At 62.3% G+C, this 111,968-nt stretch carries 109 protein-coding genes and 5 pseudogenes; 54 read left to right on the plus strand and 60 right to left on the minus strand.

Annotated elements, in window-relative coordinates; all coding sequences use genetic code 11:
- The 6 genes from O5M90_RS00005 to O5M90_RS00030 form a co-directional block, all read left to right on the plus strand.
- Positions 1-463 (plus strand): methyltransferase family protein (locus O5M90_RS00005; RefSeq protein ID WP_440401748.1); only part of this gene is annotated, 463 nt, incomplete at its 5' end.
- Between the two features lie 78 nt (positions 464-541).
- Complete coding sequence (locus O5M90_RS00010; protein ID WP_269839073.1) at positions 542-2,908, plus strand: copper-transporting P-type ATPase; 2,367 nt, start codon at positions 542-544, stop codon at positions 2,906-2,908.
- A 122-nt stretch (positions 2,909-3,030) separates the two neighbouring features.
- Positions 3,031-3,480, plus strand: a complete 450-nt coding sequence (locus O5M90_RS00015) for a hypothetical protein (protein WP_440401749.1) — start codon at positions 3,031-3,033, stop codon at positions 3,478-3,480.
- A 160-nt stretch (positions 3,481-3,640) separates the two neighbouring features.
- Positions 3,641-4,837, plus strand: coding sequence for a TolC family protein (locus O5M90_RS00020; RefSeq protein WP_269839071.1), 1,197 nt, complete (start codon positions 3,641-3,643; stop codon positions 4,835-4,837).
- A gap of 17 nt (positions 4,838-4,854) precedes the next feature.
- The gene (locus O5M90_RS00025) at positions 4,855-6,354 is read left to right on the plus strand and encodes an efflux RND transporter periplasmic adaptor subunit (RefSeq protein WP_440401750.1); all 1,500 of its coding nucleotides are present in this window, start codon (positions 4,855-4,857) and stop codon (positions 6,352-6,354) included.
- On the plus strand, positions 6,351-9,467 hold the full coding sequence (locus O5M90_RS00030) for an efflux RND transporter permease subunit (protein WP_269838483.1): 3,117 nt from the start codon (positions 6,351-6,353) through the stop codon (positions 9,465-9,467). Before O5M90_RS00025 ends, O5M90_RS00030 begins: the two co-directional genes overlap by 4 nt.
- A gap of 482 nt (positions 9,468-9,949) precedes the next feature.
- On the opposite strand, the gene O5M90_RS00035 is transcribed toward O5M90_RS00030, so the two are convergent.
- The 3 genes from O5M90_RS00035 to O5M90_RS00045 all read right to left on the minus strand — a co-directional run bounded on the left by O5M90_RS00035 (position 9,950) and on the right by O5M90_RS00045 (position 12,207).
- A complete protein-coding gene (locus tag O5M90_RS00035) occupies positions 9,950-11,290 on the minus strand; it encodes a cytochrome-c peroxidase (protein ID WP_269838482.1) in 1,341 nt (446 codons plus the stop codon).
- A gap of 10 nt (positions 11,291-11,300) precedes the next feature.
- Positions 11,301-11,744, minus strand: coding sequence for a FixH family protein (locus tag O5M90_RS00040; protein WP_269838481.1), 444 nt, complete (start codon positions 11,742-11,744; stop codon positions 11,301-11,303).
- Positions 11,745-11,841: 97 nt separating this feature from the next.
- The gene (locus O5M90_RS00045) at positions 11,842-12,207 is read right to left on the minus strand and encodes a DUF3703 domain-containing protein (protein ID WP_269838480.1); all 366 of its coding nucleotides are present in this window, start codon (positions 12,205-12,207) and stop codon (positions 11,842-11,844) included.
- A gap of 98 nt (positions 12,208-12,305) precedes the next feature.
- Between O5M90_RS00045 and O5M90_RS00050 the strand changes: the two genes are divergently transcribed.
- Positions 12,306-13,136: a helix-turn-helix transcriptional regulator gene (locus O5M90_RS00050; protein WP_269838479.1), complete on the plus strand. Its 831-nt coding sequence runs from the start codon at positions 12,306-12,308 to the stop codon at positions 13,134-13,136.
- A gap of 270 nt (positions 13,137-13,406) precedes the next feature.
- Here O5M90_RS00050 and O5M90_RS00055 read toward each other — a convergent pair whose 3' ends face one another.
- A complete protein-coding gene (locus O5M90_RS00055) occupies positions 13,407-14,351 on the minus strand; it encodes a LysR substrate-binding domain-containing protein (protein WP_269838478.1) in 945 nt (314 codons plus the stop codon).
- Positions 14,352-14,477: 126 nt separating this feature from the next.
- Between O5M90_RS00055 and O5M90_RS00060 the strand changes: the two genes are divergently transcribed.
- Positions 14,478-15,344: a pirin family protein gene (locus O5M90_RS00060; protein ID WP_269838477.1), complete on the plus strand. Its 867-nt coding sequence runs from the start codon at positions 14,478-14,480 to the stop codon at positions 15,342-15,344.
- 83 nt (positions 15,345-15,427) lie between these two features.
- Positions 15,428-15,634: pseudogene (locus O5M90_RS00065) on the plus strand (hydrolase); the annotation flags it as partial.
- A 58-nt stretch (positions 15,635-15,692) separates the two neighbouring features.
- On the opposite strand, the gene O5M90_RS00070 reads toward O5M90_RS00065, so the two are convergent.
- Together O5M90_RS00070 and O5M90_RS00075 are read right to left on the minus strand one after the other, a co-directional pair.
- Positions 15,693-17,504 (minus strand): bifunctional diguanylate cyclase/phosphodiesterase, encoded by a 1,812-nt coding sequence (locus O5M90_RS00070; RefSeq protein WP_269838476.1) that lies wholly within the window; start codon positions 17,502-17,504, stop codon positions 15,693-15,695.
- Between the two features lie 327 nt (positions 17,505-17,831).
- On the minus strand, positions 17,832-18,794 hold the full coding sequence (locus O5M90_RS00075) for a sodium-dependent bicarbonate transport family permease (protein WP_269838475.1): 963 nt from the start codon (positions 18,792-18,794) through the stop codon (positions 17,832-17,834).
- Positions 18,795-18,839: 45 nt separating this feature from the next.
- On the opposite strand from O5M90_RS00075, the gene O5M90_RS00080 reads away from it, so the two are divergent.
- The gene (locus tag O5M90_RS00080) at positions 18,840-19,817 is read left to right on the plus strand and encodes a LysR family transcriptional regulator (RefSeq protein WP_269838474.1); all 978 of its coding nucleotides are present in this window, start codon (positions 18,840-18,842) and stop codon (positions 19,815-19,817) included.
- Between the two features lie 779 nt (positions 19,818-20,596).
- On the opposite strand, the gene O5M90_RS00085 is transcribed toward O5M90_RS00080, so the two are convergent.
- Positions 20,597-20,968, minus strand: coding sequence for a winged helix-turn-helix transcriptional regulator (locus tag O5M90_RS00085; protein WP_269838473.1), 372 nt, complete (start codon positions 20,966-20,968; stop codon positions 20,597-20,599).
- Between the two features lie 136 nt (positions 20,969-21,104).
- On the opposite strand from O5M90_RS00085, the gene O5M90_RS00090 reads away from it, so the two are divergent.
- Positions 21,105-21,587 (plus strand): enoyl-CoA hydratase/isomerase family protein, encoded by a 483-nt coding sequence (locus O5M90_RS00090; protein WP_440401751.1) that lies wholly within the window; start codon positions 21,105-21,107, stop codon positions 21,585-21,587.
- Positions 21,588-21,601: 14 nt separating this feature from the next.
- Here the strand turns inward: O5M90_RS00090 and O5M90_RS00095 are convergent, their stop codons facing one another.
- The gene (locus tag O5M90_RS00095; RefSeq protein ID WP_269838471.1) at positions 21,602-21,808 is read right to left on the minus strand and encodes a hypothetical protein; all 207 of its coding nucleotides are present in this window, start codon (positions 21,806-21,808) and stop codon (positions 21,602-21,604) included.
- Positions 21,809-22,249: 441 nt separating this feature from the next.
- Here O5M90_RS00095 and O5M90_RS00100 point away from each other — a divergent pair, with 441 nt between their 5' ends.
- The 16 genes from O5M90_RS00100 (at position 22,250) to O5M90_RS00175 (ending at position 38,664) form a co-directional block, all read left to right on the plus strand.
- The gene (locus O5M90_RS00100) at positions 22,250-23,131 is read left to right on the plus strand and encodes an AraC family transcriptional regulator (protein ID WP_269838470.1); all 882 of its coding nucleotides are present in this window, start codon (positions 22,250-22,252) and stop codon (positions 23,129-23,131) included.
- 262 nt (positions 23,132-23,393) lie between these two features.
- Positions 23,394-24,275: an AraC family transcriptional regulator gene (locus O5M90_RS00105; protein WP_269838469.1), complete on the plus strand. Its 882-nt coding sequence runs from the start codon at positions 23,394-23,396 to the stop codon at positions 24,273-24,275.
- A gap of 289 nt (positions 24,276-24,564) precedes the next feature.
- Positions 24,565-26,076 carry a GMC family oxidoreductase gene (locus O5M90_RS00110; protein ID WP_440401752.1) on the plus strand — a complete coding sequence of 504 codons (1,512 nt, stop codon included), beginning with the start codon at positions 24,565-24,567 and terminating at the stop codon, positions 26,074-26,076.
- Positions 26,077-26,182: 106 nt separating this feature from the next.
- On the plus strand, positions 26,183-26,602 hold the full coding sequence (locus O5M90_RS00115; protein ID WP_269838467.1) for a nuclear transport factor 2 family protein: 420 nt from the start codon (positions 26,183-26,185) through the stop codon (positions 26,600-26,602).
- Between the two features lie 16 nt (positions 26,603-26,618).
- Positions 26,619-28,040 (plus strand): patatin-like phospholipase family protein, encoded by a 1,422-nt coding sequence (locus O5M90_RS00120; RefSeq protein ID WP_269838466.1) that lies wholly within the window; start codon positions 26,619-26,621, stop codon positions 28,038-28,040.
- 17 nt (positions 28,041-28,057) lie between these two features.
- Positions 28,058-28,999: a SphA family protein gene (locus tag O5M90_RS00125; protein WP_269838465.1), complete on the plus strand. Its 942-nt coding sequence runs from the start codon at positions 28,058-28,060 to the stop codon at positions 28,997-28,999.
- Between the two features lie 33 nt (positions 29,000-29,032).
- A complete protein-coding gene (locus tag O5M90_RS00130) occupies positions 29,033-29,737 on the plus strand; it encodes a LuxR C-terminal-related transcriptional regulator (RefSeq protein ID WP_269838464.1) in 705 nt (234 codons plus the stop codon).
- A gap of 119 nt (positions 29,738-29,856) precedes the next feature.
- Positions 29,857-30,531, plus strand: a complete 675-nt coding sequence (locus O5M90_RS00135; RefSeq protein WP_269838463.1) for a response regulator — start codon at positions 29,857-29,859, stop codon at positions 30,529-30,531.
- Entirely contained in the window at positions 30,528-31,889 is a 1,362-nt protein-coding gene (locus O5M90_RS00140) for a sensor histidine kinase (protein ID WP_269838462.1), read from the plus strand. Before O5M90_RS00135 ends, O5M90_RS00140 begins: the two co-directional genes overlap by 4 nt.
- 70 nt (positions 31,890-31,959) lie before the next feature.
- Positions 31,960-32,316: a hypothetical protein gene (locus O5M90_RS00145; protein WP_269838461.1), complete on the plus strand. Its 357-nt coding sequence runs from the start codon at positions 31,960-31,962 to the stop codon at positions 32,314-32,316.
- Positions 32,317-32,602: 286 nt separating this feature from the next.
- Positions 32,603-33,097, plus strand: coding sequence for a nuclear transport factor 2 family protein (locus tag O5M90_RS00150; RefSeq protein ID WP_269838460.1), 495 nt, complete (start codon positions 32,603-32,605; stop codon positions 33,095-33,097).
- A gap of 44 nt (positions 33,098-33,141) precedes the next feature.
- The gene (locus O5M90_RS00155; protein WP_269838459.1) at positions 33,142-34,044 is read left to right on the plus strand and encodes a pirin family protein; all 903 of its coding nucleotides are present in this window, start codon (positions 33,142-33,144) and stop codon (positions 34,042-34,044) included.
- 138 nt (positions 34,045-34,182) lie between these two features.
- Positions 34,183-35,988: an amidohydrolase gene (locus tag O5M90_RS00160; RefSeq protein WP_269838457.1), complete on the plus strand. Its 1,806-nt coding sequence runs from the start codon at positions 34,183-34,185 to the stop codon at positions 35,986-35,988.
- 178 nt (positions 35,989-36,166) lie between these two features.
- On the plus strand, positions 36,167-37,126 hold the full coding sequence (locus O5M90_RS00165; protein WP_269838456.1) for an alpha/beta fold hydrolase: 960 nt from the start codon (positions 36,167-36,169) through the stop codon (positions 37,124-37,126).
- 27 nt (positions 37,127-37,153) lie between these two features.
- Entirely contained in the window at positions 37,154-38,011 is an 858-nt protein-coding gene (locus O5M90_RS00170) for an enoyl-CoA hydratase/isomerase family protein (protein WP_269838455.1), read from the plus strand.
- A 239-nt stretch (positions 38,012-38,250) separates the two neighbouring features.
- Positions 38,251-38,664 carry a RidA family protein gene (locus O5M90_RS00175; RefSeq protein WP_269838454.1) on the plus strand — a complete coding sequence of 138 codons (414 nt, stop codon included), beginning with the start codon at positions 38,251-38,253 and terminating at the stop codon, positions 38,662-38,664.
- Positions 38,665-38,711: 47 nt separating this feature from the next.
- Here O5M90_RS00175 and O5M90_RS00180 read toward each other — a convergent pair whose 3' ends face one another.
- Positions 38,712-39,296 (minus strand): CGNR zinc finger domain-containing protein, encoded by a 585-nt coding sequence (locus tag O5M90_RS00180; protein WP_269838453.1) that lies wholly within the window; start codon positions 39,294-39,296, stop codon positions 38,712-38,714.
- 139 nt (positions 39,297-39,435) lie between these two features.
- On the opposite strand from O5M90_RS00180, the gene O5M90_RS00185 reads away from it, so the two are divergent.
- A complete protein-coding gene (locus O5M90_RS00185) occupies positions 39,436-40,326 on the plus strand; it encodes an alpha/beta fold hydrolase (protein ID WP_440402501.1) in 891 nt (296 codons plus the stop codon).
- Between the two features lie 463 nt (positions 40,327-40,789).
- Entirely contained in the window at positions 40,790-41,230 is a 441-nt protein-coding gene (locus O5M90_RS00190; RefSeq protein ID WP_269838452.1) for a hypothetical protein, read from the plus strand.
- Positions 41,231-41,233: 3 nt separating this feature from the next.
- On the opposite strand, the gene O5M90_RS00195 is transcribed toward O5M90_RS00190, so the two are convergent.
- Positions 41,234-41,599 carry a hypothetical protein gene (locus tag O5M90_RS00195; protein WP_269838451.1) on the minus strand — a complete coding sequence of 122 codons (366 nt, stop codon included), beginning with the start codon at positions 41,597-41,599 and terminating at the stop codon, positions 41,234-41,236.
- 158 nt (positions 41,600-41,757) lie between these two features.
- On the opposite strand from O5M90_RS00195, the gene O5M90_RS00200 reads away from it, so the two are divergent.
- Positions 41,758-42,039: a hypothetical protein gene (locus O5M90_RS00200; RefSeq protein ID WP_269838450.1), complete on the plus strand. Its 282-nt coding sequence runs from the start codon at positions 41,758-41,760 to the stop codon at positions 42,037-42,039.
- Positions 42,040-42,355: 316 nt separating this feature from the next.
- Here O5M90_RS00200 and O5M90_RS00205 read toward each other — a convergent pair whose 3' ends face one another.
- The 7 genes from O5M90_RS00205 to O5M90_RS00235 form a co-directional block, all read right to left on the minus strand.
- Positions 42,356-42,661, minus strand: coding sequence for a hypothetical protein (locus O5M90_RS00205; RefSeq protein WP_269838449.1), 306 nt, complete (start codon positions 42,659-42,661; stop codon positions 42,356-42,358).
- Positions 42,662-42,831: 170 nt separating this feature from the next.
- On the minus strand, positions 42,832-44,151 hold the full coding sequence (locus O5M90_RS00210) for a sensor histidine kinase (RefSeq protein ID WP_269838448.1): 1,320 nt from the start codon (positions 44,149-44,151) through the stop codon (positions 42,832-42,834).
- Positions 44,148-44,822, minus strand: a complete 675-nt coding sequence (locus tag O5M90_RS00215; RefSeq protein ID WP_269838446.1) for a response regulator transcription factor — start codon at positions 44,820-44,822, stop codon at positions 44,148-44,150. The genes O5M90_RS00210 and O5M90_RS00215 overlap by 4 nt, the downstream gene beginning before the upstream one ends.
- Positions 44,823-46,179: 1,357 nt before the next feature.
- On the minus strand, positions 46,180-46,833 hold the full coding sequence (locus tag O5M90_RS00220; protein WP_269838444.1) for a hypothetical protein: 654 nt from the start codon (positions 46,831-46,833) through the stop codon (positions 46,180-46,182).
- Positions 46,834-47,211: 378 nt separating this feature from the next.
- Entirely contained in the window at positions 47,212-47,607 is a 396-nt protein-coding gene (locus O5M90_RS00225) for a RidA family protein (protein ID WP_269838443.1), read from the minus strand.
- Positions 47,608-47,766: 159 nt separating this feature from the next.
- Positions 47,767-48,057, minus strand: coding sequence for a hypothetical protein (locus O5M90_RS00230; protein WP_269838442.1), 291 nt, complete (start codon positions 48,055-48,057; stop codon positions 47,767-47,769).
- Positions 48,054-48,872: an NAD(P)H-dependent oxidoreductase gene (locus O5M90_RS00235; protein WP_269838441.1), complete on the minus strand. Its 819-nt coding sequence runs from the start codon at positions 48,870-48,872 to the stop codon at positions 48,054-48,056. The genes O5M90_RS00230 and O5M90_RS00235 overlap by 4 nt, the downstream gene beginning before the upstream one ends.
- A gap of 89 nt (positions 48,873-48,961) precedes the next feature.
- On the opposite strand from O5M90_RS00235, the gene O5M90_RS00240 reads away from it, so the two are divergent.
- Positions 48,962-49,912: a LysR family transcriptional regulator gene (locus O5M90_RS00240; protein ID WP_269838440.1), complete on the plus strand. Its 951-nt coding sequence runs from the start codon at positions 48,962-48,964 to the stop codon at positions 49,910-49,912.
- A gap of 12 nt (positions 49,913-49,924) precedes the next feature.
- On the opposite strand, the pseudogene O5M90_RS00245 reads toward O5M90_RS00240, so the two are convergent.
- Both O5M90_RS00245 and O5M90_RS00250 read right to left on the minus strand, forming a co-directional pair.
- Positions 49,925-50,091: pseudogene (locus O5M90_RS00245) on the minus strand (IS5/IS1182 family transposase); the annotation flags it as partial.
- A 177-nt stretch (positions 50,092-50,268) separates the two neighbouring features.
- The gene (locus tag O5M90_RS00250) at positions 50,269-51,195 is read right to left on the minus strand and encodes an NmrA/HSCARG family protein (RefSeq protein ID WP_269838439.1); all 927 of its coding nucleotides are present in this window, start codon (positions 51,193-51,195) and stop codon (positions 50,269-50,271) included.
- A gap of 111 nt (positions 51,196-51,306) precedes the next feature.
- Here O5M90_RS00250 and O5M90_RS00255 point away from each other — a divergent pair, with 111 nt between their 5' ends.
- Positions 51,307-51,762 (plus strand): winged helix-turn-helix transcriptional regulator, encoded by a 456-nt coding sequence (locus O5M90_RS00255; RefSeq protein WP_440402502.1) that lies wholly within the window; start codon positions 51,307-51,309, stop codon positions 51,760-51,762.
- Positions 51,763-51,954: 192 nt separating this feature from the next.
- Positions 51,955-52,107: a hypothetical protein gene (locus tag O5M90_RS00260; protein ID WP_269838437.1), complete on the plus strand. Its 153-nt coding sequence runs from the start codon at positions 51,955-51,957 to the stop codon at positions 52,105-52,107.
- 4 nt (positions 52,108-52,111) lie between these two features.
- Here the strand turns inward: O5M90_RS00260 and O5M90_RS00265 are convergent, their stop codons facing one another.
- From O5M90_RS00265 to O5M90_RS00355, 19 genes are all read right to left on the minus strand, one after another.
- The gene (locus O5M90_RS00265; protein ID WP_269838436.1) at positions 52,112-52,573 is read right to left on the minus strand and encodes a DUF3037 domain-containing protein; all 462 of its coding nucleotides are present in this window, start codon (positions 52,571-52,573) and stop codon (positions 52,112-52,114) included.
- Between the two features lie 205 nt (positions 52,574-52,778).
- Positions 52,779-53,333, minus strand: a complete 555-nt coding sequence (locus O5M90_RS00270) for a HipA family kinase (RefSeq protein ID WP_269838435.1) — start codon at positions 53,331-53,333, stop codon at positions 52,779-52,781.
- Positions 53,334-53,532: 199 nt separating this feature from the next.
- On the minus strand, positions 53,533-54,042 hold the full coding sequence (locus O5M90_RS00275; protein ID WP_269838434.1) for a DUF4148 domain-containing protein: 510 nt from the start codon (positions 54,040-54,042) through the stop codon (positions 53,533-53,535).
- Between the two features lie 196 nt (positions 54,043-54,238).
- Entirely contained in the window at positions 54,239-55,402 is a 1,164-nt protein-coding gene (locus O5M90_RS00280; protein WP_269838433.1) for a DUF1173 family protein, read from the minus strand.
- A 48-nt stretch (positions 55,403-55,450) separates the two neighbouring features.
- Positions 55,451-56,659 carry an LPD7 domain-containing protein gene (locus tag O5M90_RS00285; protein WP_269838432.1) on the minus strand — a complete coding sequence of 403 codons (1,209 nt, stop codon included), beginning with the start codon at positions 56,657-56,659 and terminating at the stop codon, positions 55,451-55,453.
- A gap of 54 nt (positions 56,660-56,713) precedes the next feature.
- Entirely contained in the window at positions 56,714-57,418 is a 705-nt protein-coding gene (locus O5M90_RS00290; RefSeq protein WP_269838431.1) for an OmpA family protein, read from the minus strand.
- Positions 57,419-57,430: 12 nt separating this feature from the next.
- Positions 57,431-59,413 carry a type IV secretory system conjugative DNA transfer family protein gene (locus tag O5M90_RS00295; protein ID WP_440401753.1) on the minus strand — a complete coding sequence of 661 codons (1,983 nt, stop codon included), beginning with the start codon at positions 59,411-59,413 and terminating at the stop codon, positions 57,431-57,433.
- A gap of 50 nt (positions 59,414-59,463) precedes the next feature.
- Positions 59,464-60,579, minus strand: coding sequence for a P-type DNA transfer ATPase VirB11 (gene virB11, locus O5M90_RS00300; RefSeq protein WP_269838429.1), 1,116 nt, complete (start codon positions 60,577-60,579; stop codon positions 59,464-59,466).
- Positions 60,576-62,144 carry a type IV secretion system protein VirB10 gene (gene virB10 / locus O5M90_RS00305; protein WP_440401754.1) on the minus strand — a complete coding sequence of 523 codons (1,569 nt, stop codon included), beginning with the start codon at positions 62,142-62,144 and terminating at the stop codon, positions 60,576-60,578. The genes virB11 and virB10 overlap by 4 nt, the downstream gene beginning before the upstream one ends.
- Entirely contained in the window at positions 62,141-63,181 is a 1,041-nt protein-coding gene (locus O5M90_RS00310; protein ID WP_269838426.1) for a TrbG/VirB9 family P-type conjugative transfer protein, read from the minus strand. Before O5M90_RS00310 ends, virB10 begins: the two co-directional genes overlap by 4 nt.
- The gene (locus O5M90_RS00315; RefSeq protein ID WP_269838425.1) at positions 63,178-63,978 is read right to left on the minus strand and encodes a virB8 family protein; all 801 of its coding nucleotides are present in this window, start codon (positions 63,976-63,978) and stop codon (positions 63,178-63,180) included. The genes O5M90_RS00310 and O5M90_RS00315 overlap by 4 nt, the downstream gene beginning before the upstream one ends.
- A 102-nt stretch (positions 63,979-64,080) precedes the next feature.
- Positions 64,081-64,794, minus strand: a complete 714-nt coding sequence (locus tag O5M90_RS00320; protein ID WP_269838424.1) for a type IV secretion system protein — start codon at positions 64,792-64,794, stop codon at positions 64,081-64,083.
- Between the two features lie 50 nt (positions 64,795-64,844).
- Positions 64,845-65,900: a type IV secretion system protein gene (locus O5M90_RS00325; protein ID WP_269838423.1), complete on the minus strand. Its 1,056-nt coding sequence runs from the start codon at positions 65,898-65,900 to the stop codon at positions 64,845-64,847.
- A gap of 12 nt (positions 65,901-65,912) precedes the next feature.
- Complete coding sequence (locus O5M90_RS00330) at positions 65,913-66,323, minus strand: hypothetical protein (protein WP_269838422.1); 411 nt, start codon at positions 66,321-66,323, stop codon at positions 65,913-65,915.
- Positions 66,320-68,812 carry a VirB4 family type IV secretion/conjugal transfer ATPase gene (locus tag O5M90_RS00335; RefSeq protein ID WP_440401755.1) on the minus strand — a complete coding sequence of 831 codons (2,493 nt, stop codon included), beginning with the start codon at positions 68,810-68,812 and terminating at the stop codon, positions 66,320-66,322. Before O5M90_RS00335 ends, O5M90_RS00330 begins: the two co-directional genes overlap by 4 nt.
- On the minus strand, positions 68,796-69,128 hold the full coding sequence (locus O5M90_RS00340; protein ID WP_269838420.1) for a type IV secretion system protein VirB3: 333 nt from the start codon (positions 69,126-69,128) through the stop codon (positions 68,796-68,798). The genes O5M90_RS00335 and O5M90_RS00340 overlap by 17 nt, the downstream gene beginning before the upstream one ends.
- 38 nt (positions 69,129-69,166) lie before the next feature.
- Positions 69,167-69,637 carry a TrbC/VirB2 family protein gene (locus tag O5M90_RS00345; protein WP_440401756.1) on the minus strand — a complete coding sequence of 157 codons (471 nt, stop codon included), beginning with the start codon at positions 69,635-69,637 and terminating at the stop codon, positions 69,167-69,169.
- On the minus strand, positions 69,634-70,185 hold the full coding sequence (locus O5M90_RS00350) for a lytic transglycosylase domain-containing protein (RefSeq protein ID WP_269838419.1): 552 nt from the start codon (positions 70,183-70,185) through the stop codon (positions 69,634-69,636). Before O5M90_RS00350 ends, O5M90_RS00345 begins: the two co-directional genes overlap by 4 nt.
- A 9-nt stretch (positions 70,186-70,194) precedes the next feature.
- On the minus strand, positions 70,195-70,770 hold the full coding sequence (locus tag O5M90_RS00355) for a hypothetical protein (protein WP_269838418.1): 576 nt from the start codon (positions 70,768-70,770) through the stop codon (positions 70,195-70,197).
- A gap of 600 nt (positions 70,771-71,370) precedes the next feature.
- Here O5M90_RS00355 and O5M90_RS00360 point away from each other — a divergent pair.
- The 3 genes from O5M90_RS00360 to gapS4b are packed head-to-tail and all read left to right on the plus strand — an operon-like array spanning position 71,371 to position 74,490.
- On the plus strand, positions 71,371-72,384 hold the full coding sequence (locus tag O5M90_RS00360) for a nucleoid-associated protein (protein WP_269838417.1): 1,014 nt from the start codon (positions 71,371-71,373) through the stop codon (positions 72,382-72,384).
- A gap of 2 nt (positions 72,385-72,386) precedes the next feature.
- Complete coding sequence (gene gapS4a / locus O5M90_RS00365) at positions 72,387-73,322, plus strand: GapS4a family protein (RefSeq protein WP_269838416.1); 936 nt, start codon at positions 72,387-72,389, stop codon at positions 73,320-73,322.
- A 1-nt stretch (position 73,323) separates the two neighbouring features.
- Positions 73,324-74,490 (plus strand): GapS4b family protein, encoded by a 1,167-nt coding sequence (gene gapS4b, locus O5M90_RS00370; protein ID WP_269838415.1) that lies wholly within the window; start codon positions 73,324-73,326, stop codon positions 74,488-74,490.
- 548 nt (positions 74,491-75,038) lie between these two features.
- Here the strand turns inward: gapS4b and O5M90_RS00375 are convergent.
- Positions 75,039-75,338, minus strand: a complete 300-nt coding sequence (locus O5M90_RS00375) for a helix-turn-helix domain-containing protein (protein ID WP_440401757.1) — start codon at positions 75,336-75,338, stop codon at positions 75,039-75,041.
- A gap of 201 nt (positions 75,339-75,539) precedes the next feature.
- Here O5M90_RS00375 and O5M90_RS00380 point away from each other — a divergent pair, with 201 nt between their 5' ends.
- Positions 75,540-76,025, plus strand: a complete 486-nt coding sequence (locus tag O5M90_RS00380) for an RNA polymerase sigma factor (RefSeq protein WP_269838414.1) — start codon at positions 75,540-75,542, stop codon at positions 76,023-76,025.
- Positions 76,026-76,081: 56 nt separating this feature from the next.
- Positions 76,082-77,131 carry a FecR family protein gene (locus tag O5M90_RS00385; RefSeq protein WP_440401758.1) on the plus strand — a complete coding sequence of 350 codons (1,050 nt, stop codon included), beginning with the start codon at positions 76,082-76,084 and terminating at the stop codon, positions 77,129-77,131.
- A gap of 322 nt (positions 77,132-77,453) precedes the next feature.
- On the opposite strand, the gene O5M90_RS00390 is transcribed toward O5M90_RS00385, so the two are convergent.
- The 4 genes from O5M90_RS00390 to O5M90_RS00405 are packed head-to-tail and all read right to left on the minus strand — an operon-like array spanning position 77,454 to position 79,688.
- Entirely contained in the window at positions 77,454-78,053 is a 600-nt protein-coding gene (locus O5M90_RS00390) for an exopolysaccharide biosynthesis protein (protein WP_269838412.1), read from the minus strand.
- Positions 78,050-79,042 (minus strand): TerC family protein, encoded by a 993-nt coding sequence (locus tag O5M90_RS00395; protein ID WP_269838411.1) that lies wholly within the window; start codon positions 79,040-79,042, stop codon positions 78,050-78,052. Before O5M90_RS00395 ends, O5M90_RS00390 begins: the two co-directional genes overlap by 4 nt.
- Before the next feature lie 13 nt (positions 79,043-79,055).
- Positions 79,056-79,214: a hypothetical protein gene (locus O5M90_RS00400; protein ID WP_269838410.1), complete on the minus strand. Its 159-nt coding sequence runs from the start codon at positions 79,212-79,214 to the stop codon at positions 79,056-79,058.
- 60 nt (positions 79,215-79,274) lie between these two features.
- Entirely contained in the window at positions 79,275-79,688 is a 414-nt protein-coding gene (locus O5M90_RS00405) for a hypothetical protein (RefSeq protein WP_269838409.1), read from the minus strand.
- A 110-nt stretch (positions 79,689-79,798) separates the two neighbouring features.
- On the opposite strand from O5M90_RS00405, the gene O5M90_RS00410 reads away from it, so the two are divergent.
- Positions 79,799-80,680 carry a LysR family transcriptional regulator gene (locus tag O5M90_RS00410; protein ID WP_269838408.1) on the plus strand — a complete coding sequence of 294 codons (882 nt, stop codon included), beginning with the start codon at positions 79,799-79,801 and terminating at the stop codon, positions 80,678-80,680.
- Between the two features lie 42 nt (positions 80,681-80,722).
- Here O5M90_RS00410 and O5M90_RS00415 read toward each other — a convergent pair whose 3' ends face one another.
- The 3 genes from O5M90_RS00415 to O5M90_RS00425 form a co-directional block, all read right to left on the minus strand.
- Entirely contained in the window at positions 80,723-81,139 is a 417-nt protein-coding gene (locus tag O5M90_RS00415; protein ID WP_269838407.1) for a TerB family tellurite resistance protein, read from the minus strand.
- 621 nt (positions 81,140-81,760) lie between these two features.
- Positions 81,761-82,279 (minus strand): YqhA family protein, encoded by a 519-nt coding sequence (locus tag O5M90_RS00420; RefSeq protein ID WP_440401759.1) that lies wholly within the window; start codon positions 82,277-82,279, stop codon positions 81,761-81,763.
- An 11-nt stretch (positions 82,280-82,290) separates the two neighbouring features.
- Positions 82,291-82,686 carry a DUF3616 domain-containing protein gene (locus O5M90_RS00425; protein ID WP_440401760.1) on the minus strand — a complete coding sequence of 132 codons (396 nt, stop codon included), beginning with the start codon at positions 82,684-82,686 and terminating at the stop codon, positions 82,291-82,293.
- A gap of 202 nt (positions 82,687-82,888) precedes the next feature.
- Between O5M90_RS00425 and O5M90_RS00430 the strand changes: the two genes are divergently transcribed.
- Genes O5M90_RS00430 through O5M90_RS00445 form a run of 4 tightly spaced genes read left to right on the plus strand, consistent with a single transcriptional unit; the run spans position 82,889 to position 84,711 of the window.
- The gene (locus tag O5M90_RS00430; protein WP_269838405.1) at positions 82,889-83,230 is read left to right on the plus strand and encodes an HPF/RaiA family ribosome-associated protein; all 342 of its coding nucleotides are present in this window, start codon (positions 82,889-82,891) and stop codon (positions 83,228-83,230) included.
- Between the two features lie 27 nt (positions 83,231-83,257).
- On the plus strand, positions 83,258-83,974 hold the full coding sequence (locus tag O5M90_RS00435; protein ID WP_269838404.1) for a Bax inhibitor-1/YccA family protein: 717 nt from the start codon (positions 83,258-83,260) through the stop codon (positions 83,972-83,974).
- A 20-nt stretch (positions 83,975-83,994) separates the two neighbouring features.
- Entirely contained in the window at positions 83,995-84,261 is a 267-nt protein-coding gene (locus tag O5M90_RS00440) for a TFIIB-type zinc ribbon-containing protein (protein WP_269838403.1), read from the plus strand.
- A gap of 33 nt (positions 84,262-84,294) precedes the next feature.
- Complete coding sequence (locus tag O5M90_RS00445; RefSeq protein ID WP_269838402.1) at positions 84,295-84,711, plus strand: TerB family tellurite resistance protein; 417 nt, start codon at positions 84,295-84,297, stop codon at positions 84,709-84,711.
- Between the two features lie 155 nt (positions 84,712-84,866).
- Here the strand turns inward: O5M90_RS00445 and O5M90_RS00450 are convergent.
- A pseudogene (locus O5M90_RS00450) lies at positions 84,867-85,286 on the minus strand (diguanylate cyclase); the annotation flags it as partial.
- A gap of 193 nt (positions 85,287-85,479) precedes the next feature.
- Here O5M90_RS00450 and O5M90_RS00455 point away from each other — a divergent pair.
- Positions 85,480-86,463 carry an AraC family transcriptional regulator gene (locus tag O5M90_RS00455; protein ID WP_269838401.1) on the plus strand — a complete coding sequence of 328 codons (984 nt, stop codon included), beginning with the start codon at positions 85,480-85,482 and terminating at the stop codon, positions 86,461-86,463.
- Positions 86,464-86,556: 93 nt separating this feature from the next.
- On the opposite strand, the gene O5M90_RS00460 is transcribed toward O5M90_RS00455, so the two are convergent.
- Both O5M90_RS00460 and O5M90_RS00465 read right to left on the minus strand, forming a co-directional pair.
- The gene (locus tag O5M90_RS00460) at positions 86,557-87,051 is read right to left on the minus strand and encodes a carboxymuconolactone decarboxylase family protein (RefSeq protein ID WP_269838400.1); all 495 of its coding nucleotides are present in this window, start codon (positions 87,049-87,051) and stop codon (positions 86,557-86,559) included.
- A 60-nt stretch (positions 87,052-87,111) separates the two neighbouring features.
- Positions 87,112-87,939: an SDR family NAD(P)-dependent oxidoreductase gene (locus O5M90_RS00465; protein ID WP_269838399.1), complete on the minus strand. Its 828-nt coding sequence runs from the start codon at positions 87,937-87,939 to the stop codon at positions 87,112-87,114.
- 300 nt (positions 87,940-88,239) lie between these two features.
- Here O5M90_RS00465 and imuA point away from each other — a divergent pair, with 300 nt between their 5' ends.
- From imuA to O5M90_RS00485, 4 genes are all read left to right on the plus strand, one after another.
- Positions 88,240-89,145, plus strand: coding sequence for a translesion DNA synthesis-associated protein ImuA (gene imuA / locus O5M90_RS00470; RefSeq protein WP_269838398.1), 906 nt, complete (start codon positions 88,240-88,242; stop codon positions 89,143-89,145).
- A 64-nt stretch (positions 89,146-89,209) separates the two neighbouring features.
- A complete protein-coding gene (locus O5M90_RS00475) occupies positions 89,210-90,433 on the plus strand; it encodes a Y-family DNA polymerase (protein ID WP_269838397.1) in 1,224 nt (407 codons plus the stop codon).
- A 12-nt stretch (positions 90,434-90,445) separates the two neighbouring features.
- On the plus strand, positions 90,446-93,544 hold the full coding sequence (locus O5M90_RS00480; RefSeq protein WP_269838396.1) for an error-prone DNA polymerase: 3,099 nt from the start codon (positions 90,446-90,448) through the stop codon (positions 93,542-93,544).
- 67 nt (positions 93,545-93,611) lie between these two features.
- Positions 93,612-93,956, plus strand: a complete 345-nt coding sequence (locus O5M90_RS00485; protein WP_269838395.1) for a hypothetical protein — start codon at positions 93,612-93,614, stop codon at positions 93,954-93,956.
- Between the two features lie 556 nt (positions 93,957-94,512).
- Here the strand turns inward: O5M90_RS00485 and O5M90_RS00490 are convergent.
- The 6 genes from O5M90_RS00490 to O5M90_RS00515 form a co-directional block, all read right to left on the minus strand.
- Positions 94,513-96,273, minus strand: a complete 1,761-nt coding sequence (locus O5M90_RS00490) for a monovalent cation:proton antiporter-2 (CPA2) family protein (RefSeq protein ID WP_269838394.1) — start codon at positions 96,271-96,273, stop codon at positions 94,513-94,515.
- Positions 96,273-96,914 carry a CDGSH iron-sulfur domain-containing protein gene (locus O5M90_RS00495; RefSeq protein WP_440401761.1) on the minus strand — a complete coding sequence of 214 codons (642 nt, stop codon included), beginning with the start codon at positions 96,912-96,914 and terminating at the stop codon, positions 96,273-96,275. The genes O5M90_RS00490 and O5M90_RS00495 overlap by 1 nt, the downstream gene beginning before the upstream one ends.
- Before the next feature lie 124 nt (positions 96,915-97,038).
- Entirely contained in the window at positions 97,039-98,349 is a 1,311-nt protein-coding gene (locus O5M90_RS00500) for a patatin-like phospholipase family protein (RefSeq protein WP_440401762.1), read from the minus strand.
- An 80-nt stretch (positions 98,350-98,429) separates the two neighbouring features.
- Positions 98,430-99,299 carry a pirin family protein gene (locus O5M90_RS00505; protein WP_269838391.1) on the minus strand — a complete coding sequence of 290 codons (870 nt, stop codon included), beginning with the start codon at positions 99,297-99,299 and terminating at the stop codon, positions 98,430-98,432.
- Between the two features lie 43 nt (positions 99,300-99,342).
- Positions 99,343-99,969 (minus strand): glutathione S-transferase family protein, encoded by a 627-nt coding sequence (locus O5M90_RS00510; protein ID WP_269838390.1) that lies wholly within the window; start codon positions 99,967-99,969, stop codon positions 99,343-99,345.
- A 120-nt stretch (positions 99,970-100,089) separates the two neighbouring features.
- Positions 100,090-101,025 carry a LysR family transcriptional regulator gene (locus O5M90_RS00515; RefSeq protein WP_440401763.1) on the minus strand — a complete coding sequence of 312 codons (936 nt, stop codon included), beginning with the start codon at positions 101,023-101,025 and terminating at the stop codon, positions 100,090-100,092.
- Between the two features lie 201 nt (positions 101,026-101,226).
- On the opposite strand from O5M90_RS00515, the gene O5M90_RS00520 reads away from it, so the two are divergent.
- The 5 genes and pseudogenes from O5M90_RS00520 to O5M90_RS00540 all read left to right on the plus strand — a co-directional run bounded on the left by O5M90_RS00520 (position 101,227) and on the right by O5M90_RS00540 (position 106,563).
- Positions 101,227-102,195, plus strand: coding sequence for an MBL fold metallo-hydrolase (locus tag O5M90_RS00520; RefSeq protein WP_269838388.1), 969 nt, complete (start codon positions 101,227-101,229; stop codon positions 102,193-102,195).
- 274 nt (positions 102,196-102,469) lie between these two features.
- Positions 102,470-104,164 carry an amidohydrolase gene (locus O5M90_RS00525; protein ID WP_269838387.1) on the plus strand — a complete coding sequence of 565 codons (1,695 nt, stop codon included), beginning with the start codon at positions 102,470-102,472 and terminating at the stop codon, positions 104,162-104,164.
- Between the two features lie 233 nt (positions 104,165-104,397).
- Positions 104,398-104,712 (plus strand): MFS transporter, encoded by a 315-nt coding sequence (locus tag O5M90_RS00530; RefSeq protein ID WP_440401764.1) that lies wholly within the window; start codon positions 104,398-104,400, stop codon positions 104,710-104,712.
- Positions 104,670-105,281, plus strand: a pseudogene (locus tag O5M90_RS00535) (MFS transporter). The gene O5M90_RS00530 and the pseudogene O5M90_RS00535 overlap by 43 nt, the downstream one beginning before the upstream one ends.
- Positions 105,282-105,594: 313 nt before the next feature.
- A complete protein-coding gene (locus tag O5M90_RS00540; RefSeq protein ID WP_269838386.1) occupies positions 105,595-106,563 on the plus strand; it encodes an alpha/beta fold hydrolase in 969 nt (322 codons plus the stop codon).
- Positions 106,564-107,210: 647 nt separating this feature from the next.
- On the opposite strand, the gene O5M90_RS00545 is transcribed toward O5M90_RS00540, so the two are convergent.
- Genes O5M90_RS00545 through O5M90_RS00555 form a run of 3 tightly spaced genes read right to left on the minus strand, consistent with a single transcriptional unit; the run spans position 107,211 to position 109,608 of the window.
- Positions 107,211-107,519 (minus strand): hypothetical protein, encoded by a 309-nt coding sequence (locus O5M90_RS00545; protein WP_440401765.1) that lies wholly within the window; start codon positions 107,517-107,519, stop codon positions 107,211-107,213.
- Positions 107,516-108,496, minus strand: a complete 981-nt coding sequence (locus O5M90_RS00550) for a LysR family transcriptional regulator (RefSeq protein WP_269838385.1) — start codon at positions 108,494-108,496, stop codon at positions 107,516-107,518. The genes O5M90_RS00545 and O5M90_RS00550 overlap by 4 nt, the downstream gene beginning before the upstream one ends.
- A gap of 8 nt (positions 108,497-108,504) precedes the next feature.
- A complete protein-coding gene (locus O5M90_RS00555; protein ID WP_440401766.1) occupies positions 108,505-109,608 on the minus strand; it encodes a porin in 1,104 nt (367 codons plus the stop codon).
- A 549-nt stretch (positions 109,609-110,157) separates the two neighbouring features.
- Here O5M90_RS00555 and O5M90_RS00560 point away from each other — a divergent pair.
- Positions 110,158-110,398, plus strand: a pseudogene (locus O5M90_RS00560) (transposase); the annotation flags it as partial.
- 69 nt (positions 110,399-110,467) lie between these two features.
- On the opposite strand, the gene O5M90_RS00565 reads toward O5M90_RS00560, so the two are convergent.
- Positions 110,468-111,121 (minus strand): amino acid ABC transporter permease, encoded by a 654-nt coding sequence (locus O5M90_RS00565; protein ID WP_269838384.1) that lies wholly within the window; start codon positions 111,119-111,121, stop codon positions 110,468-110,470.
- 16 nt (positions 111,122-111,137) lie between these two features.
- A complete protein-coding gene (locus tag O5M90_RS00570) occupies positions 111,138-111,929 on the minus strand; it encodes a transporter substrate-binding domain-containing protein (RefSeq protein WP_269838485.1) in 792 nt (263 codons plus the stop codon).
- Positions 111,930-111,968 lie beyond the last annotated feature (39 nt).

Below are 111,968 nucleotides of genomic sequence, written 5' to 3' on the forward strand. Positions count from 1 at the left end.
GCTGCAGACCCGCTATCCCAGCCTCGACCTGGTGTCGCACAACACGGGTCACCTCTGGTCGACCCTGCTGGGGGAGCAAGGTGACCCGCATCTCGGCGTGCTTCATATCGCGAGCTATGTGCTGCTGGGCGGTGGCTTCTGGCTGCTGTCTAGCGCCTGGCATGTGCTGTACCACGCGCAGCGCCGCGGCAGCCTGGCGACTGTCGGCCCCTACGCAAGGGTGCGGCATCCGCAGTACCTGGCCTTCGTGATGATCCTGTCGGGCTTCCTGCTGCAATGGCCGACGCTGCTGACCTTGCTGATGTTCCCCGTGCTGCTGGTGAAGTACGGGCGCCTGGCGATCTCGGAGGAGCGCGAGATGGGGCTGAAGTTCGGGCCCGAATACCAGCGATACGCGGAACACACCCCGCGTTTCATCCCGCGTTGTTCCGCGAGCCCGACACCGCCGAGTCGAGAAGCTTGACATTACCCTCATGGCAAGGATCAGACTGATACCAGCCTTGCCGATGGCGAGCCGATGGATGCAACCGAACAATGCCGCATGAAACACGATGCCGATATGCCCGTTGATGCGACGGTCTACGTCTGCCCGATGCACCCTCATATCCGCCAGACGAAGCCCGGCAGGTGCCCGGAATGCGGCATGAATCAGGTGCCTGAGGGACAGGCGAAGCAAGTGGGGCATGTCCACCAATCGCCCGTCGGGCGCACCAGCACGGATTTGAGTCATCACCCTGCCCATCAGCATGGGCAGCAGCGCGCGTCCCAGGATCCGGCTGCCCAAACAGGGTTGGAGGACGCTGCCGGCGCCTCGTCGACCCTGTACACCTGCCCGATGCACCCCGAGATCCGCCAGGATCACCCGGGCAACTGTCCGAAGTGCGGCATGACGCTGGAGCCGGTGATGCCGGATCTGGAGGCCGACGAGAATCCGGAGTTGGTGGATTTCCAGCGCCGCTTCTGGTGGACCCTGCCGCTGACCGTGGTGGTCACGCTGCTCGCCATGCTCGGGCACCGGCTGCAGTGGTTCGAGATGGGGACGCAAAGCTGGATCGAACTGGTGCTCAGCCTGCCCGTGGTGCTGTGGGCTGGCTGGCCCTTCTTCGAGCGGGGCGGCCAGTCCATCGTGAACCGCAGTCCGAATATGTGGACGCTGATCGGGCTGGGTACCGGTGCGGCCTTTGTGTACAGCGTGGTGGCCACGGTCGCGCCGCAGGCTTTCCCGGCATCCTTCCAGGCCATGGGCCGGGTTGCCGTCTACTTCGAGGCGGCGGTGGTCATCATCTCCTTGACCCTGCTGGGCCAGGTGCTTGAGCTTAAGGCCAGATCGCAGACCTCGGCGGCCATCAAGTCGCTGCTGGGCTTGGCGCCCAAGACGGCCCGTCGCATCGACGAGCAAGGCCAGGAAAGCGACGTGCCGCTGTCCCATGTGCATGTAGGCGATCTACTGCGCGTGCGTCCGGGCGAGAAGGTGCCGGTCGACGGCGTGGTGGTCGAGGGCCGCAGCGCCGTCGACGAGGCCATGTTGACCGGCGAGCCGATTCCGGTCGTCAAGAACCCGGGGGACAAGCTGATCGGCGCCACGATGAACACCAGCGGGGCCCTTGTGATGCGCTCGGAGCGCGTTGGCTCGGCGACCATGCTCGCCCAGATCGTGCAGATGGTGGCCCAGGCCCAGCGCTCGCGCGCGCCGATGCAGCGTATGGCGGACCAGGTGGCCGGTTACTTCGTACTTGCCGTCGTCGGCATTGCGATCCTGACCCTGCTGGCCTGGGGCCTGTTCGGCCCCGAGCCGCGCTGGGTCTATGGCCTGGTCAATGCGGTAGCGGTGCTGATCATTGCCTGCCCTTGTGCGCTTGGTTTAGCGACACCCATGTCCATCATGGTGGCGACCGGCCGCGGCGCGACCGGCGGTGTGCTCTTCCGGGATGCGGCAGCCATCGAGAACCTGCGCAAGGTCGACACGCTGATCGTCGACAAGACTGGCACGCTGACCGAGGGCCGGCCGGTCTTCGAGCGCATTGTCCCTGCGGCCGGCCAGACGGAGGACGAGGTGTTGCGGCTGGCTGCCAGCCTGGACCAGGGCAGCGAGCACCCGCTGGCCGATGCCATCGTGCGTGCGGCTCGCGAGCGTGGGCTCGAGTTGCAGAAACCGCAGGATTTCGAGTCCGGATCGGGCATTGGGGTGCGCGGGCGCGTCGGGGATCGCCAGCTCGCGCTGGGCAACACCGTGTTGATGGCGCAGGCCGGCGTGTCGGTGGACGCGCTCAAGGAGCAGGCCGAGGCCTTGCGCGCTCAGGGGGCCAGCGTGATGTACCTGGCTGCGGATGGCCAGCTGCTCGGACTGCTGGCGGTATCGGACCCCGTCAAGACCAGCACGCCCGAGGCCCTGGCCTCGCTGCACGCAGCCGGGCTGCGGATCGTGATGGCCACCGGCGACGGCATGACCACGGCCCGGGCCGTTGGAAAGCGCCTGGGCATCGACGAGGTGCATGGCGAGGTCAAACCCGCTGACAAGCTGGCCCTGGTTTCCAGGCTGCAGGCCGAGGGCCGCGTGGTCGCCATGGCTGGCGACGGCATCAACGATGCGCCGGCCCTGGCCAAGGCCGATGTCGGCATCGCGATGGGGACCGGGACCGATGTTGCGATGAACAGTGCCCAGCTGACCCTGGTGAAGGGCGACCTGCGCGGCATCTCCATCGCGCGCGGCCTGTCCGAGGACACCGTCGCGAACATGAAGCAGAACCTGCTGTTTGCCTTTCTGTACAACGCGCTGGGCATTCCGATCGCAGCGGGCTTGCTCTATCCCTTCACCGGCTGGCTGCTCTCGCCCATGATCGCTGCGCTGGCCATGAGCCTCAGCTCGGCATCGGTCATCGCCAACGCGCTGCGGCTGCGCAAGCGGTGAGCGTGGCGCTGGTCATGAAAGCGCTGTCGGTGCCGTGCACAAATCCACCCGACGGCGACTTCGCAACGGGTAGCATTGATCTACGCCAAGCAAGATTGCTTGCAGCCAGATAGGCTATCGACATGGATTCCGCCAGACGCATCGCCAAGCAGTGGGGCCGCTGGATCAGCAGCGGGCTCGTCGCGGCCTTGCTGTTCATGCAGCTGGCGGTGGCGGCCTATGCGTGTCCGAAGCTCGATGCACCGGCGCACACCATGCAGATGGCCGGCATGGTCATGGACGAAGCCATCGACATGACGGCCATGCCCGACTGTCACGCCATGCCGGGCAGCATGGATGAAGAGGCGCCGCAGCTGTGCCGGGCCCATTGCGGCACGGACAGCCAGCCTGCGCCCTCGGTACATGCCCCGGATTTCCATGCCACAGCGGCGCAGGCCCTCTGGCTGGTCTATGTGCTGCCAACAGTTCTCGAAGGCTCAAGGACTGCCGAACGGCAGGCTTCCTCTGCAGAATCAGCCTCAGCGGCTGGTTTCCCCCCACTTTATCTGACGCTTCAGGTCCTTCGCAATTGACCCACCGCCAGCCGGTGCGCGAGTCTCGCTGCACCTGCTTGCCGTGCGGATTTCGTTGTCGAGGACCATCATGAAAATCATCCATGCGGGTGTGCCTTGGGCGCATCTTCAGACGCCGTGCGTTGCCGCGCGACGCACTCTCTGCGCCTACACCCTTTTGTTGGCCGCAGGACTGGGCGTCGGCCCAGCGCAGGCACTTGGCTATCGCGAGGCGCTGCTTCTGGCTGAGCAGCAGAGCCCCAGCCTGGCAGCTCAGCAGTTGCAACTCGATGCGGCGGGCGCGGCCCATGGCGCCGCAGCGGCACTGCCGGATCCCAGGCTGTCGGTCGGCATCGAGAACCTGCCCGTCGGCGGCATGGACCGCTGGAGTCTCACGCGGGACTTCATGACGATGCAACGCCTGGCCCTGATGCAGGAAGTGCCCAACCAAGCCAAGCGAGAAGCGCGCGTGCAAGTCGCCCAGGCCCGCTCCGATCGAGAGCGCGCACTGATCGCGGTGCAGCGGCTGCAGCTCAGGCAGGCCCTGGGGCAGGCCTGGGTCGCCGCGCAGTCTGCTGACCGGCGTCAGGCCTTGCTCGACGCGCTGCTGACAGAGAACCAGCGCCTGCAGGACAGCCTCCCGGCCCGTATTGCCGGAGGCAGCGCGCAAGCCGGCGAAGTCCTGGCCGCCCGCCAGGAAAGCCTGGCGCTGCAGGACCGGCGCGACGAACTGCAGCGGGACGCCCGCAAGGCCCGGGCGGCGCTGCGGCGCTGGCTGGGGACGCGCGCCGACGAGCCACTGGACGATGCGCCGCCTCCGTTGGCAATCCCGATCGAACAGCTGCGCGCCGATTTACACCGCCACGCGGAACTGGCGGTCTTTCCGGCGATGCGCGGCATGGCCACCGCCGAGCTGCGCGAGGCCCAGGCCGAGGCGCGCGGCGACTGGTCCTGGGAGCTGGCCTACAGCCGCCGCGGCCGCCAATGGGGCGACATGGTGTCCCTCCAGCTCAGCTTCGATCTGCCCTGGCAGAAAGGGCAGCGCCAGGAGCCGCTGATCCGCGCCAAGCACCTGGAGTCACAGCGCGTCGAGGCCGAGCAGGAGGATGCTACCCGGCGGTACCAGCAGGCGCTTGACGAAAGCGTGCTCGAACTGCAGACCCTGGAGCGCCAGATCGAGCGTCTTCAGTCGGTCGGCATTGCCTTGGCCGTCGACCGCTCGGCCTTGGCCCTGAGCAGCTACCAGTCCGGCAAAGCGGACCTGGGTTCAGTGCTTGCGGCGCGCGCGCAGGTGCTGGAGGCTCGTCTGCGCCTGATCGAACTGCAGGCCCAGCGGGACGGCCTGCTGGTTCGGCTGAACAGCCTGATCGCCGAATGACCCGGGGGAGGATGACGATGAATACGACCACAAAGAAGTTTCTCGCCGGGCTGACACTGATCGCCGCCGGCATTGCCATGGGCTGGGGACTGGCGCGGTGGATGGCTGTGCCGGTGTCGAGCCAGGCGGCGGCAACGGACCCTGAAATGGCCGCCTCAGCCGAACGCAAGGTGCTGTATTGGTACGACCCCATGGTACCGACACAGAAGTTTGACAAACCCGGCAAATCGCCCTTCATGGACATGGCCTTGGTGCCCAAGTACGCCAACGAAGGCGGCGATTCGGACGGGGCCGGAGTGGGCGTGTCGCCCCAGGCGATCCAGTCCCTGGGCTTGCGCACCGCCAACGTCGAGCAGAAGACCATTGCCGCCAGCATCGATGTGGCCGGCACGGTGCTGCTCAATGAGCGCGACGTGAGCCTGGTGCAGGCGCGCAGCGCAGGTTTTGTTGAACGGGTTTACGCGCGTGCGCCGGGCGACGTGCTCGCGGCGGGCAGCCCCTTGGTCGATCTGCTGCTGCCGGAGTGGGTTGCGGCGCAACGCGAGTTCCTGGCCGTCCAGGCCTTGCAGGACGCGGCGCTGACCAACGCGGCGCGCCAGCGGCTGTTGTTGCTGGGCATGCCCGAGGCCCTCGTCGCGCGCGTCGAGAGTTCCGGCGAGCTGCAGGGCCGCTACACGGTGTCCGTGCCTCAGGGGGGGCTGGTGGCCGAGCTGATGGTGCGTCAGGGCATGACGGTGTCGGCCGGCATGAGTCTGGCGCGAATCAATGGCCTGGGCTCGGTATGGATCGATGCAGCGGTTCCCGAAGCGCAGAGCGGCCCGGTGCTGCAAGAGCAGATGGCCGAAGTGCGACTGGCCGCCTTTCCCTTGGAGGTATTCAAGGCCCGTGTCATCGCCATCCTGCCCGAGGCCAGTCCGGAAACCCGGACCGTGAGGGTGCGACTGGAACTCGCGAACCCGGGCTTGCGTCTCAAAGCGGGCATGTCGGGACAGGTTCGCCTGGTCGGTCGCGAGCAGACCGCGCTGCTGGTGCCCAGCGAGGCCGTGATCCGGACCGGCAAACGCGCCCTCGTTTATGTCGTGGACAAGCCGGGAAGATTCCGCCCTGTGGCCGTCCAGCTCGGCGCTGAGATCGGTGACATGCTGGTGGTGCAGCGCGGGGTGGATGCCGGTCAGCAGGTGGTGGCATCGGCCCAGTTCCTGATCGATTCGGAGGCCAGTCTCCAGGGGGTATTGCCGCAGGAGAGCGTCGCAGCCGCACCAGCTGCTTCTGCTCCCGCCAGCGCGGTCGCGGCCGCGTTCACGGTCCGTGGCGTCATCGAGGCGCTTTCGTCTACCGAGATGACGCTGGCGCATGAGGCCGTGCCGGCACTGAAGTGGCCGCCCATGACCATGGGGTTCAAGCTGGCGAACCCGAGGCTGGCGGCGGGGCTCAAGCCCAGGCAGCCGGTGCGCTTCTCCTTCATCCAGCAGGGGGACGACTATGTGATCACCGCCGTCGAGGGGGTGTCGCCATGATTGCCCGCCTGATTCGCTGGTCGGTCGCCAACCGCTTTCTGGTGCTGCTGGCGACCCTGATGCTGACTGCCTGGGGCATTTGGGCCGTGCGCAGCACGCCGGTGGATGCCTTGCCCGACCTCTCCGACGTGCAGGTGATCATCCGCACAAGCTACCCGGGCCAAGCGCCCCAGATCGTCGAGAACCAGGTGACCTATCCGCTGGCCACCACGATGTTGTCGGTGCCGGGTGCCAAGACCGTGCGCGGCTTTTCCTTCTTTGGCGACTCCTTTGTCTATGTGCTGTTTGACGATGGCACGGACCTGTACTGGGCGCGCTCGCGCGTGCTGGAGTATCTGAACCAGGTGCAGGGGCGGCTGCCGGCCAGTGCGAAGCCGGCGCTTGGGCCCGATGCCACGGGTGTGGGATGGATCTTCCAGTACGTACTGGTGGACCGGACCGGCAGGAACGATCTGGCCCAGCTGCGCGCGCTGCAGGACTGGTTCCTCAAGTTCGAGCTCAAGAGCCTGCCCAACGTCGCCGAAGTGGCGTCGGTCGGCGGCATGGTCAAGCAGTACCAGGTCGTGCTCGATCCCCTCAAGCTGGCGGCTTATGGTCTGAACCAGGGTCAAGTGCGTGAGGCCCTGCTGGGGGCCAACCAGGAGAGTGGCGGCTCGGTGCTGGAGCTGGCAGGTGCGGAGTACATGGTGCGGGCGGGCGGCTACCTCAAGACGCTGGACGACTTCAGGGCCATACCCCTGGTCGCGCGCGGCAATGTTCCGGTTCGCCTGGGCGATATCGCGACCGTGCAGGTGGGGCCCGAGATGCGCCGGGGTATCGCCGAGCTCGATGGCGAGGGCGAGGTGGCCGGCGGCGTGGTGGTGCTGCGCTCGGGCAAGAACGCCCAGGAAACGATCGCCGCCGTGAAGGCCAAGCTGGCCGAGCTGCAGAGCAGCCTGCCCAAGGGCGTCGAGATCGTCACGACCTATGACCGCAGCGCCCTGATCGAGCGCGCGATCCACAATCTGACGAGTAAGCTGATCGAGGAGTTTTTGGTCGTGGCTGTCGTCTGCACGATCTTCCTGTGGCATCTTCGCTCCGCCCTGGTGGCCATCATTGCGCTGCCGCTGGGCGTGATGACCGCTTTTGTGGTGATGCGCTATCAGGGTATCAATGCCAACATCATGTCGCTGGGCGGCATTGCAATCGCGGTCGGCGCGATGGTGGATGCGGCCGTGGTGATGATCGAGAACGCGCACAAGAAGCTGGAGGCCTGGCAGCACGCCCATCCTGGTCAGGCCCTGCAGGGCAAGGAGCGCTGGGATGTCATCACGCAAGCGGCCGAGGAAGTCGGGCCGGCGCTGTTCTTCTCGCTGCTGATCATCACCTTGTCCTTCGTGCCGGTCTTCACGTTGGAGGCTCAGGAAGGGCGGCTGTTCGGCCCGTTAGCCTTCACGAAGACCTATGCCATGGCGGCGGCCGCCGGCCTGTCAGTTACCTTGATTCCGGTGCTGATGGGCTACTGGATCCGCGGCCGCATTCCCGACGAGCGGAAGAACCCGATCACACGGGCGCTGATCGCGGTCTACCGGCCTTGCCTTGAATGGGTGCTGCGCTGGCCCAAGGCCACGATGCTGATTGCGCTGGCAACCCTGGCCACGACGCTGTGGCCGCTGGCCCGGCTGGGCGGCGAGTTCCTGCCGCAGCTTGACGAGGGCGATCTGCTCTATATGCCTTCGGCCTTGCCGGGCCTGTCGGCGCAGCGGGCGACCGAGTTGCTGCAGATCAGCAACCGGATGATCAAGACCGTGCCCGAGGTGGAGCGCGTCTTTGGCAAGGCCGGCCGCGCCGAGACGGCGACCGACCCGGCGCCGCTGGAGATGTTCGAGACCACGGTCAAGCTCAAGCCACGCGAGCAATGGCGGCCCGGCATGACACCGGAGCGTCTGATCGAGGAGCTGGATAGCGCGGTCAAGATCCCGGGGCTGTCCAACATCTGGATCCCACCGATCCGCAACCGCATCGACATGCTGGCCACCGGCATCAAGAGTCCCATCGGCGTGAAGGTGAGCGGCAGCGATCTGCAGGTGATCGACCGGATCGCTGCGCAGGTTGAGCAGGTCGCCAAGGGCGTTCCGGGCGTCAGCTCTGCGTTGGCCGAGCGATTGACGGGCGGTCGCTATATCGACGTCAAGATTGATCGACTGGCCGCAGGTCGGTATGGCCTCAATGTGTCCGACATCCAGGCCATCGTTTCCGGCGCTATTGGTGGCGAGAATGTATCGGAGACGGTGGAGGGTCTGGCCCGGTTCCCGATCAGCCTGCGCTATCCACGCGAGTGGCGGGATTCGCCCGAGAAACTGGTGCAACTGCCGATCGCCACACCGATAGGCCAGCAGATCACGCTGGGCACGGTGGCGAGCATTGCGATCACCGATGGGCCGCCCATGCTCAAGAGCGAGAACGCGCGCCCCTCGGGCTGGGTCTATGTGGACGTGCGAGGGCGGGACCTGGCTTCGGTGGCCCAGGATCTGCGCGCCGCTGTGACCGGTCAGATCAAGCTGGAACCCGGCGTGAGCATCGCCTACTCGGGCCAGTTTGAGTACCTGGAGCGCGCCAATGCCCGGCTGAAGCTGGTGGTGCCGGCCACCTTGCTGATCATCTTCGTGCTGCTGTACCTGACCTTCTCCAGGCTCGATGAGGCCTTGCTGATCATGGCCACGCTGCCGTTCGCGCTGACCGGCGGCATCTGGTTCCTGTACCTGCTGGGCTACAACCTCTCGATCGCCACCGGCGTGGGCTTCATCGCCCTGGCCGGCGTCGCGGCCGAGTTCGGCGTCGTGATGCTGATCTACCTCAAGCATGCCTTGGCCGAGCGCTGTCCGGACGGCGCTATGCCGACGGCGGCGCAACTGCTGGACGCCATCCGCGAGGGCGCGGTGCTGCGCGTACGGCCGAAGGCGATGACCGTGGCGGTGATCCTGGCGGGCTTGGTGCCTATCGTCTGGGGCAGTGGTACAGGCTCGGAAGTCATGAGTCGCATTGCCGCGCCAATGCTCGGCGGCATGGTGACGGCGCCGCTGCTGTCGCTGTTCGTTGTTCCTGCTGCGTTCTCGATGATGCGAAGGCGTTAAAGCGCAGTGGCGTTTACCCATTACTGAGCGGCCATATGAGGCAGAGTGCTTAACCCTTAGCGCGGCCACCAGCAACGGCATCGACGCGTGTGGAGTGCAGCCACGGCAAATGGCCGTAGTACGGTCGTGGCACTGTGCCAGCCACCACGGACCCGACGATTTGAGATCTATCGCCTACCAATTGCTCTGGCCACCAAATAGACCGCCTCGTGATGCTCCTGCAAGGACCTAAAGATGAAGATAAGAATTCCGGGATTAAATGCAGTTGCGGCACCAATGCTGTCGCCACTGATCCAATATGTGTCCCTGCTCGCACTGACGGCGCTAGCGAATCCGTTCACGCAGTTGGGTCGACCAAGGGTTCGGGGAGGTGCGAGAAGGCATCGCTGAAGGCGCGAAGGACCGGTGACCGGATCCTTTAGGTTTGTCCGAGACCACTGGTTCCTGACGACCATGGCCCTGGTCTCAGGTCCGCTCCTGCGTCAAGGTCGTGTTGAGGTCCTCTGCAAGACCGCAGGTGCTTGCACCTGCACCGGGCTGGCGCTCAGAGTCCTGAGAAATGCGACGATGTCCCGGGCCTCGGGGTCGGATAACCTGATCGGGCGGCGCAGGCTGTGTGCGCCGCTCCGTGGTGCCAGTTCGGAGTGTCCAACGGTTGCACGCGGCGAGCGCCCATAGTGCAGCACCACCTCCTCGAGGGATGCGATCTGCCCCGCGTGCATAAAGGGCGCACGCTCGGCGACGCCGCGCAGACTCGGCGTCTTGAATGCACCCTCCATGCCGGGATCGTCGGTCGCGATGAAGCGGATCTCCTGGCAGGCGTCAGCAGCGGCGTCACTGTACTTGCCCAGGCAGTTGAACTCGTCTTGCAGCACCTTGGCGAGCGCCTCACTGCGGCCGCGGTCGGGGCGTGGAGGCTCGCGCTGTGGCACACCGGTGTTGTGAAAGTGCTGATCTGTAAGCAGCGGACCGTTGTGGCAGGTGGCGCACTGCCCCTTGCCTATGAACAGGCGCAAGCCGTTCACCTCCTGTCGCGTCAGTGATTGCTGCCTCGGGGTGTCCCCGGCCAACAGGGCGGTGACGTAGTGGTCGAAACGCGATGCGGCGGGGGACACCGTCCGCTCGTAGGCCGCAATCGCCTTGCCGAGATTTGCGAACGCACGGTTGACGGCGTCGCGCTGGTCGCTGGAAAGCCGAGCCCAAGCCTCACGCTCCAGCGGGGTGCCGAACGGGCCAGCATCGTTGGGCACCCCCTGCAACGACGGGAAGGGGCCGAACAGCTGTTCGTACTCGGTTCGGTAGTTCGCCCGCAGTTGCCACACCAGCCGGGTGCGGTTGTCTCCGTGCTCAGCCGCGTCTTCGAGCGGGCCGAGTGCCTGAGACCAGAGGCTGTCCTTGCGCCCGTCCCAGAAGAGCCAAGGGCTGTAGGCAGCGCCTGCTATTGGCATGGTGCGCCGCAGGCCTGTGCTGACGCCCTGGCCGACTGGCCGCCCGTCCTGAAAACCACGAGCCGGATCATGGCAGCTCGCGCATGCAACAAGGCCGTTCTTCGACAGCCGCGTATCCGAGAACAGACGCTCGCCAAGCGCCACCGCTTCCGGACGGCCTTCGACGGCGTTCGACGGATCCGTCGGCGGCGCTGGCAAGCGAGAGAGCATCATCGACCCGAGAGTTGCCTTCTCGGCATCCGACCAGCGCTCGCCTTGAGAGGCCGCCAGCGCGGCGTCCGGGGCGAGGCCAGCCGTGGTCGTCGTGACCCCAGCGAAAATCGAAATCGCCAGTGCCAGCCCGGCGGGTGTCAGCGCTGCGGAACTCTGTCTCATGGCCCCTCCTTCAGCGGCGGATGCCGTCGTTGTCGACGATGACGTTGAAGATGGCGGTATCGGCGTCATCACCGGACTGGATGTCCAGCCGCATGTCCCACCAGCCGGTCATGCTGAACTTCACGCCTTCGATCACATAGACTCCTTGCGAGGCTTCCCGCGTGACGCGCGGCTTGGTTGGGAAGCCGTGGCCGTGCTGGGGCATTCCGCCATCGAACCCGACGCGGGCATTGGAGATGGGCAACCCGCCGGCCGTACTGATGCGGACCTGCCAGACGTGCATTTGGTTGATGGCAGGGCCATTGGCCGGAGGAACCATGCCTACCATGAACTTTCCCTGCCGGCTGGTCTGCTGCAGGCTCAGGTCGAGGTCAGTGGGTGGCGTGCCGCAAGCGGCGAGGATCAGCGTGCCGGCAAGGGCGGCTGCAGTGGTTAGCGAAGTGAGATGAGACATGGTTGTCGATCCGTTTTGCGAGGTTGGAGAAGGGGCCGCCCTCGATTGCCGCCGCCAGGGCCGCAGCCGGTGGCAGCGATGTCGTGGGCGGCGTGCGTCAGTGGCGAGCCTCGTCGATACAGCGCTGCAGGTCGGGTGGCACTGGCATAGTTCGGATGCCGCTGACCTTGGAGCCGCCGGTGTTGCCGACGGGCACCCAAAGCCAGGTCTTCAGAGCGGCGCCCGCGATGCGCCATGCCTGGCCGATGGACTCGCCGACCAACCCATGCCGCAGCGACCACCGAAACATGGCCCAGTGGACGCGCACATGCTCGACCGTGGACGCTTGAGCGAGTATGTGTGCGCGCTCGAGATGACTAAAGGAAGGCTCGAACTCGCCCCGAGACTCACGCCGCGTGGCGGCTTCGAGTTCATACTGAACGAAGGGGCGGATGCGCCGCGAGAAACGAAGCGAGAAGGTCATCTTGCTGCTCCAGTGAAGGCCGTTGCGATGGGGGTGATTCTTGTGGGTTCCGTCTGCACGGACTTGAACGAAACGGCTGACCTGCGGGGAATCGTGCGGTGACGGGCTTGCACCGGAATTCGCTTAAGGCGAACGATGTTGCCGTGCGAATCACGAGAGCCAACGCCTCGACGGGTCGCGTGTATTTCTGGCAAGGCGGCAGCCTTTGGATTGGTCGGGGGCAGGGCCGCACGCAATGGCATTCACATCACGCGCACCAGCTCACCGTGGCGCCAGAAGGTACGTTCCGCTTCAGGACCTTGGAGTCCGGCGCATGGACAACCTTCCACGGAGCCATCGTGCCGAGTCACTGCCCCCACCAATTCGAGGTGGATGCGATCCAGATGGCGCATCTTTTCGTCGAACCGGAAAGCCGGGCGGGTCGTGAACTGACCGAACGATTCGGAGCCAATGAGGTGGCACAGCTGCCTCTGGCGGACTGCCGCGCAGTGGCGCGGGCGCTCTTCACGCGGTTTGGCTCGGCACCTCAGCGCGAATCGATGATTGAGGTTGCGATGACGGTTGTGGCGCAGCTCTGCGGCGCGACGACAGAACCAGACACTGCGCTGGATCCTCGCCTGGCGCACGCGCTGGAGTACATCCGGGCGAACGTCCGGCACCCCATTGCGCTCGGCGATGTTGCCGCCGCAGTTTCACTATCCGAAAGTCGCTTCCGCCATCTTTTTGTCGCGCACACAGGCAGCTCGTTTCGTGCCTACCTGCTATGGCTTCGCATCAACTTGGCGATCGAGACGGTGATGGCGGGGGCGTCGTGGACTGAAGCGGCGCATGGGGCCGGTTTCGCAGACTCCGCGCACCTCACTCGCACGCACAAGCGAGTTTTTGGCATTGAACCCAGCGCCATCCGGCCGATGACGCTCGGTACCTGAGACGCGTTCTGGCAGATGCCCAAATCGATCTCCGCAGAACTTCCGGACCGGTACAGCGATTCGTGCAGCAAGTCCCTTGAGCGGTTACGTCCCTGCATGTCGCCGAGCATTGCTCCCGGCGGCGGGCTCGGCGCTGCGCCCTGCCTTCAACCAGACGGCTGGCGACGCCCGGAAGATTGTTCGTGACAGACCGTCACGGCCATATGGCCGCTGACGGTTCATGGACGCTACGTCTTTCCGTTCCTTGTCAATGGCGACCGGCCCACGAATTCACGACGCCGATACCCTGGTTGGACTGGTTGACTCTGCCTCGATCTCCGCCAGATCCGTGAACTGCTCGGCCAGGAAGTCGATCAACTGGCGCACGGCCGGTAGCAGTCCGCGCCTGGACGGGAACACCACATGCACGATGGCGGGGCGGGGCCGCCATCCGGGCAGGACGTCGACCAGACGGCCGGCGAGCAGGTCCTGCGCCACCATCATTGTTGGTAGCTGCGCGACACCGATGCCATGCAGTGCGGCAATGCGCAGTGCCAGACGATCATCGGTTACCACCCGAGGCTGGTGGGGGATCGTAGCGCTGGCGCCGTCGGCGGCCTCCAGCTGCCAGGCGTGCTGGCGGTGCGGCGGACCTTCGTCGATGCTGGGCAGGGTAGGCAGGTGTGCCGGTGTCAGCGGACACGCCAAGCCCAGCAGCAGCTCGGGGCTGGCGACCAGGCGCTGCGTGCTTTCGCCCAGGACCTTCATGACCAGATCGGAATCCTCCAGAGGCGGGAAGCGCACGCGGATAGCGAGATCCATGCCTTCGGCGATCACATCCACGCGACGGTTCGTGCTTTCCAGCTGAAGCTGGACGCCGGGGCAGCGCTTCAGATAGCGGGCCAGCATCTCGGCGACCTGGTAGTCGAGCAGTGCAATCGGGCAGCTCAGGCGTACCAAGCCATGGGGGCCGCTGAGCGTGCGGGCTATGACCTCCTGCGCGGCTTCCGCTTGCACCAGCAGGGCCTGGCAGTGGCGCTGGTACTCCTGACCGATTTCGGTAACCGCGAAGCGTCGCGTCGAGCGCTGGATCAGTCGCGTGCCCAGTCGCTCCTCAAGTTGGGCGATGCGCCGGCTGAGCTTGGACTTGGGCACGCCGAGCGCCCGGCTGGCTGCTGCAAAGCCGCCGTGTTCCACCACGCGGGCGAAGAAGTACAGATCGTTCAGGTCTTGCATCGTGTGGGGCGTCGTTCTGAATTTGGAACACTGAGGATTGATTCTGCAGTCTAGCGGCATCACTGTTTCATCAATATCGTTGTGACCAGCGCTGCACGATCCCGCAGCGATTCTCAGGAGCAGGTCATGAAGAAGGTTCTCGGTGTCTACGGCAACAAGCAAGCGCACTGGGTTGGCGACGGTTTTCCGGTGCGCTCGCTGTTCAGCTACGACAGCCTCGGTGCGCACCTGAGTCCCTTTCTGCTGCTCGACCATGCAGGTCCCGTCGACTTCCCACCGACGAGCCGGCCGCGCGGCGTCGGCACACATCCGCATCGCGGCTTCGAGACGGTGACCATCGTCTACAGCGGAGAGGTCGCGCACCGCGACTCCACTGGCCAGGGCGGCGTAGTCGGCCCCGGCGATGTGCAGTGGATGACAGCCGGCGCGGGCATCCTGCATGAGGAGTTTCATTCACCGGCCTTCGCACGCAGCGGAGGCCGGCTGGAGATGGTGCAGCTCTGGGTCAATCTACCCGCGCAGCACAAGATGGCGGCACCGGGCTACCAGGGCATCCAGGCCGCCAGCATCCCGGTCGTGCAACTGCCGGACGAGGCCGGAAGCGTGCGCGTGATCGCTGGCGAGTATCAGGACATTCGGGGGCCGGCGAAGACCTTCACGCCGATCAATGTCTGGGACCTGCGCCTGCAGCGTGACAGCGCGCTGCGTCTCGATCTGCCCAAGGGTCATAGCGTCGCCGTGGTCGTGCTGCGCGGCACGGTGCTGGTCAACGGCAGCCAACTTGTCCGCGACTCGCAGATGGTGCTGCTGGACCGTGCTGGCAGCGAGTTGAGCTTGGAGGCCAATAGTGAAGCCACGGTGCTGCTGCTCAGTGGCGAGCCGATTGACGAGCCCATCGTCGGCCACGGCCCCTTTGTGATGAACAGCGCGGCCGAGATAGAACAGGCGATCAGAGACTTCAACGGCGGCCATTTCGGCCGCATGGCCGGCTGACCGCGCGCAATAACACCCTAAACCGTTGGCTGGCCGGTAGCCGGCCCAATCACTGCCGCCCTGCGCGGCGCAAGGAGATATTGATGAACAAACCCTATGTCCGTCTGGACAAGAACAATGCGGCCGTGCTGCTGGTCGATCACCAGACCGGCCTGCTGTCCCTGGTCCGCGACATTGATCCCGACAAGTTCAAGAACAATGTGCTGGCGCTGGCCGACCTCGCCAAGTACTTTGGTTTGCCGACCATTCTCACCACCAGCTTCGAGAGTGGTCCCAACGGCCCGCTGCTGAACCGACCGGTGCGCAGTGAGTCTGCTGCCGCCCCTGGATCAACCGATCAGGTCCAGGCTATTGTGAAGGCGCCAAGGCGGTCGATTTGCGGCGTTCCACGAAGTAGCCGCTGGCCTTGCACAGCAGCTTGGCCTGCTGCCGAGGGTCGGTCATCGCCAGCGAGACCTGACGGGCCGAGGCGAACTGGCCCGGCTCGATGCGCAACACGCCAGCACTCAGTGTTGGCAGAAGATGGAATACCGGATGACCCTGGCGGTCCTTGCCTGCATAGCCACGGTCTTGCAGATGCTCGGGCCGCAGAAGCTGAGCGATTTCCGTGTCGAAGCGGCGGCAGACCTCCTGCAGTCGATCCTGCCAGGCTGGCTGCGTCAGCAGCATCACGAAATCATCGCCGCCAATGTGGCCGACAAAATTGCCGTCGATGGCGGCCACATCGGTGAGCAACTCGGCAACGAACTTGATCAGGTCATCACCCGCACGGTAGCCGTAGGTGTCATTGAAGGGTTTGAAGTGGTTGATATCCCAGTAGGCCATCACAAAGTCTTCAGCGCGGTTGAGCAGCCGGTCGAGCTTGCGATCAATGGCAGCGTTACCCGGCAGCAGAGTGAGTGGATTTGCGTTCGTGGCGATGCGCAGTTGGCGATCCGACACTACTTTCAGCAGGTCGGAGGTTCGGCCAACGCCCAGGTAACGACCGTGTTCTGTAATCACGAAGCCATCAACCATGTAGCGATCGTCGATATTGGCAACGGCTTCGCTCATGCAGCGGAGATTGGCGCTGGCATCGAAGACCAGGGGGTTGACGTCCATCAGTTCGACGCAGCTCTTGCGTCCGAAAATCTCCATGAAGAAGCGTTCCGCACCGCGTTTGAGCACGCTCATCGAGCGAAGGATGCCCAGCGGACGCTCATCGGTGTCCAGTACAGGTAGGGAGTAAAGATGCTCGTCGCGGCGAAACATATCTATGACGGTGGCGCAGTTGACAGACCGATCAACGGTTGGGCCTTTGCGGGCCAGTTGTGCGGCGGAAGTCAGGGCCGCCTCGGCCTCACGGCCCTGAGGTGCATTGCTACCGACTGCGACGGTCAGCAAGGCATCCAGATCAGCGCGCAAGCTGGTGCGAGGCGCAAGCGATGGGCGGGCAAACAGATAGCCCTGGCACAGATCAATGCCCAGGCTGCGGAGCACCTGGAGGTCACCTTCTTGTTCAAGACCTTCGGCGATCACGGCTGCGCTGCTGGTAGCCGCCATTTCTAGAATGGAGCGGACGAATTGCTGCTTGAGTGGATCGGTCGCCACGCCATCGACGAAGTGCCGATCGATCTTCACGAAGTCGGGCCGCAGGTCGACCCATCGCTTCAGGCTGGAAAAGCCTTCGCCCAGGTCGTCAAGAGCAATCCTGAAGCCCAGGCTGCGGAGAGTTTCAACAGAGTTTCCGAGCGCCACCAAGTCAAGAATTGGCCGGGTCTCGGTCAGTTCGACCACGACGCGAGAGGCCTCCAGCTCATAAGACCGGAATTCCTCGGAGATCAGTGCCCCACGATGTTCGGCTGCCATCAGGGTGTCGGCGGTGACGTTGAGAAAAATCTGTCCAGGCAGGTGCAGCTCGACGAAGCGTCGCATGATGCGGCGCACAATCAGTCGCTCCAGCTCGATCAGTCGCCCGAGACTGGCCGCCACCTCGAAAAGCACCAGCGGCGAATGCAGGGCCGAATTGGCCGGGGCGCGGGTCAGGGCTTCGTAGCCGAGAATCTGTGCACGCTGTACATCGACGATGGGTTGAAAGTGGATGTCGAAGCTCTGAGACGCGATCAGCCGGTCCAGCTCAGCGGCGAGCAATGTGGTCACCGACGGGAGTGCGGAGTTCATGGATGAGCTGATGAAAGGGTAAACCCGTATTTTCCCAGTTCGACCAAGGCCGGCGCACGCGTGGGGCTGTTAGGCATCGCGTACGAATCTGCATAGCGTCGCTTTCGATGCGTGACGATTTGATGAAACTGATGCCATCGCCAAAGTCCAGTCGGGAATCAAATCCGGGTGGTGGTGTGCGCATCGCCGACCACCAATATCAGCACCAGACCGGACCCGCCTCAGTTCACGAGGTGCAAGCGCGGCAGAAGTGCCGCCTACAGGACACTTTGTATGCGGTCCCGATGCCAAACTCATTGCCATTTTCAGAACAGTCATTTTGTTCACTCAGGCTAGATGCTGGGCCGCCGCCGCATAAAGTGGAATGCCGACCAGGATGTTGAAAGGGAAGGTCAGACCGAGCGACATGCCAAAATACACCGACGGGCTTGCCTCCGGAATTGCCTCGCGCAGGACGGCCGGCACGGCGATGTACGAAGCGCTTGCCGCCAGCACCATCAACAGTGTTGTATTGCCCACAGACAAGCCGGCAATGCTGCCCAGGCCGAGTGCAAGTGCCGCATGAAACAACGGCCCGCAGATCGCGTAAGCCAGCAGCCACGCAGACTGACCTTTGAGCGCGCCGAAGTTGCGGGCCGTCAACAGCCCCATATCGAGCAAGAAGAACGCGAGCATTCCCTTGAAGAGGTCTCCCGAGAATGGTTGCATCGCTTGCTGGCCCGACTCTCCTGTAGCAAGGCCAATCACCATCGCACCCAAGAGCAGCAGCTGTGTTCCGTCAGTGAACGATTCGTGCAGAATCTTGCCGATGCCGTGAGGCGCACCTGTTGCCACTGTCTCCTCGCGCCGCCGTGCCATGTTTGCCAGCACGACGGCCATCACGATCGCAGGCGACTCCATCAAGGCCATGGCGGCCGCCATATGGCCGCCATGATCAATGCCTTGTGACTCAAGGTACTGTACGGCAGTGATGAAGGTGACCGCACTGACCGAGCCATAGGTGGCAGCGATTGCTGCTGCGTCGAAGCGCGACAGACGTCCGGTCAGGAGTCCATAGCCGATCATCGGGACCACGATGGCCAGCACGAGTCCGCAACCTAGGCTTGTTGCCACTTCGGGCGTCAGGCCCGACTTTTCCAGAGCGAACCCACCTTTCAGGCCCAGTGCCATCAGAAGGTATAGCGATAGGAAGCGCGCGATCGGAGCAGGTATCTCCAGGTTTGAGCGCAAAGTGCCGGCAATGATGCCGAAAACGAAAAACAGGATCGCGGGGTCGAGGAAGTTATGCATGATGAAGCGAGATCTTCATCTGCAAAATAGATTGAAACAATTAATATGTTTCAATTCAATAGATCGGAAATTTCGATGATTGGTCAAGTTCAGCCGACAGGCTTAGAGCGTGCATCTCGGGCCACTCTTGTGCAGCTGCGCAGTTTCGAAGCCGTGGTACGGCTGGGAGGTGTTGGTCATGCGGCACGTGCATTGCATCTCGCGCAACCCACGGTGTCTACACAATTGAAGGAGCTGGCAGCTTCGCTCGGTCTTGCTCTCTTCGAGCCCCAGGGGCGCCGCTTGGTGCCGACTGCCGTGGGCGAGCGCCTGGCACTAGCGGTGCGCGAGATGGGTGCGGCGTGGCGAGGCTTCGAGGATGACGCCGCCGCCCTGCAAGGACTTAGGCGCGGAAGTCTGCGCATTGCCGCCGTCACGACGACTGAGTACTTTCTACCCGACCTGCTAGGGCCGTTTGCACGTCAGTACCCAGGCATCCAGATCGAGCTTGCAGTTGAGAACCGCGATGCCGTTGTCGCCCGGCTTGAGCGGGGCGATGACGAACTGGCTGCGATGATGTTTCCGCCACAGCACCTTCCGCTGGCCCGCTGGCCTTTTCTCGAGAATCCGCTCGTGATCATTGCGCCGACGGAGCATGCCCTGACGCACCGGCGCCGGCTGAGGCTCAGCGATCTGACTGGCGAGCCCTTGCTGGTTCGCGAAGCTGGATCGGGCACACGTGCCGCTGCCGAGCAAGCCTTCGCTGCCCGAGGCGTTTATTGGCTGCCGCGCATGGCCCTGGGTAGCAACGAAGCGATCAAGCATGCCGTGCGCGCGGGCCTCGGCCTGGCCGTGCTGTCACGCCACACGCTGTCACAGGACCCCGCTCGTGACGGCCTGGCGGTCCTGCCGGTGGCCGGCTTCCCTCTAAGGCGGCAATGGCACTTGGTTTGGCGGCAGGATCGTGTGCTGTCGTTACCGGCGCGCACGTTGCTCGACGACCTGCGAGCGCGCCTGCATGTGCGGGCACGGCCCCGAGCGTGAGACTGTCCGCCGCAGCAACTCTGTTGACAGGCATCTGCTCAGCGGACCGCCGGCTCTCCCAGAGCGAATACAGGATTCCGCCCGCCAGCAGCCCGCCCGTGACGCCCAGGTTGATTGAGGCTGGTATGTTAGCGCCGTCGCCGGAGTGAGCCACACACGGTGTTCGTGCCGACGATTCGATGAGCCGCATTCCCTGCCTTCCGGACCCAATGTCAAATGCGCCGGAAAGCGAGTTACCTGGCTCAGTTGCGTGTCGGCACGCCGGCTCAGTTCGAAGTCGGCGCCAACAGCCGGCCTAGATGGGATGTACGTCATGTCGGCCGCCCTCAGTGAGTTAGAGCCGTAGGTCTCGAAGTGGCAATGCGCCAGGTCGGGTGCCGGGCGCTGACGCTTCTCCGTCGCGTTGTTATGGCGAACGTGCGACGCCGGCTTTCCTTTGCAGCCCGGCAGCCACGCCTCGCGCGGCTTGCCGATGGGCTGCCGGCTTTGTGCAGTGCGTTGCATCGGCGAGTCGCGCCAGAGGTCGCATCTGGCTCGCTAAGCAGCGCGCGGATGCGCTCGCTGAGCACGGCGTCCTCCAGTGCGAGTCGGCTCGGCGGGCGCTGGTGGCAGGGGTGGTAGCCGATGTCGCCATCTCGCCACCGCCGACGAGGCTCGAGTAGTCCCAAAGGCAAAGAACAAGTACTGTCTTCGTTGCGCTGTGAGCGCTAGTGCGGCTTCCTAAGCTGGTGTCCATGTTGCTCGGTGGCCTCTGCCACCGTTGTGAGTGTCGATCCACACTATTGCTCGTCATACCGGCGTTGATGCTCCAGGATCGTTGGCATGTTGGCGATGGTCCAGTCAAAAAGGACTGAGAACGGCTCCTGCAGCGAATGGCCAAGGGGGGGTCGCGAGTATTCGACGCTCAAGACTCTTCCTGTACCGACCGTACGAGAAACCATTCCATTCCGTTCCAGCTTTCGGAGCGTCTGAGTCAAAACACGTTGGGTGACCCCGTTCAGGCGACGCTTGATTGCGTTGAATCGACGGGGTTCCGCGAGGACCGCCAGAACCATCATTGACCACTTGTCGGCTATCTGGTCGAGGATGACGCGGCTGGGACAGTCAGCCCGGTAGACGGGATCGGAGTCAGCGAAAGGAGATAGCTTCATAGGTGACGGTATGCCTGGGCATACTTAGGATGCTTTGGGTGCGTAATTGACGCTAAGTATGCATTTAATACCTAATCCATATCACCGTAACTATCGCGCGCCCCCCCCCCAGGCGGCCACTCCCGTGTCCAGTCCAGTGTCCACTCAAAGCTACTCCAGACTCAGCATCGCCCTCCAAGGGGGTGTGTTAACCGTCACGATCAACAACGCACCTGTAAACGTCCTCGACGTGCCGCTCATGACCGAGCTTCGGGCCGTCTTGTTGAACACCAGGGACGATGCTCAGGTGCGGGTCATCGTGTTTGAGAGCGCCGACCCAGACTTCTTCATCGCGCACGTGGACATGACGCTGATTGACGAGCCGAACGCTTTCGATGAACTTGCAAAAGACTCTCCGGAAGGCCTGAACCCATTCCAAGCTTTTGCCGAGTTGCTGCGGGCGCAGCCACAGGTGACGATCGTCAAGCTCGCCGGCTTGGTTCGCGGGGGCGGTGCTGAGTTCGTCGCGGCTGCCGACATGGCTTTCGCTTCCGACACACGTGCTGGCCTCGCACAGTGCGAGGCGCTGATGGGCATCACGCCTGGGGGGGAGCGACACAGTACTTGGCACACCGCATGAGCCGTGGGCGCGCATTAGAAGTCATTCTCGGCGCTGATCTGATTGACGGCAAGACCGCGGAACTTTACGGATGGATCAACAGAGCCGTTCGAGACGACGAACTCGACGCTTTCGTGGCCCGGATCGCGAAAAACATCGCCGAGTTGCCGCCAGGTGTTATCGAAGCAGCCAAGACTGCTGTCGCTGCACCAAGCCTGCGAGAAGGATTCGCGCGAGAGCATGCAGCGTGGGCATCGTTGTTCGCACGTCCCGCAGCGGAGCAGCTAATCAGAGGCGGGTTGCATGCCGGTGCGCAAACGAGAGAAGGCGAGCGAAACCTCGAGCGCCTTCTGCGAGCGATTGAGTTACCTGCGACCTGACACTACCCGACGCTCAAGACCTTTCCTGTACCGACCGCACGAAAAAAACCATTCCATTCCGTTCCAGCTTTCGGAGCGTCTAAGTCAAACACGTTGCGTGGCCGCCCCCTGCGAGCTGTGCTGGGCCACAGTCTCGCAGACCACGCGCGCACGCCCGCTTGACGAGCTGCGGCGACTCGGTTGGTGACGCTCTCCCATCGGCTACATGTTCTCAAGCCATGGAGGCTTGGTGAAAGCCGGAGCGCTTCAGCCGTTCACGTCCAACTGACTATAATTTGACGCAACAGATTTGGAATAGCAGCCATGCCCGCCAACGTCTCTCTGTCGCAGTGGTTCCGCCAAGGTGAGCAGGCATCGTATGTCCGGGCAACGAAATCTCCGGGCCAGATCGTTGGCATGCTCGAGGTGGCTCGCCCGGCTGGTGATACGCCGCTACCGCCCCTTTCAGATCTCATCCTATTCCAGGATCAGCTTGGCGGCAGCCGCGTTAGCGGCAACTCGGGAGGCGGGCACTTCAACGTGATCAGCGAGCAGGGTGCCTTCTTTCTGGGTGCGCCGAACTTCGCACATTCGATCCACGTAGAGAGAAATCATCTGCTTCGAAGCTTGGCCTTCCCTCTGTCGAACTGGCAGACGGTGCTTGATGAAGCCAGCGAAGGACAGCTCTCGGTGGAGCGGCTGTCGCTCTACAAAGGTTTCTTCCATTCGCCAACCATCCGCTCTGCGTTCAAAAATCTATGGGTGTTGGCGGATGAGGAGGGGGCGCCGTCGCGTCTTCTGGTGCGAGCCGCAGGCTGCGAGATTCTTGCTGAGATATGCCGTCTGAGTGGCGCGCCGTTTGCGCCGGTCAACGGCGGCCTCGCACCTTGGGCCCAGAGGCGCTGCGTGGAGATGATGCGAGTGCGGCTGTCGGAAGACATCAGCCTCGACGAACTGGCGGCCGAGGCGAAGCTGTCGCCGTTTCATTTCGCGCGCATGTTCAAGCAGAGCGTTGGCGTGCCGCCGAGGGTTTATCTGACGCAACTCAGGATGGAGAAGGCCTGCGAACTGCTCCGGCTCACAGAGCTTTCGATGAACGAAATAGCCCTCGAGGTGGGGTATTCATCCGGTCAAGTGCTGGCACGGACCTTCATCAAGTACCAGCGCAGAAGCCCGTCCGAGTACCGCCGTTTGGTGCGGGTTTAGTCGGCTTCCGCCAAAGGCGTCTCGCTCCCCGCCGACCCTGGCTGAGTGCAGCCTACCGGTGCACTGACTTCTGGCTTCGGCGTTATGCCTAGTCCTGGGTGCGCCATCTCGTGCGTAGCTCCTGGTCGCGCAAGGTACGGCTACGGGGTGAGGTTCAACGCCGATCAAACCCTCTCGGCGCCTGAGGGTTTCGATCCCCTTGCATGGGTCCATCCAAGGCCAAACGCTTAACATTCGCGCTACCAGATTCGGAGAATTACCTGTGTCGACCAACCCCTCACTCTCGCAGTGGTACCGGCTAGGCGAGCAGGAGAGTTACATCCGGACGAGAAAGGCTCCGGGCGAGATCCTCAACTTGCTAGATGCGGTGCGCCCGGCGGGCGACGTGTCCCATCCTCCCCTGGCAGATCTCATGCTGCATCAGAGCCAGCAGTCAGGCAACCGTGTTCGCGGCGACGCGGGAGGCGGATATTTCAACGCAACCAGCGAGGAGGGGGGCTTCTTTCTGGCGGCACCAAACGTCGCGAATGTGATTTCGGTCGATCGCAGATCTCACGTTCGCAGCTTGGCCTTCCCTTGGTCGAATTGGCAGCTGGTGCTTGATGAAGCTAGCGACGGCCGACTGACGGTGGAGGGGCTGCGGCTCTACCAGGGCGGCTTCCATTCGCCGGCGATCCGTTCCGCGTTCAGGAATCTCTGGGCTCTGGCTGATGAGGAGGGGGCGCCTTCACGTCTTCTGGTACGCGCTGCAGGCTGCGAGATCCTTGCCGAACTGTGCCGTCTCAGTGGTACGCCGTTCGCGCCGGTCAACGGCGGCCTCGCACCTTGGGCCCAGAGGCGCTGCGTGGAGATGATGCGAGTGCGGCTGTCGGAAGACATCAGCCTCGACGAACTGGCGGCCGAGGCGAAGCTGTCGCCGTTTCATTTCGCGCGCATGTTCAAGCAGAGCGTCGGCGTGCCGCCGAGGGTTTATCTGACGCAACTCAGGATGGAGAAGGCCTGCGAACTGCTCCGGCTCACAGAGCTTTCGATGAACGAAATAGCCCTCGAGGTGGGGTATTCATCCGGTCAAGTGCTGGCACGGACCTTCATCAAGTACCAGCGCAGAAGCCCGTCCGAGTACCGCCGTTTGGTGCGGCTTTAGCCAGTGTCCAGCAGCTCCCAGGAAGCGCCATAGGCGTTGCGTTTCGTGTTGACGCTGGCTGAGGCCGGCTCGCCGGCGCACTGAATCGTATCGTCCATCTCATCGGCGAGCCGCGGCTGCGTCACTGGTCGTTCCGTTCGCCCAGGCCTGCGTCAACGGCCATCAGATCGAATCGCAAGTTCTGCACCGCCACCGCAGAGCCTGCAACGCAGCTCAGTGCTTGGCTTGGAAGAATTCTCTGCACGGCTTGGTAACCGCCAGGCGCAAGAGAACCTTCTGGAGCAATCACATGAGCGACAAGCAAAAGCCCTTCGACGTCATCATCGTTGGCGGCGGATCCGCGGGTGCCGTGCTGGCCAACCGACTGAGTGCCGACCCGGCCCGCCGGGTCCTGCTGATCGAGGCGGGCAAGGCGTACGTACCCGACGCCTACCCGGACCCGGTCCGCCGTCAGGATCTGGTGGGTGGCGACCCGCAGCACGACTGGGGTTTTCAGAGCGAGCCCGGCGTGCTGGGAAGAAGGCTGCAGCTCAACCGAGGTAAGGTGCTCGGTGGCTCCTCGGCCATCAACGGCGCTGTGGCCATCCGGCTGCCGAAGTCCGATCACGCCCGCTGGACCCAAGCGCACGACCTGAGCGACCTCGACTGGCGCGGTTCGCAGGCGTTCTATCGCTCCCTGGAGCGAACCTCTGGCGTCGGTGGGGAAGGTCGTGACGGCCCGTTCCCGATCCACCAGCTCGGCGATGAAGAGCTCTCCGACCAGCATCGCGACTTCGTCGCCTCCGCGATGGCCGCCGGCCACCAGCGCTCGGCGGGCTTTGCGACCGAGCAGCCTCTGGGCGTCGGCCCGTACGTGATGAACACCCGCATGGGCGTTCGACTCAATATGGGCATGACCCTCCTCGGAGAGGCGGTGCGAGCACGACCCAACCTGAGCATCCGCGACGAGACCTTGGTCGACGCCGTCGTGCTGGAGCAAGGTCAAGCGACGGGGGTACGACTGGCGAGCGGTGAGATCGTCCTGGCGGGCGAAGTCATCTTGTCGGCAGGTACCTATGTTAGTCCGGCGATCTTGATGCGATCCGGCATCGGACCGTTCGAATTGCTGCGCCGCCTTGACATTCCTCTGGTGGCCGACCTGCCAGTCGGTCGCCGATTGCAGGACCATCCCCTGGTTCCCACCGTTTGGTCCATCCGCAAGGAAGCTGTCGGGCTTCCCTATCCGCCCATCGGCGCCATGCTGTGGACATCGTCTCGTCAAGGCGCAGGCGACGAGGGTGATTTGAACATCAGCACCGCACCGATGCCTGGGGGCGCCCAGGGCCCCGGCGAGGCGATGTTCCTGCTGTTCGCCGCCCTAGTGAGGCCGCGCTCGGTGGGTTCACTCACCATTTCAAGCCGTGATCCGAACGTTGCGCCCGTCATCGACCTTGGTTTCCTGATGGACCGTGGGGATCGTGAGCGTCTGATCGACGGCATCGAGATCATCCGCGACATCGCGCGGCAGCGTCCGTTCGCCGACATCGTCGGTGCCGAACTGGCACCAGGCGCAGCACATGCTGATCGCGCAGCGGTCAGCGCAACGCTGGCGGCGAACGTGCTGACTTATCACCATCCAACCTCCACCGTCCCCATGGGTGGACCGCGAGATCCCGATGCCGTGGTGGACATCGACGGACGCGTCCGTGGGATCAAGGGGCTGCGCGTTGTGGATGCATCGATCTGGCCGGACGTGCCTTCCGTCGCTACGGCCTTCCCAACCATGATGCTCGCCGAACGCGTGGCCACCCGAATGATCTGAGACGCGATCGGTAGCAGCGACCCCTCCGGACGCGCCGATCCCCAAAAGGGCCCGTCGCAAGGCACGTCCGCCTTCATTCTGCGACGCCAACCTGGACCTCCAAACCATGCAAAACGCTCATCTCACCGCCGCGCAACTGCTGAAGCGCAGCCTCGACACCTTCCTGGCCAAAGACATCAAGGGTTGGGCGGAACTCTGCGACGAGAACGTCGTCGTCGAGTTCCCGTTCGCACCCGACCCCGGGTCCAGGAAGTTGATCGGACGTACGGCCATCTACGAGTACTTGAAGAACTACCCCAGTGTCATCGACGTGCAGAGCGCTCCCACGATGACCATCCGGGGCACCGACGACCCTGATCTGGCCATTGCCGAGTGGAGCGTGTCTGGTCGCGTGATCAGCAACGGCAACCCCTACGAGATGAGTTACGCCACCTTTGTGACCTTCAAGGATGGGTTGATCGTGAAGTACCGCGAGTACTGGAACCCGATGGCGTTCATGGCCGCCATGAGCGGCACGATGTTCTGAAGCCGAGGGCCGCGACATGTACGTCCATCAGCTCCTTTGGCCCTTGGCCATGCTGCTCGTCGGCTGCGCTGGCGCGCCCCTCAACACGCCGAAGAACATCCCGTTGACGGCATCCGCCAGAACCGTCCAGGAGAGCCAGGCGCCCACCGAGAGCATCGTCGCCTTGAGCTTCTCCGGCGGTGGACTGCGTGCCGCGGCATTTGCCTTTGGCGTTCTCGAAGGCCTGCGAGACCAGCCGGCTTCGGCCAACCGCAATCTGCTGGATGAGGTGAGGTTCGTTTCCAGCGTGTCCGGTGGCTCGCTCACGGCGGCCTATCTGGGCGTCCATGGCTCCGCAGGAATGAACGCCTTCCGGTCGGAAGTCCTGCTTCGTGACGGTGAGGCGGGCCTGCGCCTGAGCCTGCTCAACCCCAACAACATTCGCCGGATGTTGGCGGGTGGCTTGAACGACCGCACGGACTTCGGCTCGTGGCTTGAGAACAAGGTCTTCAAAGGCGCAACGTTCGCAGACATGTCCAGCGATGCAAAGCCCAAGGTGTGGATCAACGCCACGAACTTGCAGTACCGGCTGGCCTTCCCGTTCCACCAGCGAGCCTTTGACGCACTGTGCAGCGACCTAGCGAGCTACCCCGTGTCGGAAGCCGTTGCCGCCTCGATGGCGGTACCGCTGGTGTTTGCACCCGTTGTGCTGCAGCGATTCCCCGAGTCCTGCGAATCGAAGCCTCAGAACGTCCGAGCCATCTCCCATGGCGACGAGCGTGATGACCAGTACCGGCTGCGCAAGGCGCTTGCACGTTTCCACCGAGATTCGCTGCGACCGGATACAGGGCGCTATTTGAAGCTGGTCGATGGGGGCATCACAGACAACCTCGGACTGGTTTCCATCCTTCAGTCGAGAGTCCTTCTCGACACGCCTTATGGTCCGATCCCGATGAACGAGGCCTTGACCGTGAAGCGGCTGCTTTTCGTGGTGGTGGATGCGGGTCAGGCAGCGAGTTCGGACTGGAGCCAGGAGGTTGCCGGGCCCTCTGCCTTTGCCATCGCGGAGGGTGTTATCGATACGGCGATCGAAAGCACCATGCGTTTGAGCTACGCAGGCTTCCAGTCCTTGATGCGCGACTGGGAGCGCGACATCGTCGAGTTCCGCTGTGGGCTGCCGCAAGAAAAGCAGGACGAACTTCGCGCCGCACAGGTGGATTGGCGCTGCGACGAGGTGACGTTCATCGCCACCCAGATCAGCTTCGCCAACTTTGCCGAAGAGGAAGAACGCGAGTTGAACTCGATCCCGACGCGGCTCTCGCTTCCGGAACACCAGATTGACCGCCTGGTGGCTGCTGCGAGGCGGGCTGTCGAGTCCGACAAACGAATTCGCGAGTTCTCGCGTTCCACACAGCGCGGGATCAGCAAGCCCGTGCCCAGCACCCTTGCAACACCTTGAACCCCCGGAGGGCTTCCATGAAACGCTCCCCTTTCCTAGCGCAAGTCATGCAATGGATGGCCGTTCTGCTGAGCTGTGCCGCTTCAACCGCCCATGGCGTGGAGAACGGTGCGCCCATCACACCTTTCGGCGTGAACAACTATGGCGCAGGCATCGTCCCACCGGCTTCAGCGGACTTGACCGTCGCGATTCGCACGTCGTCCTATAAGGCTGGCGAGCTGCGCAACACGAACGGTGATCGCCCACCCACGGCCGTCAAGCTCAAGGTAAACAGCGCCGCGCTGGCCATCGTCAAGACCACCGACATTTCGCTGCTGGGCGGCACCTATGGCTTCTCGCTCATCGTGCCCTATCTGGACATGTCGAACCGACTTACGGTTCCCAGGCCGGTAGAGCCGCTCACGCTGCGGGGCAAGGATTCCGCCATCGGCGATGTGACCCTTGTGCCGCTGAGCATTCAGTGGACACCGTCGTCGAACCTATTCGTGAATGGGCGCCTGGAGCTGCAGCTGCCCACCGGTCGCTACAAGGCCGACCGTATCATTAATACCGGCGCCAACCACTGGACGGTCTCCCCCGTCATCGCGTTCACCTGGATCAGCCCGTCAGGTCTGGAGCTGTCATCCAACATCCAGCTCAACGTTCACGGCAAGAACAAGGACACGCAGTACCGATCCGGCATCGAGTACCAGCACGAATTCGCCGTAGGCCAGCACATCGGCCCCTGGACGCTTGGTATGGGCGGATATCTCTACCGGCAGCTCAGCGACGACAAGGTGAACGGCAACCGGTTCGAAGACGGGAATCGCGCTCGGGTGATCGCACTGGGCCCTGCCATCGGGTTCATGGAGGAAGGCTCGAAGGGACCGCTGATCTCGGCGCACTTCTACAAAGAGTTCGGCGCGCGCAACCGCACCCAAGGCAAGCAGTTCGCCCTCCGTGCGGCGTGGTCGTTCTGAGTTGGCTTACAGCAGATGATTCTGGCGAAGCCCATGTCTACCTCTTTCCAACCCCTTCTCGCATTCGCGCGCCACAAGGATCCTCTGCTGGCCGCCGGCATTCATGCCGCGTTGATGGCGGCGCCGGGGATTGAGGTCGTCGCAGCGTCCGATGGCCTCTCGTTCCCGGATGCGCAGGTAGTGATCTGCGATTACGAGACCGGCATTGCGTGGGCGCAGCACGGCCGGCATTGCGCTTCAGGCGCGCGTGAGGGGCCGGCAGTGGTCGTGATCACCTGGCGCGAAAGCGAAGCCGACGTCCGCACGGCGCTCCAGTGCGGCATTGGCGGCTATCTGCTCGCCAGCTGCTGCTTTGACGAGTTGGTGTGCGCGGTCCGCGCGGTGGGCCGAGGCTCCCCGTACCTTTGCAAAGCCGCGGCCACGCTCATGGCCAAGAGCTTGACGCGAACGCCGCTGACGATGCGCGAAAGCGAGATCCTGAAGTTCATTGCCAGCGGCATGTCGAACAAGCTGATTGCGTCGGAGCTGGGCATTGCGCTCGGCACCGTCAAGGCCCATGCGAGGACCATCCTAGACAAGCTGGGTGCGCGCAGCCGGACCCAGGCGACCGTGATCGGTGCGCAGCGGGGCTTGCTTGGCGCCGACTCGCCGCTGCGACCTACGGCGCTCCCGGCGGGGCTGCCGGCGGCCTGGCTGCCACAGCGCCGACATCACGAGCCCGATCGAATCGCCGCCTGAGCTGCTTCGGCGCTAGCTTGCGGCACGACTGATCGCACCACGATGCGGCAATGCGGAATCGGTAGGCTTGGCATCGGGGAGCGCTCTGCATCGAGCTCGTACAAGCATGAGACCCAGACATGATAATTTTGCGGGTTGAGGACGAGATCGAGTTCGCGGAGACCGTGCGCGACGCGCTGGGGCGCGAGAAGTACGTGGTTGCTCATGTCAACCGTCTTTCCATGGTTCGCGAAGTCGCTCGCTCGGTGGCGTACGACTTGATCCTGCTTGATCGGACGTTGCCGGATGGTGAGGGGCTCTCGCTCTTGCCGGATTTCCGTGCGGCGATTCCAGGCCTACCCGTCATCGTGCTGACCGCTCACGGAGAGATCGAATCGCGCGTGTGCGGCCTCAATGTCGGAGCGGACGACTATCTCGTGAAGCCGTTCGCACTCGAAGAACTGTTTGCGCGAATTCGGGCCATTCGCCGTCGTCCGGCCGAGCTGGGCGTCGAGGAGATTCGGGTCGGCGCGCTCGTGTTCGATGTTCACAACAATGAGGCCGGCGTCGCAGACGTGGTCCTCACGCTGCCACGCCGAGAGCTGCGCGTGCTGGCCACCCTGGTGAAGCGCCGTGGCCGCACGGTCCTGCGAGAGGTGCTAGAACAAGGCGTGTACGGCTTCGACGACGCCATTCAGTCGAACACGCTGGATTCCCACATCTCGCGCTTGCGCCGCAAGCTTGCTGCGGCAGACGCCGGAGTCGAGATTCACGCCGTCAAGGGCGTCGGCTACCTGCTGCAGGCGCGATCGTGAAGCGTTCGCCGCGCTCGCTGAAGTGGCCTCTGACGATCCAGCCCCTGCTGCTGCAGTTCGTCATCCTGTTTCTGAGCTTTTTGACCCTGGTCGCGCTGGCGACGCGCGTGGACAGTGGGGGTCAGTACACCGACGAGACGATCATCCCCGTCATAGCCAAGTCCATCGCTCGAAGCGGCGATGGCCGTCTCGTCGTGCGCATGACGCCGGAGCTCGACGCGCTTCGCGACGAGGCGCCGACCTTGTGGTTCGTAGCCGAGGACGACTCCGGCCTTCGCGTCAGCTTCGGTAGGGTTCCGGCGCAAGTCGTCGCGTTCAAGGACCTTCTTTCCCAGCTCTCGTACGGACACCTGCGGGATCGCTCGCCGCCCTATGCGTTGAGCGTCGTGATTCGCCGCGAGGAGTCTCCGATCGGACCCCTGACGATCGTGGGCCATGGCAAGGTCAAGGAGGTGGGCTTCACCGTTCTGCTGGCGTCCAGCGTGGTTGCTATCCCCCTCTTTCTGTTGATGGGGCTTGTGTCACTGATTGCCATCCCTTGGATCGTCAGGTGCTCCTTGTCCGGCGTCACCCGGATCGCGCATGAGGCTGAGCTGATTGGCGCAGCAAGCCGCGGCATGCGGCTGAGCGAGGCGCACGTGCCGTCCGAGATTCGGCCCCTCGTGCAAGCGATGAACAAAGCGCTGACTCGCCTCGATGAGGGCTACGAGAGACAGCGCCGCTTCATCGCGTCGGCCGCGCACGAACTGCGCACGCCAATCGCCATCTTGCGCGTCAAGGTGGATGCGGCGCAGGAGGCATCTACGCGCAGGCTGGCCGGCGACATCGACCGTCTTGCGAATTTGACCGAGCAGTTGCTCGATCTCCAGCGCCTCGATGCGACACCGCCTCACAAGGAGGTCGATCTGGCTGCGCTGCTACGCCGGGTGGCGGGAGACATGGCGCCCCTCCTGATCGCCGCCGATCGCTCGATCGAGGTGATCGTGCACGCCGCTCAGCCGATCTGCGGCGATGCGCAGGCGATAGAACGAGTCGCAACGAACCTGGTGCAGAACGCCATCGAACATGGTGGACGCAAGGTGACCGTTCGTGTCCTTGGAACAGGGTTCGAGGTGGAAGACGACGGACCCGGAATACCACTCGCCGAGCGGGAACGTGTGTTCGAGCCGTTCCATCGCCTGCGACCGCGATCTGCGGGAAGCGGCCTCGGTCTGCACCTTGTGCAGCAGGTGGTTGAGCGCCATGGCGGGTCCGTTTCTATCCTGGGCGCGCCCAACGGCGGCACGATCGCAAAAGTGGAGCTTCCGCGCAGCGGGTCCGAACAGCCCACGATGACGAATCTTGACCTGCTTTACTGAGTCGTGGGGCGATGCCATCGCCCCGCCCGCACACCTTGTGCGGTGGATGACATCAGACAGGAGAACGGTCATGAAACAGTTTCGACTTGGTATAGCGCAGCGGCCTTTGCTCACGCTGGGTCTGGCGGCATTGATCGGCGTCGGCCTGAGCGCATGCACCTCGCCGGAGCAAAGAAGGCACGCCAATCTTTCCCAGGACAGCTCAACCTGCGCCGACTTTGGCGCGAGCCCGGGGAGCCAGGCGTACACCGAGTGCATGCTGGCGCAGCAGAACCGACGCGACGGCAAACAGCGCGAGGCGATGGAACGCGCGGCGCTCGCAACTCAGATGAGCAAGGACAGCCTTGAGATCAGCCGCAAGGTCGAATGTGCTCGCGAGGCAAAGAAGGACCGCGAGGCCGGGCGGCGCGAGCGTTACTGCCCTTGATCCGGCGCTGCGAGCAGGTTCTCGCGAGCCGTTCCTGATCACCTGATCACGGCCCCAGGCGCAGCGTGATGAAGTTCCCGCTGCCACCAGCGCAATCGCGTGCAGGAAAGAGCTCGCACGAACCGCAGGATCGGCACGAGAGCGCAAGGCAGGCAACCACCCCAAGCTGGGAATCGCAAGATCGGCATCGAGAGCGCAAGCCACGCAACGCACGATCCAACTCAGCTCACCAGAATTCCCTACATCGCTCGGCATGAGGCGAGTCAAGGATTAAACGAGTGGTGAAGTGAGCAATAAGGATACAACCGCAAACCAGAGCTGGGCCTCGATCACCAGAGGTATTCAATCCGCCCGGTTGCAAGAGGCAGACCAAAACTCGATCGCAGTTCAACTGCTCAGACGCAGCCTGGAAACCTTTCTAGCCAAAGACATCAGAGCGTGGGCTGAACTTTGCGCCGAAGACGTGGTCGTCGAGTTTCCTTTTGCGCCTGATGAAACACCCAGAAGGATGATAGGCCGCGCGGCTATCTATGAATACCAAAAGGATTATCCCAGCGTCATCGATTTGCAGAGTACACCCACGATGACGATATATGCCACGCATGATCCCCGCTTGGCAATTGCAGACTGGAGTGTGTCTGGCAAGGTCATCAGCAACGGAAATCCGTATGAGATGAGTTACGCCACATTTGCAACCTTCAGAGACGGATTGATAGTCGGTTATCGAGAGTACTGGAATCCGATGGCCTTCTTGAATGCCATGAACGACACACAGTTCTGAAGACCTATTCGATTCTCAACGAAGCGACTTGCCGGAGACAAATCATGAACCAAGTCAGTTTAAAAGAGATAGCGGCTGTGACTGCCACCCGCCGGATCATCTATCGGACACGAGGCACGAATCACGGTTCGATCAACCGGCTGATGAGCCCTGGAGATTTAGGACAGATTCTCAAGCCGTTTGTGTTCCTCGACCTCTTCGACTTGGACTTGCATGACCCGAGCATGCAGTTCTCGATCCACCCGCATTCCGGAATCGCGACGATTACCGTCCTTGCCGAGGGAGACCTGCGCTTCGACGACCCGGCGGACGGGTCGGGGCGCATTGCATTTGGCGGCTTCGAGTGGATGCGAGCTGGGGGTGGTGTTTGGCACGGCAAGGAGATGTCCGCAGGGGCATCACCCCGAGTCAAAGGCTTTCAGCTGTGGATCGCATTAGGACCGGAACTTGAGCACGAGACGGTCGAAAGCCAGTACGTTGAAGCACACAGGGTGCCAACCATCGGGCCTGCGCACGTGGTCCTGGGGACCTATGAAGGCGTGCGGAGCCCAGCGCTCTCGCCCAACGGCATCACCTATCTGATCCTTCGGATCCAAGCGGGTACGCGATGGACGTTCGTGCCGCCAGCGCAGCAGACAGTGGCGTGGCTCGCAGTGGCTAGTGGCCAACTGGAAGGGGATACGGCCGCCACAGCGGGCGAAATGCTCGTCTTCGAGAAGTCTGAACAACCTTTCACTGTGAAAGCGTGTGATGACGGCGACGCGGTGATCGTCATCGGGAGTGCGGTGCCCCATCCCCACGAGCTCCATCTTGGACGGTACTCGGTGCATACCTCCGCAGAGTCGCTCGTCACCGGTGAGGCAAACATCGAGCGCCTGCGCCAGCTCTTGTCCGCTGCCGGCGACCGTCGGCGGCCCGGCGGCAATGTCCCGGTGTTTCGAGGCTGAGCCAGATCAGCACCAGTTCGGCGTAAGTGCGTAGGCCACTGTAGCCATTGGACACGCAGTGAGTCTGCAAAGCAGTGGTTTGGCGCCCTTTTACGTCGATGACCACGGGTTCTTTCATTTGCCTAAAAGGAAGCAGCCATGATCCGAACGCTACTGACGACACTCTTGGCCGCGTGCGGCTTCTTGACCATCGCTCACGGGCAAGCAAGGCATGATGCGCCGGGTGCCGACCTCATCGTGCACAACGCGAAGATCTTCACCGGTAATCCGGCGCAACCCGAGGCGTCCGCGCTCGCCGTCAAGAATGGTCGAATTTACTCCGTCGGCTCCGATGCCGAGGTGTTGGATCTGAAGAGTAGCAACACCCGGGTGATCGATTCGCGCGGTCGCCGGCTGATTCCCGGCATCATCGATGCGCACACCCACGTGCTCAACGAAAGTGCCTATAACTACAACGTGCGTTGGGATGGTGTGCCAACCTTGCGTCGCGCCTTGCAGATGCTGAGCGAGCAAGCCGCACGAACGCCGAAAGGGCACTGGGTGAAGGTGATCGGAGGCTGGTCTCCGTACCAGTTCGAGGAGAACCGCTTCCCCACCATGGACGAGTTGCGCAAGGCGGTGCCGGATCACCCGTTCATCGTGCAGTACGCCTACAACCGCGCGTTCATGAACCAACAGGCCATGGATGCTTTTGGTGTGGGAACCGACAAGTTTCCGCAATTGCCTGGCACTGAGTTCGAAAAGGACGATCAAGGCAAGTACACGGGGGTGGTTCATGGCTACACCTTCACCTTCATCGCCATGGAAACCATGGTGCCGCAGCCGTCCATCGATGAAGAGGTGAGCTCGCTGGTCTACACCATCCACGACCTCAACCGCTTCGGCATCACGACGGCGATCGACGCGGGGAACCGGGGCTATCCCAGGATGCAGGCCAATGTGGCTGTCCTGGCCAGCGACAACCGGCTCAACGTGCGCATGCCATTCGTCGACATGCAGTTCGGCGACGGCACGCCCATGAACATGGTCGAGGCGCAGATCAGAGCGATCACGAGGACTGCGCCAATTAGCCCCGGTCACAACCTGCACCTGCATCTGGCTCACGGCCATGTCTACCGAGGTGCTGGTGAAGTGTTGTGCCTGGATGTGCACGATCACGAGAACTTCGACCGCCCCGCTGTCGTCATCGAGCCTGACAAGATGCGGCAACTGGTGGAGAAGGATGTGACCAAGCTGGTGCAGCGGCGCATTCCCTTCCGCATGCACATCAGCTACGACGAGAACATCACGCCCTTCCTTGATGCGCTGGAGACGCTGAACGAGAGAACGCCCCTCCAGGGTCTGCGCTGGAGCATCGAGCACGCCGAAACCATCAGCCCCGCGAACATCGCCCGGGTCAAGGCGCTGGGCGGTGGCATCGCCTTGGACACCAAGATGGCTTTGCACGGCGACGGCTTTGCCAAGACCCACGGCCGCGAGAAGGCGTTGCTCACACCGCGTCTGCGCCAGCTTGTGGACAGTGGAATCCCTCTGGCCATGACGACAGACGCCTTCCGTGCCGCGACGTTCAACCCTTGGGTAGGCATCAGCTGGATGGTTTCTGGAAAGTCGGTTTCCGGCTCTGAAGTGCTGGCTAAGGGCAACCGACTGTCGCGCGAGGAGGCGCTCGGGTTGTTCACCCGGAGTCCGGCCTGGTTTATGAATGCCGAATCTGAGGCAGGGCTGATCGCGCCCGGCCACTTGGCGGACTTCGCGTTGCTGGACAAGGACTACTTTGTGGTCCCGGAATCCCAAATCAAGTCCATCTCGTCGGTCTTGACCATCATGGACGGCCGCGTGGTGTTCGCCGCGCAGGACTACAGCAAGCTGTCGCCAGCACTGCCTCAGATTCTTCCCGCCTGGTCGCCGGTGGGCCACTTTGGCGGTTTCTACGGTAGCCGTTAAGTCAGACAGTTAGGCCGCCCGGGTCGGTGCGTCTCGGCATCACGAGCCGGGGAGGCGTTATCGCTCCCCGTCCTCGGCACGGTGGCGCCATCAAGCCAGTGCGGCATGCGTCAAGGACGGCATCGTGCTGCCGCTCGCGAGACCGCCTCCGACCCCATCGCTTAAGAAAGGACATGCCATGACCCACACCTCTCTGAACCGCCGCAGCCTGCTCATCAGCAGTGCCAGCATTGGCCTCGCCACCGCACTGCCCGCCGCAGCTGCACCTCAACCCTCATCAAGGAAGACCGCCATGACCGCTACCCACCTCACCGTTCGCGACGGCGCACAGATCTACTTCAAGGACTGGGGTCCGCGCGACGGCCAGCCCATCGTCTTCAGCCACGGTTGGCCGTTGAACTCCGACAGCTGGGAAGCGCAGATGCTGTTCCTTGCCTCTCGCGGGTTCCGCTGCGTCGCCCACGATCGCCGCGGACATGGCCGCAGCAGCCAGCCCTGGGGCGGACACGAGATGAACACCTACGCCGACGACCTGGCCACGGTGATGGACAAGCTCGACCTGAAGAAAGCCGTGATGGTGGGCTTCTCCACCGGCGGCGGGGAAGTTGCGCGCTACATCGGCCGCCACGGTAGCAAGCGCGTAGCCGGAGCCGCGCTGATCTCGGCTGTGCCGCCGCAGATGCTCAAGACCGCCACCAACCCGGGTGGCCTGCCTATGGAGGTGTTCGACGGCATCCGTGCCGGCGAACTCGCCAACCGCTCGCAGCTCTACAAGGACATCGCCTCGGGCCCGTTTTTCGGCTTCAACCGGCCGGGCGCGAAGGTGTCGCAGGGCCTGATCGATTCGTTCTGGGCCGCCGGCATGCAGGCGGGTCACAAGGCCACCTACGACTGCATCAAGGCCTTTTCCGAAACCGACTTCACTGAAGACCTGAAGAAGTTCGACGTGCCCACACTGGTGGTGCATGGTGACGACGACCAGATCGTGCCGATAGATGCTTCAGGCCGCGCCGCGGCCAAGCTTGTCAAGGGCTCGAAGCTAGTCGTCTATCCCGGGGCGCCGCACGGCTTGGCTGACACGCACAAGGACAAGCTCAACGCCGACCTGTTGGCCTTCGTCAACGGCATCGGCGCCTGATCTCACTGGCCAAGATGAGAACTGACCATGAACACAGATGAGAAAGCCGACACGCTGAAGCAGGCAACCAGCAGGCTTCAAATCGAGCGTGCGAACGGCGTAGCGACGATTGCGATCAGTAATCCGCCCGTGAACGTGCTGGACGTACCACTAATGAAGGAGCTGCGTCAGTTCCTTCTATCCGTACGGGAGGAGCCAGACATTCGCGTCCTCGTCTTCGAGAGTGCAGATCCGGAGTTCTTCATTGCCCATGTCGACATGACACTGATCGACGACCCGCACGCCTTCGACGACTTTGTGCTTGAAACACCAGAAGGCCTCAACCCGTTCCAGGCGTTCGGAGAGCTGCTGCGAGAGCAACCGCAGTTGACCATCATCAAGCTCGCCGGTATTGCACGCGGCGGAGGGGCGGAGTTCGTTTCGGCAGCAGATATGGTGTTCGCCGCAGTTGGTTCAGCGGGCTTGGCTCAGTGCGAATCATTGATGGGCATCACGCCGGGAGGTGGAGCCACCCAATACTTGTCGGACCGGATGACGCGTGGTCGCGTCCTCGAGGTGATTCTCGGCGCAGATCTCATTGACGCGGCAACGGCAGAACGGTACGGATGGATCAACCGAGCTATCCCCGCGACCGAACTCGATGATTTCGTCGATCGGCTGGCACGCAACATTGCGGCGCTACCCGAGGGCGTCATTGCCGCAGCCAAGAAAGCCGTAAGGGCAGCCGACCTGCGAGAGGGTTTCAGGCGCGAGAACGAAGCATGGGCTGGGCTCTTCGCCCAACCAGCCGCCGAAAGGTTGATCCGAGGGGGACTCCAGGCAGGAGCTCAGACCAGGGCTGGTGAGCTGAACCTTGAGGGTCTCCTGCGCAGCCTGAAGGTATGACGCAGGCGGACAGGGAGGCATGACCGGGGGAACGTTACCCCCAACTGCAAGCGCTTACCCATTCAACGGCGCAAACAGCTCGTTATCAAGCTACTGGAGCTTCGTGTGTTCGTCGAAGGACTGGCTTGCACAGGATGCGTCGGGCTGTAACGCCGGGTGCATGAAGTTGCCCGATGCCGATGACGCTGAATTCACCCCCACTGCCGGTCGACCCGGTTCCCGCTTGAAAGGAGACTTCCATGACTGCACGCGATGTAGTTTTCCCCGACGGCCGTCAAGAGCTGTACGACCAGAACCGTTACTCACCGGCGATCCGTGCAAACGGCCTGCTGTTCGTGTCCGGGCAGGTCGGCAGCCGCGAGGACGGCTCGAAGGAGCCGACGCTGGAAGGGCAGGTTCGCCGCGCCTTCGACAACCTCAACGCCATCCTCGCGGCCGCCGGCTGCAGCTTCGATGATGTGATCGACGTGACCGTCTTTCTGGTCAACCCGGAACAGACCTTCGAGAAGGTGTGGCCCATCGTCGTCGGCGAGTATTGGGGACAAGCGCCGCATCCCACGCTCACCGGCATCGGTGTCACCTGGCTTTACGGCTTCGACTTCGAGATCAAAGTTGTCGCGAAGCTGCCGGAGCTCAGGCCAGCGAGCCGATAACGCGAACACCGCGACCACACGCCTCGGCGCGCTCTAAGCAAAGCGCACTACTCGGCGCGCTTGCGCTCCCGGAACGCTGCAACTTTCATCCGGTTGCCGCATGCAGCCATGCTGCACCAGCGCCGACGGTGCGATTTGGTGACGTCATGGAACAGCAGCGTGCAGTCATGCGCCTCACAAGCCTTCACCAGGTCGAGCGGCGTGTCCGTCAGCAGCGCCACCAGCGCCTCGGCGACGGGATACAGCAGGCTGGCGGCGTCGCACTGGCGGCGCGCGCTGAATACCCTGTATGACTGGCTCGCGGCGTCCCACCGCAGTTCTTGGATCCCGGCCCCACTGCGAAGGACCCGATTGATCACATGGACCTCTGTGGCGATTCGCAACTTCGCCGCGGTGACCAGCTCCTCTGCGTTCTCCCGCAGCTCCAGCGCCAGTTGCAGCAAGTCGTGCGGTGCCACTTGGACGTCGTCAGGTAGCGCCTCAGCCTGCCGCAGCCAAGCAATCACGCTTGCGTCATCCACGAAGCATTCGCGCTCGGCTGCACCGACGCCATACCGTGTATTGATGAAGTCGAGCGCCAAGTTGTCACCGACGAACCGAGCCTCCGCTAACGGAGTTGAACTTTTGGGCATGGGATGCATTGTAACTTTGAAAACTCACCTTGACGGGTTACATAAGTGATGGTAACCTCTAAAACACATTTAACTGGTTACAGGAGCTAAAGATATGACATCGATCTCTTCAATTGCGACGGCAGGCCTAGCGGCTGCAATGCTGTCCACAGGAGTTAGCGCGGCAGATCTGCAAGTGCGTCACCGCTTTGAGCAAGTGGGCGATGTGAAGGTGTTCTACCGAGAGGCGGGCGATGCGAAGGCACCCAAGGTGTTGCTGCTCCATGGGTATGCGGCCTCATCGTTCATGTATCGCAACCTCATCCCGACGTTGGCAGACAAGTACCACGTCATCGCCCCGGACCTGCCCGGATTCGGCTTCACAGAAGCTCCCCCGCGCGGTCAATACGCCTATACCTTCGATGAACTTGCGAAGACGATGACACGTTTCACCGAGCAGTTGAAGCTGGACCGTTATGCGATGCAGGTCTTCGACTACGGCGCCCCGGTCGGCTGGCGAATGGCCCTGGCAAACCCGGGTCGGATCGCTGCCATCGTCTCGCAGAACGGGAACGCATATGAAGAAGGGCTCGGAAAGGGCTGGGCACCAATCCAGAAGTATTGGAAGGAACCGAGCAAGGCGAATCGCGACGCGCTACACGAATTCCCCACGCCGGCTTCCATAAAGTGGCAGTACCTCGAGGGCGTTTCTGACGCCCGCCTGGTCGCGCCCGATGCGATTGCGCTGGAAAGCATGCTGGTGTCTCGCCCGGGCAATGCGGACATTCAACTCGACCTGCTGCTGGACTATGCGACCAACGTCGCGCAGTACCCGAAGTACCAGGCCTACTTCCGCAATCATCAGCCACCGCTGTTGGCGGTGTGGGGCAAGAACGATCCCTTCTTCCTGCCCGCGGGTGCGCTGGCGTGGAAGCGTGACATCCCCAGCGCAGACGTGCGCTTCTACGACACCGGCCACCTGGCATTGGAGACACACGGCGTCGAGATTGGCGCCGTGATCCGCCAGTTCTTGGACAAGCATCTCAAGTGAGCGGTAAGCGGCCAGATTTTCCACCTTGAGATCGCCCGTGGTGAGCCGTCAATGGTGCCCACCAAACAAGATAAGGTGGGCGCCATGTCAGACGCCAACCCAGCACGGCGGCGCCGCAATGATGAGCTTAAGCTGGTGGAGTGTCAGCAGCCAGGCGCGTCAGTGGCCAGCATTGCGCTAGCCCACGGTCTGAACGCCAACCTTGTGCACAAGTGGCGACACAACGTGAAGAAGGCCAAGGTGGGCGCAGTTGTCACGGTGCCGGCGGCGAGCTTCTTGCCGCGCTGGCTATCCCGACTGCGCAGGAGAGCACCGAAGTACGCATTGAGCTTCGTTGCGGCGCTCTGGCCGCTTTCGGCGATGTCGTCGGCTCCCCTGTGCTCAAGTCTGTGGTGCCCACATGTCCGCGTATGTCGTCGTAGATCCTGCGGATCTGAAGCTGGCAAGTGCGGTTCGTGGCTACATGTCCGGCGCCTGCACTACCGAGATTGCCTCCTTCGACGAGTTCGCGTCGCTGCTGGCGGCGAGCAATGCCGAGCCGCTGAGCCTGACGGTGGGCAATGCTGCCCGCGCCGCCGACGAGGCCAGCCGGCTGGCGCAGGCTGCTTCGCAGGCCGCGAGCCAGGGCTGCACCGTGGTCGGCCAGTTCCTGGTCGCTATGCAGAGCATCAGTGCCGGCTCGCACAAGATCGCCGACAGCGGCATGATCCGCAGCACCGCCAGCGGCGCCAAGCACGAGTCGGCCCGCATGCCTCAGCTCAGCGAGGCGATCGCCGAGATCGACCGGATGACCCTGCAGAACGCGGCCCGGGTCGAGCAGTCGGCGGCGGCAGCCCAGTCGATGAACCAGCAGGCCGAGCAGATGAGTACGCTGGCCGGCGAGTTCCGGCTGCAGCGCGGCTGACTCTCAGGACCGAGGCGGCTGCGCACTCCCGCGCCGCCGGCTCTCGGCGGCCGACAGCATGCGGCGCACGCCCAGCAACGCATCCCGGGCGCCTTGCTGCCGCTGGCGCAGGCGCTTGTGCGGCTCTTCGTCACAGGGTTCGCTCGACGCCAGGGTCAGTTCCAGCGTCGCGATCCAGTTGGAGATGCAGCGATCGACCAGTACAAAGCTGCGGGCCGCGTCCATCGAGGCCGGCGCCTGCGTCGCCGTCTCGGTATAGACGGTGACCAGATCGGTGACCGGGTAGCCGCGCAAGGCCGGCAGCAGCCCGTCCAGGTCCTGCAGCAGCGGTGGCCCCGTCCACTGGGAATGCGAGTCTATCGCGCTCATTGCATGGCCTCCAACATCGAGAACAAGAACGAGCCGCCCTTGCGCGACCGTCTGGTGGCGGATTCTATGCTTGGCTTGGTCATCACCGTGTCACGCGAGCCGACCAAAATCTGGGGAGCCGGATAAGTTGTACCGGGGATGAAGTTAGGAGCTTTCTGATGGCACAGCCGATCAACACCCCAGCGTTGCAACTATGGCCCACGCTCGCCAGCACGCTGGAGCTCGCCGGCTTCGACCCCATTGATTTCGAGATGTCCGAGGGCGCACCGAAGGAGTTGGCAGCGATCGGCTTGCCGGATCGCTTGCTGACGGTGCGCCGTCGCTCGACCGGGCATCGCCAGCTCTACGCGGTGGCGCCCGGATGCCCCTGGTTGTTCAATGCATTTGCCGATTTGACGGCCGGCCGTTTCGGCGCGCCGTCACGCTCGACGCTCAACTGAGCAGGCCAGCGGCCACATCGCAATCCATCGAAAGCTCCGCGGTCTGCTGGCCCGAGAGTCTTGCCCATGAGCAAGAAGTTCACGCGCCAAGGTCAGCTTGTCGATAGCTGGTTCGTAAAGCTTGGGCCCGGGGCCCTGGGAGTACCGAAGCGCGGCATCGTAAGTCCATCCGAAATCGGAAAGAACTGCTGCGAAGAGCCGTGTTGATGCTCAGGGCGCTTCGATCACTTCCAGCTCGACTGCAGTATCTGCATCAGCTTTTGGATGCGGCATTCTTAATGCCGACACCAGATGCATCGTTTCTGCCTGAATCAGCTTAGTCGCAGCGGCGTGGCCGGAGTCCGGCCTCTTTGTCCTTCTTCGCATCCCTATCGCATTGGACTTTGCGCGTCATTTCCATGCTGTCCTTGCTCATCTGGATCGAGAGTCGCTGACGCTCAAGAGCGTTGAGCTTTTCGTGGTCGCGCCGGTTTTGTTGCGTAAGCATGCACTCCGTGTATTCGGGAGTGCCCTGACGCGCGCCAAAGTCCCCACAGGTGGTCTTATCTTGGTAAAGGTTAGCCTGCCGCTTTTGTTCAGGCGACGTGCACGCAGCCAGACCGGCGCCCAGTGCGGCTGCCAAGCCCAGAATCAAGGCTGTCCGGCACATTCCTGTGAAATACGATGAGTTCAATGTTTATCTTCCTGTCAAAGGTATGGGTCGCGGCGTTCGTCGCCGTAGACGAGGACGTCGCCGCCAAGTGAGTAGAACAGCGGAGGGTTGCGTCAACATGGCCTTCGATCCGCAGTTGTTCAGACTGATGGAAAGGCAACCCGTGCGATAGTGCCTCCGCCAGGCGCCCCAAGGAGTGACACTTGGCCGCCGTGATGCTCGACTACTTGCTTGACAAGGTGGAGCCCGAGTCCACCGCCAGACAATCGCGGCTGCAATCGATAGAAGGGCTCGAACACCCGTTCGCGCGCATCAGATGGGATGCCGGGCCCGTCGTCCTCGACCTCGAACGTACGACCGAAGACGCGAACTATCACGTGGCGACCGCCATGGTGAATCGCGTTTTGCACCAAGTTGGCCACGACTCTTTCGATCGCCCCACCGTCGCCACGGATAGGCAGCGCGCCGTCCACCGTGACCTCGATGGAGCATTGTGTCGCGATCAAGAGTGGTGCCAGCTCGCCCGCCACCCGTCGAACCAGCGATGCCAGGTCCAGCTCTGCATGGTGTATGGAAGAGTCCAAGCGCTGGACATCAAGCATTTGCTCGGCCAAGTTGGCGAGCCGCTCGATGTCGCTGCCCAGACTGCGCGTCGGCGCATCCTGAGCCGCATCAATCTTGATTCTCAGAATGGCAATCGGCGTGCGCAACTCATGGGCGGCCGACGCGATAAATCTGCGCTGCCGCTCATAGCCTTCGTCTAAACGACCGAGCGCATCGTTGATTGCACGAACCAAGGGGGCGATCTCCTCAGGCACCTGTTCCTCGCTAAGCCGCATGCCACGACGGCCAGCGTCGACCTGTTCGGCTTCACGCGCTATGCGTGCCACGCCGGCGAGAGAGCGTCGCACGATCCAGGGGATTGCAACCAGCGACACCAGCACCATCACCATAAAAATGGGAAGAGCTGCAAGGCTGGAAGCCACGATGACGGTGAAGCCCAGCCGGGTTAGCTTGCCATGCCCCACGATCGTCAAGGGACCGGCGAGTGAATCCTCACGGCGGACGACCGAGCTCAATGAATGGGGCGCAAAGCGACCACGCAAATGCCCGTATGAGAGGTCACGCATCAATCCCACGGAGGCGGCGTACTGCGCGGGCACCGGACCAAAATTGACGCGCTGGCCTGCATCGTCCTCGGCCATAAACCACAGGTTTGGCGCTTCGGCATGCAGTTCAGCCAGGTCCTGCGTCATGCGCACAACCAAGCGACCATCGCCTTCGCGCTCTATGGCCTGGGCAATGATCGGCGTGATCGTTTCATCCGCATATGGCCCGCCGCTGTCTACACGCGTTGCCAACGCAACCATGATTGGAAAGCTTATGAACAATATGGTGAATTGGAGCAGCAGCGGCTGAACAATCAAAGGCCATTTCAGGGACGGCGATTTTCCACTCAAGGTTGTGGCTTCAACAGGTAGCCGACACCCCTTATGGCGTGGATTTCGACACCGGCCCCTGCGGCCATCAGCTTGCGACGCAAGCGCGAGATGTGGGAGTCGAGCGTGTTCGACTGTACGGCGTCGTCAAACCCGTACACACCCTGTTCGAGGGACTCGCGCAATACCGTACGCCCACGCCGCTTAACGAGAGTCGCCAGGACGCGCTGCTCGCGACGCGCAAGGTTTATCCGAACGCCGGCCACACTCACCTCGTCATTGGCGATGTCTAAGACGAGTGCGCCGACCTGGATTGTTTCAAGGCCAAGTTCCATCGGGCGGCGCCGGACTGCACGGATGCGTGCAAACAACTCTTCAAGCGCGAACGGCTTTACGAGATAGTCGTCCGCTCCGTCGTCTAGGCCCCCGACGCGATCGGCCACTTCTCCGCGTGCGGTCAGAACGATGATAGGAAGACCAGGAATCGCAGCCCGCACAGCAGATACCAGTGAAAGGCCATCCCCATCCGGCAAGCTGCGATCAAGCAGGACAAGGTCGTATGCGTTCGAGAGGCAGGCCTCGCGAGCCAACGCCAATTGGTTCACATGATCCACCACGCATCTTTCGCGCTCGAGGGCGCCGCGCAGTGCCGCAGCAAATTCCGGTTCGTCTTCCACCAGCAGAATTCTCATTGGTTACATCTCCTCTGTGTGCGGAGAGGCGGCTGGGTGCACAGATCTCCGCCGTCAGCCTACATGCCGAACATTGCATCAACATGGCCATCCCGCGCTGGGAATAGGGCGGTGCCCAACTTGCAAGTCCTCCGATTACATGGCCAGGGAGCTTCCAATCGCTCGGCGCAAGCTCGGCAAAAGCCATTGGCATTGCGATACCTTGGCCTCACCGGCTGGTTGCCAATCCGCATAAGTTCATTCAGCTTAGAGGGTCAGCGGTGTAACGTAACACTCCGTCTATCCAGGTATGCAGTCGCGTTCAAAAAGTCCGGCGCGGACGCACAAGGTCTGCGGTCTAGAAGCCGAGGGCGCCACTTTCATGTGCACCGAGTAATCATTGAGTAGGAATCTGGGAAGTTGAAGTCGCCGCACCACGCCACTCCATGCCGCCAATAACTCTGCTCACTATTGATTCGGTATTCAATCCCGTTCGCGTAGCGCGACGTGCGCGCGAACTGCCGCTCCGGCTCGGCGGACACTCGCAAAGGAATTGGTCGAGGAGCAAACAAGGACATGCATACGTAGCTTGCATTTGAAGCGTGTCCATCGTCGAAAGCCCTGTACCGGTCGGTAAGACTGGCATTGCGCGAGCAGCCGCAGCAGCAGGTTGAATCGCCTCGGAGGAACTAGCCCCTCGCAAGGCACCGTCAAATTCCACTTAGCTCGTGCCTCCACGAAAGATCCGCCAAAGGGTGGGCCAGAGCATGGCACCAAACAGAGCAGACGGAAGGCCAAAGAGCATAACGGAGGCATACACCATCGAAGCGCCCCCATCCACGCCGGGGCGAATGCAATCAGTGTAGGTAGCGAAAAGCAGCCATGGCGCGAAGAAGATGGAGGCTCCCACTGTGCGGGCTGGCCGTTTCGCCACTAGGCACGCGAGTGCGGGCAGCATAGGGACAGCGATGAAAGTCAGCGCCTTCAAGTACGAATAAAAATCGTGGCTATAGCACCCAAAACTGTTTATTGCTTGCAAGAAAGCAATGGCCAAGATCGATAGAAGGCCGGAAGTAATCCCGAGGTCACGCGGGAGTGCGCACTTTGTTTGTGAAATCATCGTAGTGTACGAACGTATCGAAATGGGGCGGCTGACGGGCTCAACTCGCGGCGGTATTTCATCTGGCTCTGAATGCGGCGCTTTTTTTGACAGTTTGTCGCTTCTCCAAGCCCCGAGCTGGCTGATGATTGGAAATGCCGCAGCTGCGACAATCTGAAGGCTCCGATTTCACTGAGATCCATGCGCGGCGCCGATGAAGGTTTAATAATCCGCGCAGACGGAAATTCGGCCCGCAAAAAGGAGGTTTGCAGGTCCGGGTCAGTATCTGAATTTCTCATAGTCGAGATGAGGAAGATGCGTCAGAAACAGCCCTTCCATCTCCGCAGCCCTCACCTTGACTGCAGCTCGTCTCAACTTCTCTGAACATCCCTTTTTTAGGCGATCAGAAAAGTACGCTATCAGGTGCTGATTGCCCACAACCAGGGTCTCTTCAAGCCCCTGCTTCAGCTCTGGCCATTCGGCCATCAGAAGCTCCGCCTGTCCCCTAACCATCAGAGCGTGACTTATCCGACCCTTCGCAAGCATCTGAAGCATTGACTCAATTGACGTGATGCTTTCAATTCGCGCGCCCGATACTGATAGCTGCGCAGGCACCGCGAAACCTCTCAAATTTCCGATGACCGAACTGGAGCTCAATGGAAAATCATGAGATGGTGCCTTGGAGTAGAGAACCATTTGCAAACGCATCAGCGGAACCCTTACCCCATCATGATGAGGCTCTTGCACGGCCAGTTCGGATATGACGACAGCGTCCGCGCGACCGTCCCCAAGCTCCAACACTGCTCTTGCGTAGGGTACTTGAGATAGCTCGAAATCAACTTGGGCAGCTTCGAGAATTTTCTCTGTAACTGCACGGGTGAATCTAGTCGTGCCGATGGCTGACCCATGTCCTTTAGGGTCAACGAGTTTCACGTAGACAGCACGGATCTTCGACTCGCATCGAAGCGCCGGCGCTGGTTCGGCCGACGCGGATGACGGCAGCAAGGCCATCAAGACGCTGAACACCACCGAGGGAAGAACGGCGAACCGTTGCCGAATTGGGACCTGAATCGCTCCCTGCTCGAGGCTAACCGACGCAATGCTCACTAGCATGGCAAGACCGTTACTGAATCGGCTCGTTTTTGCAAACGATGCATGGTCAGGCTCCTGATGATCCACCTCACTATAGAACCTAATCCGCCGTAATGGCGACCGCAAGGTTCTTCGTGATGCTGTGCTGGTCGAACTTTTTCGAACACAACGATATGTTGTTTGATTGCCGATCAGTGCTCGAAGGCATTGGGTGGCAAGTTACAGGACGGCAACCGCCTGAATTTCGACGAGCAACTCGGGCAATCCCAGTGCAGCGACCTGCACCAGCGTCTCCGCTGGACGCCGCCCTGCAAACTCCACAGCAAGCACCTTCAGATAGTTATGATGGTGCGCGACCTCTTTGAGATACACGGTCAGACTCGCAATGTTATCTAAGGTGCCGCCAGCGCCCTCAACCGCCGCTCGAAGGTTTGAGAAAACCTGCTTGAGTTGAGCGTCGACATCACCTGCGCCCACCAGCGAGCCATCGGGGGCCAAGGCGACTTGGCCGGAGATAAATACCAAGCTCCGAGGTAAGTCAACCCGGACAACTTGACTAAACAAGTAAGGTGATGAATCCCACAAGTTCGCGGGCTGAATAGATTTGATCAACATGGTTTTCTTTATGTAGTAACTGCCCCGCCTGGGATCAAGTGGTTGTCGAAACCTCCCTGACCTATTGCGGGGTCATCGAATAACTTCATTGCAGGGATTTCGGATTCGCCCGCGTTATTGACCGCCAGTGCGATGAAGGCCTTTCCCCGAAATGGTCCATCAGGAGGATACAAGTTTCTCGAAGTCAGAAAATGGCTTGAGCGCACAGTACTGAATGTGCAGTAAATTCTCTTTGACGTAAGGGAGGGCCTGGATGTAATGCTTGGCGTCCTCGATGGTTGCGGACTCCAGCTCCAACGCGGCGCCAGGACCATCGACCAGGCCGTGAATGGCTCGAACGATGCCGTCGGCAAATCCTTGCCACACGTGCTGGAGCTCGGGCTGCGCCAATCGCTTGAACGCCTCAGATGCGCCATCGGCACGGCGCGTCAGAATTACGAACGTTTTCATGACAACTCCTCCACTTGCATAACTTGCGTCTGCCTCTCCTCGGCGCCGATGATGTGCGCCATGAGGCCCGTCTGGCCGGGGGCGACGTGAGACTTAAGCTCGTTCGTTTGGCTATAGTCACCCCCGTTCTGCGGTCGGAACGGGATTGGCGCGTCCTCAAACAAGCCCTTTAGGCGAGTGCGCCACGCTTCCTTTGCCGCGGCAGCGCCAGCGGCGGTCAGGCCCCCAGTTCCATAAACGGCGAACGTGGGCAACACGTCAAACCCTGGGAAATAGAGGGAGCCATGCGTGATTGGAAACAGCAGCTGTTCCAGCGGCGCATTGATGCCACGTGGTGAATAGTCTTCGGCAGGTCCTCCGACGGCAACCGACAACATCGCCCGCTTACCCTTGAATGCACCGTCTCCATAGCGGTACGCGTTACCTGCGCCCTTGTAGCCGTGGGCCAGACCGGCCGCCCAGACACGATCTATCCAACCCTTCATAATGGCTGGCATGCCGTACCACCAGAGTGGGAACTGAAAGATGACGGCATCAGCTGCCAAGACCTTCTCCTGTTCGGCGGCTACGTCTGCGGTTTGGCGGCCACTGCTGTAGGCGTGGGCAGATTCCGCGCCGAACGACAGCCGCTGAAGATTGACGCGCTCAGGGAAGTCGTGTTCGTCGAAGGTCGCTTTCCAGCCCATGGCATACAGGTCTGACTGCAGCACTTCGTGCCCGCGCGCGCTCAGGCACTCGACAGAAACATCCACGAGTTGTCGCGTCAATGATGACGGCTCAGGATGGGCGTAAATGATCAGGACTTTCTTTGACATGATTGACGGCTGCATAGTGAAAGGCATTGAGTTTCAAGGGCTGTGCTCTGCTTGTGAAATCGCGAAAGCGATCCGCTACTATTTGCGGCATGGATACCAGACGACTTGACCTCAACCTGCTGGTTACATTGGAGGCGTTGCTGATAGAGCAGAACGTGACCAGGGCGGCTGCCCATCTGCACCTGAGTCAGCCGGCCGTCAGTGCCCAACTCAGCCGGCTGCGCGATGTGTTTGACGATCCCCTCTTGATTCCTGCTCAGCGCGGTATGACACCCACCGCTAAAGCACTGGAGATACTCGGCCCGCTTCGCGAGGCGCTCGACCAAGTGCGGGCCGTAGTTGTCGCCCGCAAAATTTTCGAGCCTGCGACTGCAAGTCTGACGGTCACGATAGCGTGTACCGACTACGTGCAGGTAGCTTTGGTCAAACGCTTGGCGATCGCGATTCGACGTGAGGCTCCGGGCGTCCGCATCGCGTTGCGTAACCTGGACGTTCTATATCTTGAAGCACAGATGTCCCGAGGCGACGTGGACTTGGCTTTGATGAATACGCTGGGTGCGCCGCCCAGCCTGCGCTCACGGCATCTGTTCGATGAGCGTTACGTGCTTATCGGACGGTGTGGGCATCCGCTTCTACGCGAAGGCCTCGGGGTGGAAGAGTTCGCAAAACTAGAACACGTTGTGGTTTCTCTGCGCGGAGGAGGGTTCACCACGGCTGTAGACGACGCACTATTGGCGTTGGGCCAGCAGCGCTCCGTGGTGCTGTCCGCGTCATCGTTCCTCCTGGTGCCGGAATTGGTCGCGCAGTCAGATTGCGTCGCGCTCGTTCCGAGCCGTCTGGTCGACGGTCGCGCAAAGCAGTTGATGCACGTCGACCCTCCGTTTCCGGTCGAGGGGTTTCCTATTGGGATGGTTTGGCACGAGCGGTCCCACGGGCACGATGGTCTCAAATGGATTCGCGACTACATCAGCCGTGTAGTCGATGCTGAGAACCCTGGTGGCTTTGTTGCGCAACCAGCCGTTCGGACGAGAGTTCCCTGACCCCAGACTCGCTCATGCCACAGCGACCGTGACAGACGTGCCCGTTGGGTGAAGCGATTGAGCAGCGCGGCTCGCAAATGCAGCTCAACGATCTGACGCGCGAAGTTGGGCGCCATCACCCGCTCGCCAAGCCGGTTGAAGCAACGCATCGTTGTCTCCACTGGGCTGCGCTGGCGATAGGTATCCAATGGGATGCCGCCTCCCATCGCTATCTGCGTGTCGAGCAGAGCAGCGGCACCCCTGAAGCGCTGCTGTGTTTGTCAATGCTGCTGCAGCTGGGTCTGGGGGTGAGTGCGGCGCATGCTAGAACGTAGTGCTGCGGCATTCTTGCTTGTCCACGGCTTTGTTAGCAGGCTCTAGTTTTTGTCTGCCGTCCCATATGCCCATGCTCCAGGCGTGCCCAGTGCCTTTTCAAAGGAATAGCGAGCAGGCCCTTTGATCCACGACTCAAAAGTCTGCAGCCCAGGGTGGATCTGCCGCAGAGCTCCAAGATCAGCCCGACCGGCTAGCGCGCCTGCGTCCAGCAATTCAGCAAGCCGGCGAAGGAAATCATTACCCGCCAACACTTGATCAGAAAAACGTGAGTAGGTGATGGGCCGGCCCGCTGCTTGGCTAAACAGGGCTTGCAGGTCATCGCCCGTAGCAGCGGCGCTGGCGATCTCAAACGTGGTTCCGCCAAAGCGCAACGGGTCCGCCAGCACGGCGGCAACGATGGCGCCAATGTCCTGCACTGCGATGAATTGCATGGGTTGGTCTGATCGCATGAAGAAGTTGAATTCCCCCTGATCCAGACCAAAACCAGGCATCAGCAGCATCTCCATGAACGCAGCAGGGCGCACGACAGTAGCCGTGATGGGTAGCGTGCGAACATGGTTCTCAATGCGCAGCTTGCTGTCGAAATGTCCCATGCCCGTGGGCCCGCTGCTGACCGCTGCGGTGCTGCTGTAAATCAAATGCTTCACACCGCTGTGCACGGCCATATCGGCGATGGCAATCCCAAAGCGCTCCTCGTCCTCATCGCTCAATCCCAACTCTGCGCCTTGACCAGAACTGGGCTGTACGCTGAATACCCCGTACACACCCTGCATTGCGAGCCGCATGGCGTCGGCATCGGCGAAATCGCCTTTCACGACGGTGACCCCTGCATCGCGTAATGCCAGTGCCTGCTTGCTGCCCGGGTTTCGTACCAGCGCACGCACGCGCCAGCCGGCCTGCAATAGCGCCGCCGCCACAGATCCGCCCTGCTGGCCCGTGGCTCCAAAGACCAAAACTTCATTGCTCATGACCATCGTCCCTTGCACTTGATTTGTTCATCGAGTGATGAAAGAGTGATCATTAAAGCTGATGGCCTGTGCAGGCGTTGGTGGGCACACGCATTACCCCAAGGCACAAAAATGGTACCTCCGAAGAAGCAACAAGACACAGGCCAGGACAAAGGCAAACTCTCAGTCCACGGCCGCACTTACACCGAGACGGCCAGCGGCCCCCTTTTCCGTCCTTGTGCGCCGCATAGCGTCTTGGCTCGGTTGGGCGATAAGTGGACCATATTGGTTATGTCCCACCTGGCAGTGAGCCCTGGCTACCGACTGCGCTTCACGGCGCTCAAAGGCGGTATCGAAGGCATCACTCAACGCATGCTTACCCTGACCCTGCGCAATCTGGAGCGCGACGGCCTGCTGCGCCGACATCACTACGCCGAGGTACCTGCGCGAGTGGAGTACGAACTCACCGAAATGGGCGCCAGCATGCTGCCGGCGCTGGAGGGCTTCACATCTTGGATTCGAGAAAATTGGGAGAGGATTGAAGGGAGTCGGAAGGAATACGACCGTGACAGGCTGGGGATGAAATGAACCTTTGGCCGGACTATTTGGCCTTGGCGTCACGAAGTCCGGGAGCACGCTTGTTGCCTCAGCGACATGGCGCAATAGCAGACCTTGGGAGACTTCAAGTCCTTGGGAGTAACTTGCTTACGTTTGATCAGATGACCGGGCAGCTGACGCCTCCGTCGCCCCCCGTGTCTGGGTAGGCCCGACGTAATCTCCATGACGGATGATCCTTCCGATCAAGCGGTTGCTGACGCATCCGGTCGAGGCGATACGCCACTTCTGCACTCCGATCAGGAACGGCACTATCAGATGCCTGCCTATCGAAAGCAAATCACCGACAACGGCCTGACCAACGGTCGCAACTTTTGACAGCTCAACCGTGGTTCGGGTCAAGAAACTTGATCTCCTGCCCGCTTGGAAACTTCTTTCGGGCATCAGCGGCACTGCTAGGCACCCGCACCATGCGGTCCAGAAGGCGCTCCAACGCGACCTCGGGATCTTCGGTCCGTCCTGCGTGAGCGACAGACGTCTGAATGCTGGTACTGCGGGGGGCAACCAGCCAGTCAAAACGCTGACGCGGCGACAGTTGCCCAATTGCGCCAGCCTGCTTTCCACCTGCGCAGATTGTGGGTATCGCGTTCAGCGCCGTGCGGATGAGAGCAATGTCGGCGTCAGGAGACAACAACCGTAGCCTTGCCTCGTCCAACTCGATGCGAGCCTTCAAGAAACCCCGGCTCAGGCAGCAGACGATGACGCCAGCATTGACGAACTCCTCCCGCTCGACGTTCGGCACGACGCGCACGATGGCGTAGTCATACGTGCATGGACTGGGCACGGATCGCCTCCTCTAGAAAAATGTGCGAACTTTGGAGTCGCGCCTTCAGGAACTGTCGATAGTTATCCCGCCTCGCCCCCGGCTCTATGGCACCCTCAGGATCCGTAAGCCAGGCCTCAGGAACGGCATCGACCACCGAATCCACCACGTCGCCACTGAGGCGTTGACGCATTTCGGCATCCGCCTCTCGCAGCGCAGTGGCCCATTACAACAGGACGTGCTCCTTGACGAGCGCGAAAGGCGAGCCGGAATTGCCCACAAATGTCTCGTCCTGGTGGTGAACATAGAGCGCAGCGCCATGGTCGATCAGCCAAAGGCCGCGATGCCACATCAGCATGTTCGTGTTGCGAGCGGAACGATCTACATTCATGGCAAATGCATCGAGCCATACGACCCTCGAAGCCAGGCTCTCAGGGATGTGGCAGATGAGCGGGTCGAAGGTGACTGATCCCGGCAGATAGTCCAAAGCCAGGTTCAGCCCCGCACTATTTCGTAGAAGACTCTGGATCTCAGGATCTCCTTCTGTCTTTGAAAGGTCAGCATCGAGGTGCATCAGCACTATCTCTGGGACCGGTAGGCCCGCGGCGCGGCCAAGCTCACCCACGATCAGCTCGGCGATCAATGCTTTACGCCCTTGGCCAGCCCCGTGAAACTTGAGAACGTAGAGCCCTTGGTCGTCTGCTTCCACAAGGCCAGGCAGAGACCCGCCTTCTCTAAGCGGTGTGATATAGCGCGTCGCTGCAATGCTTCTGATGTTCATGGGCTTGCCATTCAGCCGGCGCCTGTGTACTTCGACACCCCATTTTGACACTTTGAAATTCGAAGTCCTGCATGAATCCGTGGGGTAAGGCTACCGTGGTCCTGGTTCACCTTGTCGGCGCCAACAGAGATGGCCACAACTGCCAGTCTCATTGCGGCCATCGGGTACTTGGCTATCGTGAGTTTGGATGCTGCGGGGATCACAGGCTGTTAGACGAGGCGTCGGAGCGGGCCTCCTGCTGGGCACGAGCGGCGGCGTAGCGACCAGGGAAGCGCTCGTACAGCTTCAGGCCGCTCTCGTCTACTTCCAGATCGCCGGTACGGCGGGCCTCGGCAAGTTCGGCTTGCACCTGGGCGCGGGTCTTGCCCAGGCCCTGCGGTTGCCGCGGGTAGAACTGCGGATAGCGTTTGTTGAGGCGTTCACCGGTGATGTGGTGGGCCAGATCGCCATTGCGGCGGGCCGACTCTAGTTCAGCTTTCACTCGGGCGCGCGACAAGGCGACCGCTGGCTGGGTGGCAGCAGGGTACAGCTGGGGAAAGCGCTCCCGCAGCGTAAGACTGCTTTCGCCTACCTGGATGTCTCCGTTCAGTCGAGCCGCATGAAACTCGGCAATCACTTGTGTGCGGGTGAGTTCGGCAGCGCCGGCACCGGCGCCGGCGCAGAGTGCCGTCATGAGGATGGCAAGCGTGAGGTGGGATGAGGCCTTCATGGCGAGTCCTTCAATGTGAGGGTGGAGGGGAGCGGGTTTGAACCCGCCTCTCCAATGTCCGCAATTGCCAACCTCTTGAGGCCCTACTTGTGGATGCTTGACGGTTACTCCCTTTGGGATAGGGCCTGGCCCACGGAGCTGTCGCGGTGGTGTGTCGCGATCGATGGCCTTGCCGCACCGCAAGGCATATTTCCCGTTAGGAGTACGGCGTGAGTCCAGCGGGCTGCGCCGGGTCGTGCAGGGCAGCGCACGCTAGCGAAAGGGTGCCGGGCGTCTGTCGATGCGAACGGCGTGCGAAGACCAGCTGTGGCGCATCCCCCTGGTCTGTCAGCACCAGCGCGGGAATCTGTGTGTCGGGACTCAGGTCGTAGCGCAGCAGCCGCAGGAATGATCGGTGCGTCCGAACAAGCCTGTCCAGCAACTGCTTGTCGCCCATGGTCTCGACAGGCAGCCAGTGCTGGTTCACGGCCATGAGGCTCAGCTCGGCAATGTGGGGCAGCAGCTCGGGGCCGATGCCAAAGGTCGCGGTGATGATCAGATGGATATCGTCGGCGGCACTCCAAAGCGTCAGCTCCGGCTCGAAGCGAGTGACGAGGCGGTGATAGAGCGAGGGCTCCAGTGCGAACCCGAGGTCGGGCACATGCTTGATGACGAGCTTGTGCCCATGCCTGGCTGGAACGATTTCCTTCGCTTCGGCGATTAGCAGGAACATCGACGAGTTCCCGCTGCGGGACTTTGCGGCTTCGGCCCATCGGGCATGCCTGCGTGCACGGATCGCGTCTGCCTGCTCGACCGAGAAGGGTTCCGGGATGTCGAGCTTGTTGGACAGGGCTTCGCCGCAGGCGACCATCCGTGAGGCGGCCTGCAGCAACTGGCGACGGACGGCCCCCCAGCTGCGGCGGCCCTCGAAGCCGGGGTGCCAGCGGGTGAGCTCTGCCTGATCCCAGAGGTAGTGCAGCAGGGCGCGCAGGGACAGGCGAGGATTGCTGCTGCTGACCGTGCTGACGCCAGAGGGGAGCCGGATCGGTGTCATGTTGGTCGGCCGCCGGGACAGGGAGAAGCCCAGCTTCAGCAGGGTCATGCCGCTGATGGGATCCTCCTTGACCGCGCAGCCAAGCAAGGGGCGAATCCCTGACAGCTGGGGTGGTGGCTCATACGATGGGCAGGCCGGTGCGTGGCGATCGCCGGTCCCGGGCATGCGCTTGACGACGTAGATGCCCGCCACCCTGGCGATGTACATCTCGATGCCCTCCGGCCGGCATAGGCAGCGGGGGCGCCGCTGCCTGACATAGGCCCGTGCGACGGCTGCAGCGAATCCCGGTGACGTGGGCAGGAGCCGCAGGCCTTCGAGCTCAAGCATGGACGCCCTCGGTCTCATGTCAGTGGCGAGCGTGCTCATCACAGTGCTTCAGCGCACGGGGGCCGCTGGGGCGCGATCTCGCTGGTGATCCTGGATCCGGCTGGCATCGGGTGCCGGTGCTGCGGCCTGCGCCTGACGCTCGGCGTTGCGGTCATAGATCTTGATCTTGGGCACGTGGCCGTTGCGGGCCATCTGCGCCAGCTGTCTTTCGGCGGCGGCCAGCACGGCCAGGCGCTTGGCCTCGGGCACTTTTTTCTCGGTCAAGATCGCGTCCATGGCGGCAATCACGGTCTTGCGGCTGCCGCCACGGGACGAGGACTTGACGCTGGCGACCGCTGGTGCGTGTGGGCTGGATGCGCTGGCGGCTTCTGGCACTGGCTGGATGCGGTTGTGCTGACGGGCTTCGCGCTCGCGCTTGAGGAGGTTCAGGTCGCCGATATTGGGCTCGTAGCCCAGGGCCTTGACGCCACGGATTGAGGCCTCCAGCCAGACCATGCGACGGAAGTCGTCTGCGCCAGAGATTCGCAGTCCCGTCCAGCCTCGGGCCAGGGCGAGATCGACCATGGAGCGCGCCACCGAAGGGCTGTTGGTGTCGGTGCTCAGGCGCAGGTGCGATTCGGTGAAGGCGATCCGGGAGCTGTCGCCGCGGAACCGGTACTCGGTGCTGCCGATCGCCATGTCACCGAGCGTGATGGGAGCCCGCTTGATGATGTACTGCTCCTGCAGCGAGCTCTCGATGCTCGCCACCATGGCGGCACGCTCTGCTTGCGCGTCGATTCTGGCGCGGACCTTCGCGCCGCCCTTGTCTGCGCTGGCGGCGCCCTTTGCAGCGAGGCCTGTCGTGCGATCTGCGGCGGTGTCGGATGGGTCCGGAAAGTCGTCCCGGGTAGTCCTGAGGTCTGGCGCCGGCTTCATCAAGGCGGGCAGGCGATCGCCACGCCGCCATTCGCCATCGATCTTGCGGATGGGCGTTCGCGTGCCGTCCGCATCGATCGCTGTGAAGCGACTCGCATCCAGTTGCGCTGCCTTGGCGGCCATCTCGCTGAAGGTCCTGGCGCGGTAGGTGATCTCGTTGAAGGGATCCCGTAGCTCGTAGCGCTCGCCTTGCTGCGACTCTGGAACCAGGTCCCTGTCCGCGCGAGGGCGATGGGCCGGCTCGACCGTGCCTCCGTGTGCGCCTGCGGGCGTGGCTGCGACGGCAGCCGATTGATGTGTCGGCGCGGCGGCGCCAGGCCTGTTGGCGTGTTCCTTGTCCATGAGGGTCTCCTGTGCGGGCTTGGACGTCGCTGTGGCTGAGGATCAATGCGAGATTCAGTGCGCAGTGGCGTTGGATGCCGAGGCGGCGTTGAGTGCCACAGGCAGGGTGCGATAGATCTCGATCTCGACGCGCCGGTTCAGGCTGCGGCCTTGCGCGGATTGGTTGTCCGCCACATGGTCTCCGGTGGGCTGGTAGGTCGCCCGGATTTGCGAGGGGTTCACACCGGCAGCGATCAGGTAGTCGGCCACCGCAGCGGCACGTGCTCGGGCGATGCGGCCTTCCGCCGCGACGTCGCCTTGTCCGTCGGTGCGGCCGCGCAGCAGGATCAGCGGTGCGCCTTTGGCTTCTCTGAGCAGCGCCCTGGCCGTGCTGGCCGGGATTTCCACCCGGGTGCTGCCGTATTCGAAGTGCACGGTGGCCACTGTATTGGCCGCGCTGAGCTCAGCATTCGGGCGGGCCTCGGGACCGGCCGGCTGCGGTTTGGGCGGCTCCAGCTTGGCGACGAGGTCCATCAGCACCGCCAGGCGCTGTTGTTCTGTGGCGGCCCTTGCGGCGCTTCGCTCGGCGTCGAGGGCGCGCAGCTGGCTATTCCGAATGTCGGAGCTGCACGCCTGCAGCTCCACGGCCATGGCCGTGTTTGCCGGCCGCTTGCGCGCATCCTCGACCGAAGGTGGCCTGGGCGGTGAGCTGCAGGACGCGAGCAGCAGGAGCCAGGGGAGGAAAGCGGTGAGGGGTGTCGAGTGGAGAGTGAGGCGCATGGTCAGCTCCCTTCATGGGTGGTTCAGTTCGATGGCCGGCGCGGGCTCGCGGGGGCCTTGGGAAGCGATAGCTGCGTGGGCCGGGGGCTCCGCCGCCAGGACGCCGTCTCCATCGGGCAATGGCTCGATGGAGCCGCCGGAGGCGCGCGGGGGTGGCGGCATCCCGGCGAGGAAGCTCGCCAGTCCCTTCGCGATCGACTCGGGATCGCCTTCCAGGGGCGGCAGCTTCGAGATGTCGTAGGCGAGCGCATCGAAGCGCAGGCGCTCTCCGGGTGCGAGTTCGTCGTCAGCCTCGCGCCAGCGCTGCTGAAGGCGGGCGAGGTGAAGGTCCATGTCCAGGGCGGGCACCACCGGCGGCTGCTGCAGGCGCTCCTTGAAGACCTGCTCGCGGTAGTAGCGGATCTTGTCGCCGAGGATGGGCTTGCAGCCTTCCATGATGATGACCAGGCGCTCACTGCCGAGTTCCTTGAACTCCTGGGGCAGCAGCAGGGCGCGACGCTGCTCGCTGTCGTTGCGGCTGACCGTCGTCTGCCCCTTGCCGCTGAAAGACCGGCTTCGCCCGTGCGAGGTCGCCCGCTCGGTGAAATACCCCAGCATCTCGCTGTACTCGTTGGCGTCCCGCTGCTCGCGGGGTGCGAACAGGATCTGCAGCCCGTGGTTGGTGGCGAAGCTGCGAGCCTCCTTGTCGCCATAGACGGCGTCGAGCTGGGACATGGCCTGCACCACGGTCAGCAGGCGCAGGTTGTAGCCGGCGAGGAAGGCGGCCGAGCTCGTGATGATGGGCACACGGCCCATCGCGGTGAACTCGTTGTTCACCAGCAGGCATTGGTAGCGCAAGGTCGAGTCCTGCTCCGGCAAGCGCCGGGTGTTCAGGCTCACCAGCTGCGAGAAGAACAGGCTCAGTAGGGGGCGGGCGCTGGCCAGGCGGTGCGGCGGGATGCACACATAGATGGAGCAGCGGATGCGCCGCACGTCCTCCACATGAAAATCGTCCCCGCTGGTGGCGGCATCGACGATGGCATCGGCAAAGATCGTCAGCGGCGCATTGAAAGTGGCGACGATGCTCGACAAGGTGGCCTCCGAACTGGACAGCAGCCGCTGCAGAGCGTCGACGCACTCGTCGGACAGGGGGCACTGCGTCTGCCGCCGCTGTTCGATGGTGTCCGTCAAGTGATGCTTCAGCGATCGGCCCTTGCCGGAAGACTGGCGAAGCATTTCGCCAATCGTGCGCGGCAGGTCTGGGGTTTCCAGCAGCAGCAGGCCAAGACCCAGGAACAGGTTGCGCGCCTGGTCGTTGAAGAAGCCTTCGGACGAGGTGCCGCTGCCATCGTTGGGGTAGAACACCTGACCGATGCCCAGCAGGTCACCGACCCGGTGCAACTCGCTGGTCCGTACCGCCGTCAAGGGGTTCCAGCGGTGGCTGCGGGCATCTTCGTCAAATGGCGCGAAGGCATAGACCTCCTGGCCGTGCGCGCTGCGGTAGCCGGCGGTGGTGTTGTAGAGCTCCTTCTTGATGTCCAGCGCGACGGTCGAGTCCGGCCAGTTCAGCAAGTTGGGGATCACGACGCCTGTGTCTTTGCCGCTGCGCGTGGGGGCGGACAGCATCACCGAGAGCTGGCCGTGCAGGCTCAGGAACTTGCCGCGGTGCCGACCCACCAGGATGCCCGGTCCTCCGGTCGCCGTGAGCCCCGCGCTCTGGATCTCCTGGGCCGTCGCGAAGCGGGCATTGCCGTGCAGAGGGCGGCGCTGGCGCAGCGTGGACCACATCGCCGCAGGCAGCAGCACCAACAGCCCACCGGCACACAGTGCCATGGAGGCCTGCAGCTTCTTGCGAAGCGCAGGATCGTCGGCGTAGAGCTGCCAGTAACTGGCGATGCTGGTCAGCCTTGCCTGCGCGGGGTTCGCCCGGTTCAGCAGCAGGAACAGGGCGCCAGACAGGTAGGCCGCGGCACAGGCCAGCGCGGCGTAGCCGGCCAGGACAAAGAGGCTGGCCACAAGCTTTCTGGAGGGTGACCAGGCCGGGTTTGGAAGTTCGCCCGGGCCACTCATGGGAATAGCTCCCCGTTGGCGGGCGGGAGCTCGACGCGTCGCGTCCGGGGTTCATAGCTGATCTCGGAGATGAAGCGTCCCCGCTCGTCGCGGTCGAACTGAACGACCACATCGACCACCTGGCGCAGCAGGCACCTGATCTCGCCCAGGGTCATGCCGCCGCCGCCTCCGCTGGACTCGCGGATCATCAAGGCCATCTGCTCGATGGCCAGGGCGCAGCTGCCGGCGTGCACACTGGTGAAGCCTGGATGGGCCGAGGCGGCCAGCCGAACAAAATCAAAGCACTCCTCGCCGCGAAGCTCGGCCAAGAGGATGCGGTCGGGCCGCATGCGCAGGCAGGCTTCCAGCAGGGACCTGGCGCTGACCCGTGCCACGCCCTGGCTGCCATTGCTGTAGAACAGATGCACGGTGTTGGGGTGGTGGGGCATGGGCAGCTCGGCCGTGTCCTCGATCGTGATCAGCCGTTCCTGCACGGGCACCTCCTCGATCAGTGCCTTCAGGAAGGTGGTCTTGCCCGAACCGGTCTTGCCACTGACCACGATGGTCTGGCGCTGGCGTACAGCCAGCTGCAAGAAATCGACCAGGCGCCCGGCTAGCAGCAGCGCCTGCAACTCTCGCTCATAGGGCTGAGGGGTGTTGGGCCTTGCGCCGCAGCCCATGCGGTCGAACAGGCCGTCGGCGGCCAGCGCCGGCAGCGGCCGCAGCAGTGTGGAGGGTCGTCGCATCGTGATCGACACCGTGCCGCGCGTGACAGCCGGCGGTATCACGAACTGGATGCGCTCGCCACTGGGCAGCGTGGCGGCCAGGAGCGGCTGCTCCTGGGAGACCTGCTGGTCGGTGTAGGTGGCCACGGCCATGGCCAGCGACAGGCAGCGCTCCAGGCTCAGCGTCGGCAGCTCGCAGCGCCGCCAGCCTGCCCCGTCCTCGACCATGGCCCAGCCGGGCGCATTGACGCAGACCTCCAGCACGCCTGGCTCGTCCAGCAGGGCGCGCAGCGGGCGCAGGAACTCGATCACCGAGGTGGCATCGCCAGCCCAGGCGGCGCCCGGGCTTGCGGCGACGGCAGAGTTGTCCGCACAGGCGCTTGCTCGGAGTGCCGGCAGCGTGCTCATGGTGCGCTCGGCTGCAGTTCGTAGACCCCCGAGAAATCGATGTCGCGGGCCACGTGGATGGCGGCGATGCTGCCTTGGTTGCGGTAGATCGTCGGCGGGATGTTGATCGTGCTGTCGAGCACCTTCTCAGCGAGCTTCGAGGTGTTCGACGTGGTCGAAGACAGCACCACCGTGCCGCTGCGGTGTTCCTCGGACTGCTTGCTCGCGATCAGCTGGACCGAGTCGTCGATCAGGGACAGCAGCATGGCCGCGCCGATGCGCTCGGACCAGCGATTGTCGACATGGCCGTCGATGCCCGACTCGCCAAGTTGGCCGGTGGCCGGGGAGTCGATGTCCACGGTCACGCCCAGCGGCGTGCGCACGCGCGTCCACAGCACAGGAATGCGCACGGTGCCGGGGCGCACCGTGGTGACCCGGTATTCGCCGTCCAGATGCGAGCCCCGCTCGATCAGGAGCACACGGCCATCGTCGCCGTAAACATTGCGCTGGACCATGCAGCTGACCAGGCCGGCGCTTGCGCTGACGATCCGCGTCTTGAGCGCGCAGCTGAAGGAGCTCCCCTTGGGCAGGGTCAGGCTGCGATTGCCCAGCATTGACGCCGCCGCCTTCGGCGTCGCCGAGCGAGGCAAGATGCCGCCGAGCAGCGTTGCCGAGGACTGACCGCTAGAGGTCTGGCCCTGGGCCTGGGACTGGTCGGGCGGCAGGTAGGCGGGTGAGCTCAGGCTCGGCGCTCCTGGCTGCGTCGCACCCTGTGCCAGATCTTGGCCGCGCGCCAGATCGCTCGCCTGGGTCAGCTGATCCAGCAGGCCCTGGAGGCGCCGCTGATAGTCCTGGAGATTGCGCTCCGTCGCGAGCATGGGATCGCCGGCCTCGGTGCCGGGCTCGCCGCCTCGCCCGCTCAATGGGCGTCCTGCGGAGGACTCGGGGGGCAGGGGGCTCGCCAGCCGGGAAGCGCCCAGGCCGGGTTTTGCGGTCACCAGCATCACGGGCGCATCCTCGGGGCGTACGGTCCCTGAGCCGGTGCCAGTCCCGGTGCCAGCACCGGGCTGTGGGCCCGCTCCGGTCCGCCGAACACCGATGGGCTCGGCCAGTTCCTCGCCGGTCGGCACAAGCGCAGGAATCCGGTGTGGCGATTCCGTTGCCGAGCCAGCGCTCGCCTGCTTGGTCGTCTGATGCGGGCCGCTGAGCGCTGCCGCGCCCGAGAGATCAAGCTTGCGGGGCTCGGCGCTGGCTGCGGCTGGCCTGTCGCGACTGGTCTTGCTGTCGTCAGCCGCTGTACTGGACCAGCTTGATGACCAGCGTTGAACGGCGATCACTGTGATGGTGGCCAGAGTGCCAGCGAGCAGGAGTACCGCGATCACGCTCTTCCAGGAGATGGGCGGATGCCGAGGGGCCGACACGTCCGGGATTCGTGCCTGGTCGTCAGTCTGGGCTCCTGGCTTTGCGCCAGCGCCTGCGCGGCTTTCCGATTCGCTGTCCGTGTGCTCGGGTGAGGCGGGAACCACCGATCCGCCCATCTTGCCGGGCCGGTCCATGTCGCTGGGGCGAGTGGATGCGGTGTTCATGGTGCAGCTCCGGCAAGTCTGGACGGTGGGGCTGCAGGCGCGGCTGGGGCCCGGGAGGCGGAAGGGGCAGGAGGGGCCGAGGGGACCGCTCTGAGTGCGCGGCGGACGCCGGGGACGGTGGTGCCCTGCTCGGGCGGGATGCCGTCGAGGTCGAAGGCTTCGTTCCACAAGCCGACCACAGCCGTGCCGGCGCGCAGGACCAGGCGCCGGCTCACCCGGTCCACGACCAGCAGGTCGTCCTCCATGCGGGCATTGACCAGGGCTTCGCTGCCGTCGCCGAGGACCTGGAACACCGCCGGCATTTCCCGGTTGCCCGGGAGCCGCAGGTAGGTGAAGCGCCCGTCGTCGAAGACCAGGGTCGGCACGATGTCCTGGGAGTGCTCGCCTTCGGCCAGGGAGTACTGCGTGTTCACGATGGCCGGCTTTGCCTGCAGGCGTTCGGAAACAAGCTGCGCCGGGGAGGGCGCTCGCGGCGCTGGCGCCTGAAGGCTGGCCTCGATCGCGCTGAGTGCCAGGAGGGCCCGCTCGGCCGAGCTCATGCGATTCGGCTCGCCTTCGGGCGGTGCTGGTGGTGCTGCTGGGCCAACAGGCGGTGCCTTGACGATGAGGCGGTACAGGGCCGGCCTGGGATCGTCGTCGGGAAGGACCTGGAACCGCAGGTTGTGGATGCGCCGGCTGGTGACGATCGCCAGGTTGTTGGCCGCTGTAGCCGTGCTCTTGGGCTTGATGAAGACCGTGCGCCCGCCGGGCTGCGCTGCGATGCACCAGGCCGAGTCCGCCTTCGAGCAGTCGCCGCCCAGGCCGGCGGCGAGTTCCGTGATCGACTCGTCCGCATCGAGCAGTACCAGCGTGACCTGGCCTCGCTTGACGGGCACCGTCACGACGCGCTGGGGGTCATAGCTGATCTCACGCAGGCGCAGGTCAGCGCCTGCGGCTGGCGTGCTGCCGGCAGCTGCCGGTCCTGCACCCAGCAGCAGGCCGGTGCTCAGCAGGCTGAGCACCGCCGTGCGGCTCACCGCGGCACGGTGCGCATTCATGACCGCCCCCCGGCGGTGTTGATCTCGGGATCCGAGCGGTAGGCGGTGACGACGAACCCCAAGGGGTTCTCGAGCCTGTCCTTCTCCTTGGCAAGGGCTTTGGGCTGGTACCTGAACACGACGCTGGCGATATGGCGCGTGGTCGCATCGGGCAGTTTGCGATCCGTCATCCGGATGGTCTTGTCGTAGGTGACCGTCGCTTCTCCGCGGTTGTCGCTGCGACCCGTCGGCGAGAGCCGCACGCTCACGATGTGGATCTGCCAGTCTTCGGTCGCCCCAACCCTTCTTTGCAAGGCGGTGTCACCCTCGAACTGTCGGTTGTAGTCGGCGAAGACGGCCGGTGTCGCCGTGCGGGCGACCTGGTCGAAGTCGCGCTGCAGGAACATCCAGCTGTAGCCCTCGCGGGCCCGCACAAAGGTGGCCAGGTTGTGCTTGTCGAGGGCCTCCAGCGCCGGGACGGTCTCGACGCCGAGGCGCTGCTGGATCGTGGTCTCGCCGGTGAGGCGGTCCACCACGATGGGGATGGGCACGAGTTCGCGCAAAGGGCTTTGAACGAGCACGGTGGCAATGCCCGCCGCCGCGAGGCTCAAGCCGGTCCAGGCGGCACGCCAGGCGCGCCGCTCGGAGCGCTCGAGCATCTCGACCCGGTCGATCTCCCAGGCCGCGTTATGGCTCAGAGATGCGTCCGATGGATCGCTGTCGAGCGCTTTGGCGCTGGCGGCTGTGCTGTCCGGGGCGACATGTGGCCAGGGTTCGGGCAATGCGGCGGCCTCTCCTGGCATCAGGATTGCACTCATGGCGTGACCTCTTGAATCGGTGGGGCGACCGGCGGCGCGATCAGGGGCTGGTGCCGGTGGCGAGCTTCAGCGCGGGTGAAGATGGAGAGTCAGGGTTGCCGATCAGGGCAGGAAGTCGGCGACCTTGCCGGTGCGGTTGAGCATCTGGTACTGGCGCTCTCGGTCGCGCGAGCGGGCGATCCTCTCCTCGCTGTCCGACATGCCCTGCAGCATCTGCACCTGGGAGACTTCGTGGGCGAGCAGGGCGTTCTCGGCGCCGATGCGAGCCTGGATCTCCAGCACGGCCTTCTGGTCGGTCGTGGCATTGATCTGCTGCATCAGGGACCGGATCTGGTTGAGACGACCGGCCGCCGTGCGCATCGCATCCTGGAGCATGCCTTTTTGCTGGTAGGGCTGGGCCAGGCTGGCCTGGCAGCGGATCCGCTCGTCGCCGCCAAGGTCCGCGCAGTTGTAGATCAGGCCCTGGTCGCGCAGCGCCTTGGCGGTGCCGCTCAGCCCCGCGTAGCCCGAGGTGTTGACCGCATTGATCAGGGTGTAGGCCTCGGCGGGCACGTAGTTGCGCAGCAGCGGGCTGTCGAAGACGGCGCCGAGATTGCGGGAGCCGATGACGCTGTTGAGCTGGCTCTGCAGGTGGACGATCTGCTGCACCTGGTTGTTGATCGCCGTGATGTCGTTGATCACCTGCTGGATGGTCTGGGCCAGGTTCGCTGCATCAATGACCGGGATGCCTTGGGCCCTGGCCTTGCCTGGGCTGAAGCCGGTCACGGTGATCGCGAGCGCGCAGAAAACGGATGCGAGCCGGAGGCGAATGATCATGGCGATGCTCCCTTGTGTGGCGTTTCAGGGCCGCTCCTGGTTTGGCCTTGTCAGGCCAGGCCGCGCATGGCGGCGCGTCGGTAGGCTGGGGTGGGGGACGGCGGAGATCCGCCGGTGTTGGCGTAGGACGCTGCGCTGCCTGCCGCGCGCCCCAGCGCGTAGGGCAGGCCGGTGCCGGCCCGAACGACGCCGCCCTGGGTGCTGGCAGCGGCGCGGCTGCGACCGGATGTCGCGCCCAGCCTGGAAACCATCATGACGTTCTGGATCATCTGGACGCCTTGCTGCACGGCCGCGCCACCGGTGAGGGCGGACGCAAGGCCCGGCGCCTGGAAGCAGACGATGGCCATCAGGATCATCACGATGCAGTACTTCAGCGATTCGGCGACGACGTTGAGCTGGGGCCCAAGGAAGCCGCCTTGGGACTGGATAGCCAGCACGATGGCGTCGCCGACGTAGGCGCTGAGCCCCAGGGCGAAAAATGCGAACCAGGCAAGCACCACCGAGTTGAGGAGCGCGGACAGCCAGCTGTCGAAGAAGCGGGCGGTCGGGCGCCAGGCCAGGCAGAGGATGAACAAGGGGCCGACCGCCAGTGTGAAGCTCAGGAAGGTCTTGGCGAGCGTGACGACGAAGAGCGCCAGGCAGAGGAAGATCACGTTGCCGAAGGCCGTGACGACGGCGGCGAAGACCAGGTCCAGCCGCGTGATGCCGGCCTCCTTCATCAGGTCGAGGACGAGCTGGCTGGCTCTCTCATTGAAGGCATCAAGCAGCGCGTAGGGCGAGGCGACTGTTGTCGGATCCGCTGAAGCGGGGAGGAATGTGGCCGCAACGCCGGTCGCCAGGGCATTGGCGACTTCAACGACGTGACTGATGTAGATCCCCGACTGGAGGGCGAAGGCCAGCACCAAGCCGATCTTGACCACCTTCCAGACGAAGATCGGGACGGTTTCCGAGGCCTCGCCGCGCAGCACAGCCCATCCGAACAGCAGGACCCAGAGCGTCATGGCGGTCAGCGCGAGGGGTGTGATCGCGCTCATCAGCGTAGCGATGACGCCGACGACATAGGTGTTCAACACGCTGTCGAGCTGAGATCCGACCCAGGCGAACATGATGTTTAATCCTCACTGAACCACAAGATTCGGCAGCGCCGTGATGCTGACGCAGCGGCTGCCGAGATCAGGCCGCTCGCACTGCAGCCATTCGCCCTTCGACTTCACGATCCACTGCCTGGGACGCTTCTCTGAACCGAATGTCGAAGCCCGGCAGGTGCCTGGTCGGGCGTAGAACTCGGTGCACTCGCGGATGCCGTCCTTGGTTTCCACCATCCGCCAGCCGCTAGGCGTGCATCCAGGCTTGGTTGCGGGACAAGGCTTGCCGAGCGATATCTTCGGCAGCGGCGGTGTCTCGACACGGGTGCTGCCATCGGGAGCGACCGTCACGGCTTCATTGCCCTTCACGAAGGGGGCGGAGGTGGCGGCGGCGGTGGCGATCGCGAGCGAGGTGAGCGCGGCAATTTGCAACGAGGTCTTCATGCTGTTCTCCCTGAAATTCGCAGTCGACGATGCTGCACTTCCCGCATGAAGACGGGAAGCCATTGACACGGATCGTCACCATGTTCCTGGCGGATCTCATCGAGCAATAGCACGTTGTCCGTGGTCGCGGACAGCACGGCCATGAAGTCGTCGAGGCCCGTCAGGTCCAGTTCACAGATCGCGCTGGCATGGCCCTGCTTGACCAGGAAGCGGCGGTTGCCGTGCGTGCCCAGGCTGCGCACGATGTCGTACTCGGCATTCGTGAGGCCGAAGCCCTCGACATACTCCTCGCGCAGCGCCTGGGGGTTGGCCAGGAAGATCTTGGTCACGCTCTGCTCGACCATGGTCCTGCCGATCGGATGGCTCAGCACGTCGGATGGGCTCTGGGTGTCGAAGATGCCCAGGCCGTTCTGCTTGCGGATGGTTTTCTGTTTCTGCTTGGCGAAGTCGCTGAAGATCTCGTGATCCAGCGCCTTCCAGAATTCTGAGATCACATAGATCAGCCGGCTGCCGTCGATGCGCTCCTTCATGACTTCGAGCAGGACCATCATCACCGGCGTCCGTACCTCGGGAAGGTCCAGAAACTCCGTGGTGTCGAAGGCGATGATGGGGGCATCGTCCAGATCGATCAGTTGATCGTCGGCCTGGTCGAAGACCCAGCCCAGCGCGCCGCCCTCGCACCAGCGTCCGAGCCGCTCGAACAGGCTGTTGTCTCCCGTCTTGGGCAGGTTCTGCCGCAGCGTGGAGAAGCGGCGCAAGGGGGCCGGCAGCATCGCCACTGCCTTGACCGCATCGGCGATCGCGCGCTCGTCAGCCGGCAGCAAGGGCAGGGGCGTGGTGGCGATGCAGGTGCGGACCAACTGTTCCCAGAACTGGATACGGGCCGGCGTCGGTTCGCGCTGAAGCGGATTGCAGCCGGTGGGCCGGCCAGCTTCGAGTGTGAAGTAGCGGCCGCCCAGGGCCCGGATGGCGATCTCGCAGCCGCGGTCGAGGTCGAACAGCACCAGGCGCGGTGCCGGCTTCCATTTGCGGGTCAGCACCAGCAGGAACATCTCCAGCGCGGTCTTGCCCACACCTGTCGATCCGATGATCAGGGTGTTTCCCGGCAGCTTCTTGTCCTCGGAGTCTTCGCCTTCCGGGCTCGCATGCAGGTTCAGGTAGAAGGGCTGGCCCGAGGGCGTGCGCAGCAGCGCCAGCGCCTGGCCCCAGGGATTGCCCTCGCGCTTGCCGCTGGCGAAGTTGTGGCCGCTGGCCAGGGCCGCGAAGGCGCGCGAGGAGAGCTTGGCGTCGCGCGGCCGCCATTTCCAGTTGCCGGGCATCTGGGCGAACCAGGCGGCGTCGGCCACCAGGTCGACCGGCGACATCTGCAGGCTTGAGGCTTCGCCGACCGCGCCGATGGCCTGCGCGGCGCGCCTGCCGGCATCCGCACCGTCGTTGCCGAACACCACCAGGCTGTAGTGGTACTCGCCCATGCAGAACTGGCCGTCGCCGAGCTCGTTCAGAGCCGCGTCCATGTCGGCAATCTGGCTGGCCACGACATCGTCGCTGGCTATCAGCTGGTCGCGCTGCAGTTCCAGCGCGCGCATGGCCTCGCGGCGCGGCAGGATGGAGAAGGACTGGGTCTCGATGAACTCGCTGCTCTCGTAGAGCAGCGAGTTGAGGATGCCCGGTTCGACCGCATTGGCGTACTCCTTGATATCGACCAGGGCCGCGTAGCGGCGCTCGTCGCCGTATCGCAGCTCCAGCTTGTCGCCCGCAAAGGACAGGCGGACCTTGGGCAGGGTCCGGTACAGCGGCCCCGTTGCCAGCGGCACGGGGTCGGGGCGGCCGTTGACCAGGTAGCCCAGGAATTCGGCCACCTCGGCGTAGGCCCGCTGGCCCTGCTGGCGGATGCCCAGCAGGCGCGGGCCGAAGCCCTGCAACACCCGTGCGACCAGGGCTGTGCGCTCCTCCATCACGCGCAGGGCGTCCGACTGCGCCTCGGCAATGGCGACTCGCGAGCGGGGCCTTGAGCGCAGCGCCCGGCCGACGCGCGAGGACTCCGGGCGGTAGACCAGGGTCAGGTAGAGCTCATTGCTCATCATGGGATGTTCGCCCAGCTGGGCCTGGTAGGTCTGGGACAGGTCGTGGGCGAAGCCGGATGCCGGCGGGTGTTCCAGCTGGTCGCTCACATGGCGGTGTAGCCTGTGGGTCCACACGGCCCACTGGCCACCGGCGAGGTTGCGCAGCAGGCTGCACAGGGCCTCATGGCGCTCCTGGACCAGGTGCTCGTCGGCGCACTCGAAGGGAATCCCGTCGAGGCGCCAGACGCGCAGGTAGTCGCCTCCCCGCGTGATCACGTCGTGGGGGCTGAGCAGCGACGAAAACGGCACGAAGCTGGCGAGGGGATTCTCCGTGCGAACCTGGCGCCAGTACCGGGGCTGGGCCGTTGCGGCTTGCCAGAACCGGCGGCCAGCGCTTGCCGGGGTGTTGCTAGACATGCCAAGCATCACGGGCTCCTCGGTAGAGGGTGGGGGCGTAGCTGCGGGCGCACCAGAACCGCTGGTTGCGGTCATGCAGGCGCAGCCTCAGCGCGAGATAGGCCTGCCGGAACCGCTGGTCGTCCCGGGCGGTGATCAGCCTCATCCAGATCAGGGCCGGGCACAGGGCCAGCAGGACCACGAGCGCCGTCCACCAGCTGACGAGCAGGCCGCCCCACACGATCAGCAGCATGCCGCTGCCGAACAGGGTGACCAGCGGCGTGAGCGGAATGCCCAGCTTCATCGCGGGCCGCGTCGCGCCTTTGTAGATCGTCTCGGGCTGCATGGTGGATCTCCCATCCGGGCTGAGCGGGTGCTGGGCGCTCAGCTGACGATGAAGGTCGCAAAGGCGGCGGCGCCGCCGACCAGGGTGCCGCCGATCAGCACATTGGCCACATCGGCCAGGCGGGCGCCCTGGAAGATCATCTTGAAGCCGGCCCAGATGATGGCGATGGTCACCACGGCGACCGAGATCGTCACCAGGATCATGTTGACGTTGGTCACCGTGGTGTTGATCTTCTCGAAACCCTGGGCCAGGGCTGGCGCCGTCACCAGGGGCGCCGTGATGGCGGCGGCCAGCGCGCGCATCCGGCGCGAAGCGCGCAGATTGGGGAAGGCCCAGGGCCGGTGATCGAGCCAGTGGTGATGGCGGCGGCCGCTGCGAGGCGCAGGGCTTTGAGCCTGGGCGCTGGCAACGGGCGGGCAGCCGGCCGGGAGGCGGCGGGCCTGGCGGCCGATGGGAGGAGGGGCGGCGGCGCTGGGGGGGGCGCCTCGGACGTGTGTGGTGTCGCTCATGGCTGTTCCTTTGCCTGTGCAATGGGGTGGAGGAGGGGTTGGGGAAGGGCGGCCCGAGCCGAAGCCGGGCTGCCCGCAGCGGCGACCACCCTTCGCACATAGCCATGCTCAAAGCCAGTGACGAAGTTGCCGCTGTAGTAGCAAGACAGGGTTTTCCTGAGTGAGGTCTGGTCTGCCTGAGACGTCATGTCTGTATCGGAGCCGCGTGAAGAAGGGACCCGGCCCAGGCACTCGGTCAGCACGGCCTGCATGGCCGCCAGATTGCTGCAGGGCTCGAAGGCGCTGCTCAGCGTCAAGCCCAGGCGCTCGAAGTTGCCGACATTGATCTGGCCCAGCCCAACGCTGAAGTTCCATCCGGCCGCGCGCAGCGCGCGGGCCGTGGCCAGCGCCTCGGCGCGCGTCCGGGGTTGCCGCTGCAGCTGCCCGCCCACCACGCCGATGGCCCAGGGGTTGAGGGCGCTTTCTGCGGCGGCCAGGGCATGGGCGGTGCGGGGCGCCACCTGCGGCGCGCAGGCCAGCGCGAGGGCGAGGAACGTGGAGCTGTCCATGGCCGTTCCTCAGTTCCCCGACTCGACCGGTGGAGCCGGTGGCTGGGAGGCCAGCCAGGCGGCGTAGTCGTCGTCGAATCGCGTGTCCCAGCGGCCGAGCATGGCTTTGGCGGCGGGGCTGAAGTCGGTCACGGTGTCGCCGTCCATGTTCCACCAGGTGCGCGCGAAAGGCCCGCCATTGACCGAAACGGATACTGCGCCGGCGTAGTCGCAGTAGTAGCGGGGGCCGTTGGGGCCATCGATGATGCGCGTGTATTGGGGTGGGCAGAAGCTGGGTGCACTGGCCCAGGCATGGCTGGCCGCGTTACCGCCGCCGGCCATGCTGCAGCTCGGGAATGCCCGGCCGCGAGCCAGGTCGCGCCAGAGTTGGGTGATGGGCGGCACGCACTGGGGAATGGCGCGCCAGCTCGGCGCGGCGAGGCAGAGCAAGACCAGGCACCCATCGAGCGCCAATGCCGGCGTGCTTGTGCCAAGGAGCAGGGCTGTTGCGGTCAGCGCGGCGGCGAGCGGGGCGTGCCTGCCATGCGGTGCCGGGTGATCGTCACGCGGCGAGAGCTGGCCGGCGGAGGTAGGGCGGAGTTCCATGGCGGCTGGTTGCTTGGGTGGCCGAGAGTTCCTTGTGTGGGGCGCTTGCTGCGCTCCCGTGAAGAAAATCTAGGCGCCAAACCAGCCAGATCGCGTGCTGATTTTTGCGATTAATCAGCGAAATGCAGGTGAACCGCTTCGAGAAGACTCATGTCACCGGTCGATGATGCTTGGCGTACTGCCGCTTCCGCCAGAAGCGGCAGTACGCCCATCGAATGTACGGGACCGTTCAGGCTGAAGGCGGAAGTTCACCAAGGGCAAACGCGTGTTGCCTTTGCCCACGCGGACGTAGGTTGCCCGGTGCCCGAAATCCACACGGCACGTGGAGTCGCGGCGCCGAAGCCTGCGCGGGTCGGCGGTCATGCCGACGAGCCGCCGAAGGCACTGCATCACACGGTCTTGCCGCTGTCGCTGACCACGCCGTCTTGGCGCAGAGAGCACTCGATCACGTCGCCTATGCACTGAGACAGGACCTGCTTGCTACGCGGCAAGACGGGCTCATAGCCGCGCGCGTTTTCCTTAACGACGCACATCAAACAGGGCGTTACATTTAGCCTGCACTGCGTACAAGCCACAGTAAATGTCCAGAGGGAGGCCAAGATGCTTGACATCAGTTCAGCGCGGGTAGTGCGCTGCGTGGTTCATCGAGTCGGAAATCGACTGCGAGAAGAAGGCTGTGAACTATCACAGCAAGAGGTTCATGGGACGGCAGAACTGCACGGTACGCTGCTGAGGCACTATCTCGCTCCGCTCGCAAAGGCCGGTGAGGCATTCGAGCTATATCACGAGTCAGATATAGCACTCAATGCGGTGCGGCAGTTTTCCTCCCGAATATTCGCGGAGAGCGACGACTTCATTAACCTCTCGCAGAATATAGCTAAGCAGCTATACGCAGCCTCCGTGCACTCAAGCATCGCAGCAGGCGAGTTCATCGCAATCCTATTTTGCGACGTGAGAATTGATGACAAGCCTCATTTTGCATTGGGCCTATACAAGATAGAGCAGCGTGAAACTTTCCTGGACGTCGAGCGGAAAGATGATTCACTTAATCTTGTAGAGCTCAGTGGCATACCAGTTTCCAACATTCAAAAAGGTGCGCTGATCATTGGCAACTCCTTCGAGATGTTTGTCAAAGAGTCGAGCGGCCAACAGACCAAGTACTGGGCTGAATCGTTTCTCAAAGCACGGCCGAAACAGACGGAAAAATCCACTGCAAAATTAGCTGCGCAATTCGTCAAGCAAGTTTGCTCCCGAATCGACGTAGAAGCCGGAATGTCATTGCGGCGTGATCTGGTAGACGTATTTTCAGCAAACGAGACGCTGAGCTTTCGAGATGTTGAAGAAGTCTCTGAGAGATACTTGGATAGAGACGAGGTGAGTCGCCTCACAAATCAATTGGCGGATCAATCGGGATTTGCATCTCTCGCGACGAGCGCAATTGATTCGGCCACATTGACACGTCAAGCTAGAAATGTTTTGCGCCAGTACCCTTTGGGCGAAGGCATTGGTATAACCATATCCAACCCCAAAGCCCGCTTAGATAAGTGCACAATAAGCAAAACCATGCATGGCTATCGGGCAATTATTGACATTGATGTCGAAGCGGGAGAATAGAAATGGCAGGGGAGAAATCAAAAAGCTCAGGCGAGAACGGCGAGAAGATTGCCAGTGGCATCTTGGATCGGATTGGGTGGGGGAACGGACTTCGAAACATACCCATCAAGTGCAATACACCTTCGCATAAGAACGATGCCGGAAACCAAAAGACGAGTCACGGCGAAGATCAGATTTTCATCTACAACAATCCTTTTCATGACACCCGAACAGATATCGTCCATGTTTCGGTGAAGAACAAACTAGGCGCCTATCCTTCATCGGAAGCGACCCTAAAAAGGGAATTCAAAGAGCACCTCGCGGAGATTCACGAGATTATTGAATGTGCCAAGTATAGCCAAGAAATATCACAGTTGGCATCAACATTCAGGGCGAGAAAACACCTTTATCACTCGGGATTACTGATTTGGGTCCACAATGACGATTCGGACATTGATAGGGATATTATGCCTATTTTGTCAAAAATTCGACTTGAGCAAGATTCTGATATACCAGTATACCTAATTGATGGAGGGCGGGCTGGATTCCTATGGAAGGTATTGGATGATATTAAGCAGAGGGGTAAGCCATGGAGCTTCTTCTATCCGTTGATTGGAACCGTTACAACCGTGGATGAACCGCGAACCGGAGCTTTCCTACCACTAGAACTAATCGCATCAGATGTATTTCCTATCGTCGTCGACGACGGTGACAAGAAAGAGATGATCTTGTATGCGAATCAAGCGTTTAGTGCGGATGCGTACAAGAAGCTAATGGCTTACGCGCTACGATTCTGCACAAGCCTGGTTACCAACATCAAGATTGGTATGCCGGATTACAACGCCGCCACCGACAAGAGTCAGGCAGATATGGCGCGCCTAGCCTTTTCAGATCGGCAAGAAAAGATTGAACCTTTCTCGTTCAATCGTTCCTTCCTTACTCTTCTGAATGGGGGCTGACATGGGTGCTGCGCAAGCGATTGATCTCAAATCCACTATCGTTTCCGGCTCGGATCTCCGCATTCTTCTAGGAAGCGATCATGTCAGCTATGGCGACATTTATGCATCACTGAAGGAAAAGGGCGTGTTTGTCGGAAATTCTGACAAATCAATCACAGTGCCTTTGCTTTCGGCAACGCTCTTAACACCGGACAACTTTACTCGTCTCATCGAAAGTGGAGTTAATCGGGAATCTCTTCCCAAGGTGAAAGTGGCTGGATTGGATCTTGTCGCACAGGAGTCAGACTGGATCACCCCGCTCAAGAAGGATCTTTTCGATGATTCGTTTGACATCTTGGGCTCGATGTCCGGAGTCGATTTCTTAACCAATCCACAGATCGTTGTAGATGGCGAGAAAATTTCCATTCCATATCAAGTAGTACGACAGGACTACAGCAAGGATTGGATTCAACGCGAACTTAGTTTCGATGCTCAGGTCACTATTGAGCGCCAAGGTGGAGCATTGAAGCTCGAATTCACCTCGACTCACTCTTCAAAGGAGACAGAGCAGGTCAATAAAAAGATTGCTGCTCGCATCGCAAAGCTGCTGCATGGACAGAATCTAGTGAAGGAAGATGAGCCGCTTACCGTTACCTTCGGAGCTTTGAACAACGAAGAGCGCGTCCGCTATTTCAAGCGACTTACCGCAGGACACGCCGGCTGCCTTCTTCCAGGAGGCGTAAACGATATTGAAATTTGCCTCGATTCAAATGGCCCTGCATTGCCAGATGATCCGCAGATTTCTTGGATGAAGCAAACGGTGAGAAAATTCAATGTCGACGGCGAGCGGCTCAATGACATTTTTCTCATCAATGATGAAAGATATTACAAACACTATTACATCCTGCGGATGGATGTAACCTTTCCATTTAAGGTTGCAGCAAACGAGGGGGAGTGTCGCGTAACCTTTTCCTTCAGCGGAAATCGAACGGTTTCACCAAGCTCCGAACTGGTATTTGAAGTAGTACGCTGGTCCTACAAAGATTCCCCGAATGCCGACGCAAAGAAGCTCATTTTCTCCGAAGTTCAGAATGGGCTGCGATCAGTTATCGAACAGAAATTCAATCAAGCCATTGCGGAAAGGCCACACTCGACGTCTGCGTCGACAACGAGTGTGTCCACGGCTTGAAAGGCACAATGCTCTGTTAAGTGGTCCGAGCAAATCGCCATTACGCCCGCGTCAGAATTCATTTTTGCGAGGCGAAGAAGTAGATCGCGGGCTTTTAAACACTCCGAGTGCATGAAAACGCCCGGCAGGTCCCGGCGTTTGTATTACAAGGTCCATCCTCGATGACCGTGTGCGCCGTACTACCGGCAATTTTCTTAAGGCTGCATGATTCAAAAGCTGTCAGCCGACGTCTGTAAGCCGCTAGGATTTGTTCCGGTCGCACGCACAACTGCTCGCATGTGCTGGGAGGGGCAGATGATTGATATTCCGAAGGTTCGCTTCAACGCGCTGGCCGGCTATTGCCGTGGCCCATACGCTTGAAGCGTGAAGTAAACAATGGATGCATCTCTCCACCCGAAAATGGCATTGATTTGTCACGCTGGTGTGCCCATCTCGGCCGTAAAAGGGAAACTCGACCTCTATGCGTTCGCCAAACTAGCTTTCAACACCAGCGGTAAAGGCTTTTGGCCAGCCTTGCCAACGCAGTCAGGCAAACCGGCTCCGACCTGTTACGCCCTTGAGTCGCTATCGGTTGAACTGAGCCGCTGCTCAAATTTTGCGATCAGCTCCGCAGTACTGCAGCGTAGTGCATTAGCGATCTTGATTATCAAAACCAGGTTCGGGACACGCTCGCCGCGCTCTATCCGGCCCATGTGAGCTCGCTCAATTGATGCCTCCATCGCCAACGCCAGTTGCGACATGCCGATGGCCGTGCGCAACTCCACAACGGTCTTGCCGAAGGTGCTCGCAACCGCTGGATCAAATGTTGTCGACCCTTGAGGTCTGCCTCTGGGAAGGTTGGCTGACATAAGCTGAAGGTTGTCAGCCTGGGCGCAACAAAACGACGCTTAAACAAACGCAAACTGGAGTAAAGTACCAAGGGTGGGGCGGCAAATTGACGGCGCGTTGCTCGGTTTGTGTCGCACTAGCCCGGCGTTCTGCCAGGCCAACAGGCCCGTAGTTGGTGGTCTTTCATGCCTGGCTTCTGACTCCATCGAAGGGAGCTCATCATGAAGAAGCATCTACCTCCGGTCTTCGCACGCATCCGCGATGCCCTGCGGCGGCGTGGCAGCTCGACCCAGGATGCGGAGGACATCGTCCAGGAAGCCTGGGTGCGGCTGGCCCGCTACGAGCGTGAGCAGGTCGTCGTGAATTCGGATGCCTTCCTGATGCAGACCGCGCTGAACCTGGCGATTGATGAGCACCGGGGCCGGGTCACCCATGGCGAGCAGGTCGTGCTCGAAGAGGTGATCCTGGTCGACGAGTCGCCGCCCGTCGAGGCCGTGGTGTTGGGGCGTGAGCGCCTGGCGCGGCTGCACTACTGCTTGGGGCGGCTGACCGAGAGGAGTCGGGACATCTTCCTGGCCCACCGCCTGGACGGGCTGACCTACCGGGAGATCGCTGATCAGCACGGCCTGAGCATCAGCACGGTGGAGAAGCACATCGCCAAGGCTACGATGCAGCTCATTACCGGGATGCAGGACTGGCGAACGTGATTGGCGCAGAGGGGCGGAACGGGCAGGGGGAAGAAAGACAAGGGTCCGAGCCCGTCGTGACGCGAGAGATCGCGGCCGAGGCGGCGGTCTGGATCGCCCGGCTGCATGGCCCGGATCGATCAAACCACATGGAACGCGAATGCCGAGCCTGGCAGGCGCGCTCAGCCGCACACCGGCTGGCCTTCGAGCGCGGGACGGATCTGTGGATGGAAGCTGCAGGTGTCGACCGAGCCGCTGTGGACCGGGCGGCGGCCAGCAGGCCTGAAGGCCGAGGTGGGGAGGGGCAGGGCGCCGGCCCCCCGAGTACCGGCACTCGGGGATGGGGCTGGCCACGCCCCTGGTCGCTCGCCCTGTCGCTCACAGCGACGGCCCTCGTGGTCGGTGTGCTGGTGGGCCAACCCTGGCGCGACATCGACAGCTACGACGCCGGCATCGGCGAGCAGCGCCTGGTGATCCTGAAGGATGGCACCCGGATGTCGCTGAACACCTCGACCCGGGTGAAGGTGGAACTCGACCAGACCCAGCGCCGCGTGCGTGTGGAAGGCGGAGAGGCGTTCTTCGAGGTGGCCAAGGATGCGAGCCGGCCCTTTGTCGTGCAGGCCGCCGATGCAGCGGTCACAGCCACAGGAACGGCCTTCCTCGTGCGGATCGTCCCTTCGGACGCTGGTGTGCCCGAAGCGCTGGATGTCACGCTGGTCGAGGGGCAGGTGATCGTGGAGGGCCAGGGCAGCAGAATAGCTGGGCCCGCAACTGCGCAGCCCATCGTGATGGCGGCCGGTGAACGGCTGAGGGTCCGCAGCGATCAAGGGGTCCACCGATCACCGCTGCCGGCCGCGGCGCCCGCGCTTGACCGGCCGCGCATGGATCAGTTGCTCGCCTGGCGGCGAGGGGAGGCGGTGTTTGCGGACCTTTCGCTGCTGGACGCGGTGACCGAGATGAACCGCTACAGCGCAACGCCGATTGTGCTGGCCGCAGGTCTGTCGGATCTGCGGGTCAGTGGTCAGTACAAGACCGGCGATAGCGCTGGCTTTGCACAGGCGGTGGCCGCTTTGCACGGCCTGGCGGTCCAGGCGCATGCCGGGCGGATCGAGCTGAGTCGGAAGTAAAGAGGCTGTTTCGAACTGGGTGAGGCCCAGGCCAGCCCGTTCAGTGCTCCCGCATCAAGCTGTGCCGGTGAGAAGGATCGCATCGCAGCCTTCGGCTGGTGCTCTACAGAGCGATGATTCGGTATCCACCCGCAGCAGCCAGCGGTTCAACTGAAGATCTGCCATTCCCGAGGCAGGAAGCGCCCAAGACTGCTGCAGCGTCCGTGGGACCAGGGCGCTTGCGTGCTCGTCGACTTGGAACCATGCCACCCATCCGCACGATGATGGACAGCACATGAACAGCCCTGAGCGTCGCGTACATCACCGATTAGTCCCATTAGTCTCAAACCCATCCCAGGATCCACTCGCTGCCCCAGATCCAGGTCATCAGCAACAGGCCGGTCGTGGCAACCAGTGCCACCCCCGACATCATCAGCCCAAGGATCACTGCAACCCCATCGCGAAACACCAGCCCCAGCCCGATCAACACGAGCGCCAAGGCGGGTAGCAGGTTGCCGAAGGGGATCGGCATCACGACGATGGCGGCCATCAGTCCAACGGCGAACGCCGTCGTCGACCGCGGGCCGGAGATGGCGAGATGGCTCAGCCGGGCCTTGGCGTAGCGCCCGGCCAGGGCGTAGGCTGTGGCCAAACCGACCAGCACCCGCTGAGCCCAGTGGCGGGGCAATTCAAGCTCGGCCACACGTTGTGGCAGGCATGGCGCACAGTGGCCCCGCCACATGGCCACTGCCAGCGCTGCCATGCCTATTCCGAGCACCGTGCCGACGCCGGGTACCGGCAGCAGGCAGGCCATGGCCAGAAGCAGTAGCAAGGTCCCGTGCGCCTCAGGGCCGTGGGCTTGCGCCATCGCCTGCATCGACACCCGCTCTTCATGGAGGGCAGCAGCTGCGTCGCGCAGCCGCTGCACGATCGGCGGCGTCATATGGACTCGGTGACCGCGGACTGCCCCCGGGTCTTCCACAGCGACACCAGCACGCCGCCGGCGATCAGCCCGAAGGTCACGGACAAGGAGATCACCGCAGGGATCTTGCCGATGATGCCCACCAGGAAGATCTTGCTGCCGATGAACACCAGCACCAGGGCCAGTGCGTACTTCAGGTACTTGAAGCGATGGATCATTGCTGCCAGCGCAAAGTAAAGCGCGCGCAGACCCAGGATGGCAAAGATATTGCTCGTGTAGACGATGAAAGGGTCGGTGGTGATCGCGAAGATGGCCGGCACCGAATCAACCGCGAAGATCAGGTCGACAAACTCCACCAGTACAAGCGCCAGAAACAGCGGCGTCGCGAAGCGTTCCAGCTTGCCCGTCTTGGTGTCGTGCTCACGTACCCAGAAGGCATTGCCGCGCAAGCCCTCAGTCACGCGCATATGCCGCTTGAGGAACTTCAGCAGCGGGTTGTTGGCGATGTCTGGCATGTGGTCGGCAATGATCCACATCTTGATGCCGGTGAAGATCAGGAAGGCGCCGAACAGGTAGAGCACCCAGCTGAACTGGCTCACCAGCGTTGCACCCAGGCCAATCATGATCGCGCGCAGCACGATCACGCCGAGGATGCCCCAGAACAGCACCCGGTGCTGGTACTGCCGCGGGATGGCGAAGAAGCTGAAGATCAGTGCAATGACGAAGACGTTGTCCATCGACAGCGACTTCTCGATCATGAAGCCGGTGTAGTAGTCCATGCCGCTTTGCGCGCCTAGGTACCACCAGACCCAGGCGCCGAACAGCAGCGCCACGCTGATGTAGCCGGCCGACAGCAGCAGACTCTCGCGAACGCCGATCTCCTTGTCGTCCTTGTGCAGGACTCCCAAATCAAAGGCCAGCAGCGCGATGACGATGCCGACGAAAGTGAGCCAGACCCAGGTGGGCGTGCCCATGAAGTCGGCTGTGAAGAAGGGAAGTAGGAAATCCATGGTTCTCTCCGGCTTACAGGATCGCCGCGACGGCGGTACCCATGCCCATCAGGGCGCTGAACACACCGAGCAGCGCGATGTCGCGCTTCTCATTGCCTAAGCGCCAGGCTTGCAAGGTGACGCCGACCAGACAAGGGGTCAGGATGGCGAACAGAATCGTGCTGGTGTCCATGGTGGTCTTGCTGGCGAGGCAATCAGGAGTTTCTTGAAGGCGACTCAGACGCCGGCGCAATCAGCCTGCGGCGAGCGAAGTACCGGAGCCGGTTGCGCTCCGACTCCGGCGGCGCAGCAGCGCGATGAGCAGGTGGAGTCCGGCACCCAGCAGCACGAGTGCCACGCTGCCGACGCTCCAGATCACCCATGTCGCCACAGTCAAGCCACCAGCCAGTGCCGGTGCGGCCTGGAGCAGGCCGTCGACGAACGGCGCGAGGTCCGCTATCAAGCGGCCCGCCCACTGCGCGACTTCGGGTGGCATCCACGGGGCTAGCCAATCCGGCAAAGCAATGCCGCCGGCGCCAGACGCGACGCCCGTGAGCGCACCCGCGTTCGAGACGGCCCAGACAGCAGCTGCATGCAGCGCCCAGGAAGCCAGCGACCACAGCGCCAGCAAAGCGATAACAAAGAACCAACTGAGGGCATAGAACATGATCGGGCTTGCTCCGGTATTTGAATGACCCGGAGTGTGGGGAAAGATCCGCTTCGTACAAACCAGATCGACACGAACTTAAACTTCGGTTTTTCCGCATTGGAGGGCCTATGCTGAACTACCGTCATCTCCACTACTTCTGGGTCGTTACCAAGGAGGGCGGCTTTGCGCGTGCCGCCGAACGCCTGGACATGGCGATTCAGACCATCAGCGCCCAGGTCCGCGAGCTCGAAAAATCGCTGGGCCATCAGCTGCTCAAGCCCTCAGGCCGTGGCGTAACCCTTACCGAGGCGGGTCAGGCCGCCTTCGCACGCGCCGAGGAGATATTCCAGCTGGGCCAGAGCATCCCTGACGAGGTACGCGAGGCGGCCAACGGCAAGGTGGCTCGCCTGGCGGTCGGACTCTCCGACGGCATCTCGAAGCTGGCCGCCCACGCGCTGCTGGAGCCCGTGCTGAGCACACCCAATCTTCGGCTGGTCTGCCACGAAGGAGAGTTTGAGCAGCTACTCAGCGAACTGGCGCTGCATCATCTGGACCTGGTGCTGGCCGGTCAGGCCGCTCCACGAAATCCGAACCTGCGCCTGACCAGCGAGCGTCTCGTTGATTCACCGGTCGATTGGTACGGCCCGGCCCGGCTGGCTGGCAAGGCCGAGCGCGACCGCTTTCCGCAGTGCCTCAACGACCTGCCGGTGCTGATGCCCACGGGCCATTCGGCCCTGCGCCCGACGCTGGATCACTGGTTCGAGACGCAAGGCCTGCGACCCCGCATCGTCGGTGAGTTCGAAGATAGCGCGCTACTTGCGGTCTTCTCGGCTCGCGGCCTGGGTGTCTTCCCGGTCAGTCGGCTCGGCGCGGAGGATGTCGGCCTGATGCGCGGGCTTCGCTTTCTGGGCTGCAGCGATGGCGTGAAGGAGGAGATCCACGCCATCCGATCACGTCGCGGCCAGCACCACCCTCTGGTGACCAAGGTGATGACAGCGGCACGGCCCTGAGCGCTTCTTGATCGGCGCCGATCAGGCAGGTCGGCGATGGGCTTACTTCGTCGCCTCGCTCGGCTCCTCTGCGTCGAGCAGCTTCCAATGGTGCCGCGCGGCCTCCACCACAAAGGTTTCGCCGTCTGCCAGGTGACCATCGGCACGGGCGGCTGCCAGGGACAGTTGCAGGACCTTTCTCTGCAAGTCGGGATCCGATATCTCGGCCATCAGCGACGCCAAGGTTCTGTCATCGAGGTTGGCCATAAGCAGGCCTGTCTCGTATCCACCCGCCAGCAAGTCTTCGCACAAGGTGTGAACGATTTGCGCAAGGAGATTAGGTTCCAGGCCGAGTTCGCGCTCCGCGCCCAACTTCTCGAGGATGTCGAACTCGGAACGGCACACGTGACCGTCGGAGATGAGTACCAACGCGACGATGCGCGCGGCGGCTTCTGGGCTATTGTGGGGATAGCTGCGCACGGTGGGTCTCCGTTGAAAAGAGTAAGTCTGAGGTGACATGCTGGGTTCTGGACTCAGTCGCCTCGGGTGGGGTGCCGGCGGTCAGACTGGCGTGTACGACGCACGGCCGGGATCGGGATGGGCACGAGCACCGGCGCTTGCTGTGGCACCCACTGCCTGAGACCCTCCTTCAGCAGGTGAAGGCTCTGCTTGATCCGTGCAAATACGAGGGACGAAAAGCGCAGAGAAGGCTTCATGGCGGTGACCTTTGAATTGATGACAGGCTCGAATATGCATCCGGTCTAACTTCAGAAAAAGTGGCACTTCCGAGACTCCAACTCAGGAAAATTCGAACCTCGCCGGAACATGATGCGCCCGTTGCAACGCCGCATTCACGCCCTGTCCGGCCGGACCCGCTGGCCTTGGAAAACCGGAGAGCCCGATAGTCGGCCTCGAAGTCCCACTTCTCTATCCGACGTCATCCTGGCGTCGCATCGGCGCTCCAGCGCAGCAGGTTCACCGACTTGGGCGAGCCATCGCGCACTTGCGACGAGACGACCGTGCCCGCTGCCGCATTGATGACGAACTACGGCGGTGACGCGAGATCGAGCTCGGCGAGAGCGGCCAGGGCCCAAGGCGCGCTCAGGTGTTTTCCCGCGTCAAACGTTCTGCAAAAGAAATGCCAATGGCAGAGAGCACGAAGGTGAAGTGGATGACAGCCACCATCGTCACGATCTGGATATTCTCCAAACTCAAGTCGCCACTCAGGTAGGTCTTTAAGGCATGCACGCCTGAGATCGAGATGATGGCGAAGGCAAGCTTCAACTTGAGGTTGTAGGTATTGACGTGGTCCAGCCAGTCGGGCTTTCTCATGTCCTTCTTGTCGAAGTGCCCCGTGGTCACGAAGAGCGATACCCCGGCGAGCGCCACCACCCAAACCAGCTGCGCCACCATCGTCATGTCCACCAGCTCCAGCACCTTGATGATCAGGTCGATCTTTTCAAGCTCGCCAAACAGCAAGGTGTTCATCAGCTTGTAGGTCTCCAGCAGGAACTTGCCCAGGATGCCGAAGATGATCCCCACCAGACCCACATAGAAGAACAGCATGGTGAATCTCATGCCGTAGAGCAGCGACCCAACCCCTGAAAGTAGTTTTTCCATTCTTGCTGACCTTAAAACAGAGCTGACAGTGACATCAAACAGCGATCTGGCCGCAGCTGCCTCTGCCGCGCGGGCCTTTCCGGTTTGGCGTTCATGCGCTTCAGGCCATGCGAACCCACCAGCCAGAGGAATCCCTCAGCCACGGCCATGCCTTCGAGGTCGGCCTCTTCCCCGGCTGTGCCGGGCAGGTCCAGCAGCTCGGCGAGCGGGAAGTCGCGCGCCTCGCCGAAGCGCAAGGCCTCTCGACCAACGGGGTCAAGCAGGCGAAAGCGGTCCAGACCGCAGGCTTCGTCGCCCGCCACCCAGAGCCAGTTGCCGGTGAAAGCCGCGCCGGACAGATTGGATTGAACCAGGGAGTCGGGAGCGAACTCCAGACGGACGGCATTCGCGGTTCGAGCGTTGGGCATCGGGTTCTTTTCCAAAGGGTGACGGGTCAGAAGGCTCGCCTGCCGAAAGGGCACACGTTGGAGCCACCGAAACCCGAAGTGTGCGACCGAAGCGCCGTCGTATGTTCAGGTTTATCCGATGTTGGCGTTCTTGAAAGTTTGCTTTTACAGAACCGTCAGGCGCTCCACATTCCGCATGTCCTTCTACCGATGGAGATCCGTGATGCAAGTGCTCTTCAAATCCCGCCATCCGCAAGCCACCGAATTGCGCGACCTGACCGAACGCCGTGTGCGATTCGTGCTGCGGCGCCTGAGCTGGCTGGTGCCAAGTGCCGAGGTGCAAATGTCGGACGTGAACGGACCGCGCGGCGGCATCGACAAGCGCTGCCAGGTGGAACTGCGGACAGATGGCGCAGGGGCAGTGGTCGTCGCCTCCGTGGCCAGCGACTGGCGTACGGCGCTGGACAACGCGCTGGCGCGCGCTGCACGCTTCCTCATGCGCCTGTGGCGCCGCGGCAGTGATTCCCGCCGCGTGCGCCAACGATTCATCAGTCACGAACGCTGAACGCGAACGACCCCAGGAGTCGACACCATGAATTCCAAATTCCCCATCCCCTCGACCGCTCGCCCGGAAGCCATGCATTCGGCGCCGATCACCGCAGGCAATGCGACAGCCACCGATGTTGCCGCTGCGAGCCGTGTGCTGCGCAACACCTACGCTTTGTTGTCGATGACGCTGCTGTTCAGCGCGGCCGTCGCCGCTGCCAGCGTGGCCTTCCAGCTACCGGCGCCGGGCATCCTGCTCACCTTGGGCGGCTATTTCGGCCTACTCTTCGCCGTCTACAAGTTCAAGCGCAGCGGCTGGGCCTTGCCGGCAGTGTTTGCGCTGACGGGTTTCATGGGCTACTCGCTGGGGCCGGTGCTGGCCAAGTCGCTGGCACTGCCTGGCGGTGCACAGGTCGTGACCCTGGCCCTGGCGGCCACAGGTGCCACCTTCCTGGCCTTGTCAGCCTGGGTCTTGTCGACCCGTCGCGACTTCAGCTTCATGGGCGGCTTCCTGTTCGCCGGCATGGTCATCGCGTTGATTGCCGGCCTGGGCGCGCTGTTCCTGCAGATTCCAGCGCTGGGCCTGGCCATCGCCGCGATGGTGGCACTGCTGTCGGCCGGCTTGATCCTGTTCGAGACCAGTCGCATCGTCACCGGCGGCGAAACCAACTACGTGTTGGCCACCGTCGGGCTGTACGTCTCGATCTTCAACCTGTTCACGAGTCTGCTGAGCCTGTTCGGCTTCGGCAGCTCAGATGAATGAACCCTCACCAGGAACGCCTCATGAAATGCCCCACCTGCACCGACACCGCACTCGTGATGAGCGATCGCCAGGGCGTCGAGATCGACTACTGCCCGAAATGCCGCGGCGTCTGGCTGGATCGCGGCGAACTCGACAAGCTGATTGAGCGCTCGGCCATGGCGGCGTCGGCGCCAGCCGGCGACGGTGCCGCCCAATCGCAGCCCCAGTTCGTTGACTCCGACTACGACCACGGCCGAAGCCCGCAGGGCGGCCGGAAGAAGTCCTGGCTGAGCAACATCTTCGACTGACCCACGACCGACAGCACCCAAGAAAGATCCATCATGCGCAGTTATCCCGCGAACAGCCCGCAAGCTGCCGCCCGAATCGTCGCCCTGACGGTAGTGGCAGACGGCGACATCGGAGATGCCGAGATCGAGTGGCTTGACCGCCTCGCCGTACATGAGCAGCTGGGCCTGGCGCAGCATGAGTTGCACGCACTGCTGGACACCTTCTGCGAAGACTTGCTGTCGAGCGGCCAGTTACAGTGGGCGGGCGCCTGCCCTGTGGATGAGCGCACGCTGGCAGAGCTGATGGGCGAGATCCAAGACCCCGCGCTGCGGCTCACCCTGTTGCGTGTATGTGTTGAACTTGCAGAGGCCGACGCTCGTGTCGACGAAGGCGAATCGATCGTTCTCGTCGCCGCAGTCGAGCATTGGGGCCTGCACCGTGAGATGTTTCGGCCGTCCCTCCGGAGCTGACCGGCTCACTCTGCCTGAGCAGTTCGCGGTGTGGGTCCATGGGCTTTCGGCGGGCATGTCGAAGGTGCTTGCCAGAGTGCCCATGCTCCATCGCATCGCTCTCCGACAGAAGTCACTACGCAATTGGCAGGCTCGATCTCATCATCGGTACGACATCATGCCGCTGACACGATTCGGTTCCGCCCGGCTTGCTTGGCCCGATACAGCCTGCGGTCCACGAGGTCGATGAAGGGGGATGAGTCTTGGCCGGCCGCCGGGATCGTGGTGCCCACACCCATGCTGACCGTGATCAACTGGCCCAGTGGCGAGTTCTCGTGCGGGATCTGGGCTTTGAAGATGGCTTGTCGGCAGCGCTCGGCAACGGCAGCGGCGGCCATCTCGTCGCTGGCCGGTAGCACCAGGACGAATTCCTCGCCACCGTAGCGGGCGAGAAGATCATGTGGGCGGTTCGCAGCGCAAGCCAGTGCCTGCGCGATACGCCGCAGGCAGTCATCACCTTCGAGGTGGCCGTGGTGGTCGTTGTAGCGCTTGAAGAAGTCAACATCGAACAAGATCAGCGAGAGCGGCTGTGGGTATCGGCTTGTCTCTGGTGCGCGAGCTTGCCGAGGCTCACGGCGGAAGGGTCGGCTATCATTTCAGCCCATTTCGAATTGGGTAAACCATGAGGGGCCGGTACGCATTTCGTGAATTGCCCTGGGTCGATTTATTAAGACTTTGAGCACGTCCTTCAGACGGCAAAGATCACTGCAGCTCAGCTACCTCTTGCGCATGGAACCGCCAAATATCTCCTCAACGCTCATGCGCTCAGCCGCATCAGACGCGCCTCAGACGGGCAGCGGCGATGTTGCTCACCGCGTCGGGGAACTTGCGAGGCTGTTGCAACGTCATGCGCCCGAAGATGGCATCAATCCGACTGCGATTTCGAGACTCTCAGCGATTCGCTTCTCGGCACCTAGCGACGAGCTTGTGCATGCCCTGCACCAACCGGCGGTCTGCATCATTGCCCAGGGGGCCAAACGCGTGCTCTTGCGTGATGAGGTCTACAGCTACGACGCCTCGAGGTTTCTGGTCTTTACGACGGACCTGCCAATCAGCGCTCAAGTCACGCATGCTTCAAGGGATACGCCGTATCTATGCTTCAGGCTCGACCTTGACCCAGCCGAGATCTCGGAGATGGTGCTCAAGTTGCAGTCAGTGGCCTCAGCGCGCGCGGCAACATGTCGGGGCCTCTACCTCAGTCGCGTCAACGAGGGCATGCTGGATGCAGCGATTCGCCTGATGCGCCTGCTGGATAGTCCCCATGACGCGGCAACCTTGGCGCCATTGGCACTGCAGGAGCTTGTCTATCGACTGCTGCGCAGCGAACAGGGAGAACGGCTGGCCCAGGCATCCCGTACCGACAGCCATGCCAACCGCATCGCGCGCGCTATCGCCTGGCTGAAGGCCAACTTTGAACAACCGCTGCGCATTGACGATTTGGCTCGTGACGCTCACATGAGCCCCTCATCGCTGCATCACCACTTCCGGGCTATCACCGCAATGAGCCCGTTGCAGTATCAGAAGCAACTTCGTCTGCAGGAAGCCCGCAGGCTGCTGTTGGCCGATGGCTTCGAGGTCGCCAAGGCAGGCTATGCCGTCGGTTATGAGAGCGCCTCACAGTTCAGTCGTGAATACAGCAGGCTCTTTGGCGTGCCGCCCTCCCGTGACGCCCAGCGACTGCGCGAAGGTGGCACAGAGCCCCGCATCACTTAGCCAGACACGACCTGTTGAGCGCCACCAGCCCTGCTGATCAAGACGGGCAGCCCGTACAGCTCTGGACCGAATGCGGGCTGTCGCAATCGCGCTTTACCTTCCGACGGGCTTCACCACGATCCCACGTTCAACGAAGAGCTCATGCAAGGTCTGTGACGCTTCAATAGCGCGCGGAAATCCGGCCGGCACGGTGATCAGGTAGACGATTTCCTTGAGCTCTTCCGGCGATACGCCGGCGTTGAGCGCATACCCTGCGTGGACCTTGAAGAAGGGACGCAAGCCCAGCGCACCGAAGGCGGCCATGGCCGCGAGTTGTCGGGTGCGAACGTCGAGCCCCTGGCGGCCCCAGACATCTCCCAGCGCATAGCCCGCTGTTGCGTCGGCCAAGAACGGAAAGTCGCGGCGCATCGCTTCGAACACGGGCTGCGTCTTGCCATTGTTCAAGGCGGTCAGCACGGCTTCGCCCCTGGCGATACGCGGATCCGGTGCTTGGGTGTCGCCGCTGGCTGCGGCGAAAGTGCCGGCGCCAGCCAGCATCAGGGACAGCAAGGCACGGGGGATCGAAAGAGATAGGTGTCGAAAATACATGGTGTTCTCCAGAAGGGGTTAAGGCCGGCGGTCAGTCGACCCTGGATGTGGGGGCGGTGCTCAGAAGTTCCCATCGGTTGTGACCGACAGCGCTGCATGCATCTCGACCTCGCTGCGACGACGCTCGAAGGCGCTCATCGCAAAGCTCACCGCATCCGAGCCGGCCACGAAGTGAAGTGGTGGTTCGGTCATCGCAGCCAGCTCGACCAGCACACGCCCCAGCTTGACCGGGTCACCAGGTTGCTGATGGTTGTAGCCGTCGTAGGTCGAGCGAGAGGTGGCGGAGTAATCGGCAATCTCCTTGCTGCCATAGCGCACCGAACTCCGGTCCAGAAAGTCGGTGCGGAAGAAGCCCGGCTCGACCACCGTGACATTGATGCCGAAGGGCGCCACTTCCAGTGCGAGCGACTCTGAGAAGCCGACAACGGCGAACTTGGTCGCGCAGTAAATCGACGCGTTGTCGAAGCCCATGAAGCCGCCGATCGAGGCCAGATTCAGGATGTGGCCGCTTCGCTGCTTTCGCATCGCTGGCAGGACCGCACGCGTGGCGTGCATCAGGCCAAATACATTGGTCTGGAACTGGCGTTCGACGTCGTCGCTGCCAACCTCCTCGAACAGGCCCAACTGACCATAACCAGCATTGTTGACCAGTACGTCGATGCGACCGAAGCGCGCGAGCGCCAATTCGACCGCCGCTACAGCATCCTGTTCGCGACTGATGTCCAGAGTAAGGTTCAGCACCTGCTCTGCGTAGGACGCATAGACCGCGTTCAGCTGCTCCACATTGCGGCCTGTCGCGACCACTTTGTCGCCGGCTGCCAATGCGGCCTTGGCAACTTGGGCACCGATGCCACGATTAGCGCCGGTGATGATCCAGATCTTGCTCATGAGACCTTCCTTACGAATGCGTGCTTCACACGCGGTTTGAATACGGATTCATCGTATGGAAGCAAGGCAATTCGGGCGTGCCAAATTCTGCAGAACTCTTGCCCATTCGGCTTGATCGCGTGGGAATTCGCAAGAGCGAAACAGCACATGCAGGATCCCTGGCAAACAGGCGTCCATCCTAGAGCTCGCCGTCATTTGGGCAAAGCATCACACCAGACCGCCGGGCCTTTGCGATCACGCTGGACTTCGTGGGCGGGCTCATGTACTGTATATCCATACAGTTACTTTCAGCCGCAATCCATGTCATCCCATCCGCTCTGGGAGGACGCGCCGTCCCTGCCGTGCGCGCCGCCCAGTCTGCCACCGCCGATCCAGAACACCGCGCCTTCACTGGCGCGGGGCCTGCCTGCGGATGTAGCCGAGTCGGTGTGGCGGGGCGATGCGCTGGGGCAGGGTGTCAACAAGGTCCTCAGCACCGGCTTCGCCGCGCTGGATGCCGAGCTGCCGGGCGGCGGCTGGCCCTGTGGTGGCCTGACCGAGGTCCTGCAGGCCCAGCCCTCGCTGCTGGAGTGGCGGCTGATTGGCCCCTGTCTGCGATCCATAGTGGCCGGCGGTGCCGCCGTGGTCGTGATCGGCCCACCCAAGCGGCCGCACCTGCCAGGCTTGCGTCATCTGGGCATCGAGGAGTCCGATCTGGTCTGGATCCAGGCACAGGCGCCCTCGGAGCGCCTGTGGTGCACCGAGCAGCTGATCAAGGCCAATGCCGCGGGCGCCATCCTGACCTGGCTGCCCCAGGCCCGGCCGGAGCAGCTGCGGCGGCTTCAGGTCCTGGCCCAGTCCTGCGATGGCCCGGTCTTCGTGTGCCGGCCCATCGTGGCCCAGCATGACCCATCGCCGGCACCGCTACGCCTGCTGGCCTCCCCGGACCTCGACTGGCGCTTGAAGGTCCGCATCGTCAAGCGCAAAGGCCCGGCCCATGACGGCACCCTGATGCTCCCTTCCATCCCCGGTGGGCTGGTCCATGTCCTCACCCCCCGGGTGATGCAGCCCAGTCAACTCATCCCCTCCAAGGAAGTGCCTCAACATGCTGTGGGCAGCCCTGATCCTCGATCCAACCTCTCTGACAACATCCCCGCCAGCCTCGCAGCCAGCCCCCTTGCCCAGGGCGTCGCCAGCATCCCGGACCACGCCGAACGCGCCGTCTGAGGCGCTTGGCGGTGCTGGGGCGCCTGCTCGCAACGATGCGCTCGCCGGCCTGGCGGTCTGGTGCTTGCAGTTCACACCCCGCGTGGCGGTGATGGAGGACTGCGCCATCGTGATGGAGGTCGAAGCCAGCCTGCGCCTTTTCAAAGGCATGAAGGCCCTGAAGGAGCGGATTGGTGATGAGGCACCTGACCTGGGCGTGATCTCGATCGCCTGGGCACCGACAGCCATGGCTGCACTGGCGATGGCACGCGCCGGTGTGACTGACCTCGGGGATCGACTGCTGCAGCCGGTGCTGGACAGCTTGCCCCTGGTCTGCCTGACGGCGGCCGCCGTGCATCACGAGACCCTGACCCGAGCCGGCATCAACACCTTGGGTCAGCTGCGCGCCTTGCCGCGTGGCGGCATCAGCCGGCGCTTTGATGCGGCGCTGCTGGCGGCGGTGGACCAGGCCTATGGCCTGCGGCCCGACGCGCACCGCTGGTGCGTGCTGCCCGAGAAGTTCGCCGCCCGGATGGAACTGGCCTGCCGCGAGGACCACGCGCCGGCCCTGCTGATGAGTGCCCGGCCCTTGCTGATGCAGATGTGCGGCTGGCTGGCAGCTCGGCATGCGGGAGCGACCGGCTTCACACTGCATTGGGTGCACGACTCGATGCGGGCCAAGGATGCCGGCGATGGCGGCGCGCTGACCATCCGTACGGCCGAACCGATCCGCGACCTGGAGCACTTCGTGCGCCTGCTGGCCGAACACCTGGCCAAGACCCAGTTGCTGGCGCCGGTCGGCGAGCTGCGTCTGGAGGTGCTGGATGTGCAGGCCCTCCAGGAGGAGACCGCATCACTCTTGCCCGAGACGGTGCGCGGCGGTGAGTCGCTGTATCTGGTGCTGGAGCGCATTGCGGCGCGCATCGGGCCTGATAAGGTGCTGCAACCCACGCTGGGTGACGACCACCGGCCCGAGTGGATGACCCGCTGGCAGGCGGCCAGCAAGCGGCGCCTGCGCAAGCCGCAGGCTCTGGCCGAGCTGCCCGAACCGACATTTCTTCTGGAGGAGCCGCTCAAGCTGGCCGTGCGCGACCACCGTCCGCACTACCAGGGCCCGCTGATCATGCTGGTCGGCCCCGACAGCGTCGAGGGTGGTTGGTGGGACCGGGTGCCCGATCAGGCCGTCACCCGCAATGTGGTGCGCGACTACTGGGTCTGTGCCAACGAGACCGCCGGCGTGCTCAGCGTGTTTCAGCAGCGGCTCGATGATGGCGAGGTCGCCTGGTATCTGCACGGGGTGTTCGCGTGACGCGGGCGGACCATGGCCAGCCTTCCTCATTACGCCGAGCTGCGTTGCGTCAGTAACTTCAGCTTCCTCAAGGGCGCCAGCTGGCCCCATGAGCTGATCGAGCGCGCCAAGCAGCTGGGCTACTCCGCGATTGCCCTGACCGACGAGTGCAGCCTGGCCGGCATGGTGCGTGCTCATGTGGCCGCCAAGGAGCACGGCATCAAGCTGCTGGTGGGCAGCCAGTTCGAGGTGCAGTGCGAGTTCCCGTTCACCCTGGTCGTGCTGGCGGGCAACTTCAAGGGCTATGGCAATCTGAGCCACCTGATCTCACGCCTGCGCCGGCGCTCGCCCAAGGGCAGCTACCACTTCGCGCTGGACGACCTAGGCCCCGAGGATCTGGACGACTGCGTCGTGATGGCCTGCCCGCAGCGCCATGCCACGCCCGAGCAGTTGCTGTCCATGGCGCGTTGGCTGCTGCGCTACTTCATCGGGCGCTGCTGGATCGGTGTGGATCAGCTGCGCCGCAGCGATGACGAGATCCGGCTGCTGCGCCTGCGCGAGCTCAGCGCGCTGACCGCCATTCCGCTGGTGGCCTCAGGCGATGTCTATATGCATGTGCGCAGCCGCAAGCCGCTGCAGGATGTGTTGACCGCCACCCGGCTGGGCCAACCTTTGACGGCTTGCGGGCGCGCGCTGGAGCGCAATGCGGAGCGGCATCTGAGAACCCGGGGACGGCTGGCGCGGACGTTTCCGGCGGACCTGCTGGCAGAGACGCTGAAGGTCACCGAGCGCTGCGAGATGAGCCTGGATGAGCTGCGCTACCAGTACCCCTCCGAAGTGGTGCCGGTCGGCGAGACGCCCGGCTCTTACTTGCGACGACTGACCTATGAGGGCGCGGGCCGGCGCTGGCCGACCGGCATCCCGGCCTCGGTGTCCGATCAGATCGAGCACGAGCTGGCCCTGATCGGCGAGTTGCAGTACGAGCACTACTTCCTGACGGTGGCCGACATCGTGCAGTTCGCGCGCTCGCGCCACATCCTGTGCCAGGGCCGCGGCAGCGCGGCCAACTCGGTGGTCTGCTACTGCACCGGTGTGACCGAGGTCGACCCGGCGCGCATGAGCGTGCTGTTCGAACGCTTCATCAGCCGCGAGCGCAACGAGCCGCCAGACATTGACATCGACTTCGAGCACGAACGGCGCGAGGAGGTGATCCAGTACCTCTACAGCAAGTACGGCCGCGACCGCGCCGCGCTGACGGCCGTTGTCATCTCCTACCGCTCCAAGAGCGCGCTGCGCGATGTGGGCAAGGCGCTGGGCTTCGAGCTGGAGGCGCTCGATGCGCTGTGCGGCAGTCTGCAGTGGTGGGATGGCTCGGACATCGAGGTGGAGCGGCTACGTGAATCCGGCCTGGATCCCGCCGACCTGGCGGTGCGGCAGTTGCTGGATCTGAGTCAGCAGCTGATGGGTTTTCCTCGTCATTTGTCGCAGCATCCGGGGGGCTTTGTGCTGACCAACGGGCCGCTCACGCGCATGGTGCCGGTCACCAATGCGCGCATGGAGAACCGCACGGTGATCGAGTGGGACAAGGACGATATCGATGCGCTGGGCCTGCTCAAGGTCGACGTCCTGGGGCTGGGCATGCTCACCGCGATCCGCAAGACGCTGAATTTCATCAGCCAGCAGTGCGGCTATGACTTCGGGATGGCGGACATCCCTGCCGAGGACCCCAGGACCTACGAGATGATTTCTCGGTCGGACACGGTGGGGGTGTTCCAGATCGAGAGCCGGGCGCAGCGCTCGATGCTGCCGCGCATGAAGCCCAAGTGCTTCTACGACCTGGTCATCGAGGTCGCCATCGTGCGGCCCGGTCCTATCCAGGGCGATATGGTCCACCCCTATCTGCGACGGCGCCAGGGGCTGGAGCCGGTGGTCTATCCCAGCCAGGAGCTGCGTGAGGCGCTGGGGCGTACCTTGGGTGTGCCGCTGTTTCAGGAACAGGTGATGCAGGTGGCGATGGTGGCGGCCGGCTACAGCGGCGGCGAGGCGGATCGGCTGCGGCGCGACATGGCGGCCTGGAAGCGCAAGGGCGGGCTGCAGAAGCACTACAGCAAGATCGTCGACGGCATGACCTCACGGGGCTACGAGAAGTCCTTCGCGGAGAGCATCTTCAACCAGATCAAGGGGTTCAGCGAGTACGGGTTCCCGGAATCACATGCGGCGAGCTTTGCGCTGCTGGTCTATGCGAGCTGCTGGATCAAGTGTCACCATCCCACCGAGTTCCTGGCCGGGATGTTGAATGCGCAGCCATTGGGGTTCTACTCGGCCAGCCAATTGGTGCAGGACGCCAAGCGCCACAGCGTGACGGTGCTGCCGCCGGACGTGATGGCCAGTGACTCGGATTGCACGCTGGAGGAGTACGAAGGCAAGACGGCCGTGCGGCTGGGGCTGCGCCTGGTCAAGGGCCTGCCGGCCGAGGCCGCCATGGCCATCATGCAGGCCAGAGCCGAGCAAGTGTTCGACAACGCCGAGGATCTGGCGCGCCGGGCCGGATTGAACCAGCAGCAGATGACGCAGCTGGCCTCGGGCGACGCGCTGGCCAGCCTCAGTGGGCATCGCCGGCAGCAGGTCTGGGATGCAGCCGCCCAGCGCTCGACGCCGCCGCTGCTGCGGGATGCACCGGTGCAAGAAGACTACCTGGAGTTGCCGCCGGCGCCTGAGGGCGAGGAGATCATTTTTGACTACGCCTCGCTGGGGCTGACACTGCGCCGGCATCCGCTGGCGCTGCTCAGGGACAAGCTCAAGGCCTTGGGCTGGATGTCGTCGTCGCAGCTGCACGACCTGCCCAATGGCAGACCGGTCAAGGGCTGCGGCATCGTCACGGTCAAGCAGCGGCCGGAGACGGCCAAGGGGACGATGTTCATCTCGCTGGAAGACGAGGACGGGGACATCCAGGTCATCGTGCGCCGGGAGATCTGGGAGCGCCAGCGGTATGTGGCGCTGAACGCCAAGCTGCTCGCGGTCAAGGGCACGTGGCAGCGCGAGGGAGAGGTGCGCAATGTCGTGGCGGGCTACCTGGAGGATTTGACGCCGTTGCTGGGGGAGCTTAGGACAGTGAGCAGGGATTTCCATTGACGGAAGTGGTTTGATTTGGGAGGCGGTGCTGCCGATACTCAGGCGTCAGTCCATACAGGGAGCGCACATGGATACGATGAATGTGGTGCTGGCTGCGGACCGGGACGTCGAGACCGGGCGTGTGACCCAACTGTTGGTGGGTGTCGCTGATCGGAAGACGCGCAACTGGCTGTCGCTGCCGCAGCTGATGCCGGCGACCGTGGTGGCGCGGTGCATTCAGACGGGGCAGCGCTTCGAGACCTTCTACATCGGTGAGGCCGGGCCGCCCCTGGCAGTCCTGCGCACGCCGGGTGGTGCGGACGCGCTGGTGACTAATGATCTGGGCGGTGCGAGCTTCGGCTTGGAGGATCTGCCGCCGTGTGGGAGTGGTGGGCAGCGGCATACCTATCGGTTGGGGCGCGAGGTTAAGTAGGCCAAGTCCTTCTTCTGAGAGCCACTGATGACGACCGAGGTCGGAAGACCCCGGCAGATCTTCCGGAGGTTCGGTCGGCGCCTTCGCAGCGGGTGCCGCCTCTCGGTTTGCTGAGCGGGCTGTCAGCAACGTGCCCATTACAGTCGTCCACTTTGCTGATCGCAAGGTCGGCGGCAGCGAGCAGCGCGCCACTCAAACTTGCTCGGTGGATTCAAGCTGACCGGCGACGCGGCGTTGACCGAACCATCAGCCATCGACCGCTTTGATTTGGAAGCAGCCGTCCGCTGCTGTTGCCGCCGACGCCAAATTGACTCGCGGCGCCGACTTTCGATTGCCCCTACCGGCCAACCTGGTTTGCCGATCAGCGACGTAAAGCGACGTTGCAATCGCCGGATCAGTCGGCGGTCGGCAGAACTTCGGCAAACGGGTCAATCCGTGGTTGGCGCCCACAGACCAGGCAGAAAGAATCTGAGGCAGTGCGGGCGACAGCTGGCTATCGACAGATGCACCACGAGGCCCTGCAACATCGTCGGGGCCTGTGTTGGAACCGAGCCCTTTAAGGCTGCTCAGGCAGCGCCTGGACGCCCCTGGCAAGCAGCAATTCCCTACCTGCGTGGACGCCCTCTGAGAGTTGCTTGGCGAAGCGTTCGGCATCCCGACTCCGGACATCTTCCTCAATCGCGGCGAGCTCAGTCGCTGACGCGCCCAAGGATTGCAGCGCGCCTTTGCCGAGGGAGATGGCCGACTCGAACGTCTCGCGCACCTGGAAGTCAACGTTCAGCTTGACGAGCTCCATACTGTGCGCGCGGTCGACCGAGCGTACGACGACTTTGGCAAGCGGGAAGTGCTGCGCAAGATGCTGGACCGCTAGGGAAGCCGCAGCCGCGTCGTCGATGCAGACTGCTACGAGCTTCATGCTCTCGGCACCCGCGGCGCGTAGAACGTCCAGCCTTGAGCCGTCGCCAAAGTAGATTTTGTGGCCGTACTTGGACGCCGCATCAATCGCGTTGACATTGCTGTCGATCATGGTCAGGTCCAGGCCTTTCGCCATCAACACCTGGGATACCACCTGGCCGAACCGGCCGAAGCCGATGATCAGAGCACTGCCACCGGCCGTCGAGAAGTCCTCTGAATACTCCCGAGTCTCTTTGGGCTTCACCATCCACTGAGCTGCAGCGAACACGGCTGGTGTCGCCACCAGTGAGAACGTCACGATGGCCGTCAGCAGGTTGGCCTCTTCCGACGTCATAACCTGAGACGCAGCTGCTGCTGTGAAAAGAACGAAGGCGAACTCCCCACCTTGCGATAGTACTGCTCCCATCCGAAGCGCGTCACGATGGTCCGAACCCGTCGTGCGCGCCAGCGCCCAAATTAGCAAGGTCTTCACCAGCATGACAAGAATCACCGCAACTGCGATGACGGCGAGGTTTTCTGAGACCAACGGCAGGTCGATTCCCATGCCCACCGCGATGAAGAACAGGCCGAGCAGCAGGCCGCGGAACGGCTGGATGTCCGCTTCGAGTTCGTGGCGAAAGTTTGACTCGGCGAGTAGAACCCCGGCGAGAAAGGCGCCCATGGCCATTGACATCCCCGCCCACTGCATGAGCCCAGCCGCTCCAAGCACTACGAGTAGCGCTGAGGCGGTCATGATTTCCGTCGAACCGGTCGAGGCGAGGACTTTGAACGCAGGGTTCAGCAAGTACAAGCCGGCCAGAACGATGACCCCGACGGCGGCCACCATCCAGACGAAGTCCATCAGAGCTGTGTCGGTCGCTCCACCAGTGCCTGGGGGTGCCAGGAAGGCCACGAGGGCGATGAGGGGAACGATGGCCAGGTCCTGCAGGAGCAAAACAGCGAACGCTCGCTGCCCGTAGGGAGAGGCGAGCTCGTTGCGCTCCGCCATCAGAGGCGCTGCAAAAGCGGTCGATGAAAGAGCCAGCCCCGCTCCGGCGATGGCTGCAGCGCGCCAATCCAGGTTGCAAATGAAGGCCAATACCCCAATCACCGCAGTGCACAGGACGACCTGCGCCAGCCCAAGTCCAACAATGTCCTTGCGCATCGCCCATAGCCGGCTGGGCTTGAGCTCCAGTCCGATGATGAACAAAAGAAGCACGACGCCGAGTTCAGCCAGGGTGAGAACCGACTTGGCATCGCTGATGAGCCCTAGTCCGAAGGGGCCGATGACCACGCCGGCAGCCAAGTAGCCGATGACCGCGCCGAGTCTGAGCTTGCGAAAAAGGGGAACGGCGATGCAAGCAGCGCCCAGGAAGACCAGGGGCTGGAGCAGGGAAAAGCCGTGAGCGCCTTCGGCTGCCATTACCGGTCCGTGAAGCCGATGGCTTTGTGGGTTCCGTCGCAGAACGGCTTCTTGGATGAACCGCCGCAGCGGCAAAGGTAAGCCACGTCCACGCGAGATACCGTTCGCCCAGTGCCAGCGCAGATCTCCAGCGCGCCTGATGTCTTCAACGGGCCATCGGGAATTGGCACTACTGTCAGCGGCCCGTTGCGGACAGCGAGCGCCTCAGACTGAATTGTTTCTGGCTCGCCGGTCGCCTTGAACCCGGCTTCGTGATGGCTGCCGTCGCAGTACGGCTTGTTTCGAGATGCCCCACATCGACATAGCGTCGCCCGCATGGAGCTTGTATCCCCATTCACATTCAAATCGGCGTTGAACGCGTATGGACCGTTCTCACGGACTCGGAGAGTGTTGACCGTTGGAGGTGCTTCTTCAGCACCCCCGTCATGACGCTCGTACTGTATGGCTCCTGAGGGACAGCTTTGGGCAATGGCCGCCACGGTTTCGGCCGGAGCCGCATCTGGATGAACCCAAGGTCCTTCAGCATTTGGTACCCATACATCAGGACGACCAAGAACGCAGTTCCGTGAGTGGATGCACCTGCCCGGAACGATGCTGATAGTCACTTCCTTACCCACGTATTTCTCTGTTTCAGCGACCATCTGATTGCTCCTGTTAGAAGTCCAACCTCAGGTTGGATCGGCTGACGATGGTGCCCGCATCGGCGGCTTGGCTTTTCTGTTTAGCAGAACTCACAGTTCTTCTGGGACGGCCATCGGAGGCAAGCTAGTGCTCTCGCAAGTCCTGTACGAAGTCGATGAACTCGGGCGACGAACGTAGAAGGTCGCCGGCGACTTTGCGCAGAAGGTCTACGTCGCGGTCGGGCAGCGAGAATGTAGTTGGCAAAGCCATGAGCCGGGCGCGAAGCTGAGGGTCTTGTACGCCCTCGAAGCTGACAACCACCGGATACAACCGAATTCGCTGAGGCCCCCCGTCGTCGGCACTCTGCTCCTGCCGTCCACGCTCCCGAGTCTGCTTCCATTTATCGAGCAAATCTTTCATCAACTCAACCGCCTCAAACGAGTTACGGTCGATGGGCACGCTGACGGATTTCAGCAGAAGAGCCACCGCTGATGGTCCGTCTTCGGATTGGTCCCAATTTAGCTCAGGGTCCGAACGCGAGTTGACGATGATGAGAAGCGTCCGCTTGAGCCGATGGATGTTGAGGCTTTTTCGGAACTCGGGGCTGGCTTCGGCGGCGCGGAATCTTTCCAGTACCGCCCGCAGCCCGAGATTGTCAGCCACGCCACCATCAACAAGGTGAAGGTACGGTCTCTTGGCGCTGTCTTGGAAGCTCCGCATCTCTCGGTAGCGCTGCTGAAGTCTTCCGGAGACTATGCGTCCGTCCTTGCCGGTTGAATCTACCCACGCTGGGTACTCATAGGAGCAAGAGCCGCCATAGTTGTTGAACGCGAGTGGGGACAGAACGACTGGAACCGCCGATGATGCCGCAGCGGCTCGTGAGAGTTTGACCCCAGCAAGGTCGGAACAGATGATGTCAAAGTCATTCTGCGAGAACGCTAGCCGCGCACCCGTCGATATGTCGGTGCTGCTCGCCACGACGAGCGGCCCAGGATGCTTCACCAGGTCGCCGAACGTCGCACCCTTGAACAGGATTTCGTCGTAGTAGTCAGCGGCGAGTTCAGAGCGCCCAACCCCCTTTGACCAAAGCTTGCCCCAGTTCGCTGGATTGAGCGTTCTCAGGATGATCTCAGCCTGAACGTCGCGCTTGAGGAAGCGTTTCTCGTACTCGGAGAAAAGGCGCTCACCGTAGAGGCCGTAGCTAAGTGCGGTGAAGCTCCCTCCTGACACGCCGGAAATGAACCCGACTTCATCGAGGAGGCGAACTGTCTTGCCTGCGGCAGGAACCTGTTGGCGGCGTAGTTCTTCTAGAACGCCGAACGAGAAGGCGGCAGCCCGTGTTCCGCCGCCGGAGAACGTGACGTAGATTTCGGTATCGTCAAGGCTCTTGTTCTTGATGCGTGTGCTGTCCCGATACCCGGTGCTCGGGTCGATGGTGTTCAGCCGCGGATTCACGGGTCGGCTGGCGCAACCAGCGAGGCCGAGGATGACAACAAGAATGCACAACCACGAGGGCCTGCGCCTCGTGACTGAAGTCATTCCGTGACAGGCGTCTTAACGAGGCGCCCGGCCCTGTAGTCGACTATGGCGGTTTGCAGTTCCGACTGGGTGCTCATTACGAACGGACCCGCTCGCGCAACTGGCTCCCCTAACGGCATACCTGCGAGCAGCAAGAACGAAGCGCCGGTCATTGTCTCGATGGCAACGCTGCCTGCGCGGGATAGCTGAGCAGTCGACTTCGCTGGCACGGTGACATTTGCGCCATTGGAGTCAACGCTAAGCGCCCCGTCATAGACGTAGACGAAGCAATCATGCCCTTCAGGAACGGGGAAACTGTGTTGCGCTCCTGCGTCCATGCGGACGTCAAGATACAGCGGTCGGGTTGGACGCCCAGGCGCCGGACCGGTCGCGCCTTCGAACTCCCCCGCAATTACGCGCACATTGAACTTGTCCAGCTTGACGTCAGCGATGGCCTGGGACTTGAGCTCGATGTACTCTGGCGGGCGCATCTTCTGTGAGCTGGGCAAATTCAACCAGAGCTGGAAACCCCACATCAGCCCGCTCTCCTGCGCCGGCATCTCAGAGTGGATAACCCCGCTCCCAGCGGTCATCCACTGAACATCACCTCCACCGATGACGCCCTCGCCGCCTGTGCTGTCCCGATGGTGCATCTGTCCAGACAGCATGTAGGTGACCGTCTCAAAGCCACGGTGTGGATGCGGCGGAAATCCCGCAATATAGGCGCCGGGGTCACTCGAATGAATCTCGTCCAGCAGAAGGAACGGCCCGACGTCCTCTAGCGCGGGGATGCCGATGGCTCTGCGCAGTCGCACGCCGGCACCGTCGCTTGCCTCCTCACTGGCTACGACAGCCAGCACGTACCTTCTGTTCTGTTGTTGCCTCATTGCGATCCCCATCTCGCCATTCAAGAACTCAAGATGCTGATCGTCAACGACCTTGAATGCCTTCGGAGGTCATGGCCTTGATGACGCCTGGGTCGCGGAGCAGCTCTTCGTGGTGTCGTGCAACGTTTGGAAATGCCGACAGCCCGCCGGGCAGGACATTCTTTGCCCAACGCACCATGGGAACGGCGTACGCATCAACATAGGACCGTTCGGCGCCAGTGAAGTAGTCGCGACCCTGCAAGTGCTGGTCGATGACAGCAAGCTTCTTCGCGACCAACGCAATACCCGCTGCCTTAACTTTCGCAAGCGCGTCGTCCGAACTGTCAATGGTGTAGCGCTCAGGCTTGAAGATAGGGAAGAACGCGGGATGCAGGTCCCCCGTCAAGAATGCTGCCCAGCGCGCCAAGTCTGCGTCGCGCTCAAGGCTGTCGTGCTGGTCCAGCTGAGCAACTGGGTACTTCAGCGCCAGGTATTTCAGAATTGCCGAGCATTGTGTGAGCACACTCGACGTTCCCAGGCCAAGGGCAGGCACAGCGCCAGCCGGATTGACCTTTAGGTAATCCGGGTCTGCTGGGTTCACCTTGATGGCTTGGTAGTCTGCTGCGACCCACTCAAGAACGATGTGAACCGATAGTGAGCAAGCGCCGGGTGAGTAGTAAAGCGTGTACATGTTCAAAGCTCCAAGGGTGGCTTCCTGCCTACAAGGCAGGGCTGGAGCAAGGAGAGTAGAGCGCTCAGAGAACCGTCGTTGCCGCAGGCGAGAACTCAGAGTTCCGCCATTGGCACCGTGCTAAGCCTCCGAAGAACCGAAGATATCTCGGTCCCAGTAAGGGGGGGAGATGAAAGTGGTCCCAAGGAAATCCGCAAAGGCCTTCACCTTCGCAGGGAGGAGTTTTCGACAGGGGAAGACTACGTTGAGTTCGGCCGGAACCTTCTCGAATGGAAGCATAACCGGCACCAGTTTTCCAGAGCTCACAAACTCGTGAATGATGAAGGTTGGAAGCACGGCGATGCCTGCTCCAGCAAGCGCCGCATCACAGAGCGAATCGCCAGTATTCATACGAAGTCGCGAAGTAACGGTGACACTTTGCTCGTCACCTGTGCGCGGGTCAACGAAGCGCCAGTACTTCTGTTCATCGACATTGCTATACAGAATTCCGGAATGGTGCGACAGGTCCGAGGGTTGCTTAGGAGCGCCGAAGCGGGCTATGTATTCTGGGCTGGCGCATGCAACTCGACGAATCGGTCCCAGTGAACGCGCTGACAAATTCGAGTCAGGAAGTTTGCCGATACGTACTGCCATATCGAACCCCTCAGTCATCAAGTCGACGACCTCGTCGTTTAGAGATAGCTCGACAGACAGGCGGGGGTGCTGTTCTAAAAACCTACATACCATTGGCACGAGATGCAGTCGGCCAAACGAAGAGGGTGCCAGTATGCGCAAGTCGCCAACTGGCTCCACGGCCCCATGAGACGCGAGCCCTTCAACTTCTTCCAGAGCCGCTAAAAGCGCTGTCGATTTTTCGAAGAAGACACGCCCCGTGTCGGTCAGACTCAGGTTTCTCGTGGATCGGTTGAGGAGGTGGACGCCAAGGCGTTCCTCCAGCTCATTTACTCGGCGGCTCACGGCAGACTTCACCACCCCCAGCTGCCTGGCTGCAGATGCAAAGCTTCGGCCCTGCACGACGGCCACGAAGGTCCTGAGGTCCTCGAATCGATCCTGCATTGCCCGTTCTCCTTTGAAGAACGCATTGTCCAGCAACGCGGAACAAGCATCCACCTTCGTTGTTCATTCCAGGAGAACTATGAGTTCTTCGCTCGGGAGTAACTCTGAGAGGTGGCTGCATACCATGTCCTCTCCCCACGCAAGATGCCTCGGTGATGCCGAGTTTGTCGACGTGCCTATCGCGCCTTGAAGGAGCATTTCATGAAAATTAAACTGATTACGGCAATCGCTTTCCTGGCCTACGTGGCGTCGCCACTTGCAATTGCGGACGAGCCCGTGTGGGATGCGAACAAGGTCGTCTTGAAGGCGCAGAAACTTCGCGATGGAGTTTATGCAATGGTCGCCACAGGGGCAGATGAGCTTTCTCCCAAGGGGGTTCCCTTGGCTACAACTAGTGGCATCATCGTTGGCAACCGCGCATCGCTGGTCGTCGACACGATGCTGAATAAGCGATTGGCCAACATGGTCCTAAACCAAGTCAGGCAGCTTACTAAAGGCGCCCCGACGTACGCGCTGAATACCAGCTATCACGGCGACCATTCGTACGGAAATATGTATTTCCCCAAGTCGACGGTCATCATCCAGCATGAAGAAACGAAGAAGTACATTTCTACCAAGTTCGAGGACGACACGAAATTCATGATGGGCGCCTTCGGCAAGGGCCGCGGAATTGAAGAGATCAAGCCACGCACCGGCGATGTGCTTATTCCTACGGGAGGCGCAATGCAACTTGACCTTGGCGGGCGGGTCGTTGAGATTCGTGACTTCGGTTTTGCTCAGACCGGCGGTGATTTGTGGGTTTGGGTGCCCGACGCAAAAGTTCTTTTTGCCGGCAACCCTGTCGTGACGGAGAAGCCTGGCATTCCTTGGCTCCTTGATGGCCGAGTGCAAGAAACCCTGGATTCGTTGACCAAAGTGCGCGAGTTTCTTCCAGCTGACGCAATCATTGTTCCTGGCCATGGTCGCCCGTTGCCGAAGGCCGGACTTGATTGGCATATTGGATATCTGACAGCCTTGCGTGACGAAACTAAGGCAGCTATCGCTAAGGGCGCGACGCTTGAGCAAGCGGTTACCCAAGTAACGTTGCCGAGTTATCAAGGCTATGCAATCTACGGATGGGTGCACAACCAAGTGAACGTACCTGCCGCTTACAAAGAATTTAAAAAGTAAACAGCGTAGGTCTAGGGGAGCGCGGTGGTTTTGAGGCTGATATCCCTTGCTGTCAAACAAGCGTCGCGGCCGTTACTACGAGGACAAAAGAACCAAGTTTTGGTCGCACCCCTGGCATCCAGCATTCCTCCTCTCGTAATTGGAGCCCCAAATGGACTCAACCACCCATGCAAGCAGTCCCCTTAAAGTCTTCTTGGCTCTCGCTGGCGCTGCTTCGATAAGTGTTTGCTCCGCCCAGTCGGTTGCCGAAGACAAAGCTGCTGACATGCTCATCATGAACGCCAAGGTGACGACCCTGGATCTTGAGAAACCAACCGCCGAAGCGGTGGCCATCAAGGGCGGAAAGATTCTCGCAGTCGGGTCGACTGAGAAAGTCATGCTCAATCACCGTGGTACGGCAACAAAAGTCATTGACGCCGGTCAACGACGGTTGATTCCAGGACTCAACGATTCACACTCGCACTACCTCCGCGGAGGAATGTCTTTCACCGGTGAGCTCCGTTGGGACGGTGTGCCGAGCCTCTCGATTGGCTTGGACATGGTCAAGCAGCAAGCGGCAGTCACGCCAAAGGGCCAATGGGTGCGCGTCGTCGGCGGTTTCACGCCTTGGCAGTTTTCTGAGAAGAGGATGCCGACTCCGCAGGAACTTGACGCCGTCGCACCGAACACGCCCGTGTTCGTCCAGTACTTCTACAGCGAGATCGTCATCAACAAAGCTGGCCTTCGAGCGCTGAACATCACCAAGGATACGAAGTTCCCCGAGGGAAGCGAAACCGTAAAGGATGCCAAGGGCAATCCCACTGGAGTGTTCAGGGCGACGCCGAGCCCCAACATCCTCTACGGGCTGCTTGCGAAGCTGCCAACTTTTGACCAGGCGACGGCAGAGCAATCGTCGCAGTACTTCTTTCATCAATTAGCTCGCTTTGGCTTGACCAGTGTGATTGACGCCGGCGGTGGCGGGTTCAACTTCCCGGACGACTATGCGGCCTCCATTCAGGTCATGCGTGCGAAGAAGTTGCCATTGCGCGTATCCTTCTATCTGTTCACCCAAAACCCTGGAAAGGAGTTGGAGGACTATCAGAATTGGATGAAGGACAACAGCGCCGGCCACAACTTCGACGAAATTCGTGAACACGGTTTCGAACTTGAAGGTGGTGGGGAGTGGGTGCTCTGGAAGGCGGGGGACTACGAGAACTTCCGTTCGGCTCGCCCCACGCAAGAGGCTGACATGGAGGAGAAGCTGGAGCCGGTCGTTCGCCTGTTCGTGAAGAACCGTTGGCCGTTCAGAATCCACGCTACGTATGACGAGTCGGTCACTCGACTGATGAATGTCATCGAAAAGGTTAACAAGGACACGCCGCTGAATGGGCTGCGATTCGCAATCGACCATGCCGAAACGCTGAAGGCGCCGAACATGGACCGCATCAAGGCGCTTGGCGGCGGTGTTGCGATTCAGGACCGCATGTTCTTCCTCGGTGATGACTTCGTTGAGCAGTACGGCGCGAAGGCGGCGGAGAACGCTCCGCCGGTGCGACAGCTCATGGCAAAGGGAATCCCGGTTGGGATGGGGACGGATGGAACGCGGTCGTCCTTCAACCCATGGCTTGCTTTGTACTTCCTCACCACCGGCAAGGTGGCATCTGAGCGCACCGTCCTCGGTCCGAACAATCGCGTTTCACGCGAGGAAGCGCTGGGCCTCTACACGTTCGGCAGTGCCTGGTTCTCACAGGAAGAAAGCGTAAAGGGACGCATCAAAGACGGGCAGTTTGCAGACATGGCGCTGCTGTCGGCTGACTACATGACGGTGCCCGACAAAGACATCAAGTCCATCGAGTCCGTGCTGACGATTGTTGATGGTAAGGCGGTCTACGGCGCGGGTCCATTTGCAAGCTTTGCTCCTTCAGCTCCTGCAATCGTGCCCAACTGGTCGCCGAACAAGAAGTTCGGCAGCTTCTACACCGGACGCTGAACGCCAGGTGTGGCGTGCAGGGCCCCGAAGCTTCGGGGCCTTTCATCATAGGGCAGCCCTTCGAACACTGCTCGAACAGCCAGGGGTGCTATTTCAAAGCTCATCACTGGCCGATTGCAGAGCTAGGCAGTTGAGCGTTGTGGCGTCGAGCAGTCCATGTCTGTCAAAGAACTACTGGTGCCACGCGCCGCAATAGGCCGCTCCTTCGACCCCTCGCAAGTCAAGGCCAGCTCGTGAAGACTGATTCAGCGCCGCCACAGGCCACACTCTGGGAACCGCTCGGGGTTACCGCGTTCCGTTTGTTGTGGATAGCGACAGTCATATCGAACGTCGGGATGGCCATTCAGGGTGTTGCAGCTACCTGGCTCATGATGTCCGTTGATGCGCGGCCTACGATGGTGGCAGCGCTCCAGGCTGCTGCGACCCTTGGCACTTGCAAACAATGCTTGGTTGGCCTGTCTGGCGGCACTATTGTTCGGCGCGGGCTGGATAGCCAACCTCACACGTGCTCAACGTCGGTGTTCAGAACACTGTGGCGGGGTGGGTGAGGGCGCGCATGCTGGCTATGTCTGTGGCCACGTTCATGGGTGTGTCATCGGCAGGCTCACTGGCTGGGGGCTATCTTGCGCAAGCGTGGTCGCTGCAAGGCGCTTTACTGTGCGCTGGTGGTCTTCAGGTGTTGAGTCTCCTGGCGGCGTCCCGGTATCCGTTTCTTGACACCTCAACGCTGGACTTGCGGCCGGCTCCGTCCGCCGATGCCCAGCTTGTGGTGGACCCGGCTCACGACCTTGAGCCGGTGTTGGTCACAGTCGAGTACCACGTGCCCGAAGAGAACGCGGACCAGTTCGCGTACGCCCTATGAGGGCTTGAGAATGCCCGGGGAAGAGCGGGTGCGATGACCTGGCGACATTGGCGTGACCAGAGCGCCCGGACAGTCCATCGGGAGTCGTTCACTGTAGAGAGCTGGACTGACTATCTTCGCCTCACCTTTCGCAAGACGGTCGTTGACCAGCAGCTCGAGGCCGCTGTGCAGGCTCTTGCGATGCCCGGCGCTGAGCCTCGCCAGCGCCTGTCTCGAGGCGCACGGCGACACCGCGGCATTGCGCCACGCATCTAAGTAAGTCAAAGGTGCGGTGCATGTTCAAAAACTGATACGCAGGCCTGGCGCCTAGGTTCTCAGACGCAGAACGCAGAGTTCGCTCGTGCGACCGCCCGGGCCGGCTCGTACGTCTAACGTGCAGCTCTCACCACGGAAGACGGTATGGAACCCTCGAATTCCTATAGCAACCTCGCCGCGACGTTCTACGGTCGCGAATAGGCCAAGCAAGGAGCGTTCAGCCAATCCCGGCCACCGCTGGTTCCCGAACTCACTCGAGCAGCACCGCCGTGTCGGTTGCCATGAGCAAATTGTTCCACTCCCTCAAACCACTATGAACAAACCTTCGCCACTCATCACGCGCAGATTCAGCCGCATCCTCGTCGCAATAGCTACCGCGTGCTGCGGTCTGGCATTCCAGACCTACGCTTCAGCCACCCCCGCCAAACCAACCGAGAAAGCCATGACATCCAGCCAATACATCACTGCAAACGACGGTACCCACCTCTACGTCAAGGACTGGGGTCCCAAGACCGGTCGGGTGGTTGTGTTCAGCCATGGATGGCCTCTGAGCTCCGACAGTTGGGAGTCGCAGATGCAATTCCTGGCCGAGAACGGCTACCGCGTGATCGCCCATGATCGCCGTGGGCATGGTCGTTCTGGCCAGCCCTGGCAAGGCAACAACATCAACCAATATGCGGATGACCTAGACGCTGTGCTGCGCGCCTTCGACGTGAAAGGTGTCGCCCTGGTCGGGTTCTCCACAGGTGGCGGTGAAGTCGCGCGTTACATTGGTCGCCACGGCACCTCGCGTGTGGGGAAAGTGGTGCTGGTCAGCGCGATCACACCGATCATGGGGAAGACGCCCACGAACCCTAACGGCGTGCCTGTGGAAGTCTTCGACAGCTTGCGCAAGGGGTCACTGGACAACCGCTCGCAGCTCTACAAGGACATCGCAAGCGGCCCCTTCTTCGGCTTCAATCGTCCCGGTGCGAAGGTTTCCGCCGGCCTGATTGACAGCTTCTGGGCGCAGGGCATGCAGGCCAGCAGCAAAGGCACCTTCGACTGCATCGACGCGTTCTTCTTCTCCGATTTCCGTGAGGACCTGAAGAAAATTGACGTCCCGACGCTGGTCATTCATGGCACCGACGATCAGATCGTTCCAATCGAAACGACAGGTCGTGCTGTGGTGAAGTTGGTACCCGGTGCGCAGATCATTGAATACGCCGGCGGACCACACGGGATCACCGATACGCACAAAGACCAGCTCAACAAGAACTTGCTGGAGTTCGTCAAGAAATAGTCGAGAGACGGCGGCCCGCGATACCCAGTGCCAGGGCCGCCAGTCCTTAAAGCATGACAACCGATCTAGCCGTGCCCGCCCATGCCCCTCGTCATGAGCACGCTAACACGCAGAGACGAATAAAGTCGCGATGTCCTGCAGGCATGCCGCTGCAAAGATCGACATGAGGAACAGCGGTCATGACACTCCCTCGCACGAAACACCGACAGACGCGGGCTGCTTCGTCGGTAGGTTGGAAGAAGGGCTACCCGGCTGTACTCTTGCTTTCCTGCATGGCTGCGTTCGTCGTCATATCGGACGAAGCCGATCGGATGGAAGAAACTGGACTTGCCGTTCCCTTGGCGTCGCTAGAACTGGGCAGGCATCATGCGATGCCCTGCGGCACAAGCACCAACAAGGACTTACGTCGAGTGCAACACTGTCATGACGCAACGGGAGGCAGTTCCAAGGCCGAAGGAAGCGCGGGCGTAGGCACGCTGCCGCCCGCACCCGTGCCTTCCATTCGACCACGCTCAAGACTTGCTGACTGAGTCCTGGGATAGTGCCTTGGGCAACCACGGTCTGACCTGTCGTGTCATCAATTGATTGGTTGCCTGAGCAGTCGGCCGTGGGGTTCTCTTCTCGCTGTCGATGTCGTCGATGCCTTGCTACACCGCGGCGTACCCGGCCTTGAACTCTTGTCGGTGCGCCAGTAGTGCTCGAACGGTTCTTGCGGTCTTGTTCGCCATCGCGACCGTTGCAACTCTCTTGTTGCGGCGCGTCGTGAGCTTGACCAGCCAGCTGTCGGCGTCGGCGCGCTGGGTAGTCCGGTAGATAGACCCTCTGAAACGAGCTGTGGAGAACTCGACACCGCGAACATGCGGGCGCGACGCTCGTGCATAAGCCGGCGTCTTCTGTAGATGGCCTGTCAACTGCGCCGGGGAACCCATTGTTTTGACGACGGCCAGGAAGTTCATGTGTGAGTGCGCGAGCCCGGAATAGACGAGTCCGCAGGCATGGTCGCCGACGCACAGTTCTCTATACGGCAAGTCTCCACCATGAAGTCGACAAAAGCTCGCACTTTTGCAGGAAGGTGCTTCGACTGCGGGAAGACGACGTACATGCCCACTGGAGGGCGCTCGTAGTCCCTCAGCAACGTGGTTAGCTTCCCCTCTGCGATGGCCCTGCCAGCGACGAATGTTGGAAGCTCGGTGATGCCATTCCCGAGAATGGCGAGGTCTCTTGCAGCCTCGAAGTTGTTTGTTCGGAAAACCCAGGGGATGCTGACGCTGAACTCTTCATGCGAGTTGGGGTCCCGGAAGGACAAGGTCTGAAGCGAGTCAGGCTTTGAGACAGCAACCACGTCGTGGCGTTTCAAGTCTTCTGGGTGCTGAGGAGAGCCATGTCGTTGCAGGTATTGCGCACTCGCGCACAGGACGTATTGGATGTCGGCTAGACGACGCGCCACCAATGTCGTGTCGCTGAGCTTGGCGATTCGAATAGCGACGTCGAATCCCTCTTCGAAGACGTTGGCATGCCGGTCCAAGAGTTGAAGGTCTATGTTGATGCGGGGGTATCGCTCGTTAAACCGGCTGACAAGACTCGCAAGGTACATGGTGCCGAACGCAATAGGGGCTGTCACCTTGAGCTCGCCAGCGAGGGTGCCCGGCTCCGATGAGGCTGTAACCAGCTCCTCCGCTTCGTCGACCGCCGAGAGAACACGAAGGCATCGTTCATAGAACTGAGCTCCTGCCTCCGTCAGGCCGAAGCGTCGGGTTGTTCTGTGCACCAAACGAGTGGCCAAGCGCTCCTCGAGTTCCTTGATCCGACGACTGACGCCCGACTTTGCGATGCCCATGCGGTCGGCCGCCGCAGCAAATCCTTTGGCATTCACGACCATAACGAACGTCTGCATATCCAAGAGTCTGTCGTGGTTCCGAAAGGAGGCTTTCATCACGCTTCTCAGAAGCTGTGTCGTACGCCGACTCCAAAGTTTGTCGCGCTCGCATCCAACGAGCGGCCTGGGCCAGGAAGGGTGTAGGTTGTGGTGTTGTCGCGCATGACAACCGCGTAGAGGTCGGTGCGCTTAGAGATGAAGTAGTCGTAGCCCACCGAGTAGACCTCGCGCTTCTTGTTCCCGCCGAAAGCCGTAGCCGCTACCGGGGCCACAGCATCGTCGGTCTTTCGGTTGGCGTAGGCGACGAGGAAGGAGCCCCTGCCCATTGGTACGGATGCGCTCAGGTCCCATATGTTGTACCTGACGTCTACGGGCGCCGTCTCCGTCCCATCGTTCTGAATCGCGCCTGCGTGCGCATAGACCTTCAAGACCTTGAAGTCATAGGAGCCTGCGAGCTGCCAGGACTTGGTGTTGTTGGGTGACGTGCCGTCCGCGAACGTCACAGGGTTGCGCTTCACCGATTGCCAGGCCAACGACACCTTCCATGCGTCATGCTCGAAGGACGTGTAAGCCGCAGAGTTGCGGCCACTCTGTCCCTCGGAGGCTGACACGCTGGCTCCAATTGAAAATCCCCCCCAGTTCGGGCTGTCGTAGGCAACCTGATTGGTCCAGCCAGTCCCTCCCGTCAGCGGGCTTCCGATGAACGTGACCACGTTAATGGGGGAAAAGGCGGTTGATGACAGAAAGGCGTTTGTAGCCAGTGACTGGGTAAACATGGGCGTCGAGAAGTTGCCCAGGCGGACTCGACCGTACTGCTTGTGAGAGATGTTGACCGAGGCTTCGCGCGACCAAAAGGGGTCCGCCGTCACGGTTCCCACCGCGTCGCTGCGTCCTGTCTGGCCGGTGTCGACTCTAAGGAAGCTGGACAACTCGAAGCCTGCTGACAGGCCGTCGCCGAGGTCTTCCGTGCCACGCACCCCCCAGCGGGTTGTCGTCATGCCGCCACTTTCCAGTCGCTTGACTGCTGCGTTGCTTGCGTTGACGCCGCCGGGAGAGCCCGTCATGCGGGCAATGTAGAGGTCAACAAGCCCGTAGAGCGTGACGCCGGACTGCGCGGACGCTGTTGAGGCCAAGGCGGCAAGGAGGATTGGGCTGAGGGCTTTTTTCATAGATTCGTTTGAAGTTCTTAAGGTGAGCTTGTCCAGAGCGCACTGGCGCTCGTCCCTCAAAGGGCAGGAGAGGGCGTCAGGGCGCCGCGCTGCGCGGCGTCGGGCGCGTAAAGTCGCAGTCGTTGGCCTGCGCCGCCTCGTTCTCGTATGCGGCCCCTAAATTGCTTCGTAGTGTTGTTGGCTAGCGTAGTTGGGCAGGTTTCACGAGCACGCCTTGGAAGTGAACTCTGCATGCCTCGCTCGTGAACGTTCGCAGAGTCATGCGTGTTCCGCTGGACCCGCCTAGGCTAAGCGCCTTTTCTTGGAAGTCCCGCCTTTGACCACTTCGTCCATGCCCCCAGACATTACTGTCTTCATAGATGAAATTGGAATCAGCAAAGCCGGGGCGGGACGACGACAAACCTGCTGAAACTCTGAGAAGCCAGGCGCTGGGGGGGCGGTGAGCTCATCAACATCCCGGGAGAACTGCGAGGCGAGCAACTGACCTGCCCCCTCCCAGCCGTACCAGCGTAAAGGTAGCGAAGTCCATCAACCAGGAGAATGATGGACATGAAGAAGAGCAGATGCACCGAGGAACAGATCGTTGGTTTCCTCAAGCAGGCTGAGGCCGGCATGCCGATCAAGGAACTGTGCCGGCAAGGCGGCTTCAGCGACGCTACGTTCTACAAGTGGCGGGCCAAGTACGGCGGCATGCAGGCTACAGATGCAAAGAGGCTGCGTGAACTCGAGTCCGAGAACGCCAAGCTCAAGCGCCTGCTGGCCGAGGCGCACCTCGACATCCACGCGCTCGAGGATGTCTTCGGCGTAAAGCCCCACCCAAAGCATTCACCCGCAGCTCAGGTTCGCCGGACAGGCGTACTCAGTGAGGGTAGGCCAGTCGCTTCTCCATCCAGCGCTGGATTTGCTCAAAACTCAAACTGAGGATCCAGTAAATTCCAGCTGCAGCCATGTACAGCGGAAATGGCTGGAAGGTGGTGGAGATCAGTTCCTTGGTTGCCAGCATCAGCTCCGTCACCGCGATCACCGACACCAGCGAGGTGTCCTTGATGAGGCTGATCAGGCTGTTAGAGAGGCTCGGCACCGCTGCCCGCAGCGCCTGTGGCCCCACCACATAACGCAATGTCTGATCGCGCGTCAGACCAAGGCTAGTTCCCGCCAGCCATTGGCCCTGCGTCACGGCGTTGATCGACCCGCGCAGCGTCTCGCTCATATAGGCCGCCACATTAAGGGTCAAGGTCAATATGCCTGCGGTTATCGGTGAAAGCTCGATGCCGACGCTGGGCAGGCCGTAGTAGACAATGAAAACCTGCACCAACAGTGGTGTGCCGCGAATGACGCTCACGTACACCGCCGCCAGGCTGCTCAGGCCCCACACACGCAACACGCGGATCAGCGTGACGAGGCCCGCCAGGGGCAGGCCGAAAACCATCGCAGCGACCGCGAACAGCAGCGTATAGCCGGTCCCCTTGAGCATCACAGGCCAGGCCAGCGCGAACAGTGATGGAAAATCCATCGCAGTCCCGCGCCGGTTAGCGAGCAGCCAGTGGCTTGCTCACATCACGCTCGAACCATCGGGTCGAGATCTTCCCGTAGCTGCCGTCGGCCTTCATTTCCTCCAGCGCCTTGTCGATCGCTTGCTTGAACTTTGGATTGCCCTTGCGAAAAGGAATTGCGTTGCTGTCGGGCTTGCCGATCGGCGCGCCAGCCTTAACCGCCAACTTGGTCTTCTCGCGAAGGTAGGGGATCAGCAGGCTGTCGTTGATCGCCACGTCGATGCGGCCGGTGGCCAGGTCCTGCAGGTACTCCGGGGCACCGGGGTAGGTCCGCACCTCCGCGCCGTCAATGCTCTTTGCCAGCTCTGCATAGTTGCTGCCCTGGCCGACGCCGATCTTCTTGCCCTTGAGGTCCGCTTCCTGCTCAAGCTTACGCGTCTCGTTGGCACGGATGATCAGCTGCGGGTAGGAGATGACGTAGGGCCCGCTGAAGTCGAAGGTCTCGCGCCGCTTGTCGGTCGCCGCCACCTGGTTGATGATCACGTCGTACTTGCCGGCCTGCAAGCCCGCCAGGATGCCGCTCCACTCGGTGGTGCTGAACTCCGCCTTAACGCCGAGCTTGGCCGCAATGGCTCGGCCTATCTCGACGTCAAAGCCAGTAAGTTGCCCCTTCTCATCCTTGAAGTTGAAGGGCGGGTAACTGCCCTCGCAAGCAATGCGCAGCGTGCCACGCGCCTTCACTTCATCAAGCAGATCGGCCGCCTGGACGCCGGCCGCCGTTGCACCAAGCAGCACCGCGGTGAGCAAGGACGTAAACACTGTTTTCATGAAAAGTCTTCAGGGTCAAAGGGGTATGAATGGTGCCAC

The sequence above is a fragment of the Paucibacter sp. M5-1 genome (assembly GCF_027498415.2).
GTDB lineage: Bacteria > Pseudomonadota > Gammaproteobacteria > Burkholderiales > Burkholderiaceae_C > Roseateles_E.

Excerpts from the sequence above, each read along its gene's own strand:
- O5M90_RS00010 (WP_269839073.1), top strand. The coding sequence starts at position 542 with ATGAAACACGATGCCGATATGCCCGTTGATGCGACGGTCTACGTCTGC.
- O5M90_RS00015 (WP_440401749.1), top strand. The coding sequence starts at position 3,031 with ATGGATTCCGCCAGACGCATCGCCAAGCAGTGGGGCCGCTGGATCAGC.
- O5M90_RS00025 (WP_440401750.1), top strand. The coding sequence starts at position 4,855 with ATGAATACGACCACAAAGAAGTTTCTCGCCGGGCTGACACTGATCGCC.
- O5M90_RS00030 (WP_269838483.1), top strand. The coding sequence starts at position 6,351 with ATGATTGCCCGCCTGATTCGCTGGTCGGTCGCCAACCGCTTTCTGGTG.
- O5M90_RS00035 (WP_269838482.1), bottom strand. The coding sequence starts at position 11,290 with ATGAGACAGAGTTCCGCAGCGCTGACACCCGCCGGGCTGGCACTGGCG.
- O5M90_RS00040 (WP_269838481.1), bottom strand. The coding sequence starts at position 11,744 with ATGTCTCATCTCACTTCGCTAACCACTGCAGCCGCCCTTGCCGGCACG.
- O5M90_RS00045 (WP_269838480.1), bottom strand. The coding sequence starts at position 12,207 with ATGACCTTCTCGCTTCGTTTCTCGCGGCGCATCCGCCCCTTCGTTCAG.
- O5M90_RS00055 (WP_269838478.1), bottom strand. The coding sequence starts at position 14,351 with ATGCAAGACCTGAACGATCTGTACTTCTTCGCCCGCGTGGTGGAACAC.
- O5M90_RS00060 (WP_269838477.1), top strand. The coding sequence starts at position 14,478 with ATGAAGAAGGTTCTCGGTGTCTACGGCAACAAGCAAGCGCACTGGGTT.
- O5M90_RS00070 (WP_269838476.1), bottom strand. The coding sequence starts at position 17,504 with ATGAACTCCGCACTCCCGTCGGTGACCACATTGCTCGCCGCTGAGCTG.
- O5M90_RS00075 (WP_269838475.1), bottom strand. The coding sequence starts at position 18,794 with ATGCATAACTTCCTCGACCCCGCGATCCTGTTTTTCGTTTTCGGCATC.
- O5M90_RS00080 (WP_269838474.1), top strand. The coding sequence starts at position 18,840 with ATGTTTCAATTCAATAGATCGGAAATTTCGATGATTGGTCAAGTTCAG.
- O5M90_RS00085 (WP_269838473.1), bottom strand. The coding sequence starts at position 20,968 with ATGAAGCTATCTCCTTTCGCTGACTCCGATCCCGTCTACCGGGCTGAC.
- O5M90_RS00095 (WP_269838471.1), bottom strand. The coding sequence starts at position 21,808 with ATGCTCTCGCGCGAATCCTTCTCGCAGGCTTGGTGCAGCGACAGCAGT.
- O5M90_RS00100 (WP_269838470.1), top strand. The coding sequence starts at position 22,250 with ATGCCCGCCAACGTCTCTCTGTCGCAGTGGTTCCGCCAAGGTGAGCAG.
- O5M90_RS00110 (WP_440401752.1), top strand. The coding sequence starts at position 24,565 with ATGAGCGACAAGCAAAAGCCCTTCGACGTCATCATCGTTGGCGGCGGA.
- O5M90_RS00115 (WP_269838467.1), top strand. The coding sequence starts at position 26,183 with ATGCAAAACGCTCATCTCACCGCCGCGCAACTGCTGAAGCGCAGCCTC.
- O5M90_RS00120 (WP_269838466.1), top strand. The coding sequence starts at position 26,619 with ATGTACGTCCATCAGCTCCTTTGGCCCTTGGCCATGCTGCTCGTCGGC.
- O5M90_RS00125 (WP_269838465.1), top strand. The coding sequence starts at position 28,058 with ATGAAACGCTCCCCTTTCCTAGCGCAAGTCATGCAATGGATGGCCGTT.
- O5M90_RS00130 (WP_269838464.1), top strand. The coding sequence starts at position 29,033 with ATGTCTACCTCTTTCCAACCCCTTCTCGCATTCGCGCGCCACAAGGAT.
- O5M90_RS00135 (WP_269838463.1), top strand. The coding sequence starts at position 29,857 with ATGATAATTTTGCGGGTTGAGGACGAGATCGAGTTCGCGGAGACCGTG.
- O5M90_RS00145 (WP_269838461.1), top strand. The coding sequence starts at position 31,960 with ATGAAACAGTTTCGACTTGGTATAGCGCAGCGGCCTTTGCTCACGCTG.
- O5M90_RS00155 (WP_269838459.1), top strand. The coding sequence starts at position 33,142 with ATGAACCAAGTCAGTTTAAAAGAGATAGCGGCTGTGACTGCCACCCGC.
- O5M90_RS00160 (WP_269838457.1), top strand. The coding sequence starts at position 34,183 with ATGATCCGAACGCTACTGACGACACTCTTGGCCGCGTGCGGCTTCTTG.
- O5M90_RS00165 (WP_269838456.1), top strand. The coding sequence starts at position 36,167 with ATGACCCACACCTCTCTGAACCGCCGCAGCCTGCTCATCAGCAGTGCC.
- O5M90_RS00170 (WP_269838455.1), top strand. The coding sequence starts at position 37,154 with ATGAACACAGATGAGAAAGCCGACACGCTGAAGCAGGCAACCAGCAGG.
- O5M90_RS00175 (WP_269838454.1), top strand. The coding sequence starts at position 38,251 with ATGACTGCACGCGATGTAGTTTTCCCCGACGGCCGTCAAGAGCTGTAC.
- O5M90_RS00180 (WP_269838453.1), bottom strand. The coding sequence starts at position 39,296 with ATGCCCAAAAGTTCAACTCCGTTAGCGGAGGCTCGGTTCGTCGGTGAC.
- O5M90_RS00185 (WP_440402501.1), top strand. The coding sequence starts at position 39,436 with ATGCTGTCCACAGGAGTTAGCGCGGCAGATCTGCAAGTGCGTCACCGC.
- O5M90_RS00190 (WP_269838452.1), top strand. The coding sequence starts at position 40,790 with ATGTCCGGCGCCTGCACTACCGAGATTGCCTCCTTCGACGAGTTCGCG.
- O5M90_RS00195 (WP_269838451.1), bottom strand. The coding sequence starts at position 41,599 with ATGAGCGCGATAGACTCGCATTCCCAGTGGACGGGGCCACCGCTGCTG.
- O5M90_RS00200 (WP_269838450.1), top strand. The coding sequence starts at position 41,758 with ATGGCACAGCCGATCAACACCCCAGCGTTGCAACTATGGCCCACGCTC.
- O5M90_RS00215 (WP_269838446.1), bottom strand. The coding sequence starts at position 44,822 with ATGAGAATTCTGCTGGTGGAAGACGAACCGGAATTTGCTGCGGCACTG.
- O5M90_RS00225 (WP_269838443.1), bottom strand. The coding sequence starts at position 47,607 with ATGTTGATCAAATCTATTCAGCCCGCGAACTTGTGGGATTCATCACCT.
- O5M90_RS00230 (WP_269838442.1), bottom strand. The coding sequence starts at position 48,057 with ATGAAAACGTTCGTAATTCTGACGCGCCGTGCCGATGGCGCATCTGAG.
- O5M90_RS00235 (WP_269838441.1), bottom strand. The coding sequence starts at position 48,872 with ATGTCAAAGAAAGTCCTGATCATTTACGCCCATCCTGAGCCGTCATCA.
- O5M90_RS00240 (WP_269838440.1), top strand. The coding sequence starts at position 48,962 with ATGGATACCAGACGACTTGACCTCAACCTGCTGGTTACATTGGAGGCG.
- O5M90_RS00250 (WP_269838439.1), bottom strand. The coding sequence starts at position 51,195 with ATGAGCAATGAAGTTTTGGTCTTTGGAGCCACGGGCCAGCAGGGCGGA.
- O5M90_RS00255 (WP_440402502.1), top strand. The coding sequence starts at position 51,307 with ATGGTACCTCCGAAGAAGCAACAAGACACAGGCCAGGACAAAGGCAAA.
- O5M90_RS00260 (WP_269838437.1), top strand. The coding sequence starts at position 51,955 with ATGACGGATGATCCTTCCGATCAAGCGGTTGCTGACGCATCCGGTCGA.
- O5M90_RS00270 (WP_269838435.1), bottom strand. The coding sequence starts at position 53,333 with ATGAACATCAGAAGCATTGCAGCGACGCGCTATATCACACCGCTTAGA.
- O5M90_RS00275 (WP_269838434.1), bottom strand. The coding sequence starts at position 54,042 with ATGAAGGCCTCATCCCACCTCACGCTTGCCATCCTCATGACGGCACTC.
- O5M90_RS00280 (WP_269838433.1), bottom strand. The coding sequence starts at position 55,402 with ATGCTTGAGCTCGAAGGCCTGCGGCTCCTGCCCACGTCACCGGGATTC.
- O5M90_RS00285 (WP_269838432.1), bottom strand. The coding sequence starts at position 56,659 with ATGGACAAGGAACACGCCAACAGGCCTGGCGCCGCCGCGCCGACACAT.
- O5M90_RS00290 (WP_269838431.1), bottom strand. The coding sequence starts at position 57,418 with ATGCGCCTCACTCTCCACTCGACACCCCTCACCGCTTTCCTCCCCTGG.
- virB11 (WP_269838429.1), bottom strand. The coding sequence starts at position 60,579 with ATGAGCACGCTGCCGGCACTCCGAGCAAGCGCCTGTGCGGACAACTCT.
- virB10 (WP_440401754.1), bottom strand. The coding sequence starts at position 62,144 with ATGAACACCGCATCCACTCGCCCCAGCGACATGGACCGGCCCGGCAAG.
- O5M90_RS00310 (WP_269838426.1), bottom strand. The coding sequence starts at position 63,181 with ATGAATGCGCACCGTGCCGCGGTGAGCCGCACGGCGGTGCTCAGCCTG.
- O5M90_RS00315 (WP_269838425.1), bottom strand. The coding sequence starts at position 63,978 with ATGAGTGCAATCCTGATGCCAGGAGAGGCCGCCGCATTGCCCGAACCC.
- O5M90_RS00320 (WP_269838424.1), bottom strand. The coding sequence starts at position 64,794 with ATGATCATTCGCCTCCGGCTCGCATCCGTTTTCTGCGCGCTCGCGATC.
- O5M90_RS00325 (WP_269838423.1), bottom strand. The coding sequence starts at position 65,900 with ATGTTCGCCTGGGTCGGATCTCAGCTCGACAGCGTGTTGAACACCTAT.
- O5M90_RS00330 (WP_269838422.1), bottom strand. The coding sequence starts at position 66,323 with ATGAAGACCTCGTTGCAAATTGCCGCGCTCACCTCGCTCGCGATCGCC.
- O5M90_RS00335 (WP_440401755.1), bottom strand. The coding sequence starts at position 68,812 with ATGCTTGGCATGTCTAGCAACACCCCGGCAAGCGCTGGCCGCCGGTTC.
- O5M90_RS00340 (WP_269838420.1), bottom strand. The coding sequence starts at position 69,128 with ATGCAGCCCGAGACGATCTACAAAGGCGCGACGCGGCCCGCGATGAAG.
- O5M90_RS00345 (WP_440401756.1), bottom strand. The coding sequence starts at position 69,637 with ATGAGCGACACCACACACGTCCGAGGCGCCCCCCCCAGCGCCGCCGCC.
- O5M90_RS00350 (WP_269838419.1), bottom strand. The coding sequence starts at position 70,185 with ATGGACAGCTCCACGTTCCTCGCCCTCGCGCTGGCCTGCGCGCCGCAG.
- O5M90_RS00355 (WP_269838418.1), bottom strand. The coding sequence starts at position 70,770 with ATGGAACTCCGCCCTACCTCCGCCGGCCAGCTCTCGCCGCGTGACGAT.
- O5M90_RS00360 (WP_269838417.1), top strand. The coding sequence starts at position 71,371 with ATGCTTGACATCAGTTCAGCGCGGGTAGTGCGCTGCGTGGTTCATCGA.
- gapS4a (WP_269838416.1), top strand. The coding sequence starts at position 72,387 with ATGGCAGGGGAGAAATCAAAAAGCTCAGGCGAGAACGGCGAGAAGATT.
- gapS4b (WP_269838415.1), top strand. The coding sequence starts at position 73,324 with ATGGGTGCTGCGCAAGCGATTGATCTCAAATCCACTATCGTTTCCGGC.
- O5M90_RS00375 (WP_440401757.1), bottom strand. The coding sequence starts at position 75,338 with ATGTCAGCCAACCTTCCCAGAGGCAGACCTCAAGGGTCGACAACATTT.
- O5M90_RS00380 (WP_269838414.1), top strand. The coding sequence starts at position 75,540 with ATGAAGAAGCATCTACCTCCGGTCTTCGCACGCATCCGCGATGCCCTG.
- O5M90_RS00390 (WP_269838412.1), bottom strand. The coding sequence starts at position 78,053 with ATGACGCCGCCGATCGTGCAGCGGCTGCGCGACGCAGCTGCTGCCCTC.
- O5M90_RS00395 (WP_269838411.1), bottom strand. The coding sequence starts at position 79,042 with ATGGATTTCCTACTTCCCTTCTTCACAGCCGACTTCATGGGCACGCCC.
- O5M90_RS00400 (WP_269838410.1), bottom strand. The coding sequence starts at position 79,214 with ATGGACACCAGCACGATTCTGTTCGCCATCCTGACCCCTTGTCTGGTC.
- O5M90_RS00405 (WP_269838409.1), bottom strand. The coding sequence starts at position 79,688 with ATGTTCTATGCCCTCAGTTGGTTCTTTGTTATCGCTTTGCTGGCGCTG.
- O5M90_RS00410 (WP_269838408.1), top strand. The coding sequence starts at position 79,799 with ATGCTGAACTACCGTCATCTCCACTACTTCTGGGTCGTTACCAAGGAG.
- O5M90_RS00420 (WP_440401759.1), bottom strand. The coding sequence starts at position 82,279 with ATGGAAAAACTACTTTCAGGGGTTGGGTCGCTGCTCTACGGCATGAGA.
- O5M90_RS00425 (WP_440401760.1), bottom strand. The coding sequence starts at position 82,686 with ATGCCCAACGCTCGAACCGCGAATGCCGTCCGTCTGGAGTTCGCTCCC.
- O5M90_RS00430 (WP_269838405.1), top strand. The coding sequence starts at position 82,889 with ATGCAAGTGCTCTTCAAATCCCGCCATCCGCAAGCCACCGAATTGCGC.
- O5M90_RS00435 (WP_269838404.1), top strand. The coding sequence starts at position 83,258 with ATGAATTCCAAATTCCCCATCCCCTCGACCGCTCGCCCGGAAGCCATG.
- O5M90_RS00440 (WP_269838403.1), top strand. The coding sequence starts at position 83,995 with ATGAAATGCCCCACCTGCACCGACACCGCACTCGTGATGAGCGATCGC.
- O5M90_RS00445 (WP_269838402.1), top strand. The coding sequence starts at position 84,295 with ATGCGCAGTTATCCCGCGAACAGCCCGCAAGCTGCCGCCCGAATCGTC.
- O5M90_RS00455 (WP_269838401.1), top strand. The coding sequence starts at position 85,480 with ATGGAACCGCCAAATATCTCCTCAACGCTCATGCGCTCAGCCGCATCA.
- O5M90_RS00460 (WP_269838400.1), bottom strand. The coding sequence starts at position 87,051 with ATGTATTTTCGACACCTATCTCTTTCGATCCCCCGTGCCTTGCTGTCC.
- O5M90_RS00465 (WP_269838399.1), bottom strand. The coding sequence starts at position 87,939 with ATGAGCAAGATCTGGATCATCACCGGCGCTAATCGTGGCATCGGTGCC.
- imuA (WP_269838398.1), top strand. The coding sequence starts at position 88,240 with ATGTCATCCCATCCGCTCTGGGAGGACGCGCCGTCCCTGCCGTGCGCG.
- O5M90_RS00480 (WP_269838396.1), top strand. The coding sequence starts at position 90,446 with ATGGCCAGCCTTCCTCATTACGCCGAGCTGCGTTGCGTCAGTAACTTC.
- O5M90_RS00485 (WP_269838395.1), top strand. The coding sequence starts at position 93,612 with ATGGATACGATGAATGTGGTGCTGGCTGCGGACCGGGACGTCGAGACC.
- O5M90_RS00490 (WP_269838394.1), bottom strand. The coding sequence starts at position 96,273 with ATGGCAGCCGAAGGCGCTCACGGCTTTTCCCTGCTCCAGCCCCTGGTC.
- O5M90_RS00495 (WP_440401761.1), bottom strand. The coding sequence starts at position 96,914 with ATGGTCGCTGAAACAGAGAAATACGTGGGTAAGGAAGTGACTATCAGC.
- O5M90_RS00505 (WP_269838391.1), bottom strand. The coding sequence starts at position 99,299 with ATGAGGCAACAACAGAACAGAAGGTACGTGCTGGCTGTCGTAGCCAGT.
- O5M90_RS00510 (WP_269838390.1), bottom strand. The coding sequence starts at position 99,969 with ATGTACACGCTTTACTACTCACCCGGCGCTTGCTCACTATCGGTTCAC.
- O5M90_RS00515 (WP_440401763.1), bottom strand. The coding sequence starts at position 101,025 with ATGCAGGATCGATTCGAGGACCTCAGGACCTTCGTGGCCGTCGTGCAG.
- O5M90_RS00520 (WP_269838388.1), top strand. The coding sequence starts at position 101,227 with ATGAAAATTAAACTGATTACGGCAATCGCTTTCCTGGCCTACGTGGCG.
- O5M90_RS00525 (WP_269838387.1), top strand. The coding sequence starts at position 102,470 with ATGAACGCCAAGGTGACGACCCTGGATCTTGAGAAACCAACCGCCGAA.
- O5M90_RS00540 (WP_269838386.1), top strand. The coding sequence starts at position 105,595 with ATGAACAAACCTTCGCCACTCATCACGCGCAGATTCAGCCGCATCCTC.
- O5M90_RS00545 (WP_440401765.1), bottom strand. The coding sequence starts at position 107,519 with ATGAACTTCCTGGCCGTCGTCAAAACAATGGGTTCCCCGGCGCAGTTG.
- O5M90_RS00550 (WP_269838385.1), bottom strand. The coding sequence starts at position 108,496 with ATGAAAGCCTCCTTTCGGAACCACGACAGACTCTTGGATATGCAGACG.
- O5M90_RS00555 (WP_440401766.1), bottom strand. The coding sequence starts at position 109,608 with ATGAAAAAAGCCCTCAGCCCAATCCTCCTTGCCGCCTTGGCCTCAACA.
- O5M90_RS00565 (WP_269838384.1), bottom strand. The coding sequence starts at position 111,121 with ATGGATTTTCCATCACTGTTCGCGCTGGCCTGGCCTGTGATGCTCAAG.
- O5M90_RS00570 (WP_269838485.1), bottom strand. The coding sequence starts at position 111,929 with ATGAAAACAGTGTTTACGTCCTTGCTCACCGCGGTGCTGCTTGGTGCA.